The organism is Rhizobium sp. RHZ01 (assembly GCF_014851595.1).
GTDB classification, from domain to species: Bacteria; Pseudomonadota; Alphaproteobacteria; order Rhizobiales; family Rhizobiaceae; genus Rhizobium; species Rhizobium altiplani.
On record NZ_JACUZZ010000029.1, the window covers coordinates 1 to 94,413 of the forward strand.

The 94,413-nt window shown below is 59.5% G+C and carries 80 protein-coding genes; 44 read left to right on the forward strand and 36 right to left on the reverse strand.

Going from position 1 to position 94,413, the window contains the following annotated elements:
* The first annotated feature begins 756 nt into the window (after window positions 1–756).
* From hrpB to IB248_RS24815, 3 genes are all read left to right on the forward strand, one after another.
* Entirely contained in the window at window positions 757–3,222 is a 2,466-nt protein-coding gene (hrpB, locus tag IB248_RS24805; protein ID WP_026372087.1) for an ATP-dependent helicase HrpB, read from the forward strand.
* A 27-nt stretch (window positions 3,223–3,249) separates the two neighbouring features.
* Window positions 3,250–4,560 carry an ActS/PrrB/RegB family redox-sensitive histidine kinase gene (locus IB248_RS24810; protein ID WP_018859450.1) on the forward strand — a complete coding sequence of 437 codons (1,311 nt, stop codon included), beginning with the start codon at window positions 3,250–3,252 and terminating at the stop codon, window positions 4,558–4,560.
* 71 nt (window positions 4,561–4,631) lie between these two features.
* Window positions 4,632–5,207: an ActR/PrrA/RegA family redox response regulator transcription factor gene (locus tag IB248_RS24815; RefSeq protein WP_018859449.1), complete on the forward strand. Its 576-nt coding sequence runs from the start codon at window positions 4,632–4,634 to the stop codon at window positions 5,205–5,207.
* Window positions 5,208–5,209: 2 nt separating this feature from the next.
* Here IB248_RS24815 and IB248_RS24820 read toward each other — a convergent pair whose 3' ends face one another.
* A complete protein-coding gene (locus IB248_RS24820) occupies window positions 5,210–5,704 on the reverse strand; it encodes an MmcB family DNA repair protein (RefSeq protein WP_026372086.1) in 495 nt (164 codons plus the stop codon).
* Window positions 5,705–5,884: 180 nt separating this feature from the next.
* Here IB248_RS24820 and IB248_RS24825 point away from each other — a divergent pair, with 180 nt between their 5' ends.
* On the forward strand, window positions 5,885–6,571 hold the full coding sequence (locus IB248_RS24825) for a L,D-transpeptidase (protein ID WP_018859447.1): 687 nt from the start codon (window positions 5,885–5,887) through the stop codon (window positions 6,569–6,571).
* 72 nt (window positions 6,572–6,643) lie between these two features.
* On the opposite strand, the gene IB248_RS24830 is transcribed toward IB248_RS24825, so the two are convergent.
* The 5 genes from IB248_RS24830 to hslV form a co-directional block, all read right to left on the reverse strand.
* Window positions 6,644–8,812: a malate synthase G gene (locus IB248_RS24830; protein WP_169683918.1), complete on the reverse strand. Its 2,169-nt coding sequence runs from the start codon at window positions 8,810–8,812 to the stop codon at window positions 6,644–6,646.
* 89 nt (window positions 8,813–8,901) lie between these two features.
* Window positions 8,902–10,314 (reverse strand): cytochrome P450, encoded by a 1,413-nt coding sequence (locus tag IB248_RS24835; RefSeq protein WP_192241832.1) that lies wholly within the window; start codon window positions 10,312–10,314, stop codon window positions 8,902–8,904.
* 52 nt (window positions 10,315–10,366) lie between these two features.
* The gene (locus IB248_RS24840) at window positions 10,367–11,314 is read right to left on the reverse strand and encodes a DUF1402 family protein (protein WP_192241833.1); all 948 of its coding nucleotides are present in this window, start codon (window positions 11,312–11,314) and stop codon (window positions 10,367–10,369) included.
* Window positions 11,315–11,501: 187 nt separating this feature from the next.
* Complete coding sequence (gene hslU / locus IB248_RS24845; protein WP_018859443.1) at window positions 11,502–12,809, reverse strand: ATP-dependent protease ATPase subunit HslU; 1,308 nt, start codon at window positions 12,807–12,809, stop codon at window positions 11,502–11,504.
* Window positions 12,810–12,848: 39 nt separating this feature from the next.
* The gene (gene hslV / locus IB248_RS24850) at window positions 12,849–13,376 is read right to left on the reverse strand and encodes an ATP-dependent protease subunit HslV (protein WP_018859442.1); all 528 of its coding nucleotides are present in this window, start codon (window positions 13,374–13,376) and stop codon (window positions 12,849–12,851) included.
* 178 nt (window positions 13,377–13,554) lie between these two features.
* On the opposite strand from hslV, the gene hisB reads away from it, so the two are divergent.
* From hisB to coaA, 7 genes are read left to right on the forward strand one after another with little or no spacing between them, the layout of a single operon-like run.
* Window positions 13,555–14,163: an imidazoleglycerol-phosphate dehydratase HisB gene (gene hisB / locus IB248_RS24855; RefSeq protein WP_018859441.1), complete on the forward strand. Its 609-nt coding sequence runs from the start codon at window positions 13,555–13,557 to the stop codon at window positions 14,161–14,163.
* 23 nt (window positions 14,164–14,186) lie between these two features.
* A complete protein-coding gene (locus tag IB248_RS24860; RefSeq protein ID WP_169683915.1) occupies window positions 14,187–14,672 on the forward strand; it encodes a DUF2628 domain-containing protein in 486 nt (161 codons plus the stop codon).
* Window positions 14,673–15,323 (forward strand): imidazole glycerol phosphate synthase subunit HisH, encoded by a 651-nt coding sequence (gene hisH, locus IB248_RS24865; protein ID WP_018859439.1) that lies wholly within the window; start codon window positions 14,673–14,675, stop codon window positions 15,321–15,323.
* A gap of 26 nt (window positions 15,324–15,349) precedes the next feature.
* The gene (hisA, locus tag IB248_RS24870; RefSeq protein ID WP_018859438.1) at window positions 15,350–16,099 is read left to right on the forward strand and encodes a 1-(5-phosphoribosyl)-5-[(5-phosphoribosylamino)methylideneamino]imidazole-4-carboxamide isomerase; all 750 of its coding nucleotides are present in this window, start codon (window positions 15,350–15,352) and stop codon (window positions 16,097–16,099) included.
* A complete protein-coding gene (gene hisF, locus IB248_RS24875; protein ID WP_018859437.1) occupies window positions 16,096–16,878 on the forward strand; it encodes an imidazole glycerol phosphate synthase subunit HisF in 783 nt (260 codons plus the stop codon). Before hisA ends, hisF begins: the two co-directional genes overlap by 4 nt.
* A 15-nt stretch (window positions 16,879–16,893) precedes the next feature.
* Entirely contained in the window at window positions 16,894–17,217 is a 324-nt protein-coding gene (locus tag IB248_RS24880) for a phosphoribosyl-ATP diphosphatase (protein ID WP_018859436.1), read from the forward strand.
* Window positions 17,214–18,209: a type I pantothenate kinase gene (coaA, locus tag IB248_RS24885; protein WP_018859435.1), complete on the forward strand. Its 996-nt coding sequence runs from the start codon at window positions 17,214–17,216 to the stop codon at window positions 18,207–18,209. The genes IB248_RS24880 and coaA overlap by 4 nt, the downstream gene beginning before the upstream one ends.
* On the opposite strand, the gene IB248_RS24890 is transcribed toward coaA, so the two are convergent.
* The 3 genes from IB248_RS24890 to IB248_RS24900 all read right to left on the reverse strand — a co-directional run bounded on the left by IB248_RS24890 (window position 18,206) and on the right by IB248_RS24900 (window position 20,960).
* Entirely contained in the window at window positions 18,206–18,817 is a 612-nt protein-coding gene (locus IB248_RS24890; protein WP_113469645.1) for an alpha-ketoglutarate-dependent dioxygenase AlkB, read from the reverse strand. The genes coaA and IB248_RS24890 overlap by 4 nt on opposite strands.
* Before the next feature lies 1 nt (window position 18,818).
* A complete protein-coding gene (gene arfB / locus IB248_RS24895) occupies window positions 18,819–19,253 on the reverse strand; it encodes an alternative ribosome rescue aminoacyl-tRNA hydrolase ArfB (RefSeq protein ID WP_192241834.1) in 435 nt (144 codons plus the stop codon).
* Between the two features lie 96 nt (window positions 19,254–19,349).
* Window positions 19,350–20,960 carry a phosphoenolpyruvate carboxykinase gene (locus tag IB248_RS24900; RefSeq protein WP_192241835.1) on the reverse strand — a complete coding sequence of 537 codons (1,611 nt, stop codon included), beginning with the start codon at window positions 20,958–20,960 and terminating at the stop codon, window positions 19,350–19,352.
* Between the two features lie 342 nt (window positions 20,961–21,302).
* On the opposite strand from IB248_RS24900, the gene IB248_RS24905 reads away from it, so the two are divergent.
* From IB248_RS24905 to trxA, 12 genes are all read left to right on the forward strand, one after another.
* Window positions 21,303–22,034: a response regulator transcription factor gene (locus IB248_RS24905; protein WP_192241849.1), complete on the forward strand. Its 732-nt coding sequence runs from the start codon at window positions 21,303–21,305 to the stop codon at window positions 22,032–22,034.
* A 105-nt stretch (window positions 22,035–22,139) separates the two neighbouring features.
* Window positions 22,140–23,903 carry a sensor histidine kinase gene (locus tag IB248_RS24910; protein ID WP_245268010.1) on the forward strand — a complete coding sequence of 588 codons (1,764 nt, stop codon included), beginning with the start codon at window positions 22,140–22,142 and terminating at the stop codon, window positions 23,901–23,903.
* The gene (locus IB248_RS24915) at window positions 23,900–24,352 is read left to right on the forward strand and encodes a serine kinase of the HPr protein, regulates carbohydrate metabolism (RefSeq protein WP_018859429.1); all 453 of its coding nucleotides are present in this window, start codon (window positions 23,900–23,902) and stop codon (window positions 24,350–24,352) included. The genes IB248_RS24910 and IB248_RS24915 overlap by 4 nt, the downstream gene beginning before the upstream one ends.
* A gap of 153 nt (window positions 24,353–24,505) precedes the next feature.
* A complete protein-coding gene (locus IB248_RS24920; RefSeq protein ID WP_007528763.1) occupies window positions 24,506–24,907 on the forward strand; it encodes a PTS sugar transporter subunit IIA in 402 nt (133 codons plus the stop codon).
* Between the two features lie 16 nt (window positions 24,908–24,923).
* A complete protein-coding gene (locus tag IB248_RS24925) occupies window positions 24,924–25,199 on the forward strand; it encodes an HPr family phosphocarrier protein (protein WP_018859428.1) in 276 nt (91 codons plus the stop codon).
* A 169-nt stretch (window positions 25,200–25,368) separates the two neighbouring features.
* The gene (ahcY, locus tag IB248_RS24930) at window positions 25,369–26,769 is read left to right on the forward strand and encodes an adenosylhomocysteinase (RefSeq protein ID WP_018859427.1); all 1,401 of its coding nucleotides are present in this window, start codon (window positions 25,369–25,371) and stop codon (window positions 26,767–26,769) included.
* Between the two features lie 204 nt (window positions 26,770–26,973).
* A complete protein-coding gene (locus IB248_RS24935; RefSeq protein ID WP_192241836.1) occupies window positions 26,974–29,556 on the forward strand; it encodes a PAS domain-containing sensor histidine kinase in 2,583 nt (860 codons plus the stop codon).
* On the forward strand, window positions 29,556–31,070 hold the full coding sequence (tsaE, locus tag IB248_RS24940; protein WP_192241837.1) for a tRNA (adenosine(37)-N6)-threonylcarbamoyltransferase complex ATPase subunit type 1 TsaE: 1,515 nt from the start codon (window positions 29,556–29,558) through the stop codon (window positions 31,068–31,070). The genes IB248_RS24935 and tsaE overlap by 1 nt, the downstream gene beginning before the upstream one ends.
* 13 nt (window positions 31,071–31,083) lie before the next feature.
* Window positions 31,084–31,815, forward strand: a complete 732-nt coding sequence (locus IB248_RS24945; protein ID WP_018859424.1) for a nucleotidyltransferase family protein — start codon at window positions 31,084–31,086, stop codon at window positions 31,813–31,815.
* Between the two features lie 3 nt (window positions 31,816–31,818).
* Window positions 31,819–35,016: a double-strand break repair protein AddB gene (gene addB / locus IB248_RS24950; RefSeq protein ID WP_192241838.1), complete on the forward strand. Its 3,198-nt coding sequence runs from the start codon at window positions 31,819–31,821 to the stop codon at window positions 35,014–35,016.
* The gene (gene addA / locus IB248_RS24955; protein ID WP_192241839.1) at window positions 35,009–38,560 is read left to right on the forward strand and encodes a double-strand break repair helicase AddA; all 3,552 of its coding nucleotides are present in this window, start codon (window positions 35,009–35,011) and stop codon (window positions 38,558–38,560) included. Before addB ends, addA begins: the two co-directional genes overlap by 8 nt.
* A 71-nt stretch (window positions 38,561–38,631) precedes the next feature.
* Window positions 38,632–38,952 carry a thioredoxin gene (gene trxA / locus IB248_RS24960; protein WP_007528746.1) on the forward strand — a complete coding sequence of 107 codons (321 nt, stop codon included), beginning with the start codon at window positions 38,632–38,634 and terminating at the stop codon, window positions 38,950–38,952.
* A 49-nt stretch (window positions 38,953–39,001) separates the two neighbouring features.
* Here the strand turns inward: trxA and IB248_RS24965 are convergent, their stop codons facing one another.
* From IB248_RS24965 to IB248_RS25010, 10 genes are all read right to left on the reverse strand, one after another.
* On the reverse strand, window positions 39,002–40,354 hold the full coding sequence (locus tag IB248_RS24965) for a folylpolyglutamate synthase/dihydrofolate synthase family protein (protein WP_169683912.1): 1,353 nt from the start codon (window positions 40,352–40,354) through the stop codon (window positions 39,002–39,004).
* A 27-nt stretch (window positions 40,355–40,381) separates the two neighbouring features.
* On the reverse strand, window positions 40,382–41,287 hold the full coding sequence (accD, locus tag IB248_RS24970) for an acetyl-CoA carboxylase, carboxyltransferase subunit beta (RefSeq protein ID WP_018859420.1): 906 nt from the start codon (window positions 41,285–41,287) through the stop codon (window positions 40,382–40,384).
* Window positions 41,288–41,326: 39 nt separating this feature from the next.
* The gene (trpA, locus tag IB248_RS24975) at window positions 41,327–42,166 is read right to left on the reverse strand and encodes a tryptophan synthase subunit alpha (RefSeq protein WP_026372083.1); all 840 of its coding nucleotides are present in this window, start codon (window positions 42,164–42,166) and stop codon (window positions 41,327–41,329) included.
* A 2-nt stretch (window positions 42,167–42,168) separates the two neighbouring features.
* The gene (gene trpB, locus IB248_RS24980; RefSeq protein WP_018859418.1) at window positions 42,169–43,389 is read right to left on the reverse strand and encodes a tryptophan synthase subunit beta; all 1,221 of its coding nucleotides are present in this window, start codon (window positions 43,387–43,389) and stop codon (window positions 42,169–42,171) included.
* A gap of 2 nt (window positions 43,390–43,391) precedes the next feature.
* Complete coding sequence (locus tag IB248_RS24985; protein ID WP_192241840.1) at window positions 43,392–44,060, reverse strand: phosphoribosylanthranilate isomerase; 669 nt, start codon at window positions 44,058–44,060, stop codon at window positions 43,392–43,394.
* A 74-nt stretch (window positions 44,061–44,134) separates the two neighbouring features.
* A complete protein-coding gene (locus IB248_RS24990) occupies window positions 44,135–44,896 on the reverse strand; it encodes a M48 family metallopeptidase (RefSeq protein WP_018859416.1) in 762 nt (253 codons plus the stop codon).
* A 94-nt stretch (window positions 44,897–44,990) separates the two neighbouring features.
* Window positions 44,991–45,425: a DUF2852 domain-containing protein gene (locus IB248_RS24995; protein ID WP_018859415.1), complete on the reverse strand. Its 435-nt coding sequence runs from the start codon at window positions 45,423–45,425 to the stop codon at window positions 44,991–44,993.
* A gap of 145 nt (window positions 45,426–45,570) precedes the next feature.
* Window positions 45,571–46,848, reverse strand: coding sequence for a polyhydroxyalkanoate depolymerase (locus tag IB248_RS25000; protein ID WP_018859414.1), 1,278 nt, complete (start codon window positions 46,846–46,848; stop codon window positions 45,571–45,573).
* A 205-nt stretch (window positions 46,849–47,053) separates the two neighbouring features.
* A complete protein-coding gene (locus tag IB248_RS25005; RefSeq protein ID WP_018859413.1) occupies window positions 47,054–47,896 on the reverse strand; it encodes a fumarylacetoacetate hydrolase family protein in 843 nt (280 codons plus the stop codon).
* Window positions 47,897–47,991: 95 nt separating this feature from the next.
* Window positions 47,992–48,945 carry a glutathione S-transferase family protein gene (locus IB248_RS25010; protein WP_113469652.1) on the reverse strand — a complete coding sequence of 318 codons (954 nt, stop codon included), beginning with the start codon at window positions 48,943–48,945 and terminating at the stop codon, window positions 47,992–47,994.
* Between the two features lie 158 nt (window positions 48,946–49,103).
* On the opposite strand from IB248_RS25010, the gene IB248_RS25015 reads away from it, so the two are divergent.
* Window positions 49,104–49,388, forward strand: a complete 285-nt coding sequence (locus IB248_RS25015; RefSeq protein ID WP_026372082.1) for a DUF2218 domain-containing protein — start codon at window positions 49,104–49,106, stop codon at window positions 49,386–49,388.
* A gap of 18 nt (window positions 49,389–49,406) precedes the next feature.
* On the forward strand, window positions 49,407–50,000 hold the full coding sequence (locus IB248_RS25020) for a nitroreductase family protein (RefSeq protein ID WP_062373739.1): 594 nt from the start codon (window positions 49,407–49,409) through the stop codon (window positions 49,998–50,000).
* Window positions 50,001–50,074: 74 nt separating this feature from the next.
* Here the strand turns inward: IB248_RS25020 and gyrB are convergent, their stop codons facing one another.
* The 5 genes from gyrB to IB248_RS25045 form a co-directional block, all read right to left on the reverse strand.
* Window positions 50,075–52,510 (reverse strand): DNA topoisomerase (ATP-hydrolyzing) subunit B, encoded by a 2,436-nt coding sequence (gene gyrB / locus IB248_RS25025; RefSeq protein ID WP_018858961.1) that lies wholly within the window; start codon window positions 52,508–52,510, stop codon window positions 50,075–50,077.
* A gap of 134 nt (window positions 52,511–52,644) precedes the next feature.
* Window positions 52,645–53,022: a helix-turn-helix transcriptional regulator gene (locus IB248_RS25030; protein WP_018858960.1), complete on the reverse strand. Its 378-nt coding sequence runs from the start codon at window positions 53,020–53,022 to the stop codon at window positions 52,645–52,647.
* The gene (locus IB248_RS25035; RefSeq protein ID WP_025657930.1) at window positions 53,019–53,582 is read right to left on the reverse strand and encodes a Smr/MutS family protein; all 564 of its coding nucleotides are present in this window, start codon (window positions 53,580–53,582) and stop codon (window positions 53,019–53,021) included. Before IB248_RS25035 ends, IB248_RS25030 begins: the two co-directional genes overlap by 4 nt.
* Window positions 53,582–54,700 (reverse strand): murein transglycosylase A, encoded by a 1,119-nt coding sequence (locus tag IB248_RS25040; RefSeq protein WP_169681929.1) that lies wholly within the window; start codon window positions 54,698–54,700, stop codon window positions 53,582–53,584. Before IB248_RS25040 ends, IB248_RS25035 begins: the two co-directional genes overlap by 1 nt.
* Complete coding sequence (locus IB248_RS25045; RefSeq protein WP_018858957.1) at window positions 54,693–55,397, reverse strand: Tim44/TimA family putative adaptor protein; 705 nt, start codon at window positions 55,395–55,397, stop codon at window positions 54,693–54,695. The genes IB248_RS25040 and IB248_RS25045 overlap by 8 nt, the downstream gene beginning before the upstream one ends.
* A gap of 124 nt (window positions 55,398–55,521) precedes the next feature.
* Here IB248_RS25045 and IB248_RS25050 point away from each other — a divergent pair, with 124 nt between their 5' ends.
* Entirely contained in the window at window positions 55,522–56,010 is a 489-nt protein-coding gene (locus IB248_RS25050) for an FxsA family protein (RefSeq protein WP_018116317.1), read from the forward strand.
* Window positions 56,011–56,102: 92 nt separating this feature from the next.
* Window positions 56,103–56,585 (forward strand): protein-export chaperone SecB, encoded by a 483-nt coding sequence (secB, locus tag IB248_RS25055; RefSeq protein ID WP_016556856.1) that lies wholly within the window; start codon window positions 56,103–56,105, stop codon window positions 56,583–56,585.
* Between the two features lie 57 nt (window positions 56,586–56,642).
* Here secB and dnaQ read toward each other — a convergent pair whose 3' ends face one another.
* From dnaQ to IB248_RS25080, 5 genes are read right to left on the reverse strand one after another with little or no spacing between them, the layout of a single operon-like run.
* Entirely contained in the window at window positions 56,643–57,353 is a 711-nt protein-coding gene (gene dnaQ, locus IB248_RS25060; RefSeq protein WP_018858955.1) for a DNA polymerase III subunit epsilon, read from the reverse strand.
* A complete protein-coding gene (gene coaE, locus IB248_RS25065; RefSeq protein ID WP_018858954.1) occupies window positions 57,346–57,957 on the reverse strand; it encodes a dephospho-CoA kinase in 612 nt (203 codons plus the stop codon). Before coaE ends, dnaQ begins: the two co-directional genes overlap by 8 nt.
* Window positions 57,957–58,814 carry a shikimate dehydrogenase gene (locus tag IB248_RS25070; protein ID WP_018116314.1) on the reverse strand — a complete coding sequence of 286 codons (858 nt, stop codon included), beginning with the start codon at window positions 58,812–58,814 and terminating at the stop codon, window positions 57,957–57,959. The genes coaE and IB248_RS25070 overlap by 1 nt, the downstream gene beginning before the upstream one ends.
* Window positions 58,807–59,406 carry a Maf-like protein gene (locus tag IB248_RS25075; RefSeq protein WP_113469656.1) on the reverse strand — a complete coding sequence of 200 codons (600 nt, stop codon included), beginning with the start codon at window positions 59,404–59,406 and terminating at the stop codon, window positions 58,807–58,809. Before IB248_RS25075 ends, IB248_RS25070 begins: the two co-directional genes overlap by 8 nt.
* A gap of 31 nt (window positions 59,407–59,437) precedes the next feature.
* Window positions 59,438–60,259 carry a pyruvate, water dikinase regulatory protein gene (locus IB248_RS25080; protein ID WP_025657938.1) on the reverse strand — a complete coding sequence of 274 codons (822 nt, stop codon included), beginning with the start codon at window positions 60,257–60,259 and terminating at the stop codon, window positions 59,438–59,440.
* Between the two features lie 426 nt (window positions 60,260–60,685).
* Here IB248_RS25080 and hemE point away from each other — a divergent pair, with 426 nt between their 5' ends.
* The 8 genes from hemE (at window position 60,686) to IB248_RS25120 (ending at window position 69,458) form a co-directional block, all read left to right on the forward strand.
* Window positions 60,686–61,696: a uroporphyrinogen decarboxylase gene (hemE, locus tag IB248_RS25085; RefSeq protein WP_018858951.1), complete on the forward strand. Its 1,011-nt coding sequence runs from the start codon at window positions 60,686–60,688 to the stop codon at window positions 61,694–61,696.
* Window positions 61,697–61,699: 3 nt separating this feature from the next.
* Window positions 61,700–62,236, forward strand: a complete 537-nt coding sequence (gene hemJ / locus IB248_RS25090) for a protoporphyrinogen oxidase HemJ (protein ID WP_018858950.1) — start codon at window positions 61,700–61,702, stop codon at window positions 62,234–62,236.
* Window positions 62,237–62,428: 192 nt separating this feature from the next.
* A complete protein-coding gene (rho, locus tag IB248_RS25095) occupies window positions 62,429–63,694 on the forward strand; it encodes a transcription termination factor Rho (protein ID WP_018858949.1) in 1,266 nt (421 codons plus the stop codon).
* A 95-nt stretch (window positions 63,695–63,789) separates the two neighbouring features.
* Window positions 63,790–65,103 carry a tRNA uridine-5-carboxymethylaminomethyl(34) synthesis GTPase MnmE gene (gene mnmE, locus IB248_RS25100; RefSeq protein ID WP_192241841.1) on the forward strand — a complete coding sequence of 438 codons (1,314 nt, stop codon included), beginning with the start codon at window positions 63,790–63,792 and terminating at the stop codon, window positions 65,101–65,103.
* Window positions 65,104–65,209: 106 nt separating this feature from the next.
* Window positions 65,210–67,084 (forward strand): tRNA uridine-5-carboxymethylaminomethyl(34) synthesis enzyme MnmG, encoded by a 1,875-nt coding sequence (gene mnmG, locus IB248_RS25105; protein ID WP_192241842.1) that lies wholly within the window; start codon window positions 65,210–65,212, stop codon window positions 67,082–67,084.
* Between the two features lie 33 nt (window positions 67,085–67,117).
* Window positions 67,118–67,735 (forward strand): 16S rRNA (guanine(527)-N(7))-methyltransferase RsmG, encoded by a 618-nt coding sequence (rsmG, locus tag IB248_RS25110; RefSeq protein ID WP_018858946.1) that lies wholly within the window; start codon window positions 67,118–67,120, stop codon window positions 67,733–67,735.
* Window positions 67,736–67,752: 17 nt separating this feature from the next.
* Entirely contained in the window at window positions 67,753–68,547 is a 795-nt protein-coding gene (locus IB248_RS25115; RefSeq protein ID WP_018858945.1) for a ParA family protein, read from the forward strand.
* A 26-nt stretch (window positions 68,548–68,573) separates the two neighbouring features.
* Window positions 68,574–69,458 (forward strand): ParB/RepB/Spo0J family partition protein, encoded by an 885-nt coding sequence (locus IB248_RS25120; RefSeq protein WP_018858944.1) that lies wholly within the window; start codon window positions 68,574–68,576, stop codon window positions 69,456–69,458.
* Between the two features lie 9 nt (window positions 69,459–69,467).
* On the opposite strand, the gene holA is transcribed toward IB248_RS25120, so the two are convergent.
* From holA to leuS, 3 genes are read right to left on the reverse strand one after another with little or no spacing between them, the layout of a single operon-like run.
* On the reverse strand, window positions 69,468–70,502 hold the full coding sequence (gene holA / locus IB248_RS25125; RefSeq protein ID WP_192241843.1) for a DNA polymerase III subunit delta: 1,035 nt from the start codon (window positions 70,500–70,502) through the stop codon (window positions 69,468–69,470).
* Window positions 70,503–70,513: 11 nt separating this feature from the next.
* Window positions 70,514–71,035, reverse strand: a complete 522-nt coding sequence (gene lptE, locus IB248_RS25130; RefSeq protein WP_018116420.1) for an LPS assembly lipoprotein LptE — start codon at window positions 71,033–71,035, stop codon at window positions 70,514–70,516.
* Window positions 71,025–73,655 (reverse strand): leucine--tRNA ligase, encoded by a 2,631-nt coding sequence (leuS, locus tag IB248_RS25135; protein ID WP_018858942.1) that lies wholly within the window; start codon window positions 73,653–73,655, stop codon window positions 71,025–71,027. The genes lptE and leuS overlap by 11 nt, the downstream gene beginning before the upstream one ends.
* A gap of 199 nt (window positions 73,656–73,854) precedes the next feature.
* Here leuS and IB248_RS25140 point away from each other — a divergent pair, with 199 nt between their 5' ends.
* A complete protein-coding gene (locus IB248_RS25140) occupies window positions 73,855–74,514 on the forward strand; it encodes a YggS family pyridoxal phosphate-dependent enzyme (protein WP_192241844.1) in 660 nt (219 codons plus the stop codon).
* Window positions 74,515–74,596: 82 nt separating this feature from the next.
* Window positions 74,597–76,507, forward strand: coding sequence for a propionyl-CoA synthetase (locus IB248_RS25145; RefSeq protein ID WP_113469661.1), 1,911 nt, complete (start codon window positions 74,597–74,599; stop codon window positions 76,505–76,507).
* Window positions 76,508–76,565: 58 nt separating this feature from the next.
* On the opposite strand, the gene IB248_RS25150 is transcribed toward IB248_RS25145, so the two are convergent.
* Window positions 76,566–77,264 carry a DUF1013 domain-containing protein gene (locus IB248_RS25150; RefSeq protein ID WP_192241845.1) on the reverse strand — a complete coding sequence of 233 codons (699 nt, stop codon included), beginning with the start codon at window positions 77,262–77,264 and terminating at the stop codon, window positions 76,566–76,568.
* Window positions 77,265–77,492: 228 nt separating this feature from the next.
* On the opposite strand from IB248_RS25150, the gene acs reads away from it, so the two are divergent.
* A complete protein-coding gene (gene acs / locus IB248_RS25155; protein ID WP_018858938.1) occupies window positions 77,493–79,448 on the forward strand; it encodes an acetate--CoA ligase in 1,956 nt (651 codons plus the stop codon).
* Window positions 79,449–79,974: 526 nt separating this feature from the next.
* On the opposite strand, the gene IB248_RS25160 is transcribed toward acs, so the two are convergent.
* A complete protein-coding gene (locus tag IB248_RS25160; protein WP_018858937.1) occupies window positions 79,975–80,199 on the reverse strand; it encodes a DUF1674 domain-containing protein in 225 nt (74 codons plus the stop codon).
* A 123-nt stretch (window positions 80,200–80,322) separates the two neighbouring features.
* Here IB248_RS25160 and htpX point away from each other — a divergent pair, with 123 nt between their 5' ends.
* The 4 genes from htpX (at window position 80,323) to purH (ending at window position 86,157) form a co-directional block, all read left to right on the forward strand.
* The gene (gene htpX / locus IB248_RS25165; RefSeq protein WP_113469663.1) at window positions 80,323–81,285 is read left to right on the forward strand and encodes a zinc metalloprotease HtpX; all 963 of its coding nucleotides are present in this window, start codon (window positions 80,323–80,325) and stop codon (window positions 81,283–81,285) included.
* Window positions 81,282–82,670, forward strand: coding sequence for an RsmB/NOP family class I SAM-dependent RNA methyltransferase (locus IB248_RS25170; RefSeq protein ID WP_192241850.1), 1,389 nt, complete (start codon window positions 81,282–81,284; stop codon window positions 82,668–82,670). The genes htpX and IB248_RS25170 overlap by 4 nt, the downstream gene beginning before the upstream one ends.
* Window positions 82,671–82,780: 110 nt before the next feature.
* Complete coding sequence (locus tag IB248_RS25175; RefSeq protein WP_169681921.1) at window positions 82,781–84,445, forward strand: heparinase II/III family protein; 1,665 nt, start codon at window positions 82,781–82,783, stop codon at window positions 84,443–84,445.
* Between the two features lie 95 nt (window positions 84,446–84,540).
* Window positions 84,541–86,157, forward strand: coding sequence for a bifunctional phosphoribosylaminoimidazolecarboxamide formyltransferase/IMP cyclohydrolase (purH, locus tag IB248_RS25180; protein ID WP_192241846.1), 1,617 nt, complete (start codon window positions 84,541–84,543; stop codon window positions 86,155–86,157).
* 16 nt (window positions 86,158–86,173) lie between these two features.
* On the opposite strand, the gene IB248_RS25185 is transcribed toward purH, so the two are convergent.
* Window positions 86,174–87,559 carry an MFS transporter gene (locus tag IB248_RS25185; RefSeq protein WP_192241847.1) on the reverse strand — a complete coding sequence of 462 codons (1,386 nt, stop codon included), beginning with the start codon at window positions 87,557–87,559 and terminating at the stop codon, window positions 86,174–86,176.
* Window positions 87,560–87,589: 30 nt separating this feature from the next.
* Complete coding sequence (locus IB248_RS25190; protein WP_192241848.1) at window positions 87,590–92,365, reverse strand: NAD-glutamate dehydrogenase; 4,776 nt, start codon at window positions 92,363–92,365, stop codon at window positions 87,590–87,592.
* A gap of 254 nt (window positions 92,366–92,619) precedes the next feature.
* Here IB248_RS25190 and pdxY point away from each other — a divergent pair, with 254 nt between their 5' ends.
* Window positions 92,620–93,495, forward strand: coding sequence for a pyridoxal kinase PdxY (gene pdxY, locus IB248_RS25195; RefSeq protein ID WP_018858930.1), 876 nt, complete (start codon window positions 92,620–92,622; stop codon window positions 93,493–93,495).
* Between the two features lie 62 nt (window positions 93,496–93,557).
* Window positions 93,558–94,199 (forward strand): carbonic anhydrase, encoded by a 642-nt coding sequence (locus IB248_RS25200; protein WP_018858929.1) that lies wholly within the window; start codon window positions 93,558–93,560, stop codon window positions 94,197–94,199.
* Window positions 94,200–94,413: the final 214 nt, after the last annotated feature.

Below are 94,413 nucleotides of genomic sequence, written 5' to 3' on the forward strand. Positions count from 1 at the left end.
GTTAAGCCTGCCGCCAGCGTTCGTTCTGAGCCAGGATCAAACTCTCATGTTGAGAATTCAATCATTGGCATTTACGTCACGTTCTGAATCGACGAGAACTTCACACCTGTTTTCCAAACACAAAGGCAAAAACCCCTGCGTCAAAAACCAGTGTAACTTCTCTTGATAAACGTGACCGCCAAAGTCTCTTTCAAAGAACCGAAATCTCTTCCGGTCCCGCAAGCTCCGCCGCCCACGTTTCTCTTTCTTCTCATCTTCAATTGTCAAATAACAGACCAGATACCCCGGTCGAATTTCCTCGCCTCAAACCAAAAAGTCCAAGGAACCAATCAGCAACAAAGCCAATCTTAAAAGAAACTTGAGAGCGAAGGACTTCGTCGCCAGCAGCGCCGCCGCCCTCGTTCAGTGAGGGGGCTTATAGATCCTACCCCTTTTCTAAGTCAACAGCGCCAGACAAAGTTTTTTGACATTTTTGTAACAGATTGATTCGATTGAGATATATTCTGGAAGCGCGGTTTCGGATTGCTTTTGGTGCGGAGGCGGCGACCCCTGCCTGTGCTGTTTCGGTCGCCACCACTTTGGGCTGTGTCATTTGGGGCGGTTGGGCTGCGCCGCAGTCCGGATGTCGGCATGACTTGCACGCGATAGGGCAGCATCGGTAGTTTCGTTTTCGATCCGACACGTGGGGAATGACCGGCGCTTGTCCTGAATGGTGGGGGCCGGCACCATTCCCGCCAACGAAACGAAGACACCGACGTGACCCCTATGACTTCCTTGCCGGAGCTTCCGGTTTCGCATGTTCTTCCCGAAATCGGGGCAGCACTCGGTGCACAGGGGCGCGCAGTCCTTTCGGCGCCGCCGGGCGCCGGCAAGACGACGCTCGTACCGCTCTATCTGCTGAGGCAGGACTGGCGCGGCGACGGCAAGATCGTACTTCTCGAACCGCGGCGGCTGGCAGCACGCGCGGCCGCCAGCCGCATGGCCTCGCTGCTTGGCGAGACTGTGGGGGAAACGGTCGGCTATCGCATGCGGCTCGACACCAGGGTTTCCGCCAAGACCCGCATCGAGGTCGTGACCGAAGGCGTGTTCGCGCGCATGATCCTCGAGGATCCGGAACTCTCGGGTGTCTCGACCGTCATCTTCGACGAGTTTCATGAACGCTCGCTGGACGCCGACTTCGGCCTGGCGTTGGCGCTCGACGTACAATCCGCCTTGCGCGACGACCTGCGCCTGCTGGTGATGTCGGCGACGCTTGACGTTGCGCGCGTTGCTGCGCTTCTCGACCAGCCGCCTGTTATCGAAAGCATGGGGCGAAGCTATCCGATTGACGTCCGCTACAAGGATCGGCCGGGCGGCGAACGCATAGAGGATGCGATGACGCGTGCGATCGTCGACGCCCATGCCAGTGAAAGCGGATCGATCCTCGCCTTCCTGCCCGGCCAGGCGGAGATCGCCCGCACGGCGGAGCGGCTCCAAGGACGCTTCGGGCCGGAGACACTGATTGCGCCCCTCTACGGCAACCTGACACAGAAAGAACAGGACGCGGCAATCCGACCGGCCGAAGGCGGGACGCGCAAGATCGTGCTCGCCACCTCGATTGCCGAGACATCGATCACCATCGACGGCGTACGGATCGTAATCGATAGCGGCTTGCAGCGGCTTCCGGTGTTCGAGGCCTCAACCGGCATCACACGGCTGGAAACGGTGCGCGTCTCTCGCGCCTCCGCCGACCAGCGTTCCGGGCGAGCCGGCCGAACCGAGCCCGGCATCGCCATCCGCCTCTGGCATCAGGGACAGACCGCGGCCTTGCCGGCTTTCACGCCGCCGCAGATTCTCTCCAGTGATCTCTCCGGTCTGGTCCTCGACCTTGCCCACTGGGGCGTTCAGGATGCCCGCGTGCTGTCCTTCGTCGACCAGCCGCCGGAGACGACGCTGGCGGAGGCGCGCGCGCTCCTGTTGCAACTCGGCGCGCTTGACAAGGACGGCGCACTCACCCCGCGCGGACGGATGATGCGTGACCTTGCGCTGCCGCCACGTTTGGCCGCCATGGTGATCTCAGCCGGCGAGACTGGGCAAGCGAGAGATGCGGCCGCCCTTGCCGTGCTGCTGACCGAACAGGGCCTCGGTGGTCCCGGTATTGACCTCGAGGAACGGATGCGACGCTTCCGGTCGGAACGAGGTGAGCGCGCGGAGGGCGCGCGCCAGCTGGCGGCTCGACTGGCCAAGGGTCTCGATGTCGCAAAGTCAACGGAACCGAGCCAGGCGGGACGCCTTCTGCTGCACGCCTTTCCCGACCGAATCGCGCTGCAACGCGGCGGCAGAGGCCGATTCCTGATGGCGAACGGGCGCGGTGCGGAGCTGCCGGAAACCGAGCGACTTGCCGGCACCCAGATGCTCGTCATCGCCGACTTGACCGGCCGGGCGGCGCAGGGGCGAATTCTGTCTGCAGCAGAGGTTTCGCGTGGCGAGATCGAGGAAGAGCTACCTGGCGCCATTTCCACCGACAATCAGGTCTTCTTCGACCGCCAGAGCCGGCAGGTCAGGGCCCGGCGCGCGACGCGGCTCGGCGCCATTGTCTTCGAGGAGACGCCACTGCCGCGTCCAACCGGCGAAGCCGTCAGCCGCGCGCTGGCGGTAGGCGTGCGCGAGCTGGGGCTGGAACTGCTGCCCTTTTCCAAGGAAGCCATGCAGCTGCGTGAACGCATCGGCTTTCTTCATCGCAACATCGGCGATCCTTGGCCCGATGTCAGCGACCAGGCACTGCTTGCGCGGCTGGACGAGTGGTTCGTTCCCTACCAGACGGATGCCCGCGGGATTTCCGACATTTCCTCGTCTGCTCTTTCGAACGGGTTGATGGCGCTGATCCCGCACGAGCTGCAGCGGGATCTTTCCCGCCTCGCCCCGACGCATTTCGACGCGCCGACGGGACAGCGACATCCGATCCAGTACGACGGCGAGGAGCCGACTCTGACGATCCGCGTGCAGGAACTCTTCGGCCTCAAGCAGCACCCGGCAATTGGAGGCGGAAGGCTGCCGCTGCTTCTGGAACTGACGTCGCCCGCACACCGGCCGATCCAGACGACACGCGACCTGCCGGGCTTCTGGGCCGGATCGTGGAAGGACGTGCGCGCCGACATGCGCGGCCGCTATCCCAAGCACCCCTGGCCGGAACGGCCGGAGGACGCCCCGCCGACGACAAGGGCAAAACCGCGTGGTACATGAGCCCTAGCATGGCTCAAGGAATGTCAAATGGTCGATACTGTCGAAAGTTCGTCGGAAGAGGACAGGCACAACAGCAGGCGCCTGAGACTGCAGACGCTGGTGCGGCTGAGATGGCTTGCCGTCGGCGGCCAGGCCGTGACGGTGTTCATCGTTGCCTTCTGGCTGAAGTTTCCGCTTCCGCTTATCGCCTGCGGGTTGCTGATCGCGGCGCTGGCGGCGGTCAACTTCTACCTGATGATCCGCTATCCGCCGACGCACCGGCTCTACCCAGGCGCCGCCTTCGCACTGCTCGGTTTCGATCTTCTGCAGCTTTGCGCACTGCTCTTCATCACCGGCGGCCTTGCTAATCCCTTCGCCGCGCTCGTCTGCGTTCCCGTGATCATTTCATTCGCATCGCAGCCGATCCGCTTCAGCACGGTGCTCATTTTCATTGCGATGGTCTGCATCACCATCCTTGCCTTTTCACCCTTTCCCTTGCCGTGGTTCGACGGGGTCGAGATCAATGTGCACACGGTGATGCAGTTCGGCGTCTGGTGCTCGATCGCATCGACCATGGCCTTCGCCGCCTTCTATGCATACCGGGTCTCAATGGAGGCGAGCCAGCTCGCCGACGCGCTGGCGGCAACCGAACTCGTGCTGCAGCGGGAGAAACACCTTTCGCAGCTGGACGGTCTTGCCGCAGCAGCGGCACACGAACTCGGAACGCCGCTTGCCACCATCAGCGTGGTTGCCAAGGAAATGGAACGGGAACTGAAGGATGACGATCGCTTTCGCGAGGACGTGCAACTCCTGCGCAGCCAGAGCGAGCGCTGCCGCGACATCCTGCGGCGGCTGGCGACGCTCTCGGCAGAGGGCGAGGCCCATCTTCGGCGGCTGCCGCTCTCATCCATGATGGAAGAGATCGTGGCGCCGCACAGGGAGTTCGGGATCAAACTCGAGCTCATCGAGAAGAGCCCGCGCAAGGGCGAGCCTATCACCGACCGCAATGCCGGCATCATGTACGGGCTCGGCAATCTCATCGAGAACGCCGTCGACTACGCGCGCGACAAGGTAACGGTCACGGTCGAACACGATCTGAGAAAGGTCCGCATCACCATCGAGGACGATGGAGAGGGCTATTCTTCCGATATCCTGACCCGGATCGGCGAGCCCTACGTCACGAAGCGGCAACGGGAGGACCGGGCCGGTGGGCTGGGACTTGGCCTCTTTATCGCCAAGACGCTCCTGGAACGATCCGGCGCGTCGTTGGTCTTCGAGAACCGCATGCCGGAAGCCGCCGGAGCGCGTGTCCGTGTCGAATGGCCGCGCATGCTGATCGATGCGAATTCGACAAAATGACGCTATGGGCATAATGAAAAAGCTGAATAATTGACTTATATCAGGCGGGGCAGCCGCCGGGATTGATAGATATGAACGAGCTTGACCACGAATCCTCCCTCGCCAATGCGGATCATATCGGTCCGGACGCCAGCTTGCTGATCGTTGACGATGACGGTCCCTTCCTGCGCCGTCTGGCGCGCGCGATGGAGACACGCGGCTTCACGGTCGAGACAGCTGAGTCAGTCGCCGAGGGTGTTGCCAAGTCCAAGAGCCATCCACCGAAATATGCCGTCGTGGACCTGCGGCTTGGTGATGGCAACGGTCTGGACGTAATCGAGGCAATCCGCCAGCGCCGCGACGATACCCGGATCATCGTTCTGACCGGCTACGGCAATATTGCAACAGCCGTTACCGCTGTGAAGCTCGGCGCGGTCGATTACCTGGCAAAGCCCGCCGATGCGGACGACGTCTATGCCGCCCTGACGCAGCGGGCGGGCGAGAAAGCAGAGCTACCGGAAAACCCGATGTCAGCCGACCGTGTGCGTTGGGAGCATATCCAGCGGGTCTATGAAATGTGCGAGCGCAATGTTTCGGAGACCGCGCGGCGGCTCAATATGCATCGCCGCACGCTGCAGCGGATCCTCGCCAAGCGCGCGCCGAAATAACCCTAAATATCGTCGACCTCAAACGGCTTGCCGTTTGCCCATTCGGCCATCAGCAGGCGCTGGGCGGCTACGCGGGAGAAATTGAGCGTCACAGATTTACGCGTCGCTGGCGCAAGGCGATGTTCGGGCGCCTCGCGGATCATATGCGCGCCGTAGCCATCCGATAAAAACAACCCGCAGCCCTCGGGGAAAATCTCAAGCGGAACATCTTTGTGCGTGGCGAAAAACAGCCGATCACAATGCAGGCGATAGTCCGGCCACTTGCGGTCGACGCGAAAGTCCTCGATCGAGGTCTTGATCTCGATGATCCAGATTTCGCCCTTCTCCGAAATGGTGATCAGATCCGCCCGGCGTCCGCTCGCAAGCGACAGCTCCGGCAACACGGCGTGACGCATCTCATGAAGTAAAATCTGAGTCCCGCGCCGCACGAGCATAGCTCTGTCCGACTGCCGGCCGTCTATTAACGGATTGTTATTGTAAACACTCAAAATCGTCATGGATAACCGTAGGTCTGGCGCGCGCGTTGTTGCAAAAAAACCATGCGCTTCTAATTTGCCGCTGCGTATTGATTTTGCCGCACTGCAACAGCTTGCAAAGGCAAAGTTAATCGAAAATAAACCATAATCAAAGATGGTTCAAAAGACCGTTTCCCCTTGCCCATTTCCTAAGAGACATCCATGCGTATCCGCAATGCATTTCCTGTATTCGGCCTGATGGCGACGCTCGCTCTGGCCGGTTGCTCTTCGACTACCGAGAGCGCCTCCGTTGAAGACAAGGCCGTGCCGGGCCCGACCGTCCAGACCGCGCAGATCTTCGACGACGCCTATGGCGTGACGACGGATGCCGGATATTCGCTGCCGGCGATCCCGATCCAGAAGGTCAAGCCGCAGTTCCGCCGCCAGATCGTCTCTTACGAAACCACCGAGCGTCCGGGCACGATCATCGTCAACACCCGCGAGCGCTTCCTCTATTACATCCTGCCCGGCGGCAAGGCGATGCGCTACGGCATCGGTGTCGGCAAGCAGGGCTTCGCCTGGGCAGGCACGGCCTATGTCGCATGGAAGCAGGAATGGCCGACCTGGCATCCGCCGAAGGAAATGGCCGAGCGCAAGCCGGAAGTTGCCAAGTATGTCGAAGATGGCATGGGCCCTGGCCTCAGCAACCCGCTCGGCGCGCGCGCGATGTATCTCTTCAACGAAAAGGGTCAGGACACCCTCTTCCGCCTGCACGGCACGCCGGAATGGGCTTCGATCGGCACCGCGGCCTCCTCGGGCTGCATTCGTCTGATGAACCAGGACGTTATCGACCTCTACAGCCGCGTACGTCCGGGCAAGACGACTTCGAAGGTCATCGTTATCCAGTAAGCTGTTGCCGAAATGGGGTATTAGAAAGGCCGCCGGAACATTCTTTCGGCGGCCTTTTCTACTGATTTGTTCTTAAGCCTGCTTGCCCTTCAGTTCGAGGCGGCGGCGATGGAGGACAGGCTCGGTATAGCCGTTCGGCTGTGCCCTGCCCTTCAAGACAAGATCGAGTGCCGCCTGGAAGGCGATCGAACCGTCGAAATCGGTTGCCATTGGCACGTAGGCGGGATCGGATGCATTCTGCTGGTCGACGACTGCGGCCATGCGCTTCATCGTCTCGGCAATCTGCGCTTCGGTCGTGACCTTATGATGCAGCCAATTGGCCATATGCTGGGCGGAGATTCGCAGCGTCGCGCGGTCTTCCATAAGGCCGATATTGTTGATGTCGGGCACCTTGGAGCAGCCGACGCCCTGATCGACCCAGCGGACAACGTAACCGAGAATGCCCTGGGCATTGTTGTCGAGTTCGCGCTGGATTTCCTCCGGCGTCCAATTCGGACGAACCGCTACGGGGACAGAAAGAATATCGGAGAGCTTGGCGCGCGCACGGTCCTTCAGACCCTGTTGAACGCGAGCGACGTTGATGCGGTGATAATGGGTCGCGTGCAGCGTCGCAGCGGTTGGGGACGGAACCCAGGCAGTATTGGCGCCGGCTTTCGGGTGCGCGATTTTCTGCTCCAGCATCGCCGCCATCAGATCCGGCATGGCCCACATCCCCTTGCCGATCTGCGCATGGCCGGAAAGACCGCATTCAAGGCCGATGTCGACGTTCCAGTTCTCGTAGGCGCCGATCCAGGCAGCCTGTTTCATATCGCCCTTGCGGATCATCGGCCCGGCTTCCATCGAGGTATGGATTTCATCGCCGGTGCGGTCCAGGAAACCGGTGTTAATGAAGACGACGCGTTCGCGGGCGGCGCGGATGCACTCCTTGAGATTGACGGTAGTGCGCCGCTCCTCGTCCATAATGCCCATCTTGATGGTATTGCGCGCCATGCCGAGGGCATCCTCGACGCGCGAAAAGATCTCGGCAGCGAAGGCGACTTCCTCGGGTCCATGCATCTTTGGCTTGACGACATAGACCGAACCGGCGCGGGAATTCTTGCGCCGGCCATTGGGGCCGACGTCGTAGAGCGCAATCATGCCGGTGATCATGGCGTCCATGATCCCTTCCGGCACTTCGTTGCCGTCACGATCGAGGATGGCGGGATTCGTCATGAGATGGCCGACGTTGCGCACGAGCATCAGCGACCGGCGATGCACTTCGAAGGGCGTACCGGTCGGGCCGCTGTACTCCAAATCGGGATTGAGCTTGCGGATGAAGCTCGAGCCACCCTTGGACACCTCCTCCTGCAGGTCGCCCTTCATGAGGCCGAGCCAATTGCGATAGACGACGACCTTGTCTTCGGCGTCAACTGCTGCAACCGAGTCCTCGCAGTCCATGATCGTCGTAATCGCCGATTCCAGCCAGACGTCGGAGATGTGCGCCGGATCGCTCTTGCCGATCGCGGTCGAGGCGTCGATGACGATGTCGATATGGATGCCGTTGTTCTTTAACAGGATCTGCGTCGGCGCCGCGGCATCGCCCAGATAGCCGGCAAAATGCGCCGCATCGGTCAGCGAAACATGCTCGCCGTCGGTCGAAGTGATGACGAGTGCACCATCCCTGACAGCAAAGGTCGCGACATCCTTCCAGTTCCAGCTGTCGAGCGGAGCAGCGGTATCGAGGAAATTGCGAACCCAACCGATGACCTTCTCGCCGCGCTGCGGATTGTAGCTCTTGCCCTTTTCGGCGCCATCGCTCTCGGGAATCGCATCGGTCCCGTAAAGCGCATCGTAGAGCGAGCCCCAGCGCGCGTTGGCGGCGTTCAGCGCATAGCGCGCATTCATGACGGGAACGACGAGCTGCGGACCGGCGATCGAGGCGATCTCGGGATCAACGTTGGCGGTCGATACCTGAAAATCGGAGCCTTCCGGCAGGATATAGCCGATATCCCGCAGAAACGCCTGGTACGCTTCCATGTCGGTCGGCGCGCCATGTTGACGGTACCAATCATCGATTCGAAGCTGAAGTGCATCGCGCTTGGTAAGCAGTTCGCGGTTGCGCGGAGCCAGATCGTGAACGATGGCCGAGAAATCTGCAAAGAACTTGTCGGCATCGATCTGCAGGCCGGGCAACGCCTCCTTCACCAGGAACTCATGAAGGACGGCTTCAACAGCAAGACCGTTTTTATCGATGCGGCTCATTCAATGTCTCCCAAGACCACGGCAGCTTTTTCATGCTGCCACTTTGCGCGGCTTTCATTCATAGTCAATTATGCAATAATTCGAAAGATTTATGCCGCTACGGACAAAGACCGCGGCGTGACGCGCATCGGCAGGCCGTTTTGCGGCTGCGTCGTCAGTTTCTGAACCGGCCATGGCCTTGTCTTGTCCGTCATATCGAAGCGGAACCGGTGCATCAGCACGGCCAGAGCGATAACAGCCTCCTGCAGGGCAAAGGTCGCGCCGATGCAGACCCGCGGACCCGCGCCGAACGGGAGGAACTGGAAACGCCCGATCTTGGCGCGATTCTCCGGCAGGAACCGTTCCGGGATATAGGCGCGTGGCTTGTCCCAATAGAGCTCGTGACGATGGAGCGTCCACGGCATGATGAGAACGGTGACTCCGGCCTCGATCTCGACCGTTTCGCCTTTCGCATCGGTCCAGCGATCGGCGGCGATGGCGGCGCGATTGATCGACGGCGCCGGCGGATAGAGCCGCAGCGCCTCCTCGAAGGCGGCACGCGTGTAAGGCATCAGATCGAGCCATTTTACCGGCTCGACATCCTGGGCCAGCACGCGATCGATCTCCTCCTCCATCGCCTCGCGGATGTGCGGCGTGTTGGCGACGCAATAGAGCGTCCAGGCGAGCGCCCGCGCCGTCGTTTCGTGGCCCGCGCCGATGAAGGTGAGAATATTGTCTTCGATCTCGTCGTTCGTCAGCCCGCCGGTTGCAGCCTGATCAAGGAGCAAGGTCAGAAAGTCGTCCGGCGCGGAGGCTCGATCGGCTTGCATACGCGCGAGCCGGGCATCCATGGTCTGGCGCACGATGTTTCGGAACTTGTCCAGCACCTTTTGACCGCCGATGCGGGTGACGCGCGGAACCCATGAGGGCGCGCGCAGGAGATCCATCGGGTCGACGCGCCCCATGCGGTGGAGGAGTGCGTTTACGTCGTCGGCAAAGCTATCGGAGGAGGTGACGATCTCGCCTGAGAACAGCGTATCGGCGAGCATGGCGAAGGTCAGTTCCGTCATGTCGGCGGCAATCTCGAAGACCTTGCCGTCTCTGCCAGCGGATTCGTATTTTATCGCGTAGTCCTCGGACTGGCGAAGCATCTGCCCGGCGAAGCCGTTTGCGTGGCGCGGCGTGAAGACCGGTGATACCGCCTTGCGGGATCGCTTCCAAACCTCTCCTTCCGCCGTCAGCAGGCCGTCACGCAGGATCGGGCGCAAGATGAGTTGGCGAATATCCGACATGCGGTAGTTCGTGGCATTGTCGACGAGAACATGGCGGATCAAACCGGGATCATTGACGATCAGGGTTCTTTCCCGAAAGAACCGCGTCTGGATCCACGGCAGCGTGTAGGAAGGCTCGCCCCAGAGCTCCAGCGGATTGCGCAGGATGGTGCGGATGATCTCAAGGCGGCTCGGTGGCACCGTGCGGGGCAACGGTGCCGGAGGTTCAAAGGGATCCGGACGCATGGCCATGAGAATTCAGCCTTTCGCGGAAGATTCTAAACTCTTCCCGGCAAGGCGGAAGCTAGAGCAGGCGCTCCAACTCGTCCAGCTTGTCGTTGACCAACCAGCCGTAATAGTTTTCCTCCGGCCAGACGGTTTCGCCTGAAGCGCGGTTCTTGGCCGCCAGGGCCGCCGCGCGCTGGCGCGAATTGCCGACATTATAGAGGGTGGCGGTCAGGCCCGGATTCTTGGAAATGTCCATGTCGGCGATCTGTTTGTAATCGTCGATCGAGCGGCGGATGGAGGCAGCGACGAAGGCAAGCGAGATATCGGGCTCCATGATTGCCTTGTAGACGGCACCGGCGTCCCTCTCGTTCAGCTTTTCATAACCTGAGACCTTGGAGACGAGATCCGAGAGCATCAGCGCGGTCAGCGGGTTGATCTGGCCGAGGCCGAAGGTCTGACCAGCGTAGAAGGGCTGAAAGAAGACGGCACTGAAGCGGTTGTTCGGGTAGCTCTTGCCACCGATCGTCTTGCCTCGGAAGTCCCTTTCCCAGACGTCCTCACGGCAACTCCACAACGTGTAGGAATCGCCCTTGCCGCTACATTCAGCAAACTCCGGCCGCTTGACGAAATCGTCCACGTCCTCGCCATCATAGGCGAAACGGAAACTCTGGCCGGCATAGGAAGCGGCCTTCACGTAATAGGATTGCAGGCGGTCATAGGCGTCGACATTGTAGGTATGCTCGCCGACGATCGCACCGACCACGTGGATCGGGTCGATGCCATAAGCGGCCGAAACTTTCTTGATCTTGCCCATCAGTTCGTGATCCGTGGCCAAGAGGTCACGGACCTTCTCGTATTTCCGATCGAACGAGCTCTTCGTGCCTTTGGTGCGACGAACCGAGGCGTCCGGAACATCCGGTTGCTCGGCATGACGATTACCTGACGGCACCACCTGCATGGCAAAAGCAGGCACCGAGGTCAGCACCGCAGCAACAATCAGGAGGCTTGTCATAAGGCGTCGCACGATCAGCATTCCCATCATTTTGGCATTGTCGCGAAGCGCGCTGACTGGACCACAATCTTGGCCGAATAATGCTGGCGCCGATAACGAGACGGGCCCTTCACTAAAAAGTAAAGGGCCCGCTGTCGAGAGTCCAAGCTGTCAAAATCGCGGCGTCACATCAGTAAGGACAGGACCCGATGCTTGTTCATCACAGAATGAACCGGGACAGATCTGTGTTCTGCGCCAGGTCACCGACGTGCTCTCGGACGTAGTCGGCGTCAATCGTCACGGTCGAGCCGCCGCGATCCGGAGCATTGAACGAGATTTCGTCCAGAACGCGCTCCATGACGGTCTGAAGGCGACGGGCGCCGATGTTTTCGACAGACGAATTCAAGTGGACGGCCACATCAGCCAGGGCATCAATGCCATTGTCAGTGAATTCGAGGGTGAGGCCTTCCGTTTCCATCAGCGCCTTGTACTGCCTGATAAGACTCGCCTCGGTTTCCGTCAGGATACGGCGGAAGTCTTCCTTTGTGAGCGCGCGCAGTTCGACGCGGATCGGCAGACGACCCTGCAATTCCGGCAACAGATCGGACGGCTTGGAGACATGGAATGCGCCGGAGGCGATGAAAAGGACGTGGTCCGTCTTCACCGGCCCGTACTTCGTCGACACCGTCGTTCCTTCGACCAGGGGAAGCAGGTCGCGCTGCACGCCTTCGCGCGAAACGCCGGCACCCATGCCGCCGTCGCGAGCGGCGATCTTGTCGATCTCGTCGAGGAAGACGATGCCGTCATTCTCGACCGCACGAACCGCCTCGCGCTGGATAACTTCGTTGTCGATCAGCTTGTCGGACTCGTCGCGGATCAGATCCGTGTAGGATGCCTTGACCGTCGTGCGGACCTTCTTGGTGCGGCCACCCATCGCCTTCCCGAACATTTCGGAGAGGTTGAGCACGCCGATATTTGCGCCCGGCATGCCCGGAATGTCGAAGCCACCCATGCCGGTACCGGTGTCGGCGATCTCGATATCGATCTCCTTGTCATCAAGTTCACCGTTGCGCAGCTTCTTGCGGAAGCTGTCACGGGTCGCCGGCGAGGCCGTGGCGCCGACGAGCGCATCGAGAACGCGTTCCTCGGCGCTCATATGCGCCTTTGCCTGCACTTCGCTCCGCTTCTTCTCGCGTGCGAGCCCGATGCCAACCTCGACGAGATCGCGGATGATCTGCTCCACGTCGCGTCCGACGTAACCGACTTCGGTGAACTTGGTCGCTTCAACCTTGATGAAGGGCGCGCCCGCCAGCTTGGCGAGACGGCGAGAGATTTCCGTCTTGCCGACACCGGTCGGGCCGATCATCAGGATGTTCTTTGGCATCACTTCGTCGCGTAGATCCGGATCGAGCTGGTGGCGACGCCAACGGTTGCGCAGCGCGATTGCCACCGCGCGCTTGGCCTCATGCTGGCCGATGATGTAGCGGTCAAGTTCGGAAACGATCTCGCGGGGGGAAAATGTGGTCATATCGAATATCCCATCGGGGCGTGAATCTTTGAAACCGGGTCAAGCTTCGGCGTCGAGCGTTTCCACCACCACATTATGGTTCGTGTAGACGCAAATATCGGCGGCAATATCGAGGGCGCGACGCGCGACCTCTTCGGCGGATTTGTCTGTGTCCATCAGGGCGCGGGCCGCAGCGAGCGCATAATTGCCACCCGAACCGATCGCCATGGCCCCGTGCTCCGGCTCGAGAACATCGCCGTTGCCTGTTATCGCCAGCGTCACCTGCTTGTCAGCGACGAGCATCATGGCTTCGAGGTTGCGGAGATACTTGTCCGTGCGCCAATCCTTGGCAAGCTCGACGGCGGCGCGCATCAGCTGCCCCGGATATTGCTCGAGCTTCTTTTCGAGGCGTTCGAGGAGCGTGAACGCATCCGCAGTGGCGCCTGCGAAACCGGCAATAACCTCGCCCTTGCCGATGCGCCGCACCTTGCGGGCGTTGCCCTTCATCACGGTCTGGCCGAGGCTTACCTGACCATCGCCGGCCATGATGACCTTACCGCCCTTTCGAACTGTAATAATCGTTGTCATCTATTCACCTTTGCCCGTCTGCCGGGCTTGTTGTGTCGGGCCGAACGCCGGCCCTGTCGAGCCCTATGTAAGTGCGTGAATGCCGATTGCAAATGGCGTCTTTTTCTGCTGCCGCGGTTCTGGATATTTCGCGGCACGCCTGATAAGGAACGCCCGTATTTCCCGATGGAGCAGCCTTATGGCCGAGACCGCAGCAAGCCGCACGGGTACCGTGTCCCGCAAGACGAACGAGACTTCGGTTTCCGTTTCCGTCAATCTCGACGGCACCGGAAAGTCGAAAATTTCGACTGGCGTCGGCTTCTTCGACCATATGCTCGACCAGCTGTCACGACATTCGCTGATCAACATGGAAATCGAGACCAAGGGCGATCTCCATATCGACGACCACCATACAGTGGAAGACACCGGTATCGCGATCGGCCAGGCGATTGCCAAGGCACTCGGCGACCGCCGCGGCATCACGCGCTATGCATCGATCGACCTCGCCATGGACGAGACGATGACGAAGGCAGCCGTCGACCTCTCCGGTCGCCCCTTCCTTGTCTGGAACGTCACCTTCAGTGCGCCGAAGATCGGCACGTTCGACACCGAACTCGTTCGCGAATTCTTCCAGGCGCTTGCCCAGAACGCCGGCATCACCTTGCATATTCTCAACCATTATGGTGCCAACAACCACCATATTGCAGAGACGTGCTTCAAGGCCGTTGCCCGCGCGCTGCGTACGGCGACAGAGATCGATCCGAGACAGGCGGGCCGTGTTCCCTCGACGAAGGGCACGCTCGTCTGAGCCCCCTGAGGGAGCTTGACGACATGACTTCCAGCTATCTGGTTCTGACTGCGCCTAGCGGAACAGACTCCAACCACGAGAAGACGCGCTTCATTCGCGACGGTTTTACCGTGCTCGGGTTTCTCTTTCCCTGGATATGGCTGGCCTTCCACCAGCTGTGGCTCTACGCCATCGCGGCATTTCTCCTGCAAAGCCTTGGCGGTGCGCTGGCAGACCGCGCAGACCTCTGGCCCGTCGGCGTTGCGATCACCTTCGGCACCAGTCTGCTGGTGGCGCTCGAGGGCCAGAATCTTCGCATCCGCAATCTGGTTGCGAAGGGCTGGGCTGAGGCCGACCTCGTTTCCGCCGACTCGCTGCAGACCGCAGAAGAAATCTACTTTTTGAATGTCCAGACCGACGCCGACGACAGCCGCCCGGCGCCGTCGCCGCAATGGGATCCCGCAGCCCATGCCCCGCGACACGGCAACGCCACCTCGCTCGGTCTCTTTGGTTTTGATGGAGGACGCTGAATGCGCGTCGCAATTATAGACTACGGTTCCGGCAACCTGCGTTCGGCGACGAAGGCCTTCGAACGGGCCGCACGGGAAGTCGGCATCGATGCCGTGATCGATCTGACCGACAAGGCCGAGGTTGTAGCCGCCGCCGATCGCGTGGTGCTGCCGGGTGTTGGCGCCTATGCCGACTGCCGACGCGGCCTCGATGCCGTTTCCGGCATGTCGGACGCTCTGATCGATGTGGTTGAGAAGAAGGCCCGGCCCTTCCTTGGTATTTGCGTCGGCATGCAGCTGATGTCATCGCGCGGTCTCGAGAAGACCGTCACGGATGGCTTTGGCTGGATACCCGGCGATGTCGTCGAAATGACGCCAGGTGATGCCAATCTGAAGATTCCACAGATCGGCTGGAATACGCTGGATCTGAAATCCCCCCACCCGTTGTTCGACGGCATTCCGACGGGGCCGAACGGGCTGCATGCCTATTTTGTGCATTCCTACCATCTGGCGGCGAAAAACCCCGCCGACGTGCTCGCGACGGCCGATTACGGCGGCCCGATCACCGCCTTCGTCGGTCGCGACAACATGGCCGGAGCCCAGTTCCATCCCGAAAAGAGCCAGAATCTCGGCCTCGCCCTGATTGCCAATTTCCTGCGCTGGAAGCCTTGAGCTCGCGCATTGCAAGGACTGACAGAATGATCCTATTTCCCGCAATCGACCTCAAGGATGGGCAGTGCGTTCGCCTCAAGCTTGGCGATATGGACCAGGCAACCGTCTACAATCCCGATCCCGGAGCCCAGGCGAAGGCCTTTGAAGACCAGGGATTCGAATGGCTGCATGTCGTTGACTTGAATGGCGCCTTTGCTGGCGAAAGCGTCAACGGCGCTGCTGTCGACGCGATCCTGAAGGCAACGAAGAACCCCGTTCAGCTTGGTGGCGGCATCCGTACACTCGACCATATCGAGAATTGGCTGTCGCGCGGCCTTGCCCGCGTCATTCTCGGAACGATCGCCGTGCGCGATCCGGCGCTCGTGATTGAAGCCTGCAAGAAGTTTCCCGGCCGTGTTGCTGTCGGAATCGATGCCAAGGGCGGCAAAGTCGCAGTCGAAGGTTGGGCCGAGGCCTCCGAGCTCGGCGTCATCGAGCTCGCGAAGAAGTTCGAGGGCGCCGGCGTTGCCGCGATCATCTACACCGACATCGACCGCGACGGCATCCTTGCCGGCATCAACTGGTCGTCGACGCTCGAGCTTGCCGAAGCCGTATCGATCCCCGTCATCGCGTCCGGCGGCCTTGCTTCGATCGAGGACGTGAAGCGGATGCTCGAGCTTGACGCACGCAAGCTCGAGGGTGCGATTTCCGGCCGCGCGCTCTATGATGGACGCATCGACCCGAAAGAAGCGCTGGCGCTGATTTCAGCCGCACGCGCAAAGGAGACTGCGCAATGACCCTCAAGGCTCGCGTCATTCCCTGCCTCGACGTCAAGGACGGCCGCGTCGTCAAGGGTGTCAACTTCGTCAATCTGGTAGATGCCGGAGACCCGGTCGAGGCCGCCAAGGCCTACGATGCCGCCGGCGCCGACGAACTTTGCTTTCTCGACATTACCGCTTCCTCGGACAATCGCGAGACGATCTTCGATGTCGTCGCTCGCACCGCCGAGCAATGCTTCATGCCTGTCACCGTCGGCGGCGGCGTTCGCACCATCGCTGACATTCGCAAGCTGCTGCTTTGTGGCGCGGACAAGATCTCTATCAACTCGGCCGCCGTCAACAATCCGGATTTCGTTGCGGAGGCCGCCGACAAGTTCGGCGACCAGTGCATCGTCGTCTCGATCGACGCCAAGCGGCGGACAGTGCCTGTCCAAGGCGATGTCAGCGCCTGGGAGATCTATACGCATGGTGGCCGCAATGCGACCGGCATCGATGCCGTGGATTTCGCTCGGAAAATGGTCGAGCGTGGCGCCGGCGAGCTGCTTGTTACCTCAATGGACCGGGACGGGACGAAGGTCGGCTACGATCTCGAACTGACGCGTGCCATAGCGGATTCGGTTCGGGTGCCGGTGATAGCTTCGGGCGGCGTCGGCGACCTCGATGACCTCGTGGCCGGGGTCAAGCAAGGACATGCCAATGCCGTTCTGGCTGCTTCGATCTTCCACTTTGGTACCTATTCCGTCGGGGAAGCGAAGCGCTATATGTCGTCGTGCGGCATCGACATGCGTCTGGACTGAGTGGAAAGCGGAATCATGAGCGAATTTACCCTCGCCGACCTGGAAAAGATCGTCGATGCGCGATCGAAGGCCTCTCCGGAAGAATCCTGGACGGCAAAGCTCGTTTCTGCCGGTCAGCCAAAAGCGGCCAAGAAACTCGGCGAAGAGGCGATCGAGACCGTGATGGCAGCGATCGCCGATGACCGCGAAAACCTTACCTATGAAGCCGCCGACCTGCTCTATCACCTATTGGTCGTATTGAAGGTCGCAGGCATTCCGTTGCAAAGTGTCATGGCGGAGCTTGAGCGCCGTACCGCTCAATCCGGCCTGAAAGAAAAGGCGAGCCGGCAAAGTTCATGAGTATCGCAAGACAGCTCATCGGAGCGCCCGAAACGCTCGATCATTTTCAGGCGAATGCCTATTCGCCCTATCACTTCTTTTCTTCCGAGGAATGGGCGCGCTTCCGGGCGGATACGCCGCTCACCCTGAAGGGGGACGAGGTCAAGCGGCTGCGCTCCATGGGCGACCCGATCGACCTCGATGAAGTGCGGCGCATCTATCTGTCGCTGTCGCGCCTTCTGTCGGCGCATGTGGAATCCTCGCAGCTGCTGTTCGAGCAACGCAATCGCTTCCTCAGCCTCTCCAACGTCGCGAAGACTCCCTTCGTGATCGGCATCGCCGGCTCCGTGGCTGTCGGCAAATCGACGACCGCCCGTATCCTGAAGGAACTGCTGTCGCGCTGGCCGTCCAGTCCAAAGGTGGATCTTGTCACCACGGACGGCTTCCTGCACCCGAATGCCGTGCTGCAGCGTGAAAACCTGATGCAGCGCAAGGGTTTTCCCGAGAGCTACGACACCGGCGCGATCCTGCGTTTCCTGGCCGCGATCAAGGCTGGGCAGCCGAACGTCAAGGCACCGTCCTATTCGCATCTTGTCTATGACGTGCTGCCGAACGAGTACAAGATCGTCGATCGGCCGGATATTCTGATCTTCGAGGGCATCAACGTGCTGCAGTCGCGCGACCTGCCGGCTGGCGGCAAGATCGTTCCGATGGTTTCCGACTTCTTCGACTTCTCGATCTACATCGATGCGGATGAAAGCCGGATTCACGACTGGTATGTGACGCGTTTCCTGCGGCTGCGCGAAACGGCGTTTCGCGATCCCCACTCCTTCTTCCACCGCTATGCCTCGATCAGCGAGGAGGAAGCGCTGACGATTGCCGAAGGCCTCTGGGAAAACATCAACCTGAAGAACCTGCGGGAAAACATCCTCCCGACGCGCCCGCGTGCCGACCTTATCCTGCGCAAGGGCAACAATCACCTGATAGAACAGGTCGCATTGAGGAAGCTCTAGGCCGTTACCCGGCGAAGCGTCAGATTGATCCGGCCGCCATTCTTCAGCAAGGTCGACGTCGATGGATAGATCCTGTCGACGCCATGGAAGCAAAGGCGCCCTTCCGCACCCAAGATCACGACATCGCCGCTTGAGAGCTTGAAGGAAAGCGTGCGGTCGTCGCGCGCGAGGCCACCGACGCGAAACAGGCAGCTATTGCCGAGCGAGATCGACACAACAGGCGCTGCAAGGTCCTGTTCATCCTTGTCCTGATGCAGTCCCATGCGGGCCTCGTCGGAGTAGAAGTTGACGAGGCAGGCCTGTGGCGGCTTGTCATAGCCAGAGACGTCGTTCCAGATCTCGATCAATTCCACAGGCATGTCCGGCCAGGGCTTGCCCGTAACGGGGTGGGTCGGCTGATAGCGATAGCCGCGCTCCTTGTCGGTTACCCAGCCGAGCGGTCCGCAATTCGTCATGCGCACTGACATCGGCTTGCCGGTGCCAGGCATGACGGGCACGAAGAGCGGCGCACCCGCCACGATCGACCTGACAATATCCACCAAAGCCTGCTGTCGCGGCCGGTCCAGATAAACAGGACGATGACTGACGCCGTTCGGAAGCTTCAGCATGTCAATCTCCGAGCGGTCGCCCGCGCATCTTCTTCACCTCCGCACGGTCCGATTTCTCCTTCAGCCGGCGCTCGACCGACCCCTTTGTCGGCTTGGTTTTCTTGCGCGGTGGCGGTGGCGGTTTTGCCGCCTCGAGAATCAGTTCCTTCAGCCGCTCGCGCGCGTCTTCGCGGTTGCGATCCTGGCTGCGAAAGCGGCTTGCCTCGATCATCAACACGCCCTCTTTCGAGAGGCGCTTCCCGGCCAGTTTCACGGCATTCGCTTTCACCCGCTCCGTCAAGGACGGTGAGTTTGGGATGTTGAAGAAGAGCTGGACTGCTGTCGAGACCTTGTTGACGTTCTGCCCGCCGGGGCCGCCCGCCAGAACGAACTGCTCGGTCAACTCCCACCCGGCGATGATAATTCGATCGTTGATGTAAAGCGGTTCGCTGGCCATACATTTTCTATCTCACATCGGCCGGCCCTTGGGAACAGACAAAGAAACCCGGCGGAGACCGCCGGGTTTCACGTGAATCATCAATGTTTTGGCGCATCATTCAGCGGCGGCGCGAAACCCCGGAGCCGCATCGCGCACCCCGCCATCCACGTGGCCTTCGAACTTCGCGAAGTTCTCGATGAACATCGTCACGAGCTTGCTAGCCTGCGCATCATAGGCGACCGGATCCTGCCACGTAGAACGTGGATCGAGGATGGCCGTGTCAACGCCCGGCACCACAACGGGAACAGCAAAGCCGAAGTTCGGGTCGACGCGGCTGTCTGCCTTGCCGAGCTCACCCGAGAGTGCTGCGGCCAGCAGCGTGCGGGTCGCCTTGATCGGCATCCGCTTGCCGGTGCCGTAAGCCCCGCCGGTCCAGCCCGTGTTGACGAGCCAGCATTCAACGCCGTGGCGACCGATCAGATCCTTCAGCAAATTGCCGTATTCCGACGGATGGCGTGGCATGAACGGCGCGCCGAAGCAAGTCGAGAACGTCGCCTCCGGCTCGGTCACGCCCCGTTCGGTACCGGCCACCTTGGCGGTGTACCCGGAAAGGAAGTGGTACATGGCCTGATCCGGCGTCAGCTTGGCGATCGGCGGCATGACGCCGAAGGCATCGGCCGTCAGCATGATGATTGTCTTCGGGTGACCGGCGAGGCCGGTCTTGGAGGCGTTCGGAATGAAATCCAGTGGGTAGGCGCAGCGTGTGTTCTCCGTCAGCGAGCCGTCGTTGAAGTCGGGTTCGCGTTCATCGTTCAGAACGACGTTTTCGAGAATCGTGCCGAAGCGCTGCGTCGTTGCGTAGATTTCCGGTTCCGCTTCCGCCGAGAGACGGATCGTCTTGGCGTAGCAGCCGCCTTCGAAGTTGAAGATGCCATCCTCACCCCACCCGTGCTCGTCGTCGCCGATCAGCGTGCGGGCAGGATCCGCCGAAAGCGTCGTCTTGCCGGTGCCCGAAAGGCCGAAAAAGACAGCGGAATCCCCAGCCGGACCGACATTGGCCGAGCAGTGCATTGGCATGACGCCCTTTGCCGGGAGCAGGTAATTCAGCACGGTAAAGACCGACTTCTTCATCTCGCCGGCATAGAAGGTGCCGGCGATCAGCACTTCGCCATTCGTCAGGTCGCAAGCGATGACCGTTTCTGTGCGGCAGCCGTAACGCGCTGGATCGGCTTTGAAGGTCGGCAGGTTGATGATCGTCAGCTTCGGGACGAAGGTTTCGAGCGTCGGGCGCTCTGGGCGGATCAGCAGGTTACGAATGAACAGCGAATGCCAGGCCAGCTCCGTGACGACACGGGTCGGCAGCGCGTTGTTTTCGTCAGCACCTCCGATGAGGTCCTGAACGAACAGATCCTTGCCGGCGGCATGCGCGAGCATGTCCTGCTTCAACAGCGCGAAGTGCTCCGGCGACATCGGCTTGTTGTTGTCCCACCAGATCTCGCCATCGGTTTTGGCGTCACGTACGACGAACTTGTCTCTCGGCGAACGGCCGGTGTGCTGGCCCGTCAGGGCCCGCAAGGCGCCATGGGCGGTCAGCTCAGCCTCACCCCGGCGAATCGATTCTTCATAGAGGGAGGCGGCGGTAAAGTTATAGCGAGCGCTGTTTGCGCTCCCCAAACCGATCGTCGCCAGCTCTATCGCCGGGTTGTGGACTCCGAACAGCTCCATGGTCTTTCCCTTCCCTTGAGGCTCGTGCCGTTAAGAACTGAGGCTGACCGTACGGGCTGGTTTTTTAAAACGCAAGAGCCGAAAATCTATAAAATGTAGTAATATCAAACTATTAATCGATTTAAATTTTTCCGCCTTATTTTAAATCGTTTGAATCAGAAGTCGCTCGTCAAATTGACAACACAGCTTTTGGTTGTCTTCAAAACTTTGCGACAATCCCACCCTTTATCTTTGCCACAATTTGTTCCACCTTTATCCCCATAAGCGCATCCGGTTCAGAAAGGCCGCCTGGGGGACCTTCAAAATTCCTGGAGACGCGCATAGATGACGGAGACGAATACCATGCCGACAATCGCGCTCGTTGATGACGACCGCAACATCCTCACCTCGGTGTCGATCGCACTTGAGGCTGAAGGATATAAGGTCGAGACTTATACGGACGGCGCTTCCGCCCTCGATGGTCTTCTCGCCCGCCCGCCGCAGCTTGCCATCTTCGACATCAAGATGCCGCGCATGGACGGCATGGAACTCCTGCGCCGCCTGCGACAGAAATCCGACATGCCGGTCATCTTCCTCACTTCTAAGGATGAGGAGATCGATGAGCTGTTCGGCCTGAAGATGGGCGCGGATGACTTTATTACCAAGCCATTCTCACAACGCCTGCTGGTCGAGCGGGTGCGCGCTGTTCTGCGCCGTGCATCGAGCCGCGAGGCTGCCGCCGCAGCCGGCGGTGCCGCTCCAAAGCCGGGCACGGCACAACAGCTCGCTCGCTCACTTGAGCGCGGTCAGCTGGTCATGGACCAGGAACGCCACACCTGCACCTGGAAAGGCGAGCCGGTGACGCTAACGGTCACCGAATTCCTCATCCTGCATTCGTTGGCCCAGCGTCCGGGGGTCGTCAAAAGCCGTGACGCGCTGATGGACGCGGCTTATGACGAGCAGGTCTATGTCGACGATCGCACCATTGACAGCCACATCAAGCGGCTTCGCAAGAAATTCAAGATGGTCGATATCGACTTTGATATGATTGAAACGCTTTACGGAGTGGGATACCGCTTCCGCGAAGCAGCCTGACGCCCAAGCGGCGCGGCATCTGAGAATTGTCGAGAGTGGTGATCGCGAAAGCGACCCGCTCTCCGAAAGGGCCTATCGTTGGCGCAGTTGGTGCAGGAAAGGGATCTGGATGAGGCGGAAGGCGTAAGCAGCCGCCGCGTCAGGGGACGCCGTTGGTCGCATCCCTTCACGATCATCCGCCGCATCTTCGGCAACGCCGTCTTTTCGAGCCTCACGCGTCGCATCCTGTTCTTCAATCTCGCGGCGCTTGTCGTTCTCGTCGGTGGCATTCTCTATCTCAATCAGTTTCGCGAAGGGCTGATCGATGCCCGCGTCGAAAGCCTTCTGACGCAGGGCGAAATCATCGCCGGTGCCGTCTCGGCCTCGGCCTCAGTCGACACCAACTCGATCACCATCGACCCGGAAAAGCTGCTCGAACTGCAGGCCGGGCAGAGCATTACGCCAGTTCCGAACGACGAGGACCTCGAGTTCCCGATCGATCCGGAGAAGGTCGCGCCGGTCCTGCGCCGTCTGATTTCGCCGACCAGAACCCGGGCGCGGATTTTCGACGCTGACGCCAACCTGCTGCTCGATTCGCGCCACCTCTATTCACGCGGTCAGGTCCTGCGCTTTGATCTGCCGCCGGTCGATGACGAAGAACAGACCTGGGGCCAGTGGTTCACGACCATCTTCAACAAGGTCCTGCAGCCTGGAAATCTGCCTCTCTACAAGGAAGCCCCGGGCGGCGACGGCTCTATTTATCCGGAAGTGATGAACGCGCTGACCGGCGTGCGCGGCGCTGTGGTTCGCACCACCGAGAAGGGCGAGCTGATCGTGTCGGTCGCCGTTCCGATCCAGCGCTTCCGCGCCGTCCTTGGCGTGCTGCTATTGTCGACGCAGGCCGGAGATATCGACAACATCGTCCACGCCGAGCGCCTGGGCATCATGCGCGTGTTCGGGGTCGCGACCCTCGTCAACGTTCTCTTGTCTCTCGTCCTCTCGTCGACGATCGCCAATCCCTTGCGGCGTCTGTCGGCGGCCGCCATTCGTGTCCGCCGCGGCGCGAGGGAGCGCGAGGAAATCCCGGACTTTTCGGCACGTCAGGACGAGATCGGTAACCTTTCCATTGCTCTGCGCGAGATGACGACGGCTCTCTACGATCGCATCGACGCGATCGAAAGCTTCGCGGCCGACGTCAGCCACGAACTGAAGAACCCGCTGACGTCGCTTCGCAGCGCCGTCGAGACGCTACCGCTCGCCAAAACGGACGAGTCCAAAAAGCGGCTTCTCGATGTTATCCAGCACGATGTTCGCCGCCTCGACCGCCTGATCAGCGACATTTCCGACGCCTCCCGCCTCGATGCGGAATTGGCGCGGGTCGATGCAGGTTCGGTCGATCTGGAGATTTTGCTTCGCGACCTCATCGACGTGTCGCGGCAAATCCGCAATCGCAAAAAGGAAGTGCAGATCGAATTCGCGATCGAGCGCAAACCGGGCGTCAAGACGCGCTTCGTGGTAAACGGCCACGACTTGCGCATCGGGCAGGTCGTCACCAACCTCATCGAGAACGCCCGCTCCTTCGTTCCTGAACACGATGGCAAGATCACCGTGCGGCTGGTCAGAACCCGCTCGCGCTGCATTGTCTATATCGAAGACAACGGCCCTGGCATCCAGGCAGAGAATATCGATCGCATCTTCGAGCGCTTCTATACCGACCGACCGGAGTCGGAAGGCTTCGGGCAGAATTCGGGCCTCGGCCTATCGATCAGTCGCCAGATTGCCGAAGCGCATGGTGGTTCGCTGCGCGCGGAGAACATTATCGATCCCGAGAGCGAGAAGCTGCTTGGAGCACGCTTCATTCTCGCTCTTCCCGCCGATACCACCGTATGACGGGCGCGCCTTCAAACATCCACGCAACGGCCATCGTCGTCGGCACGACCGGCCTTCTCTTCATGGGTCCCTCCGGCTGGGGAAAGTCGATGCTGGCCTTCGCCTGCATCAATGAAGCACAGCGCATGGGCATCTATTCCGTGCTCGTCGCCGACGATCAGGTGCTCATCTCCAAAGGAGACGAAACCGTGATTGCGACCTGCCCCGCGTCGATCTGCGGTTTGATCGAACTCCGCGGCACCGGCATCGTCCGAGTACCTCATATTGCAAGCGCCGTGATGCATTACGCTGTGCTTCCGGCAAGCGCGTCGGGAGAGAAACGGTTGCCGCCGGAAGGAGAGCAGACAACTATTGCTGGCAGCATAAATCTGCCGGTCATTCGGCTGCTGGCTAATACTCCGTTGCCGCTGGCGATACTGATGGCAAAAGCGCCCGATATTGGCCAGTAATGCCCGCGAAATTGGCAAATCCTGCCCTAAAAGTCGTATTTTTGTCTTGCACTTCGGCTTTTCATCGCCAAGATGTGCCCCCACGGTGGACGCGATTGCTGCATTGCGATATTGGGGCCACCGTTTGCATACGCCACTAGGAGCAGTAATATCATGATCGGACTTGTGCTTGTCACTCATGGCAAGCTGGCTGAAGAGTTTCGTCATGCGGTCGAACATGTCGTCGGTCCTCAGAAATTCATCGAAACGGTCTGTATCGGTCCCGAAGACGACATGGATCAAAGGCGACAAGACATCCTGGAAGCAGTGTCACGCGCCGACGACGGCCACGGAGTCGTCATCCTCACCGACATGTTCGGGGGCACCCCCTCCAACCTGGCAATATCCGTCATGAGCAGTGGCCACACCGAAGTCATCGCTGGCATGAATCTGCCGATGCTGATCAAACTTGCCGGGGTACGCGGCGAGAACAATATGGAAAAGGCACTTGTCGAAGCGTCCGAAGCCGGACGGAAATACATCAACGTCGCCAGCCGCGTCCTCAGCGGCAAATAGTGAGCACATTGCGCCCATGACGGCACTCTCCCGAGAAATTCTGATCATCAACAAGCGCGGACTGCACGCACGCGCTTCGGCAAAGTTCGTACAGCTGGTCGAGAATTTCGATGCCGCGATCACCGTATCGAAAGACGGAATGACGGTCGGCGGGACATCGATCATGGGATTGATGATGCTGGCCGCGAGCCCCGGTTCCAGCGTCCTAGTCTCCGCCAGCGGCAATCAGGCCGCACAGGCGCTTGATGCTCTCGACGAACTGATCCAGAACCGGTTCGGCGAGGAAATTTGAGCCGCTTGCAGCTCATATAAACATATAAAGACTTCTTTATATCATTATTGCCTTCGTCATAGAAGCCTGCTAAACGGCCATCCTAGCCGCGCATGCCGCGTGGATGCTTTCTGGCGCACATACGCTTGCGCCTTCGAATTTTGAGCCGCTTTTCAGCCTGGAGAACCCAATGAGCACTGAAAAAGATTATGTCGTCGCCGACATCGGCCTCGCGGACTTCGGCCGCAAGGAAATCACGATCGCAGAAACCGAGATGCCGGGCCTGATGGCCTGCCGCGCCGAATTCGGCGAAGCAAAGCCGCTGAAGGGCGCGCGCATCACCGGCTCGCTGCACATGACGATCCAGACGGCCGTTCTCATCGAGACGTTGGTCGCGCTCGGCGCCGAAGTTCGCTGGGCTTCGTGCAACATCTTCTCGACGCAGGATCATGCCGCAGCCGCAATCGCTGCTGCCGGCGTTCCGGTTTTCGCCATCAAGGGCGAGTCGCTGGAAGACTACTGGGTCTACACTGACAAGATCTTCCAGTGGGCCGATGGCGGCCTCTCCAACATGATCCTCGATGACGGCGGCGACGCCACCATGTACATCCTTCTCGGCGCCCGCGCCGAAGCCGGCGAGGACGTGCTCTCCAAGCCGCATTCCGAAGAAGAAGAAATCCTTTTCGCACAGATCAAGAAGCGTCTTGCCGCTTCGCCGGGCTGGTTCACCAAGCAGCGCGATGCGATCAAGGGCGTAACCGAAGAAACCACGACCGGCGTGAACCGTCTGTATCAGTTGAGCCAGAAGGGCCTCCTGCCCTTCCCGGCGATCAACGTCAACGACTCGGTCACCAAGTCGAAGTTCGACAACAAGTACGGCTGCAAGGAATCGCTGGTCGATGGCATCCGCCGCGGCACCGACGTGATGATGGCAGGCAAGGTCGCCGTGGTCTGCGGCTACGGCGACGTCGGCAAGGGCTCGGCTGCTTCGCTCCAGGGCGCTGGCGCCCGCGTCAAGGTCACGGAAGTGGATCCGATCTGCGCGCTGCAGGCTGCCATGGACGGTTTCGAAGTCGTCACTCTCGAAGACGTGGTGTCTTCGGCAGACATCTTCATCACCACGACCGGCAACAAGGACGTCATCCGCATCGACCACATGCGTCAGATGAAGGACATGGCAATCGTCGGCAACATCGGCCACTTCGACAACGAAATCGAAGTTGCGGCACTGCGTAACCTCAAGTGGACCAACATCAAGCCGCAGGTCGACCTCATCGAGTTCCCGAAGGGCAACCGCATCATCCTTCTGTCTGAAGGTCGCCTGCTCAACCTCGGCAACGCCACCGGCCATCCGTCATTCGTCATGTCCGCGTCCTTCACCAACCAGACGCTGGCCCAGATCGAGCTTTTCACCAAGCCCGGCCAGTACCAGAACCAGGTCTACATCCTGCCGAAGCATCTCGATGAGAAGGTTGCACGCCTTCATCTCGACAAGCTTGGCGTGAAGCTGACGCAGCTTTCGGAAGAACAGGCCTCCTACATCGGCGTGAAGCCACAAGGCCCATTCAAGGCCGACCACTACCGATATTAATCACGAGATCAATATCCACAACATCTAGAGGGCGTCGCATTGACAAATGCGTCGCCCTTATTTTTTGGCACACATCTTCCCGCAGATTCCCTTCCGAAGTATTGTTTTAACACTCGATTCGTGGCCACGGACGTGTCCGTTTGCTTCGAAAATGGGATGTCTTGTCGTGATGGCGGCACATTAAGGGACGGAGACATACCGCGCATGTTGGAAATGATGCACAGCCTGGTCGAACAGGCAGAGGATGGCGTTCACGCTGACCCCTGCCCGCTCCGTTCGGGCGAACGGAAACCTGCCGGCACTTCAAGGGCCGTCGCCGAGAAGCCGGGACTATTGGCTCATGTGGCGCGGATTTTTGCGGCCGGCACTGCAATGACATCGATTGCGCAGCCGGTTCTAGCGCAGGTCGAAGCCGAGGCTGTCACATCCGCGCATCTTTTCACCTCGTCGCAGGTTGTCGGCCTTTCCGTCGTCATCGGCGTGATCTCCGCCGCGCTGCTTTCCACCCTTTGGGTCGTGCGGCAGCGTGGGAATATGGAAAGCGAAAGCCGGGAGATCCGCTCGGCACTCTCCGATGCGCAGCAGCGCATCTCGCAATATCAGGCACTGATTGCAGACAAGAATCGCCGGATCGTGATCTGGGATGGCAACGAGCGCCCTGAGCTTATCGGTCAGCTGCCTCCCGAAACCGGTGCGCCGCAGGACAACGAATTCCTCGCCTTCGGCCTGTGGCTGAAGTCGCGCTCCGCATCTGAGCTCGAGCGCGCGATCGACCGTCTGCGCGGGGCAGCCCATAGCTTCGACATGGTCGTTGAAACTCACCGGGAGGAGATCCTGGAAGCGCAAGGCCGGGTTTCCGGAGGCCGCGCATTCGTCCGTTTTGTAGCGCTGAACAATCTTCGCGCCGAGCTTGCTGAGCTTAAGATCGAGCGGGACAGACTGTTGTCCTCGATCTCGGCGTTTCAAAGCATGCTCGACGCAATCGATCTTCCGGCATGGCAGCGTGACACCGAAGGTCGGCTGACCTGGGTCAATCACGCTTACGGCGACGCGGTCGAGGCGCCCACGCCAGATCAGGCGGTCAACGAGGGCCGCGAGTTCCTGACCACCGTTGCCCGCGAGCGCATCCGTGCCACGGCGACGGCCGAGTCACCATTCCACGACAAGATCTCGACCGTGGTGCGCGGCAACCGCACCTTCTTCGACGTTGTCGATGTGAAGGTCCCAAGCGGCTCCGCCGGCATTGCCGTCGACGTTTCCGGCATCGAGACTGTTCGCGCCGAGCTTGAGCGGACCCTGAAAAGCCACGCCGAAACACTCGACCATCTCGCAACACCCGTTGCAATTTTCGACGGCGACCGACGGCTGCAGTTTTACAATCAGGCCTTCGTCTCGCTCTGGGAGCTTGATATCGCTTTCCTCGAGAGCCGGCCCGACAATGCGGAATTGCTGGAGCGCCTGCGCGCCGCGAAGAAGCTGCCGGACCAACTGAACTGGAAATCCTGGAAGGAAACCGCGCTCTCTGTCTATCGAGCGATCGATACCCAATCGGATTTGTGGCACCTGCCTAACGGCCAGACGCTCCGCGTATTCGCGACAGCGCATCCGCAAGGCGGTGCCACCTGGGTATTCGAAAACCTCACCGAGCAGGTCGACCTCGAGACGCGCTACAACACGCTTCTCAAGGTGCAGGGCGAGACGATTGACCACCTTTCGGAAGGCGTTGCCGTCTTTGGACCTGATGGGCGCATGCGCCTTTCCAATCCCGCCTTCCGTGCGCTCTGGGGAATCACGGAAGCGGAGGCCAAGCCCGGCACGCATATCCGCGCCCTTGGCGAGGCGTGCTCTCAATCATATGACCGTCCGGACGGATGGAGGACCTTCGCTGAGCTGATCACCAGCTTCGACGACGAGCGCCGCTCGAGCCAGGGAACGCTCGAGCTGTTCTCGGGTCTCGTGCTCGACTATGCTGTCATCCCGCTGCCGAATGCGCAGACGATGCTGACCTTCGTCAACATGACCGACAGCGTCCGTGCTGAGCGCGCCCTGACGGAAAAGAACGAAGCACTGCGCAAGGCAGACGAGCTTAAGAACGACTTCGTCCAGCATGTCTCGTATGAGCTGCGCTCGCCGCTGACCAACATTATTGGTTTTACCGACCTGCTGCGCACGCCGGGACTCGGACCGCTGAACGACCGGCAGGCTGAATATATCGATCACATCTCGACCTCTTCTTCGGTGCTGCTGACGCTGGTCAACGACATCCTCGATCTTGCCACGGTCGACGCCGGAATCATGCGGCTGAGCTACTCGTCGATTGATCTTGGCGACCTGCTCGACGACGTATCGATGCAGATTGCCGACAGGCTGCAGGAAAGCGGCGTGACGCTGGAGATTACCGCTCCGGCGCATCTGGGCTCGATCGTCGCTGACCCGCAAAGACTGAAGCAGATCCTCGTCAAGCTGCTCTCCAACGCAGCCAATTTCTCTCCGGAAGGTTCGTCAATCTCGCTCGAATGCCGGCGTGAAGGGATGGATTTCGTCTTCTCCGTCAGCGATCGCGGTCCTGGTATTTCGCAGGATATGATCGCCAATGTGTTTGATCGATTCGCGACCGGCGCTAAGAGCGGCAAGAGGGGCGGCGCGGGACTTGGGCTGTCGATCGTCGACAGCTTTGTCAGCCTTCACCATGGGACGGTCACCATTGACAGCCAGCCGGGCAAGGGCACGATCGTGACCTGCCGGATTCCTTCGGTCGATCTTCCGACGTCCGTCGCAGCCGAATGATGTCGGGCACTCCTGTCATTTCTCTCTTCCTGAAGGATGAGGCGGAAACAATCCGCTTTGGAGAGGACCTGGCGTTGGCGCTGAAACGCGGCGAATGCCTTGCCCTTTCGGGCGACCTCGGGGCCGGGAAATCGTCGCTCGCGCGCGCATTCCTGCGTGCGATGGCGGATGATGACGAACTCGACGTGCCAAGCCCCACCTTCACCCTGGTGCAAGCCTACGACCTGCGCATACCGGTCGCGCATTTCGACCTGTACCGTCTCGGCGATCCGGCCGAACTCACCGAACTCGGCTTCGACGAAGCACTCCAGGACGGCATCTGCCTCGTCGAGTGGCCTGAGATGGCAAGCGACGAGCTGCCGGCAGACCGCATTGCGCTCAAGCTGGAGCACGAGGGCCTGGGTCGAAGGGTGACCATTGCGGCCCCGGAAAAACAGGCTGCCCGGATCCGACGCGTCCTGGCCATACGTGATTTCATCGATACAGCGGGATACACCAATGCGAAGCGTCGTTTTCTGACAGGCGATGCCTCGCTTCGAGCCTACGAGGCAGTCTATGCCGGTGATGGGAATCGACGCGTGCTGATGGATTGGCCACCGTTGCCGGAAGGGCCGCCGGTCCTGGATGGCAAGCCATATCCGAAGGTCGCGCATATCGCCGAGAATGCCTATCCTTTCGTTGCCATTGCCAATGTGCTCCGACAGGAGGGTTTTGCTGCACCGGAGATCTACCAGGTCGACTACGACCAAGGCATCCTGCTTCTGGAGGACCTTGGCACCGACGGCGTCCTGGATTTGCAAGGTCAGCCCATCGCCGACCGCTACCGGGCGAGCGTTGCCTGCCTGGCGCATCTGCACTCGCTGACGATCCCGCAGGACATTCGCGTCACCGACAGCCACGTCCACCACATCCCCGACTTCGATCGGACGGCGATGAAGATGGAGGTACGTCTCGTTCTCGATTGGCATTTGCCCTGGAAGCGTGGCCGTACCGCCGCCAGTGGCGCCGAGCGCGATGAATACCTCGCGATCTGGGACAGGCTGATCGACGAACTTGAAGCCTCCGAAAAAAGCCTTCTCCTCCGCGATTTCCACTCGCCGAACATTATCTGGCGCGACAACGAGCGTGGGATAGCGCGCGTCGGACTGATTGATTTCCAGGACGCGATGATCGGCCCCACAGCCTACGATCTCGCTTCAATCGTGCAGGATGCGCGCGTCACGGTCCCGCCCGATCTGTTCCGGCAATTGATGGACGACTATCTATCTCTGCGCAGAACAGAGGGTGGCTTCGATGAGGCTCGTTTCCTGAAGAGTTGGGCAATCATGTCTGCACAACGCAATTGCAAGCTTGCCGGCCTCTGGGTTCGCTTGATGCAACGAGACGGAAAACCTGGCTATATGAGGCATATGCCGCGCACCCTGTCCTATCTTTCCGTTGCGCTGGAACATGAAACGCTTGCCCCCTTGCGCGACTGGTGCGTAAGGGCTGGAATAGTACCAAGCGAATCATAATTTCTCGGATCAGATGAGCATCAAGCAAGCCATGGTTCTCGCTGCAGGTCTTGGAACCCGCATGCGGCCGATCACCGACACCATCCCGAAGCCGCTCGTGAAGATCGACGGCAAGGCGATGATCGATTACGCGCTCGATTCGCTTGCGGAAGCCGGTGTCGAAAGGGTCGTGGTCAATATTCATCACCACGCCGATCAGATGCTGGCGCACCTGGCTTCATACAAAGACCTCGAGATCATCATCTCCGACGAACGCGAGAAGCTGTTGAACAACGGCGGCGGCCTTGCGAAGGGCTTGAAGCTGCTTAATCCGGGCAAGGTTTTTGTCACGAATGCCGACCTCTTCTGGATCGGAGAACGCCGCGGCGTTCCCAGCAACCTGACACGCTTAGCCGGATTCTTCCGACCGGAAGAGATGGACATGGCTATGCTTTGCGTGAAACTGGAAGACACGACCGGGCACAACGGAAAGAACGACTTCAACATGGCGCGGGATGGCCGGTTGACGCGTTTCTTCGACTCGGGTCCCTGCCCAATTGTCTATGCCGGCGCCATTGCAATGGACACGTCGTTTCTCGATGACGCGCCAGCCGATCCATTCAACCTCAATCTCTATTTTGACAAGGCGATAGCTCGCGGCCGGCTCTACGGTACCGTACTCGAAGGACACTGGCTTACTGTCGGCACGCCGGAAGCGATTGGTGAAGCGGAGGAAACGATCCGGCGATACCGGACGTTTGCATGACGGATGGCCGAGCATCACCGGCCGAGGGTCTTGAGCATCCCCGCAGGGCTTCCCTTCCTGAAGAGCCTTGCCGAAAGCCTTTGTGACGGCCGACTGACACCGCATTTCCGGTATGATCCCGGCGATCCCCTATCGCTTTCGAAAACCACGATCTATCTGCCAACGAGGCGCGCAGCACGCGTGCTCCGCTCGGAGTTCGTCGATCTCCTCGGCGGACGATCCGCAATCCTCCCGGTTATCCGACCGCTCGGCGAGACCGACGACGATAGCGGCTATTTCGACGAAGCCCTGCCCGCGACCCTGGATCTTGCTCAGCCGTTATCCAACACCGCCCGCCTGCTGGAACTCGCGCGCCTTATCCTCGCCTGGCGAAACAAGCTGCCGGAGATTGTGCGCAGCATCCATTCCGATTCGCCGCTCGTCGCGCCCGCAAGCCCCGCCGACGCCATTTGGCTTGCGCGCAATCTTGCGGAATTGATCGACGCCATCGAGACCGAGGATCGGGATTGGAACGAACTGTCTCGCCTGAATGCGAAAGACTATGCGCTTTGGTGGCAACTGACGGCCGAGTTCCTGCAGATTGCCAGCGCCTTCTGGCCGGAGCGGCTGAATGAGCTCGGCAAATCATCGCCCGCAAAACACCGCAACGCAATTCTTCGTGCCGAAGCAAATCGCCTGGCGACAGCCCGGCCGATGGGACCCATCATCATTGCAGGATCGACAGGCTCTGTGCCGGCGACGGCCGACCTTATCGCGGCGGTCGCCAACCTTCCGGAAGGCGTCATCGTTCTGCCGGGGCTCGACCTCGGCATGCCGGATGAGCATTGGCGAATGGTGGCGCCCGACATTCGGATAGATCAGCCCGCCGACCCGGCGAGCCGCAGCCACTCGCAATACGGCCTCGCGCAGTTGCTAAAGCGACTGAAATTGACGCGGCAGGATGTGGTGCAGCTTGCCGCGCCGCCCGAGGAATTGCGACAGCGTAGCGAAATCCTCTCACATGCGCTCTCCCCTGCCGAAGCAACCAGCGACTGGGGCACATGGAAGGCGAAACTATCCGACGCTACGATCTCAGCGGCATTTGCAGATGTCTCGCTGATCGAGGCGGGCAATGAGCGCGAGGAAGCCACTGCAATTGCAATCGCCCTCCGCTTGGCGCTCGAGCGCGCGCCCGGCAATGACGGCGAGAGCCGGGCGGCATTGATCACACCGGATCGAAACCTAGCCCGCCGCGTGACGACGGAACTATCGCGTTTCGGCATCGTTGCGGACGATTCCGCAGGCACGCCGCTTTCCGCCACCCCACAGGGAACGCTGTTGCAACTGCTGCTGGAAGCAACCCTTCGCCCTGGCGATCCCGTCGCTATCGTCGGATTGCTGAAGCATCCCCTGGCGCATTTTGGGCTGGAGCGTGGCGTGCACGTGGCAGCGGTAGCAGCTCTGGAGCTGCTGGCACTGCGTGGTGGTGTGGCCGACGTCGACATCTCAGCGTTGGAACCGCTTCTTGAGCAGCAGCTGTCTGAGCAGGCGTTGGATCGTCACGCGCCGCAGTGGCGAAAATCCCTTCCCGCCGATGCGATTGACCACGCGCGTGCTCTTGCCCGACGGGTTGCCGAAGCGACCGAACCGCTAGCGTCGGCGCTTGTTCGGCGCCTTCCCGAAGAGCCGGGGCTAACGGCCAGCTTTGGGCTCGCCGATTGGGGGGAGCGAACCGGGCGCGTATTGGAGGCGGTAACCCGCGACGCGCGCGGCGATCTTGCTGGTCTCTGGTCCGGCGAAGCGGGCGACACCCTGGCGTCGATGCTCGGCGAAGTGATCGAAACCGAAGGGCAGATCGACGCGGATGGCCCGCAGTGGATCGACATCGTCACTGCGCTATTGGCTGGCCAGGCTGTAAAGCCACGGGCGCTAAGCCATCCGAGAATTTTCATCTTCGGCACGCTAGAAGCGCGCCTGCAGAACGTAGACACATTGATCCTGGGCGGCCTGAACGAAGGCTCATGGCCGGGTCAAACATCCAATAACCCCTTCGTTTCTCGGACAATGAAGACCGAGATCGGGCTGGAACCTCCAGAACGGCGCATCGGCCAGCTGTCGCACGATTTCGAAATGGCCAATGGCACGCGCCATCTCATCTATTCGCGAGCCCTTCGACAAGGTTCGACGCCAACCGTCGCGTCGCGCTGGTTGCAGCGGCTGCTCGCATTCGGCGGGCACGAGTTCGAGGCACAGCTCAAGGCCCGCGGAGACAATTTTGTGCATTGGGCGAACCTCATCGACCAAGGCGACAGCCAAGCGCCCGCGCAACGTCCAAGTCCAATACCGCCGCTGGAGATTCAGCCTAAGTCCTACTCTTTCAGCGAGGTCGGGCGCCTTCGTCGCGACCCCTATGCAATCTATGCACGCCGCGTTCTGCGCCTTGACCCGGTAGCACCGTTCAATCGAGACCCTGGCGCCGCGGAGCGAGGAACGCTCTATCACAAGATCATCGACCGCTTCGTCCGTGAAGGTCACGTTGCCGGAACGCCGGCAGCTGAAACGGCGATGGAGAACATTCTGAACGAACTCTTCGATACGGAGCAACTTCCTGCACATATCGATGCAGTCTGGCGCCCGCGTTTCCGTGAAGTTGCCCGCGCGTTTCTCGAGTGGGAGGCGCAGCGACAGCCAGGCATTCGAAGAACATTGACCGAGGTGCGTGGCGGGGTGGAGTTGGAGGCGATCAATGTCCGCCTGAGCGGCGTCGCCGACCGGATCGACATCACCGGCAGCGGTACCGCCGACATCATCGACTACAAGACCGGATACAATCCCTCCGCCCCTCAGGCACGCGCGCTTCTTGATCCCCAGCTGGCACTGGAGGCCGCCGCGCTTCACGCCGGCGCCTTCCGAGATGCTGGCAGTCTTGTTCCACAAGATCTACTCTACGTGCGCCTGCGGCCGGGCAATCGCTTTAAGGTCGACACCGTCAACAACGAGACTTCGACCAGAACCGACAAGGCAAAGTCGGCCATGGACCTAGCCACCGACTCGATCGACCAACTCATAAAGTTCGTCTCGCTCCTGCAGTCAGGCGAAAAGGGCTTCACCTCGCGGCTTGTGCCGGCACAGCAGTTCGATTTCGGTGGTGATTACGATCATCTGGCGCGCGTTTCCGAATGGTCTGCCGCAGAGAGCGACGAGGAAACCGGCGATGAATGACGACGCAACGCTGCCTGAGGGCGATGATCCCGTTGCCTGGACGAGTTGGACGACCATCCAGCAATCGATCGCATCCGATCCGCAACGCTCAGCCTGGGTTTCCGCCAATGCCGGCTCCGGAAAAACGCACGTCCTGACGCAGCGTGTTATCCGGCTCCTGCTGGCCGGAGCACGTCCGTCAGCAATCCTCTGCCTGACCTATACGAAGGCGGCAGCCTCCGAAATGTCGAACCGCGTTTTCGAGCGGCTTGCCGAGTGGGCGGTTCTGCCGAACACGGAACTTGAAGAACGCATCACGCGGATCGAAGGCAAGGCGCCGGATAGGGTGAAGCTTGCGGAGGCGAGGCGCCTCTTTGCAAAAGCACTGGAAACGCCGGGCGGGCTGAAGATCCAGACCATTCACGCGTTTTGCGAAGCTTTGCTGCACCAGTTTCCGTTAGAAGCTAACGTCGCCGGCCACTTTTCCGTGCTCGACGATCGGGCTGCCGCGACGCTTCTTTCGGATGCACGGCGATCGCTGCTTACGGCCACTACACCGGAGGACGATCCGGCGCTCGCGGACGCCTTTGCTTACGTGCTCAATCTCGGCGATGAGCCAGGCCTCGAAAACCTTCTTGAAGAAATCATCGCGAACCGCACTGCGATCCGCACTTTCACGCAGGATGCGGAGCGGAAGGGTGGCCTCGATGCGGTACTGCGCACGAAGCTTCACCTCTCTGAAGACGATACTGCGACCGTGATCGCCGAGTCGTATTGGCCGCTTCCTGGTCTGCGCGGCGGGGTGCTCGACCGGTACCTAGACCTTGCGGATCAGAAAGGCGGGGCAAAGGCGCACGATATCGCAGCCGGCTTGCGGTCGGCAGCGCGCGAACGAGACCCCGCGCGCCGGGCGTCGGTGCTGGAGAGAATCTTCCTTACCGTAAAGGCTGAACCAAAGGCGGATTCGCAGTTTTTCGTGAAGGCCATGCTGACTGAAGCACCGGAGCTCATCGATGCCGTGGCAACGGCCCGAGCGCACGTGGTATTGTGTCGGGATCGGTTGAAAACGGCCCGCATGTACGAGGCAACACGCGCAGCGCTGATCCTCGCCGACCGCCTCAACAAAGACTACGACGACCTCAAGAAGCAGCGCAGCCAACTCGATTTCGAGGATCTGATAACGCGGACTTCCGAACTCTTGCACAAAAGCGACGTTGGCCCCTGGATCCACTACAAGCTCGACCAAGGGATCGACCATATCCTTGTCGACGAGGCACAGGATACAAGTCCAATCCAGTGGAGCGTGATCCAGTCGCTGGCCGAGGATTTCTTTTCCGGCGAGAGCGCCCGCAATGTGGTGCGTACCCTTTTTGCCGTCGGCGACGAAAAGCAATCGATCTATTCTTTCCAGGGCGCTCGGCCCGAACGCTTTTCAGAAGAAAGCCAGCGGACGCGTCGGCGCGTCTCGCAGAGCGGGCACGCCTTCTCAACGGTGCGGCTGCCGCTCTCATTCCGATCGACCTCGGATGTCCTTGCCGCGGTGGACCACATCTTCACACCGGCTGAAAATGCCCGCGGGTTAAGTGCGGCAGGCGAGCCGGTGGTGCACCGTTCTAACCGCATAGGCCACCCGGGCGCAGTCGATCTCTGGGAGATGGTCGCGCCTGAAGCGACGATCAAGGAAGAAGATTGGACCGCACCCTTTGACGCCACGCCGGAGAGCGCCCCAGCATCCGTTCTCGCCCGTCGCATTGCTCATGCGATCGGCAATCTGGTGGGCAAGGAAACGATCGTCGAGAAGGGCAAGGAGCGACTGATCGAGGCCGGCGATATCCTCGTCCTCGTGCGCAAGCGCGACGCCTTCGTCAACGCGCTGACACGCGCCTTGAAGCGACGCGGCGACATACCGGTTGCAGGCGCCGACCGCCTGCGCCTGACGAGCCACATTGCCGTGCAGGACCTCGTGGCGCTCGGCCGCTTTCTACTGTTGCCCGAGGACGACCTCTCCTTGGCAGCGCTGATGAAGAGCCCGCTTCTCGATCTGAGCGAAGACGACGTCTTCGCAATTGCCGCCCTGCGTACGGAGGGCGAGAGTGCCTGGGCTCACGTGCAGAAGTTCGCCGCTGATGGAAATGCGCGCTTTGAAACAGCCGTCTCTCGCCTCAGGCTCTTCCTGGACGAATCCGAGACGCTGTCGGTTCACGATTTCTATGCTCGTGTTCTCGGATGCCACGGCGGCCGACGACAATTCCTTGCCCGGCTCGGAACCGAGGTCAGCGATATTCTCGATGAATTCCTGACATTCGCGCTTGATCACGAAAGCTCGGGCCTGCCCGGCCTGCAATCCTTCATTTCGACGCTTGAAATCGAAGCACCGGAGGTGAAGCGTGAGCAGGACAAAGGCCGGAATGAAGTCCGGATCATGACAGTCCACGCCTCAAAGGGCTTAGAGGCACCGATCGTGTTCCTCGTCGACGGCGGCTCGAAGGCCTTCACCCATTCGCACATGCCGAAGCTGCGGCTGCTTGAACAGGGGAGCGGCGAGCCGCCCATGCCGGCATGGGTTCCGATCGGCGATCTCAGCAACTCGCTGACCCAGGCCGACGCGACGCGCATCCAATCGCTGGCGGAACAGGAATATCGCCGGCTGCTCTATGTTGCGATGACCCGGGCCGCCGATCGCCTTACCGTTTGCGGCTACAGGGGCATTCGTCCCAACACCGATACCTGGCATGCCATGATTTCCGCTGCGATGACCGACAGCCATCCGCATGTATCTGCTGCGACATTTTCTGGGCCTGACGGGACATGGGCTGGCATCGAATGGCGCGTACCACGGATAGAGAGAAGGTTCGAGCGCCTTGAACGCAGCGCGGAGACCGCCAGACAACAGACGGTCCCGCCTGGCCTCGACAGGCCACTGCCACCGCGCAGGCAATTGCCGCGCCCGCTCAGCCCATCCGGCGTCGGAACGATCATCGACGATGGCGCCGATGACCTCCTCGTCGCCTCCCCGCTTTTCACGGAAACGGGAAAGCCGGATCGCTCGCTGCAAAAAGGGCGGCTCCTCCACCGCATGTTGCAGGTGCTGCCGGATGTGCCGCGCGGCGATCAGCCAGATGCAGCATCACGATACGCCAAGCGTGCGGCGCCATTCTGGCCCGAAGCAGAGCGGCGGCAATTGGTCGACTCGGTCCTGAAGCTATTGGGCGCAGCCGACCTCGAAGCCGTCTTCTCGACTCATGCACAGGCTGAGGTCTCCGTCATGGGGACGCTGACGATCGCCGGCCAGGACTATGCCGTTTCCGGCCGTGTGGACAGAATGGCGGTCTTCGACGATCGCGTCGTCGTGCTGGACTACAAGACCAATCGCGTCCCGCCGCAGACGGCAGAGGCCATCCCATTTGCACACAAGGCGCAGCTTACGATTTATCGCGAGATCCTGGCGCCGCTCTATCCCGGCAAGCGCGTCGATTGCGTCCTTGTCTACACTGAAAATGCTTCGGTTCACATTCTGACGCCGGATGCATTGGCGTCGGCGCTTGCGCAACTCGAGACAAAGTGAAATACGGGCATTGAAATTCCCGCACCGCACGCTCACATGTATTTCAACAGGAATCCGTAAAGGAGCAGCCTATGGCTACCGTAAAAGTCGATATCAACAACTTCCAGTCGGAAGTTCTGGAATCCGCAGAACCCGTCGTCGTCGATTTCTGGGCTGAATGGTGCGGCCCGTGCAAGATGATCGCCCCCAGCCTCGAAGAACTCGCTGTCGAGTTTCAGGGCAAGGTGAAGGTCGCCAAGCTCAATATCGATGAAAACCCGGAACTCGCCGCCCAGTTTGGCGTCCGTTCCATTCCGACGCTCGCCATGTTCAAGGCCGGCGAAGTTGCTGACATCAAAGTTGGCGCTGCCCCGAAGACCGCTCTTTCGAGCTGGATCTCGAGCGCCGCTTAATTTATCCATAAGCAGATAGGAAAAAGCCCGGCATTCGACCGGGCTTTTTTCATTTCGGGGGCGTCCCGTTGTCGGCAAGCACATCGCCGACGAGATAGAGAGAGCCGCCGATCAGGATGCGCGGTGGGTGGTCCTGTTCAAAGGCGCCCTCCTTGATCGCCTCCAACGCATCGCTGACCGTCGACATCGGTTCCGCGACGAGGCCGGCATCATAGGCGGCGTTTGCAAGGATCACCGGATCGATCATCGCGTCGCTGCCGCGGATCGGCACGCAATAGACCTTCTCGGCCAATCCCTTGAAAGCCTTGAAGTAGCCAACCGGATCCTTGGTGTTGATCATGCCGATGATCAGGAAGAGCGGGCGCGGCTGCTTTTCCTCGAAATTCGCCATGGCCTCGGCGATAACTTCACCGGCGCCGGGGTTGTGGCCGCCATCGACCCAGATCTCCGCTTTAGCCGGAGCACTGGCCATCAGATTGCCGTCGTTCAGACGCTGGAGACGGCCCGGCCACTCGACCGACAGCAGCGCCTTTTCCATCATCGTTTCGGTGACCGCAAAGCCGGCGGCCTTGACGGCGCGGATCGCAGCGGCGGCATTGGCATATTGGTGGCGGCCGGGAAGGCGGGGCAATGGCAGGTCGGCGAGACCGAACTCGTCCTGATAGACGAGACGCCCATATTCCTCATGCGCCATGTAGTCCTGGCCGAAGACTGCGGTCGGGCAGTTCAGCCGTTCGGCGGTAGACATCAGCACGTCGAGCGCGGCATCATATTCCTGCTTGCCGATCACAACAGGGTGCCCGCGCTTCATGATACCGGCTTTTTCTGCCGCGATCAGTTCGACGCGATCGCCGAGGTAAGGCTGATGATCCAAGGAAATCGGCATGATGACCGAAACGGCCGGGTCGGAGATGACGTTCGTCGCGTCGAAACGACCGCCGAGACCAACCTCGATGATCGCGGCATCGGCCCGATGCTCTGAGAACAGAATGAAAGTGACTGCGGTGAGGATCTCGAAAACGGTGATCTTCTGCCCGTCATTGGCGGCCGCCACGCGCCGCACCGCCTCGGCGAAGACCGCATCGTCCACCAATTGCCCGCGACCGCCCTTGGCGCCGATCCGATAGCGTTCGTGCCAGTTGACGAGATGCGGAGAGGTATGGACATGCGCGCTGTAGCCACCGGCTTCCAGCAAAGCCCGGCAAAACGCCGTCACGGACCCCTTGCCGTTCGTGCCCGCCACATGAATGACAGGCGGCAATTTCTTCTGCGGATCCCCGAGGACGGAAAGCAGTCGGGTAATGCGATCCAGTGATAGATCGAAGCCCTTGGGATGCAGGCCCAAGAGCTTGTCGATTTCCTGTGCTGCTTCACTCACTACGGCTTGGCCCCTGGGTATCATCGCTCACCCCGCCTGTGATGGGTTCTGTCAGGCGCTTGCAGCGATAGCAAGCGTCCCGCTGTTTTCCTTGGATAGGTTCGCAACCGGCTTCTTCGTCAGGATCTTCAAGACGCGCGCGAGCGTATCCGGAATATCGTGGCGCTTGACCACCATGTCCACCATGCCGTGTTCCAGCAGATACTCGGAGGTCTGGAAGCCTTCCGGAAGCTTCTCGCGGATCGTCTGCTCGATAACGCGCTTCCCGGCGAAGCAGATTTCAGCCCCGGGTTCGGCCAGATGCAGGTCACCGAGCATCGCGTAGGACGCGGTAACACCGCCAGTGGTCGGATTGGTCAGCACGACGATGTAAGGCAGTCCTGCTTCCTTCAGCATGTCTACCGCCACGGTCGTCCGTGGCAGCTGCATCAGCGACAGGATACCTTCCTGCATGCGGGCACCACCAGATGCCGGGAACATGACCAGCGGGCACTTCTCCGCAATGGCGCGTTCGAACGCCTTGACGATCGCCTCGCCCGCGGCAATGCCGAGCGAACCGCCCATGAAGTTGAACTCATGAACGACCGCGACGATCTTCAGGCCGCGCATCTTGCCGACGCCAGCGAGAATGGTGTCTTCCTGCTCGGTCTTGATGCGGCTGTCCTTCAGACGGTCCGTGTATTTCTTGGAATCACGAAATTTCAGCGGATCCTGGGCGACCTTTGGCTGCGGCAGAGCCTCATAGACGCCATCGTCGAAAAGGTCGGCAAGGCGAGCCTTTGCCGGCATCTTCATGTGATAACCGGAGGCCGGAATGACCCACTTGTTGTCTTCCAGATCCTTATGGAAGACCATCTCACCCGTTTCCGGGCACTTGATCCAGAGGTTCTCCGGCACTTCGCGGCGGCCCAGCATGGAATTGATGCGGGGGCGGACGTAGTTGGTGATCCAGTTCAAGTCGAAAACTCCTGATTGACTCTTGCCAATGTGGGGAAATTATTCGGCAGCAACAAGGCGCGCCGAACGTGTACCCGTTGACAGTCCACGAACGAGGGTGGCGACGGCCTGGACGGTATCGGCTGTCGCCTTCCCATCCTTGGTGAGGCTCGTTGCCACCTGATTGACAATTGCTGTGCCGACAACCACGCCATCGGCCGAGCTGCCAATGACCTTTGCATGGTCGGCGGTCTTGACGCCGAAGCCGACGCAAACAGGCAGGTTGGTGTGCTGCTTGATGCGCTTGACGGCGCCCGAGACCAGAGACGGATCCGGCAGAGCAGAGCCAGTGATACCAGTCATCGAAACATAATAGACGAAGCCGGACGTGTTCCGAAGAACGGTCGGCAGGCGCTTTTCGTCGGTCGTCGGCGTCGCCAGGCGAATGAAGTTGATCCCCTTCTTGATCGCAGGGATGCAGAGTTCGTCATCCATCTCGGGTGGAAGGTCGACGACGATGAGGCCATCGATGCCGGCTGCCAGCGCGTCGTCGAGGAACTTCTCCACGCCGTAGACATAGATCGGGTTGTAATAGCCCATCATTACGATCGGCGTCGCATCGTCCGTCTTGCGGAAATCGCTGGCAAGCTGCAGCGTCTTCTTCAGCGTCTGGCCGCCCTTCAGAGCGCGCTGGCCAGCCATCTGGATCGCCGGACCATCGGCCATCGGATCGGAGAACGGCATGCCGAGTTCAATAACATCGGAACCCGCTTCCGGCAGAGCCTTCATGATGCCGAGCGAGGTTTCGTAGTCGGGGTCGCCTCCCATGAAATAGGTGACGAGTGCCGGCCGGCCTTCCGCCTTAAGATCGGCGAAGCGTTTGTCCATACGTGCGGTCATGCTTACTCACCCATTCCCAGAATCTTGCCGACAGTGAAGATGTCCTTGTCGCCGCGGCCGGAGAGATTCATCAGAATGATCTCGTCCTTGCCCATCTTCGGCGCGCGCTTGATGACTTCGGCCAGCGCGTGCGACGGCTCCAGCGCCGGAATGATGCCTTCGAGGCGGGTCAGCGTCTGAAAGGCTTCGAGCGCCTCATGGTCCATGATCGGCACATATTCGACGCGACCGATGTCGTTCAGGTAGGAATGCTCGGGGCCGATGCCGGGATAGTCAAGACCAGCAGAAATCGAATGGCCTTCCTTGATCTGGCCGTCGCCATCCTGCAGAAGGTAGGTCCGGTTGCCGTGGAGAACGCCGGGCGAACCCGCCGTGATCGAGGCGCAGTGCTCGTCACCATTGAGGCCCTTGCCGCCGGCTTCGACGCCAACCATCTTGACGCTCTCGTCATCAAGGAACGGATGGAAGATGCCGATCGCGTTCGAACCGCCGCCGACGGCTGCGATGACGAGATCCGGCAGCCGACCTTCGGCTTCCAAAATCTGCTCACGGGCCTCGGTGCCAATGACGGCCTGGAAGTCGCGAACCATTTCCGGATAGGGATGCGGACCGGCGGCCGTGCCGATCAGGTAATAGGTGTCGTCGACGTTCGTGACCCAGTCGCGCAATGCCTCGTTCATGGCGTCCTTGAGCGTGCCGTGACCGGCGGTCACCGGCTTTACCTCGGCACCAAGCAGCTTCATGCGAAACACGTTCGGGGCCTGACGCTCGACGTCGGTTGCGCCCATGTAAACGACACAGGGGAGACCGAAGCGGGCGGCAACCGTTGCCGAGGCAACGCCATGCTGGCCGGCACCAGTTTCCGCGATGATACGGGTCTTGCCCATGCGCTTGGCGAGCAGGATCTGGCCGATGCAGTTGTTGATCTTGTGCGAGCCAGTGTGGTTCAGCTCTTCGCGCTTGAAATAGATCTTCGCGCCACCGAGTTCCGCCGTCAGACGCTCGGCGAAATAGAGCGGGCTTGGGCGACCGATATAGTGGGTGCCAAGCTGCTTCAGCTCCGCCTGAAATTCCGGATCGTCCTTTGCCTTGTTCCACTCGTCCTGCAGGTCGAGGATCAAAGGCATCAGCGTTTCGGCGACGAAACGGCCGCCGTAGATGCCGAAACGGCCGTCTTCATCAGGGCCGGAACGGAAGGAATTCGGTTTTGGCGTCTGGTTCACTCTCAACTCCCTGAGGTCGTTTCGGGCTGACAAGCCGTTTGGACCGCATCGAAAAACTCATCGATCATTGCGACGTTCTTGACGCCGTGCGCGCTTTCGACCCCCGAAGATACGTCGATCCCCGGCGCCTTGGTGATGCCGAGCGCCTCGGCAATATTGCCCTTGTTCAGGCCACCGGAAAGCATGTAATCCACGCTGCCGTCAAGCCAGGTAAGCAGGCTCCAATCGAAGGACACCCCGTTGCCACCCGGCAAATCCGACCCTTTTGGCGGCTTTGCGTCGAAGAGGAAGCGATCGGCAATGCCGACATAGGCCTCCACCCGCTTCAAATCATCAGCGGTCCGCACCGAAAAGGCCTTCATGACCGGCAGACCGTAGACCGCCTTTATCGTCAAAACGCGCTCCGGGCTCTCGTCGCCATGCAGCTGCAGTATATCGGGCCGAAGCAGCGCCACGATTTCATCAAGATCGTCGTTGCTCGGATTGACCACGACCGCAACGATCTTGGCCTTGCCGCGGGCCGGCTCCGCTAGCTTGCCGGCGATATCAGGCTCGATGTAGCGGGGACTCTTTTCGAAGAAGATGAAGCCGATATGTGTTGCACCGCGCGCGAGGGCGCGATCGATCGCCTCAGGCGTCTTCAGTCCGCAGATTTTGATATCCGGTTTCATGGCAGCGAAGTGACACGAAAAGCACTTGGAGTCGAGCCAAATCACGACAAAAGCTGATTTTTGCGAGGCGTCGCTCAGTCGAAATCGATGGCATGCAGTTGACTGCCGTGCCGCTTCAACCAGAGCTTCGCCTCTTCCATGTGGGGGCACAGCTTCTTGCAGAGCGCCCAGAAGCGTGGCCCGTGGTTCATTTCCTTGAGATGAGCGACTTCATGGGCCGCAAGGTAGTCGACCACTGACGGCGGCGCCATGACGATGCGCCACGAAAAGCTCAGGTTTCCCTCCGAGGAGCAGGAACCCCACCGACTGCGGGTGTCCTTCATGGCGATCGACCTGATCGGCGCATTGATCGAGCGGGCATGGAACGTTGCCAACCTCTCGAGATCGGCTCGCGCTTCCTTCTTCAGGAACGTGGCAATCCGGCGTCCGAGATGCTCGGGCATGCCGCTGACCTTGAGCACGGGTTTGCCATCAACGACGACGGCTTCTGTCAGGCCGCGCAGGCTGCCGGTGTGGTGAACGCGATGGGATACGCCCCGAAAGAGAATGGTGCCGCCATCACGAAGACCACTGTCGGGCGTGAATTTGGCAAGCTTGGTCAAGAGCCAGCCCTGATGGCGGTCGAGGAAGGCGTTTACCTCGCGCTGTGCCAATCCGCTCGGGATCGTCATCTTCAGGCCCCGACCACCAGGCTCGATCCGCAAGGTAATGCGGGTTGCCCGCTCGTGCTGCTTGATCGTCAGCGGCATCAGGCGTCCGGCGACGTCAAGCGTTCGCGTTTCCGGCGGAGCCGGTTTTCGAACGCTGCGGCGTGGCTTTGCAAGGAGCGGGAACATGGGCATTTTCTATATGATTCGCTCCAATTCTTGGCAAAGAAAAGCCGGCATCGATGATGCCGGTTCAAGTTTCGGTGCTGAATGGTCCTGGGAATTACGGAGTCTGGTATTCTGCTACCGGACCATTGTCGTCGCGCTTGCCGTTCTTGCGGTCGCGCATGAAGCGGTCAAACTCTTCCTGGTCCTTGGCGCGGCGTAGTTCGCGCATGTAGGAGTCGAAATCCTCGCGCATTTCATCAAGCTTGCGACGCTCTTCTTCCAGCCGGTCGAGCTCGGCCTTGCGCCAATCATCGAAGGCAACATTGCCCGTCGAGAAATGAGGGCGATAGCGGCCATGTGAACGTCGGCAGCCGGCGAAGAATCCATCGGCGGCGCTGTTGGCGTCGCGCTTGAAACCGCGCAAACGCTCCCCAAAGATGATGTAGGCGAGCATGGCGAGACCCAGAGGCCAGAAAACCACGAAGCCGAGGATCATCAGGGCAATGGTAGCCGGAGTCCAATCCGGGCGAAGCAATGCTGACTGGTTCATCGTGCGGTGTCCTCGCATTTTCCGCGTCCGGCGAGATACCGAACGCTGGAATCGATGTGGTTACACGCCTGGCCCGCTTCAAGGCAGCGCCCGCCCAAATCGGACAACGCCTTGAAATACAATCGCTAATTCAGAATATACTAAATCAGGCGGATTTTCCGCCCTTGATCACCCGCTTCACCACGGGCTTTCCGGAACGGGCATGTTCCTTCACGAAGCTGATGATCCGCGGCGCAATCTCCCGGCGGAAGCGTGAGCCGTTGAAGACGCCATAGTGGCCGACGTCGGGCTGCAGGTAGTGCATGCGCATGTTGTCGGGGATGTTGACGCAAATGGTCTGGGCAGCCTTTGTCTGGCCGACGCCGGAGATGTCGTCGTTTTCCCCCTCGACGGTGAGAAGTGCCACGTTGCGGATGGCGGCGGGATCGACAAGCTTACCACGGTGGAGCAGCTCGCCCTTCGGCAGCGCGTGCTTGATGAAGACCTGTTCGACCGTCTGAAGGTAGAACTCCGCCGTCAAGTCCATGACCGCGAGGTACTCGTCATAAAAGTCGCGGTGCTTTTCGGCCGGCTCGCCATCGTTCTTCACCAGATGCATGAAGAACTCCTTGTGAGCGATCACGTGCCGATCGAGGTTCATCGACATGAAGCCGGACAACTGCAGGAAGCCGGGATAGACCGGACGCATGAAGCCCGGCTGCGGCCAGGGCACATTCATGATCACATTATCCGCGAACCATTCCAGCGAGCGTTCCTTGGCGAGCTGGTTGACGGCTGTCGGGTTGATGCGCGTGTCGATCGGTCCGCCCATCAGGGTCATCGATGAGGGCGAAAACGGATCGTTCTCCGCTTCCATGAGGGCGACGGCAGCCAAAACCGGCACGGAAGGCTGACAGACGGCAATCACATGCGTATCCGGGCCCAGGAAGCGAAGCATCTCGATGACGTAGTCGATGTAGTCGTCAAAATCGAAGGTGCCTTCCGTCATCGGCACCATGCGCGCATCGATCCAGTCGGTAATGTAAACGTCGGCGCTTGGCAGCAACGCTTCGACCGTGCCGCGCAGCAGTGTCGCGTAGTGGCCCGACATCGGCGCGACGATGAGAATGCGCGGGTCTGGCGCATGGCTGCTTGGAACATTGCGCGCGAAATGGAGCAGATTGCAGAAGGGATGCGACCAGACGATCTCTTCCCGTACGGCCACCTTTCCTTCCTCGACAACAGTGTCATGCAGACCGACGGCCGGTTTGCCGTAGCGTCGGGTCGTCCGCTCGAACATCTCGAGACTCGCCGCCATCGTACGCCCCCAGGGCGTCTGCGAAATCGGATTGAGGGGATTGGCATAGACCATGCGCATGATATCGGCGAAAGCCCGATAAGGCGCCAATGCGGCATGGTTCAATTCATAAAGCTGATAAAACATGAGATGCGCCACCTTTCTCTAACCTGGAAGACGACGCCGATTGAAAGGCATCGGATTCTTTCCAACGACGTGCTGGCACCTCAACGCAGATTAACAGGTTTTTGTTGCGCAGCAACATTGCCATCCGCACCGCAAAAAGAAATGCCGGGGAATTTACCCCCGGCATGATGGTGCGCTCGAATGCTTAATGATCGCAGAACGGACCTTATCGATCAGCCAGGAAGGTCTGCTTCTGCGTACCCAAGCCTTCAATGCCGAGCTCCACGACGTCGCCAGCCTTGAGGAAGCGCGGCGGCTTCATGCCCATGCCGACGCCCGGAGGCGTGCCGGTCGAGATCACGTCGCCCGGATGCAGCGACATGAACTGGCTGAGGTAAGACACCACATGAGCGACACCATAGACCATGGTTTTCGACGAGCCGTTCTGCATGGTTTCGCCGTTGACCTTCAGCCACATGCCAAGATTTTGCGGGTCGGCAATCTCGTCCTTGGTGACGAGCCAGGGTCCGATCGGACCGAATGTGTCGCAGGACTTGCCCTTGGTCCACTGGCCTGCACGTTCCGTCTGGAAGGCGCGCTCCGAAACGTCGTGGGAAACACAGTAGCCGGCAACATAATCAAGCGCTTCGGCTTCGCTGACGTACTTTGCCGTCTTGCCGATGACGACGCCGAGTTCGACTTCCCAATCGGTCTTTTCGGAGCCACGCGGGATCAGGACATTGTCGTTCGGCCCGACGATGGCCGATGTTGCCTTCATGAAGATCACGGGCTCCGGCGGAACAGTCGCGCCGGTTTCAGCAGCGTGATCAGAGAAATTGAGGCCGATGCAGATGAACTTTCCGGTGCCGGCAACGCAGGCGCCAATGCGACCCGAGGCGAGTTCCGGCAGGCTCTTCGGGTCAAGAGCCTTGAGTTTCGACAGGCCCTCGGGCGAAATCGCTTCGCCGCCGATGTCCGAGACGTGCGCTGACAGATCGCGAATCTTGCCATCGGAATCGAGCATGGCCGGTTTCTCGCGACCAACCTCTCCAACACGCATGAGCTTCATAATATTTCCTCCTAAGCAGCATCCACGTTTTGATCACCTATGAACGAGATATTCACCGGTGTCATTATGGCTTTTTGCCGAAGCGGTACGCTGCTTCAGAAAATTTCGCCTAGATCGGGACCCGCAGGCACGATGCTTGTGGGGTTGAGGCTTTCGATCGAGTAGTAGCCGCGCTTTATATGGTCGAAGTTAACGGTCTCGACGACACCGGGCCAATCGAGCATTCGCCGGCAGAAGCGGCGAAGATTCTTGTAATCCGAGAGACGGCGCAAATTGCATTTGAACAGGCCGTGATAAGCGATATCGAAGCGCACGAGCGTGACAAAAAGACGAACGTCACTTTCAGTCGGATGGTCTGCAAACAGGAAGGGCCGATCGCCAAGCTCTGTTTCCACCCAGTCGAGGCACTTGAATACACCGGCAAACGCTTCCTCGTAGGCAAGCTGCGTTGTGGCAAAGCCCGCGCGGTAGACGCCATTGTTGAGGCTCGGATAGATCCGTTCGTTGAAGGCGTCGATCTCGGTGCGACGCGCTGCCGGATAAAGGTCGATCGGATTGCGAGCAAGATCGCCGAAACCTTCGTTCATCATCCGCAGGATATCAGCCGACTCGTTGTTGACGATCGTCTGCAACTGCTTATCCCAAAGCACGGGCACGGTTGCGCGGCCGGTAAAGTCGCGTGCCGCACTCGTATAGATCTCGTGCATATACGTTGCGCCGTGAATGTGATCCTGCGTGGCGCCCGGATAGTCGCCGAACCGCCAGCCCTGCTTCGTCAATACCGGCTCGACGACTGAAACCGAGATGGCCGATTCCAGCCCTTTCAGCTTTCGACCGATCAGCGTCCGCGATGCCCAAGGGCAGATATAGGCCACGTAAAGATGATAGCGTCCTGCCTCGGCCTTGAAGCCGCCCTCTCCCGAAGGGCCCACGGCGCCGTCCGGGGTGACCCAATTGCGGAAGCTGGAGATCTGACGGACAAAGCCGCCCCTCTCGTCCTTCGCCTGAACCGGCTGCCAATCTTCCGTCCATTTTCCGTTTACGAGCAAGGCGTTTTTCCTCTGACGCTGATTTTGGGGGAACTTAGCGCGCCTTTACGCGCGTGGGAGGCCACTATTGTTGAAACAGACTGTGCACCACCGGAGATGGCGGAGTTGCTTGCCAAACGCATCGGATGGGGCCTAAGGAAGGCAGGAAGGAGCTTGATATGCCTGTTTCGACCTCGACTGTCGCCACCGAACACGCCAGCAAGTATCTCCAACAGCTCTGCAAACACTGGAGCCACAAGTTTACCGTGGAATTCACGGCGAAAAGCGGGCGTGTACCCTTCAGTGATACCGCCGAAGTCACGTTTTCAGCCGATCACGCGGCGCTTTATATGAGATTGTCGGCCGCTGACCCGGCCCAGATAGAGCGATACGAGAATGTCGTTGCCGACCACCTGAAGCGATTTGCTTTCCGCGAAGAACTCCACATCACCTGGAATGCCTGAACAGCACTTGGAAGAGCCATGACAAAGAGCAATAGCCGTGAATCCCAATATTCGATCGACCCCTTGTTTCTCGAGCGCTGGTCACCGCGTGCTTTCACCGGCGAAGTGATCGATGAATCGGAGCTCCTGACGATACTGGACGCCGCGCATTGGGCACCGTCGTCCGCGAACCAGCAGCCGTGGCGCTTCATCTATGCGCTCAAAGGTTCTGAGGACTGGGACAAGTTCGTTGGTCTCCTCGTCGAGTCAAATCAAGAGTGGGCAAAGAACGCCTCGGCGCTGATCTACGTCGTCTCAAGAGGCTTCAGCGGCGACTTCTCCGAAGGCAGGAAAAGCTACACACACTCGTTCGACGCTGGCACTGCTTGGGGTTATCTCGCGCTTCAGGCCCGGCTTTCGGGTTTCTACGCTCACGGGATGGGCGGCATCAAGCACGAAGAGATCCAGCAAACTTTTGCTATTCCCGAGGGTTACCGGGTGGAGGCGGGGGTCGCGTTGGGACGTCTTGCCGATAAGAGCGTCCTTTCGGAGCGGAACCAGGAGCGGGAAGTTCCGAGCCAGCGCAAGCCTCTTTCAGAGGTCGCCTTCCGCGGCAAGTTTATCGCCAACTAGTTCTCACGCAAAAGCCCCGCGTCGACGCGCGGGGCTTTTTTATGCGGCCTCTAGGCGGAAACGAGCTCCGCTCGCTAGATATCGAGGTTTGCAACGTTCAGCGCGTTGTCCTGGATGAACTCCCTGCGAGGTTCGACTTCGTCACCCATCAGGCGTGCGAACAAGCCGTCAGCGTCCGTTGCATCGGCAACCTTCACCTGCAGCAGCGAACGAACGTTCGGATCGAGCGTGGTTTCCCAGAGCTGCTCGGCATTCATCTCACCGAGGCCTTTGTAACGCTGCATCGTCAGACCCTTGCGGCCGCTCGCAAAAATCGCGTCCAGCAGTGCCCGTGGTCCGGAAATCTCGACATCACCGTCGCGTCGGGAGAGTGACGGAGGCGCCTGATAGATGTCCTTCAAGCGAGCCGACAGCTGATCGAGAAGCCGCGCGTCCTGCGAGCCGATCAACGCCATGTCGAGAACGACAACTTCCTTCACGCCGCGCACCATACGCTCAAGTTTGATGCCGCCTTCGCTCGTGAGGCCCCCTTCCCAACCGCGCTCTGTCTCTTCGGCAATCAGGTCAAGACGTCTGGCGACTTCACCGGCGAGCTGTTCAGCTCTCGAGCGGTCGCTAACGGCTTCAGCATTGAGAGCACCAGCAATTGCTGCCTGTTCGACGGCAGCGCGATTGTAGCGCGAGTGCAGATTGTCAAGGAGCGCGCGGAGGCGCAACGCATCGCTAATCACCTCGCCAAGATCCTGGCCGGTCCTCACTTCGCCGCTGCCGAGTTTTAAGGCAGCATCTTCGAGACCCTGGCCGACTAGGTAGTCCTCAAGGGCCTTCTCGTTCTTCACGTACTGGATCGATTTGCCGCGCGAGACCTTATAAAGCGGCGGCTGGGCGATGTAGAGATGGCCACGCTCGATCAGTTCCGGCATCTGGCGGAAGAAGAAGGTCAACAGCAGCGTACGAATGTGGGCGCCGTCGACATCAGCGTCCGTCATGATGATGATCTTGTGGTAGCGCAGCTTTTCGGCATTGAACTCGTCCTTGCCGATGCCTGTGCCGAGCGCGGTAATCAGTGTACCGATTTCCTGGCTGGACAGCATCTTGTCGAAGCGAGCACGCTCGACGTTGAGGATCTTGCCACGCAGCGGCAGGATCGCCTGGTTCTCGCGCGAACGCCCCTGCTTGGCCGATCCACCCGCCGAATCGCCCTCGACAAGAAAGACTTCGGATTTGGCCGGATCGCGCTCCGAGCAATCGGCGAGCTTGCCGGGCAGAGAGGCAATGTCGAGAGCGCCCTTACGACGCGTCAACTCACGCGCCTTACGGGCCGCTTCGCGCGCCGCGGCGGCTTCGACCACCTTGCCGACCAGAACCTTAGCTTCCGTCGGATGCTCTTCCAGCCACGTGCTCAGCGCTTCGCTGACGAGGTTCTCGACAACGGGGCGAACTTCCGAGGAAACCAGCTTGTCCTTGGTCTGCGACGAAAACTTCGGATCCGGCACCTTGACGGAAAGAACGGCGGTCAGGCCTTCGCGGCAATCGTCACCGGTCAGCGTCACCTTTTCCTTCTTCGTGATGCCCGACGTATCGGCGTAGGAGGTGATCTGGCGGGTCAACGCGGCGCGGAAGCCGGCCATGTGCGTGCCGCCATCGCGCTGCGGAATGTTATTGGTGAAGCACAGGACGTTCTCGTGGTAGCTGTCGTTCCACCACATTGCGACTTCGACCGTAATCCCATCCTTCTCGCCACGGATTGCCACCGGCTTGTCGACAAGCGGCTTCTTGGCGCGGTCGAGATAGGAAACGAAGGCCTCCAGGCCGCCGTCGTAGAGCATCTCTTCCTGCTTGATGTCCGAATGACGCTTGTCGCTCAGAAGGATGCGAACGCCCGAATTCAGGAAGGCGAGCTCGCGAAGACGATGCTCCAACGTGGCGTAGTCGAATTCGGTCATCGTGAAGGTTTCAGTGCTCGGCATGAAGCTGACTTCGGTGCCGGTTTCATCACCAGCGTCGCCAATCACCTTCAACGGCGCATCGGCTACGCCGTGCGTGAAACTCATTTCATGAATCTTGCCTTGACGGCGGATCTTCAGCCTCAGCCAGACGGAGAGCGCGTTGACGACAGAAACACCAACGCCGTGCAGACCACCGGAAACCTTGTAGGAGTTCTGGTCGAACTTACCGCCGGCGTGCAGCTGGGTCATGATGACCTCGGCTGCCGACACGCCTTCGCCGGTATGAATGTCCGTCGGGATGCCGCGGCCGTTGTCGGTAACGGTGACCGACCCATCGGGATTGAGCGTCACGGTCACGATATCGGCGTGGCCTGCGAGCGCTTCATCGATCGCGTTGTCGACGACTTCATAAACCATGTGATGAAGACCCGAGCCATCATCGGTGTCACCGATATACATACCCGGGCGCTTACGCACTGCATCAAGGCCCTTCAGAACCTTGATCGAGTCTGCGCCATATTCGGTACTAACGCCGTTTTCCGTCGTGGGTATATCGGTCATACTTTTCGAGAATTTCCCTGTTGTCGGGGCTGAAGTGAGACTTGCGAATCACCTGCCTTATACATGCCAGAATATAGGGTTTTTGATCCAGGTTCCCAATGCCAGCGCGCTTAAACTGGCCATAAATCAGGGGATTATGACCGTTTTCCGTCCGCTTTTCCGCCGTTTTTAAGAATGCTTGTCAGTTGGCCAAGCGTTGTTTGGTCGAGATCGCGAATGCGACCCGCCAGGAGGTTCGCAAAAGCGGTATGTTCGGCCGATAAACCCGATGTATCGACGACCACGCGAGGGTCCGATGAACGGGCCAAAAGGAAGAGTTCTTCGGCCTCATCCCAGATGATGTTGAAGTAGCCGGCGATCCGCTGGAGCAGATCGAAGGTCGGCAAGCCGCGCCTTCCATGTTCGAGGGCCGACAGATAGGCCGGGGACACATTGAGGGCTGCCGCCATCTGCTTCTGCGAGACACCCTTGCGCTCTCGCAGCTTGCGGACGGCCTCACCGAACGGCGTCACGATCTCTCTCCATGCCGGCGCGACAGCCGGATATACAGGGCGCCTTCGCCTCCGTGATGGTGGGCTGCTGTTTCATAGGACGAGATGAAATACCGAAACTCCGGCTTCGAGAACCACATCGGGACGGCGCGTTTCAGGGCGCCTTCGCTGCCAAGCGAACTGCCCTTACCGGTGATCACAAGCACATGCCTCATCCCTCGTTCATGAGCTCGCATGAGGAACTCGAGCAGCAATATATGCGCTTCGCTCTGGACTAGCCCATGCAGGTCGATCCGGGCTTCCAATGGCACGCGGCCCTTGGCGATCTTGCGCTTGACCGGCCTTTCGAGCGGGTGATGGATACCCGAGCGTGTTTTGGAAACAACCGGGACAGTGGGCCCGGCATCAGTTTCGGAAGGTCGCTTCGCGGCGGCGGCCGTTTGCTGTTCAACCTCCACCTCTGTCAGAAAGGCATCGAGCTCGGCTAGCTGATCCTTCTTGCCGGGCATTGGACGCGTGCTCCGTGCCACCTTGCCCCAGAGTATCCTTTCATCCGTGTTGAGCTTCCGGTCTCGAGCCATCAGGCGAACCTCGCGGCGGCGGCATTCGGAAGCAGAATGACGAAGTCGGCGTCGTGGCGCACTGTTCCAGCGAGCTCTCCTGCATCATCCCCTGACCCGGTGAAAATATCACCCCTCGCCGGACCGACGATGGCAGAGCCCGTGTCGAGAGCCAGCATCACTCGCGCGAACGGCTTGTCGCCATCGAGATGGACAAGATTCTCGGACCGAATGAAAAACGGGAAGCCAAAAGTATGGATGAGCCGATCGACGGCGAGCGAACGGCCGGCAATCAGCGGCACTTTTGCTGCGGCCACGGGCCCGGCGTTCAGATCTGCGCTCGGGACTTCGCGGAAGAAAATGTAGGAGCGATTGTGCCACAGGACCTCATCCACCTGCCGAGGATGGTCGCCGAGCCAGCGCCGAATAGTCTGCATCGAAATCTCGGATCGTTCGATTTCCCCGCGCTCGATGAGTAGCTTGCCGATCGCCGAGAAAGGATGTCCCGCCTTTGCCGCATAGGTGATGCGTCCAACCCTGCCATGAGGATAGCGCAAACGCGCCGCACCTTGAACATGGACGAAGAAGACGTCGACCTTCGACTTTGCCCAGGCAATCTCCAATCCCCTGCCCGCCAGGAAGCCTTCATCGATTGCCCGCCGATCCGGGTAGGCTTCAATGCCATCGGAGGTCAGCCGGCCGAAAGCGTAGCTGTCCGGCAGACCCACAGGGCGATTACCCTCATCAAGGTCGATCAGGTCTTCGGGGCGGCGATAGAAGGGAAAGCGATACTCATCATCCGGCACGGCCGAGACCATAATCTCAGGCTCGTAGAAAGCGGTGACGAAGCCCGGATTGCCGTCGATGCGACGAATTCTGAAGGGTCGACAGTGGGATTGGAAGAAGGTTCGGGCATCGGCTGCCGACGAGATATTCTCGCTGCGCGCTGCTTCAAGCAACGGTAGAAGGTCCTGAGCCGTCAGGCCGAGCGAGCCCGTCCGATACGGCTTGATGTCAATGACCTGCCGCCGGCATGCTTCCATCGCTTCAAAAAGGCTGGAAGGATCATCATCCTTCCAGCCTTGCAGATCGTCAAAGCTTATTGCTTGAAGGGCAAAGCCCGGAGTGTCTTCACTCATGTTCCGATTCGGTGGCCACGAGTTTCCAGTTGGGATCGCGGGAGCGGGTATCGCGCGCAAACGTCCAGAGATCATTGACCTCGGCAACGTTCTCCGCGTCGCCATCGATGAGCTTATCGACCTTGTCGTAAGTGGCGGAAATCAACTGGCTGACGATACGAACGGTAATCTGCACCTCCGTGCCCTTAATCTCGGTGCTGGCGATTTCCGCCTTGTCGATGCCTACGAAGGTCGATTTCACCTTCTCGCCTTTGGACTCGCGCTCGGTAATGGCTGCGTCGAAGCCGTCATAGACTTCACGCGACAGCAGGTTCTTCAGCGTCTTACGATCGCCGTCCGCAAACGCCATCACGATCATCTCATAGGCCATGCGGGCGCCATTGACGAATTCCTTCGGATTGAAGGAAGCGTCTGCCTTGTTGATTTCGCGCAGCGATTCATTGAGTGAGGTGCCGGCTGGTGCGAAAGCATCGATTGCCGCAAAGCGATCGTCTTCCTCAGTCGCTGCGTCACGGCGCGGCAGGGTCACCACTTTCCCGGCATCAGGAGAATCAGGTCCAACGGCATCCCGCGGCGTATAAAGATCGCGCGGGGGTTTCTCATTGCCCGTACGGCGGCCGAGAACGCTGCGCAGCTGCAAAAAAATCAGCACCGCCGCCACAAGAAAAAACAATGTGATGAAGTCGTTTGAACCCATATCCCGCCGCTGCCGCTGTTAACATCCCTGATTTGTACTCCCATATAGTCCGCCTATACAGATGATTCAAATAGGGTCGACAACGCGACCCTCCAACGGAGTCCGGCTCAGCCGGAATAAAACGATGCCCTTGAAGATCCTGCCTGGTTTTCTGCTGCTGCTTCCGCTCGCCGAGATTGCCGGTTTCGTGCTTGTCGGAAAGGCGATCGGGCTTTGGCCGACGCTGGCGCTTGTCATATTGAGCTTCATGGTGGGCATGGGCCTGCTCAGGCGCCAGGGCATCGGGATTCTCCGCCGTATGTCTGCGGAGGGGCGAAACGGCATGGTGCCGGGGCGCGAGCTGCTTCGACCGGCGATGTTCGTGATCGCTTCCCTGTTGCTGATGATCCCCGGCTTCATCACCGACATCGTGGCTTTGTTGATCTTCATTCCGGCTGTGCGCGATCTTGCCTGGCAATATATCAGCCGCCGTTTCGTCGTCGTCGGCTCAACGAGCGGCTTCGACACGTCGAGCCGCCCCAAGGACTCCAAGATCGTCGACCTCGACGACGAGGATTATCGACGCGAACCCAACGACAACTCTCCCTGGTCAGGGAAGCATCTCGGCAAGTGAGGAACCGTCCCCGCCGGCCGACTGGCCCAGGGTTGTAACACTATGCCCGAAATGATAGAGCGGCACCATCCAATGCCCTCGAGGAAAAGCCAATGGCCGACGAAAACAGCAATAACGGTGCAACGAGCCCGAGCCTTACCATCCTTGCGCAGTACACCAAGGATCTCTCTTTCGAAAATCCGGGTGCTCCGCGTTCGCTGCAGGCGCGTGACAAGGCTCCGGCCATCAATATCAATGTCAACGTCAACGCCAATCCGCTCTCCGATACGGATTTCGATGTCGTTCTGTCTCTGAACGCCGAAGCCAAGGATGGCGACAAAACGGTATTCCATACCGAACTCGTCTATGGCGGCGTCTTCCGGATTGCCGGGTTCCCGCAGGAGCACATGCTGCCGGTTCTCTTCATCGAGTGCCCGCGCATGCTGTTCCCGTTCGCACGTCAGATCATTGCCGACGTCACGCGCAATGGCGGCTTCCCGCCCCTGATGATCGATCCGATCGATTTCTCTCAGATGTTTGCGCAGCGGGTTGCCGAAGAGCAGGCCCGTGCCAAGGTACAGGCAACCACGAACTAACAGTTCGCGCATAGCACGCTGCCACAAAATGAAATGCCCGGGTCGCCCCGGGCATTTTTAGTTTGCGAGATCGTATTTTCCCCAGACGCCCTTCGCGCCGAGTTTGGCAATCAGCGCGTCATGAGCTTGCTGCTCTGCTTCGCTGAGACGTGGCGCAAGGGGCCGCGGACGCACAAGCGTCCCGATAATAATCTCCTCCACCAAGCTTTCCTGACCTGCCGAATTACTCGCGACGGTGCCGAGGCCAAGGGCGGCCTGACGACCACCGATCATCTCGATGTAGACATCGGCCAGCAGTTCGGAGTCGAGAAGCGCGCCGTGCTTCGTTCGATGCGTATTATCGATGCCATAGCGGCGGCAAAGTGCATCGAGGGAGTTGGGTCCCATCGGATGCTTGCGGCGCGCCATCGACAGCGTATCGAGCACGCGGTCGGGCAGGATCGGCGGCAAATCGAGCCTTGCGAGCTCAGCGTTTATAAAGCCCATATCGAACGTGGCGTTATGCGCGATCCACTTCGCGTCGCCAAAGAAGTCGATAATTTGCTGCGCAACATCTGCGAACGAAGGCTTGTCCTTCAAAAACTCATCGGTGATGCCGTGCACGGCAAGCGCGTCCGGGTGCACTTTCTGGTCGCCCGGATTGATGTAGATGTGGAGCGTATTCCCAGTCGGAAAATGATTGAAAAGCTCGATGCCGCCGATCTCGATAATGCGGTCCACACGGTTATCCAGGCCCGTGGTTTCCGTATCGAAAATGATTTCACGCATTCAGGAAGTCCCCGCTGGTGAGCCGCCGCTTCAGATCCGAGACGATCTCGGCGACCCGTTTTCTGGCCGTTTCGATGCTATGCGCGGTATCGATCACATAATCGGCTCTTGCGCGCTTTTCCGCATCCGGCGTCTGGCGCGCAAGAATCATATCGAATTTTTCCACTGTCATGCCTGGCCGCGCAAGTACGCGTTCGCGCTGTATCTGTGGATCACAGCTAACGACCACGATCACATCGACCCTGCTCTCGGCTCCTGTTTCGAACAACAGCGGGATATCGAGCAGCACCATCGGCGAGCCACGCTGCCGCTCGCGTTCGATGAATTCTGCTTCACGTTTCCTCACGAGCGGGTGGACGATGGCTTCAAGGCGCTTGAACCCGTCGGCACTTCCAGCCAGCTGGCGAGCCAGTTCCTGCCGATCGACGGCACCCTCTTTCATGGTTCCGGGAAAGGCAGCATCGACAAGGGGCGCCGCCTCCCCCGCATAAAGATCATGGACGACGGCATCGGAATCATTCACAGGCACCCCCGCTTCTGCGAAGAGCTTTCCCATTGTTGATTTGCCCATTCCAATCGAGCCGGTCAGTCCGATCCGCAACATCAGTGCTTGTCCATATCCTCGATAATCAGCGCGCGCAGCTTGTCATCAACCTTCGGGCGATGCCCGAACCATTTCTCAAAACCTGGAACGGCCTGATGCAACAGCATGCCGAGACCATCGACAACGGCAAATCCTTGCCGTTCGGCTTGGACAAGGAAAGGAGTCTTCAGGGGGACGTAGACGATATCCGTTACGACGGCATCGGAGAGCAGCGGCGAAAAATCGATCTCCGGCGCATCCTCGCCGTCCATGCCAAGCGAAGTCGTGTTCACGAAAAGGCCGGCGCCGTGCATGACTTCCGCCAGGGCTGCCATCGAATGCGCTTTTACGCTCGAGCCAAACCTATCCGCCAATTCCTGAGCGCGTCCGACCGTCCTGTTGACCAGATGAATTTCCTTGATGCCCCGATCGCGCAGCGCCTGAATGATGGCGCGGCTCGCACCGCCGGCACCGAGGACCACGGCCGAGTGCGCCTTGTCCCAGCCAAGATGACGCTCGTCCAGATTTGCGGTGAAGCCGCCTCCATCCGTGTTCGTCGCTTTGAGCCGGCCCCCCTCCATCCAAAGCGTATTGGATGCACCAAGCTCTTTAGAAAGCGCGTCTGGATCGTCAGCGAGTTTGAACGCCATTTCCTTGTGCGGGATCGTGACGTTGCCGCCTAGGAAGCCAGCCTGGCCGCTCTTCAGCAATGCGATAAAGGCTGGAAAATCGGCTGGTGCGACTTCATGGGCGCGATACGATCCCGGTAGTCCGAGTGTCTTGAGCCAATAGCCATGGATCAGAGGCGACCGGGAGTGTTTGACAGGAAATCCCGTGACGAAAGCCCGCGGCCCAAATGTTTCACGTGAATCATCCATCAATCGCACCCAATTCTCTCAACTTTTCCAACAGAGGTAGCATCGGTAATCCCAGGATTGTAAAATAGTCCCCGTCGATCCGCGAAAACAATTGAAGCCCCTCCCCCTCGAGTTGGTAAGCGCCGACGCTCGTGAGTGCCCTCTCTCCGACGCGCTTCAAATGCCGCTGGATAAAATCCGCATCCAGCGGACGCATCGTCAGCTCAGCGTGTGAAACATGCTCCCAGACGATGTCGCCGTCGTAGGCGATCGCGATCGCACTGTTCAACCGGTGCGTCTGGCCCGACAGTATGCGAAGGTGGTTCTCCGCATCAGCCATATCCCTGGGCTTATGAAAGGTCTGCGGGCCAAGAGACATCGTTTGGTCCGAGCCGATCACTAGGCAGGCCGGATACCGATCACTGACTTCTTTCGCCTTCGCCTTGGCGAGAACGAGGGCCACGGCATCCGGTGTTGCGCCTTCTCGTTCGAGCGGCGCTTCGACCGACCGCTCGTCAATATGAGCCGCATGAACCTCGAAGGTGAGGCCGGCATTTTGCATCAACATGCGACGGAACGGGCTGGAGGATGCGAGGATAAGCTTCGGTGTCATGGAGCCTCGAACAGGTTTGGTGCGGCAGCGCTTAACGCAGCTTCGGACGGAGAGCAACAATCGCCGCCGCGGTCTCTTCGATGGAGCGGCGCGTCACGTCGATGAGTGGCCAATTGTGCCGGGCGCAGAGCGACCGTGCGTATTTCAACTCCTCCGATATGGCGGCTCGGTCCGTGTATTGCCCGCGATCAAAACCGGGTGTCGCTCCGAGGATACGGTTCTCCCGGACCTGAGAGATGCGATCGGTGGTAGCGATCAGACAGACGATCAAGGGTTTGGTGGTCGCGAACAGGCTTTCCGGGAGCGGCACGCCATAGACGACGGGGATGTTGGCGGTCTTGATACCACGATTAGCGAGGTAGATGCTCGTCGGCGTTTTCGACGTCCGACTGATGCCGAGAATCACGACGTCGGCGTCATTGTAATCATCGGGCATCTGGCCGTCGTCGTGATCCATCGTGAAATTGAGCGCTTCGATGCGAGCGAAATAGCCGGCATTCATCACATGCTGGGCACCGACACGCCGGCGTGACGGTGCGCCAAGATAGATCTGAAAGGCGTCCATGACGGGCTCGAGCACGTTCACGGAAGCGACACCCATCTCCGCACAGCGCTGATCGACCAACGTCGCGAGTTCACGGTCAACGATCGTATAGAGAACGATCCCAGGCTGACTATCAATCGTCTGCAGAACCTGCAGAAGCTGCTTGCGATTTCGGACCAGCGGATAGACGTGTTCGATCGGCTGAGCGGATTTGAATTGTGCCGACGCGGCGCGCCCGGCCGAAATCAACGTTTCGCCGGTCGAGTCAGAAATCAGATGCAGATGGAAGAAGTTCGTGCGGTTCTCCACGCTATTTTCCGGGGCCTGTTGAAAAGACTGGACAACGGAGAGCTAAGAGACGCGGCACGGGTAAGGCAAGGGAAAACATGCCGCCTTTTCCACAAATGGAATTTCGTTGGAGCTGCTAAACGCGCTTTGTTGGTTCTGTGGACAGCTTCTGAAAGTTCCGCGCCTTTCCAAGGCTTTTCCACAGTTCAACGCCAAAAGGCTGCCTTTTATTTGATTGGAATCATTTGCGTTTTCTTAGTTATCCACGATATCGGCTTGATAAGCTGTTATTCGGTCCATTGGAATCGGCGATGGCGCGACAAAACGCTCCGGCCGTGGACAGATTTTAATCCTTGATAGAAACAGACTCTAAGAAATAGAAACCTTTTAAAATATCTTTGTATTTTTATAGGGAAGAAGCGCGTGGGTGAAAGCGGTCGGAAAATCATGAGAGTCTTGGACGGCGAAACGCTCAGTCCTCCTCCAATCTGGCTGATGAGACAGGCGGGACGATATCTCCCCGAGTACAGAGAAACGCGCGCGAAAGCCGGGAGTTTCCTTGACCTCTGTTATACGCCTGATCACGCAGTTGAGGTAACGCTCCAACCTATCCGCCGTTATGGCTTTGATGCAGCCATCCTCTTCTCGGATATCCTTGTGATTCCGGATGCGATGAAGCGCAACGTTCGCTTCACGGAAGGACATGGACCGGAAATGGATCCGATCGACGAAGCTGGCATCGACGGGATCGAGACAGAGCATGTCATCGCCTACCTGAAGCCGGTTCTGGAAACGGTGGAGCGCCTGCGACGGGAACTGCCTTCCGAGACGACCCTGCTCGGTTTCTGCGGCGCACCGTGGACGGTTGCGACTTATATGATCGCTGGCCATGGAACGCCTGACCAGGCTCCAGCGCGGCTATTTGCCTACAAGTATCCGAAGGCCTTCGAACGCTTGCTTGCAGTCCTGGCCGAGGTGTCGGCCGATTATTTGGTCGCGCAGATCGACGCGGGTGCCGATGCCGTGCAGATTTTCGATTCCTGGGCTGGTGTTCTCGGCGAGCGGGAATTCGAGGCTTTCGCCGTGAAGCCTGTTGCACGGATGATCGCGTCTATCAAGGCGCGGCGTCCGAACGCTCGAGTGATTGCCTTTGCCAAAGGCGCTGGGTTCCTGCTGAGAGATTACCGGCAGAAGACGAAGGCTGATGCGATCGGGCTCGACTGGTCGGTGCCTTTGGATTTTGCCGCGGAGCTGCAGAAGGACGGAGCCGTGCAAGGCAATCTTGATCCGATGCGTGTGGTCGCCGGCGGTGCGGCGCTGTCGGAGGGGATCAATGATATTCTCGACAAGCTCGGCAATGGTCCGCTGATATTCAATCTCGGTCACGGGATCACGCCACAGGCGGACCCTCGGAACGTGGCGCTGCTCGTCGAGCAGGTCCGCGGTTGGAGACGCTAGCACATGGCAAAGCAGACGGATGAGAGGCCGGGCACCTATGCGCGTCGCCGTGCCCACTTTGCGATCCTGTTTTTCGTGCTTCTCGGCCTGGGACTATTCCTCTGGAACCCGGACAATCTCTATCTCTGGATAAAGGCTCTTCATGTTATCGCGGTGATCTCGTGGATGGCTGGTCTGTTCTATATGCCTCGGCTCTTCATCTACCATACCGATGCGGAACCGGGCTCGACGCAGTCGGAGACCTTTAAGGTGATGGAGCGCCGCCTGCTCAGGGTGATCATGAACCCGGCTATGATGCTGACCTGGATCTTTGGTCTTTATCTCGCTTGGTCCGTATATGGTTTCCAGGGCGGTTGGCTGCACGCGAAGATCGGCCTGGTTGTGCTTCTGACTGCCGTTCATGTTTTTTTCTCGCGGGCGGCAAGGGCGTTCGAGCGCGATGAGAACCGCCATTCAGCGCGTTATTGGCGCTTCATGAACGAGGCGCCGACGGTTCTGATGATCGCGATTGTCATTCTCGTCGTGGTCAAGCCGTTCTGAGAAAAAGCGGGTTCGGTTAAATTTGCTTGATTTTAAGCAGCCCCCTTGCGGCGGTGAGCCTTACTCGCTATTTTCGCTCCACCTCATCCTTGTGGCATGTATGTAAAGTTCGATCGTCTGCGATCCCTTCGCAGGACCGATTACAGCCCTCGACATCGCCTCCCCCCCGAATTTAAGAGTAATGGTCACTTCATGGCTGAAATGAAGCTTCAAGAACTTAAGAGTAAGTCCCCGACGGATCTGCTGGCATTTGCCGAATCGCTCGAGGTCGAAAATGCGAGCACGATGCGCAAACAGGAATTGATGTTTGCGATCCTGAAGGTGCTTGCCAGCCAGGATGTGGAGATTATCGGCGAAGGCGTCGTTGAAGTGCTCCAGGATGGCTTTGGCTTCCTGCGCTCTGCCAACGCCAACTACCTCCCGGGCCCGGACGATATCTACATCTCACCCTCCCAGATCCGCCGCTTCTCTTTGAAGACCGGCGACACGGTAGAGGGTCCAATCCGCGGGCCTAAGGAAGGCGAACGCTACTTTGCGCTGCTCAAGGTCAACACCATCAATTTCGACGATCCCGAGAAGATCCGTCACAAGGTGCATTTCGATAACCTGACACCGCTCTATCCGAACGAACGCTTCAGGATGGAATTGGATATCCCGACCTCGAAGGATCTTTCGCCGCGCGTCATCGATCTCGTCGCGCCGCTTGGCAAGGGCCAGCGCGGACTGATCGTCGCTCCGCCGCGTACCGGTAAGACGGTTCTGCTGCAGAACATCGCGCACTCGATTACGGCGAATCATCCCGAGTGCTATCTGATTGTTCTTCTCATCGACGAACGTCCGGAAGAAGTCACGGACATGCAGCGTTCCGTTCGCGGCGAAGTCATCTCCTCGACGTTCGACGAACCCGCTGTACGCCATGTGCAGGTGGCGGAAATGGTTATCGAAAAGGCAAAGCGCCTTGTGGAGCACGGCCGTGATGTTGTGATCCTGCTGGATTCGATTACGCGCCTCGGCCGCGCATACAACACGGTTGTCCCCTCGTCCGGTAAGGTTCTCACGGGTGGCGTCGATGCGAACGCCCTGCAGCGCCCGAAGCGCTTCTTCGGCGCAGCGCGCAACATTGAAGAAGGTGGTTCGCTTACGATCATCGCGACCGCGCTTATCGATACCGGCAGCCGCATGGACGAAGTGATTTTCGAAGAGTTCAAGGGAACCGGTAACTCGGAAATCGTTCTAGACCGTAAGGTTGCCGATAAGCGTATCTTCCCGGCCATGGACATTTTGAAGTCCGGCACGCGTAAGGAAGACCTCCTCGTGCCGCGTCAGGATCTCCAGAAGATCTTCGTGCTGCGGCGCATTCTGGCTCCGATGGGAACGACCGACGCGATCGAATTCCTGATCGACAAGTTGAAACAGACGAAGAACAATCCCGACTTCTTCGATTCTATGAATACGTGATCCTTAGCCGGATTCTTTGATAAGCCGGTCACTGCTGTGGCCGGCTTTTCCATTTCTAGCGAAAACTCTCTTCAGCCTTGAACTGGAGTAGGAAAATGTCGTCGAGCAACGAAACCATCTTCGCGCTATCGAGTGGTCCTGTCCCGGCCGGCTTGGCCGTCGTTAGAATCAGTGGGGAGGAAGTGCCGGCGGTTGTCACCGCCCTCGTTGGCGACGTGCCGCCTGCGCGCCAGGCAGCATTACGATCGATTCGGACTCGTAATGGTCTTGTCATCGACACCGGCCTTATTCTGTTCTTTCCGGCACCCCATTCCTTTACCGGCGAGAATGTTGCCGAGCTGCACCTGCATGGCGGCCGCGCGGTTGTCGACGCCTTGCATCGTGAGCTCGCCCAATTCCGCAATTTGCGGGCGGCGGCACCAGGCGAATTTTCACGGCGAGCATTTGAGAACGGGAAGCTGGACTTAATCGAGGCTGAAGGCCTAGCAGATCTTATCGCTGCGGAAACGGAGATGCAGCGGCGTCTTGCTGTCGAGCAAAGCTCCGGGGGATTATCGTCAATCTACTACGGCTGGTCAGATAGGCTGACGCGTGCACGCGCGCTGATCGAGGCTGAACTGGACTTTCCCGACGAAGAAGATGTTCCGGGTTCGGTCTCAGATCAGGTTTGGGCGGATGTGGCGAGCCTGGTCAACGAATTGAAGAACCATCTGGAGCAACTCGAAGCCGGAGAGATCATCCGCGATGGGTTCAAGGTCGTCATAGCGGGCAGGCCGAATGCCGGCAAATCGAGCCTTATGAACGCTCTGGCGATGCGCGATGTTGCGATCGTCACTGACATTGCTGGCACGACACGGGATGTGCTCCACGTCGATCTTAGCATGGATGGCTATCTTGTCAGGCTCTACGACACTGCCGGTCTGCGCGAGACGGATGAGATCGTGGAGCGCGAGGGCATTCGACGGGCCGAGAAGATCATCGCAGAGGCCGACCTGGTGATCTTCATCGAGGACGTGTCGATTGAAAGCGGAGCAGAGGAACTGGCCGACGATGCCGTTCTGGTGGGGACGAAATCCGATTTGCCGCGTCAAAGCGCTCGAGCGTATGATCTATTGATCTCGACCACGCATGCGACTGGTCTCGATGCACTCCGAGCCTTGATCGTTGAGCGCCTAAGAACAAAAGTCCACCCCCAGTCCATGGCGATCCCGAGCCGCGCACGCCACAAGGAAACGCTGACACAGGCATTGCTTGCGCTGCGAACGTCCCTTCACGACTCCCATCGCGGTCTGGATCTACGGGCCGAGGACCTGCGTGTCGCGAGTGACGCCCTGGGACGAGTGACTGGGCGTGTGGATGTCGAGAATTTGCTTGATGTCATCTTCGCTGAATTCTGCATCGGAAAATGATTCACGTGAAACATCGGAATCATGCCCTGTCGTCTGGTTTCACGTGAAACGCCTTGACTCCCTGGGCGACATCGCTCATCACCTGACGATCTCAGGAGCTTAAATAATGGATACCTCACGGTTCGATGTCATCGTCATCGGAGGCGGGCATGCTGGATGCGAAGCCGCTGCCGCCGCCGCGCGCCTTGGCGCGAACACGGCGCTGGTGACTCATCGTCGCGATACCATCGGGATCATGTCTTGCAATCCGGCGATTGGAGGACTTGGCAAAGGACACCTGGTCCGAGAGATCGATGCCATGGACGGTCTGATGGGCCGCGTTGCTGATGCGGCCGGTATTCAGTTCCGGATGCTGAATCGAAAGAAGGGGCCGGCTGTTCGCGGCCCGCGTAGCCAAGCGGATCGGAAGCTCTATCGGCAGGCTATGCTTGCGGAGATCGAGAGCATTGAGAATCTCACTGTGGTCGAGGGCGACGCGTTCGATCTATCCATTAAAGACGGTCGGATCGCCGCGGTTGTCATGAAAGATAGCCGGATTCTCAAGTGCGCATCAGTTGTGTTGACAACGGGGACCTTCCTGCGTGGACTCATTCACATCGGCGACCAAAAGATACCCGCAGGTCGCGTTGGTGAACAGCCATCGGTGGGGCTTTCTCAAACGCTCTTAAATTTGGGCGTTCGTCTCGGGCGGCTGAAGACCGGAACGCCGGCGCGGCTGGATGGGACGACGATCGATTGGGAGAGTGTCGGCCAACAGGGAGCGGACGAGGATCCTGTCCCCTTCTCTTTCATGACAGATCATATCTTGAACCCACAAATCACCTGTGGCGTTACGCGCACGACGGAGGCGACCCATCGCATCATCGTCGAGAATTTGAAGCGTTCGGCCATGTATTCGGGGCAGATTGAAGGCGTCGGACCGCGCTATTGCCCGTCGATCGAGGATAAGCTGGTTAAGTTTGGCGAACGTGATGGACACCAAGTCTTTCTTGAGCCGGAAGGCCTGGATGACAGCACAGTCTATCCCAACGGTATCTCGACATCCCTCCCCGCCGAGATCCAGGATGCGTTCATTCATACCATTCCTGGTCTCGAACGGGTCCGCATTGTGCAGCCGGGTTATGCGATTGAGTACGATCATGTCGATCCGCGCGAGTTGAAACCATCGCTCGAAGTGAAGAAGATGCCAGGCCTGTTTTTGGCTGGGCAGATCAATGGAACGACGGGATACGAGGAGGCTGGAGCTCAAGGCCTCGTCGCTGGCATCAATGCTGCGCGCCTGGCTGGCGGTCAGGACGAGGTTCGTTTCAGCAGAACCGATTCCTATATCGGTGTGATGGTGGATGACCTGACCTCGCGCGGCGTTGCTGAACCATACCGTATGTTCACATCCCGGGCCGAATACCGCTTATCGTTGAGGGCTGACAATGCGGATGTCCGGCTGACGCCGTTGGCAATACAGATCGGCGCAGTCTCGGCTGGTCGCCGGGACCGTTTTGAAGCCTATGGCGAGGCGCTGGATGCGGGGCGCGCTCAGCTGACATCACTTTCCGTGACGCCAAGCGAAGCGGGGCGATTCGGTCTAAAGCTGAACCAGGATGGGCAACGGCGGTCGGCTTATGAGCTTCTGTCCTACCCGGATATTAGCCTGCCGGCTCTTGCGCCGATCTGGCCTGAACTAAATGGGCTGAATGGCCGCGTGGCTGAAGCGCTGGAAATAGAAGCGAGCTACGCGGTTTACATGGAACGGCAGTCAGCTGATATCGCGCACGTGAAGCGAGATGAAGACCGCGTGATACCGTCTGACTTCGATTTCGATCTGCTGTCCGGGCTGTCCAACGAACTGAAGCAGAAGTTGCGTAATATCCGACCCTACAACGTTGCACAGGCAACAAAGATCGATGGGATGACGCCCGCTGCGATTTCGCTGTTGCTCGTGCACCTGCGTCGCGGCGCGGCGGATGTTGCGGCATCTGCTTAACGTTGTCCTATTGCAATCTGCGAGAGTCCTACCATGCAACTGAACGGCCGACGTGTTTCACGTGAAACACAGGAGCGTCTCGAACACTTTGTGGCCCTCTTTCAAAAGTGGGCGAAGTCGATCAACCTGACTGCGCCGTCAACGCTTGCCGATGCCTGGAGCCGGCACATTGCAGACTCGGTGCAAATCTTCCAGCTCCAGCCTCTTCCTCGCACGTGGATCGACCTAGGCAGCGGGGGTGGCTTTCCGGGCATTGTGACGGCCATCATGCTGGCGGAGCTCGATGATGGATGGGTCCATCTCGTGGAGAGCAACCATAAGAAGGCGGCCTTTCTGCGCACGGCGCTCCGGGAAACCGCCGGTAGAGGCTCTATTCACGCTGTGCGAATAGAAGACGCACCTGCAATCGTAGAGAATTGCGACTTTGTTTCCGCTCGGGCCCTCGCCGACCTAGGGAAGTTGCTGGGTTTTATTGAACCGTGGTCGAAACGGAATGCAAGTCTCCGAGCTTATTTTCACAAAGGCCGGGATTACCGGAGCGAGATCGAGAAAGCGCATGGTGACTGGAGATTCGATCTGTTAGAACATAAGAGCGCTGTCGAGCAGGATTCTGTCGTTTTGGAAATCTTCAATCTCCAGCGTGTGGCTTAACAGATCGGGCTTTGGCTATGGCTGGCGAACGAAATCGTATAATCACCATTGCAAATCAGAAAGGTGGCGTCGGCAAGACCACGACTGCCATCAACTTGGCAACAGCTTTGGCGGCGATCGGCGAGCGGGTCTTGATCGTCGATCTCGACCCGCAGGGTAACGCCAGCACCGGCTTGGGGATCGATCGTAAACATCGCCGGCTATCTTCCTATGATCTTTTGCTTGGTGACTATGGCATCGAAGAGGTGTCGCAGGAGACCGCTGTTCCAAATCTGTACATCGTGCCGTCCACGATGGACTTGCTCGGCATTGAGATGGAGATTGCAAGCCAAAGCGATCGCGTTTTCAAGCTCAAGAAAGCCCTCGCCAAAGAGGAGGCTTTCCGCTTCTCCTACATCCTTGTTGACTGCCCTCCCTCTTTCAATCTGCTCACGATGAATGCAATGGCGGCGGCCCATTCCGTGCTTGTGCCTCTTCAATGTGAATTCTTTGCGTTGGAAGGGCTCAGCCAACTCCTGGAGACAGTCGATCAGGTTCGACGTACCGTAAACCCCCGCCTCGATATCCAGGGGATAGTGCTGACGATGTTCGATTCCCGCAACAATCTGGCGCAACAGGTTGTTAACGATGTTCGCACGCATTTAGGGGAGAAGGTCTACCACACATTGATTCCTCGAAATGTTCGCGTGTCTGAGGCACCCTCCTATGGCAAGCCAGCAATTCTGTACGACCTGAAGTGCGCCGGCAGTCAGGCATATCTCCAGCTGGCGTCGGAAGTTATTCAGCGCGAACGGCAGCGCCTCGCGGCGTGATTTGAAAGAGAATGGCGAGTTTAGATATGAGCGATGACATCTCGAAAAGAAGGCTCGGCCGTGGCCTGGCCGCATTGATTGGTGAGATGGACCAACCGATGCCCGTTGATGCGGCCAAGCCAGGGGTCAGCGCCGATCGGATGGTCCCGATCGAGTTCGTCACTCGCAATCCGCGCAATCCTCGACGGTTTTTCGACGACGGCGAATTGCATGAGCTCGCGGGCTCGATCCGGCAGCACGGTATCGTGCAGCCCATTGTGGTTCGCACATTGGCCGCCAGCCAGTTCGAGATTATAGCCGGCGAGAGACGGTGGCGCGCGGCACAGCTTGCAGGCCTCGTTGAGATCCCGGTGATCGTGCGCGATGTCGATGACAAAACCGCTCTTGAGATTGCAATCGTAGAGAACGTTCAGCGCTCCGACCTCAATCCGCTGGAAGAGGCCCTCGGCTACGAGCAGTTGATGGCGGAGTATGGCTATACCCAGAACGATCTCGGCGAAATTATCGGCAAGAGCCGCAGTCACGTGGCGAATTCGCTGCGTCTCTTGAAACTGCCAGAGCCCGTTCGGGACCTTTTGGCCGCGGGAAGCCTCTCGGCCGGTCATGCCCGCGCCTTGGTGCCGACTTCCGATCCGACCGCCCTCGCCCGCACGATCGTTTCGAAAGGCATGTCGGTCCGTGACGCGGAGCGTTTGGCGCAGAATGATATCAAGGCTCAGTCGGAGCCGAAGATCCCGGGGCATCAGAAGGATCAGAAGGATTCAGATACGCTCGCCCTGGAACGCACCTTGTCGGATACGCTCGGCCTGGACGTGACGATCAATCACAAGGCAGGCGGCGGCCAGATCAGAATTTCCTATAAGTCGTTGGAACAATTGGAAGAAATCTGCCGGCTGCTCGAGCGCCGCTAAATGGAATCGCTATCGGCGCGCCGATTGCAGTGTCGTCGATAGCAGGGTCTGTAGGGCGATGCTGTCTTCCAACGACGCCCGTTTGCGCGTCTGCAAGATTGCCGCCTGCAGACGGTTTGCTTCTCGTGCCACCGCTTCAGCGGACCAGGTACGCAATGCCTGCTCCATAATCGGCTTGCGTCGGAAATGCAGATGACGACCAAGCGTCTGCATGACCTGAGCGGCCGGCAATCGCTTCTCCTCCATCTCCGTCTTCATGGCGTCCAGCAACTGAAACTGCTTCAGACAGGCCTGGATCACGAGAAACACCGCTGTCTTCGACGATATGATCTTTTGCATTGCATGCAGGAAGCTGCTTGGATTTCCGCTAAGGACGGCATCGACGGCGTCGTCCACCGAGATGGCGCTGGCGTCGCCTATTATTTCCGTAACGTGGTGCTCTTCGATGGTCGATTTTCCCCGACAATAGAGCGCCAGCTTTCGCAGTTCGTTGCGAGAGGCAATCCGATCCCCCCCTATCAGCTCCAGCAGGGCCTGGCGTGCATCGGGCGTGATGCCCAGGCCAGCGCTTGAAAGTTCGCTATCTATAAGGCCGTTGAGGGCGCGGGCATCGTCGGCATAGCAGGGTATCGCCATGACAGTGCGTGCTGTCTCGGCGGCTTTCCGCAGCAGCGAGCCCTTCTTGAGGTCACCGCCCTCGATAAGAACGAATGTGCCGTCCGGCATGTTCGCTGAAAGAACCTGGAGGGAGTCGACAAGATATTTCTCGTTGGCTGCACCACGGATCCAGATGAGCTTGTCACCTCCGAAAAGGCCAATTGCTCCCGCCTCGTCCAAGAGGCGACCTTGATCGCGCTGTAGGTCGCCGATATCGAGCTTGATCAGCGAAAACGGATCATCCAATGCCACGCCCGTCCTGCCGGCCAGCGAGGTGGCGCGCTCCGAAACAAGACCGCGATCCGGCCCATAAATCACAAAGAGCCGGTAGTTGCGGGCGGATCGCTCAAGAAAGCCTTCAAACTCGTGCGATTTGATTTCCGCCATGCATCCGCTCCTCAGCGGCCAAGCGCAGCCGCAATATCGGCACCAACGAACTCAGCAGCCTGCCGTGCGGCGCGGTTCTCGGCGTCGCGGATGGCGCGTTGCTTGGCAAATTCCTGAGCTGGGAAGTCGACGAGCGCAGTGGCATAACGATTGCCGGCCTTGATGACGTGGCCGTCCTTTGTGGACTTCAGAGTGTAGTCGACGCTGACGGTCGCACGTCCGGCAAGCGATTCGTCTGACGACGCCACCAGCAGCGTGCTGATGACATTCGAGCGAGCGCTGAATTCAACCTTGTATTCGGGATTCTCAGGCTCGCCGGCGCCACGCGAAGCGATAAAAATCAGTCGATTGCGAACCTCTTGCTCAACGCGACCCCCCGCTTCCGAGAAACCGACGGACGCCAGCTTGCCCGCAGCGCCGGAACTTTCGGAATAAAGAGGGCGAACCTGGCAGGATGCGAGAAAAGCCGTGGACGCTAGGATTGCGGCAATGCCGGTGCCGCGCACCAGCTTAAAAGCGATATCAAACGACAATGTTCACAATCCTTTGTGGAACCACGATGATCTTCTTAGGCGTCTGACCGTTCAGCGCCTTCTTGACGTCATCCAATGCGAGCACACCCTCGGTGACGGCATTCTGATCTGCGTCGCGAGAAATTGTCAATTCGGCGCGCTTCTTGCCGTTGATCTGAACCGGCAAAATCACATCGTTTTCAACGACGAGGGTTTCGTCATAACGCGGCCAATCAGTGTGCGCCAGCAATCCGCCGTTGCCCAGCGCCGCCCAGCACTCCTCAGCCAGATGCGGCGTCATTGGTGCTACCAACTGGATAAGGATCTCGGCCGCGTCCCGCGCTGCGGCGCGATACGCCGTATCGCCTTCGCCTGCAGCGACGCGGGTCAATGGCGACGCCAGGGCATTGACGAGCTCGTAGATCCTCGCGACGGCCTTATTAAACCAGAGACGATCATAATCGTTCTGGACGGCCTTCAAGGTTTTGTGCGCGATCTGCGAAATCGCTTGAGCTTCCCCATCCTTAGCCGGAGTCGGCGCAACATCGCGAAGTTTGTCCGATGCCTCGGCAATCAGACGCCAGAGCCGCTGCGTGAAGCGGTGGGCGCCCTCTACGCCTGCCTCCGACCAGATAACGTCGCGCTCAGGCGGCGAGTCCGAAAGAACGAAAAAGCGGGCAGTGTCTGCACCGTAAGAAGCGATGATATCGTCCGGATCGACGACGTTCTTCTTCGACTTCGACATCTTCTCGATCGAGCCGATCGCGACTTCCTCCCCGCTGGAAAGGTGATAGGCGCGGCGTTTCCCGTCCAGCTCCTCGATGCGAATATCCGCCGGTGCAACCCACTCGCGGCCCATGCCCGTGCCGCGGCTGTAGGTCTCGTGCACGACCATGCCCTGGGTAAAGAGACCCTTGAACGGCTCCTTTGCATCGACGTGGCCTGTCTCGCGCATCGCCCGGGTGAAAAAGCGCGAATAAAGCAGGTGCAGAATCGCGTGCTCGATACCACCAATATACTGATCGACTGGCAGCCAGCGATTGGCAGCGCTTTGGTCGGTCGGCTTGCTCTCCCAGGGAGCGGTAAAGCGGGTGAAATACCAGCTCGAATCGACAAACGTGTCCATCGTGTCGGTCTCCCGCCGTGCATCCTTGGCGCACTGCGGGCAAGCGACGTGCCGCCAGGTCGGATGACGATCGAGCGGATTGCCGGGCTGGTCGAAGGTTACATCCTCCGGCAGCTGCACCGGCAGGTCCTTCTTCGGAACCGGGACAACGCCGCAATCGTCGCAATGGATGACAGGGATCGGGCAACCCCAATAGCGCTGGCGCGAGATACCCCAGTCACGCAAGCGGAAGTTCACCCTGCGCTCACCCTGCGGAGCATTGCCAAGCGTCATTGACGACAGGCGGTCGGCAACGATCTCGAATGCCTCAGTTGTGCTCTTGCCATCAAGGAAGCGCGAATTGATCATGACGCCATCGCCGTCATAGGCAACGTCGCCGACGCTGAAGGTCGCGGCATCGTCATCCGCCGGCATAACAACGGGAACCACCGGCAGGTCGTATTTGCGTGCAAAATCCAGGTCACGCTGGTCACCGGATGGGCAACCAAAAATCGCGCCGGTGCCGTAGTCCATGAGGACGAAGTTTGCGACGTAGACAGGCAATTCCCATGACGGATCGAGCGGATGCTTGACGCGAATGCCGGTATCGATGCCCTTCTTCTCCGCAGTCTCAAGCGCAGCAAGTGAGGTTCCAGCACGGCGGCATTCTTCGCAGAAAGCATCGATAGCCGGATTCTTCGCTGCGGCATCCTTGGCCAGCGGATGGTCGGCTGCGATAGCCAGGAAGGAGGCGCCAAATAGCGTGTCCGGACGGGTCGTGTAGACCTCGATCTCGGTTTCTCCGGCCGGAGCCGTCTCCTGGACGATCTCCCAGCGCAGCATCATGCCTTCCGAGCGACCGATCCAGTTCTTCTGCATCAATCGGACCTTTTCCGGCCACTGATCAAGCGTGTCCAATGCCTCGAGCAGATCCTGGCTGAAGTCGGTGATCTTGAAGAACCACTGCGTCAGTTCCCGTTGCTCAACCAGGGCACCGGAACGCCAGCCGCGTCCGTCGATCACCTGTTCGTTGGCGAGAACGGTGTTGTCGACCGGATCCCAGTTCACCTTCGACTGCTTGCGATAGACGAGCCCCTTCTCGAGGAAATCTAGGAAAAGATGCTGCTGGTGCTGGTAGTAGGCGACATCGCAGGTTGCGAATTCGCGGCTCCAATCCAGTGAGAGGCCCATCGCCTTCAACTGGGACTTCATCGATGCGATGTTCTGGTAGGTCCAGGAGGCCGGATGTACACCGCGCTCCATTGCCGCATTTTCAGCCGGCATGCCGAAGGCGTCCCAACCCATGGGATGTAGAACGTTGTAGCCGCGAGCGCGCTTATAGCGAGCTACGACGTCGCCCATTGCGTAATTCCGCACATGGCCCATGTGGATGCGGCCGGATGGATACGGAAACATCTCGAGGACGTAATACTTCTCGCGCGGATCGCTGTTGTCGGTCTCGAAGACCTTCGCTTCGTTCCATTTTTGCTGCCAGCGAGGTTCAGCATCACGCGGGTTATAACGTTCGGTTGCCATGGTATTCGTATTTCCGAAAGATCAGGGGAAGTTGGTGGTGACCTTCACCATGAAACCACGGTAGCGTCAAGTTTTACGGGCGCCGCAAGCGTCCGATCTCGGCCCGCCGGCCACTATTTCGGGCGCGTGGGCCTTGGCAAGCACAGCCGGGGCGTTTAGTGCATTGCCATCTTCTCATGCAGTCATGTCGAGGCGAGTGATGGAACTTGAAGAGCGATTGAACGACGTGCGCTCGCGTATCTCCGCGGCCGAGCAGCAGGGGAAACGGCCCGACGGTTCGGTTCAGCTTGTCGCCGTTTCAAAGACATTCGACGCAGACGCGATCCGCCCGGCGCTTCAGGCCGGGCAACGGATCTTCGGGGAAAACAGGGTTCAGGAAAGCCAGGGAAAGTGGCCTGAACTGAAATCCGAGACGTCAGGCATTGAACTTCATCTCATCGGCCCTCTGCAGTCGAACAAGGCGGCCGAGGCGGTCGCGCTGTTCGATGTCATCGAAACCGTCGACCGGGAAAAGATCGCCCGTGTGCTCGCCGACGAAATGAAGCGTCAGGCGAAGACCCCTCGCCTCTATGTTCAGGTGAATACTGGGCTTGAGCCGCAGAAGGCAGGAATCGCCCCTGATGATACAGTAGCGTTTGTCGCTCTTTGCCGCGACGAACTCGGCCTCGCCATTGAAGGCCTGATGTGTATTCCGCCGGCGGACGAGAATCCGGGTCCGCATTTCGCGTTGCTTGCCAGGCTCGCCAAGGCTTGCGGCGTCGAGAAACTCTCGATGGGAATGTCCGGCGACTACGAAACCGCGATTGCCTTTGGCGCGACCAGCGTTCGCGTTGGCTCCGCGATCTTCGGTGCCCGCTGATACGCTCCTTTCGTCGGGCTTTCTCTCCTGCCATGCCTCTCCTAGATTGATAGGATAACTTGCGTGTCCTGGGGAGGAGCAGATGCAGGGAAGCTATCGCCAGACCTATTCCAGGTGGAAGGACGATCCGGAGGCTTTTTGGCGCGAGGCGGCGGCAGAAATCAGCTGGTTCAAACCGCCGGCGCAGACCTTTTCGCGAGAAGGTGGTCCATACGGCCGCTGGTTTGCCGGGGGCGAAACCAATACCTGCTACAATTGTCTCGATAGGCACGTTCTAGCGGGCCGTGGTGACGATACTGCCTTTATCTACGATAGCCCGATTAGCGGCACCAAGGCTGTGTTTAGCTATGGTGACGTCCTTGCTGAAGTCAGTGCCATTGCAGCAACGCTCCGGCAACTTGGAATCGCAAAGGGTGACCGCGTCATCATCTATATGCCGATGGTCCCGCAGGCAGTTTTCTCAATGCTTGCCTGCGCGCGCATCGGCGCGGTCCATTCCGTCGTGTTCGGTGGCTTTGCGGCAAATGAGCTCGCGGCCCGTATCGACGATTCGGGGGCGAAGCTCATCATCACGGCAAGTTGCGGGCTCGAGCCGGGACGGATCGTGCCCTACAAGCCCTTGGTCGATCAGGCGATTGCCATCGCGAAGTCGAAGCCGGCCCACTGCCTTGTCTTGCAGAGGCCGCAGCTTGCAGCTGATCTCACAGCCGGTCGCGACGAGGATTTCGACACTACTGTCGCGAGAAATCGTGGTGTGACCGTTGAGTGCATTCCCGTCTGTGCGACGGACGAACTCTACATTCTCTACACCTCAGGCACGACGGGCCAGCCGAAAGGGGTCGTGCGCGACAATGGCGGTCACATGGTCGCCCTCAATTGGTCGATGGCAAATATCTTCGGCATCAAGCAGGGCGAAGTGTTCTGGGCGGCTTCGGACATCGGGTGGGTCGTCGGCCATTCCTACATCGTTTATGCACCGCTGCTGGCAGGCGCGACCAGCGTGATATTCGAAGGAAAGCCAGTTGGTACACCGGATGCCGGCGTCTTCTGGCGCATCGCTTCAGAGCACGATGTCCGCGTTCTCTTTACGGCGCCTACCGCTTTCCGGGCCATTCGTCGGGAGGATAGCGATGGTGTTCGCCTCAAGGCCTATCCGATGCCGAATTTTCGTGCCCTGTTCCTTGCGGGAGAGCGCGCAGATCCGGAAACGCTGAAGTGGGCAGAGCGCATGCTTGATGTACCCGTGATCGATCATTGGTGGCAAACGGAGACCGGATGGCCGATGGTGGCAAACCCGCTCGGCCTCGAAGCTCTGCCGGTGAAGCATGGCTCCCCTTCGATGCCTATGCCCGGGTATAGTATCCATGTTCTTGATGATGCCGGCCACGCGGTTGAGCCAGGGACGCTCGGTAATATCGTTGTCGAACTCCCCCTGCCGCCTGGCTGCCTACCCACGCTGTGGAACGCCGACGAGCGTTTCCACTCGGCCTATCTGGCCGAATTTCCCGGTTATTATAAAACGGCGGATGCCGGCTATATCGACGACGACGGCTATCTCTTCATCATGTCGCGCACGGACGACATCATCAACTGCGCAGGCCACCGGCTGTCGACGGGAGCGATGGAGGAGGTTTGTGCCACGCATCCGGATGTTGCCGAATGCGCGGTGGTCGGAATCGCAGATCAGGTTAAGGGTCAGGTCCCTTGCGGCTTTCTCGTTCTGAAGAAGAATGTTTCACGGGAAACATCGGCCATTGAATCGGAGGTCGTGCAGCTGATCCGCGATGCGATTGGCCCGGTCGCTTCGTTCAAGACGGCGATAACCGTCGAGCGCCTCCCCAAGACGCGCTCCGGCAAGATCTTGCGCGGCACGATCCAGAAAATCGCCGACGGTGTGCCTTGGAAAATGCCGGCGACGATCGACGACCCCACTATTCTTGAGGAAATAGCCGAAGCCCTGCGCAAGCGTGGGTATGGTTCCCTGCCGATGTAGGTACAAAAAGAAAAGGCCCCGCTTACGCAGGGCCTTGTGGATCGATCACCGTAGGCAATCAATACTGGTCGTCTTCGTCCTCATCCTTCGGAGAGGATTTCAGCGACTTGAGCTTTGCGAAGACGGCATCGGCATCGATTTCCTTCTCCTCTTCGCGCTCATGGTGGGTCAGGCGCTCGGTTTCATGCGCCGACTCCAAGGTCGCTCCGAGTTCGGCCGCTGTCGGCAGCGGGCGTCCCTTTGCCGCCTTTTCGACTTCCATGTCGAGATCGATCTGGCTGCAAAGACCGAGTGTCACCGGATCCATCGGTGCGAGGTTAGCCGAGTTCCAGTGCGTACGCTCGCGAATCTGTTCGATTGTCGACTTCGTGGTGCCGACGAGGCGGGAAATCTGTGCGTCCTTCAATTCCGGATGATTGCGCACCAGCCAGAGAATGGCGTTCGGACGATCCTGGCGCTTGGAAACCGGCGTGTAGCGCGGGCCGCGGCGCTTGGATTCTGGCACGCGAACCTTCGGTTCCGAGAGCTTCAGCTTGTGCGCCGGGTTCTTTTCAGCGCGGGCGATTTCATCGCGCGAAAGCTGACCCGTTGCGATCGGATCGAGACCTTTGATGCCCTGTGCGGCTTCGCCGTCGGCAATTGCCTTCACTTCGAGCGGATGCAGTCTGCAGAATTGAGCGATCTGGTCGAATGACAGGGCTGTGTTGTCGACGAGCCAGATGGCAGTCGCCTTCGGCATGAGCAATTGTTGAGCCATGGATATAGTCCTTCTGTCGTCCGCGCCGGTGTCGCGGTCCGTGGATTGTCACCACTATGTCCGGGAAATATGGCGCTATATAACCGCAGTGATGCAGAATTGCAATTGATCACGAATGAAATGACCTTTGTCTAATTGCCGGGCAGATGTGAACTGCTATGAATGCCTATAGCCAGTCCGGGCTGCTTCGCTTTTTGGTCGCCCGGTGCCCGAGTGAGGAGGAGTTCCATGTCCGAAAAGATCTACCCGGTGCAAAAGCCGGTGAAGAACCATGCGCTTATCGATAAGGCCAAGTACGAGCAATGGTACGAGGAAAGCGTCGAGAACCCCGACAAGTTCTGGGGTAAACATGGCAAGCGGATCGATTGGTTCAAACCCTACACGAAGGTCAAGAACACGTCTTTCACTGGCCGAGTCTCGATCAAGTGGTTCGAGGACGGGCAGACGAACGTTTCGTACAACTGTATCGACCGGCACCTGAAGACCAACGGCAATCAGACGGCGATCATCTTCGAGGGCGACAATCCCTACGTCGACAAGAAGATCACCTATAACGAGCTCTACGAGCATGTTTGTCGCATGGCGAACGTCATGAAGAAGCATGGCGTCAAGAAGGGTGATCGTGTTACCATCTACATGCCGATGATACCCGAGGCTGCCTATGCAATGCTCGCCTGCGCGCGCATTGGTGCGGTCCATTCGGTGGTGTTCGGAGGGTTTTCTCCGGAGGCGCTGGCCGGCCGTATCGTCGATTGCGAATCCACCTTCGTGGTTACCTGCGATGAAGGGGTGCGCGGCGGCAAGCCGGTGCCGCTGAAGGACAATACAGACACGGCAATTCACATTGCCGCCCGTCAGCATGTCATCGTCGACAAGGTTCTCGTCGTACGGCGTACAGGCGGCAAGACCGGCTGGGCACCGGGTCGCGACCTCTGGTACCATCAGGAAATCGCCACGGTTAAACCGGAGTGCCCGCCGGTGAAGATGAAGGCGGAGGATCCGCTGTTCATCCTCTACACCTCGGGGTCTACCGGAAAGCCGAAGGGTGTGTTGCATACCACGGGCGGCTATCTCGTCTATGCAGCGATGACCCATGAATATGTGTTTGATTACCACCCCGGCGATATCTACTGGTGCACCGCCGACGTTGGATGGGTTACCGGACACTCCTACATCGTTTACGGTCCGCTTGCGAACTGCGCGACGACGCTAATGTTCGAAGGCGTGCCGAATTTTCCGGATCAGGGCCGATTCTGGGAAGTCATCGACAAGCACAAGGTCAACATCTTCTACACGGCACCGACGGCGATCCGGTCGCTGATGGGTGCCGGCGACCACTTCGTCACCCGCTCGTCGCGCTCCAGCCTGCGCCTGCTCGGAACGGTTGGCGAGCCGATCAATCCGGAAGCGTGGGAATGGTACTACAATGTTGTCGGCGACAAGCGCTGCCCCGTCATCGATACCTGGTGGCAGACGGAAACCGGCGGCCACATGATCACGCCGCTGCCGGGCGCGACCGATCTGAAGCCGGGTTCGGCGACGACCCCGTTCTTCGGCGTGAAACCGCAGCTGGTCGACAACGAAGGCAATGTGCTTGAGGGTGCCGCCGACGGAAACCTCTGCATTACCGACAGCTGGCCGGGGCAGATGCGTACCGTCTATGGCGACCACGAGCGCTTCATCCAGACGTACTTCTCGACCTACAAGGGCAAGTATTTCACCGGCGATGGCTGCCGACGGGATGAGGACGGCTACTACTGGATCACCGGTCGCGTTGACGACGTGCTGAACGTTTCGGGCCACCGCCTGGGTACCGCCGAGGTCGAGTCCGCACTCGTTTCGCATAATCTTGTCTCGGAGGCTGCTGTCGTCGGCTATCCGCACCCGATCAAGGGTCAGGGCATTTATTGCTACGTCACCCTGATGGCCGGCAATGAGGGTTCGGATGATCTGCGCCAACAGCTCGTCAAGCATGTTCGCGGCGAGATTGGCCCAATCGCTGCACCTGACAAGATCCAGTTTGCACCGGGTCTTCCGAAGACCCGCTCCGGCAAGATCATGCGCCGCATCCTGCGCAAAATCGCCGAGGACGACTTCGGCTCTCTGGGTGACACCTCGACGCTTGCCGATCCGGCGGTTGTCGACGACCTGATCGCGAACCGCCAGAACAAGGCGACTGCCTAAGCAAAAGCCGCTCCGAGCGATCGGGGCGGCTTCACTTCTCTACGGGCAGGTTTCTCGTGGCTTTCGGCCGCCGTTATAGGCCCGGACAATCCCTTCCTCCAAGAGGTCCTGAGCCGGATTCCTGCCATCCGAAAGGGTTACATTTGCGAGGATGCGACCGAAATACTTGTCGCCTGCGATCTACGTAAGCTGGATCTCGGAGGATCCGGATGTAAGGCTTTCCAGGGCGTGACGGGCGTCGATTCCCGCTCCTTACGTCAGCGCAGCTCGAGTGCATCTCGGGCGCGTCGATCCCGCGAATACGGACATAGACTTCCATTGTCTGCTGCGGCCAAGGGCGCGCTTCGACCAGCAGTGTGTCTCCATCGATCACTCTCAGGATTTCGGCTGATACTGGCCCTTCAATTTCGTCGCGCGCCGCGGCGTTTACCGCAGTCACAAGAAGGGTCAGCGCAACAAACGAAGCAATCTCTCTCACGAAAGGAATAAATTCCGATCACGAGCGAAAGTCAATAGGAATATTTACTTAGAAATCGATGGCCCTGCCGTTGATTTCCCAGTCTCCGAAGCGGGAAGGATCAGCGCCGCCGCGGCCACCTATCTCTGTTGGCATTTCTACCGGCTTTTCGTTTCGGCGCCGCTCTTCGGCCTCGGCGAGCGCACGCTTGGCGGCTGGCGAGAGCAACTTGCGTGGCGCCTCGGCGGCTTCAGTCGCCAGGGTTTCATTGTTGTCGTTGTCCGCTGCCTGCATCACGCGATTCCGCCCGAAATATATTGAAAATGGCTGGTGAATGACCAAATCATAGAGCGCCGGCGCCTCAATTGAAACCCTCCGGTTTTGCGCGGCCCGCTTAGGGGTGTTTTGGAGATAGCAATGAACCTCGTCCGTACAGCCATGTTGCTTGCCTTCATGACCGCATTGTTCATGGCCGTCGGCTTTCTGATCGGCGGGCGGAGCGGCATGATGATCGCGTTCGTGATCGCCGCTGGGATGAACATCTTTTCCTACTGGAATTCGGACCGCATGGTGCTGTCGGCCTATCGCGCGCAGGAGGTTGACGAGCGTAATGCGCCCGAGTTCTTCGCGATCGTCAGGGATCTGACGCGCAATGCTGGCCTGCCGATGCCGAAGGTGTACCTCTACGACAGTCCGCAACCAAATGCCTTCGCGACTGGTCGCAATCCCGAGAACGCTGCTGTTGCCGCGTCCACCGGCTTACTGAGCGCACTGACGCCGGAAGAGGTCGCAGGCGTCATGGCCCATGAGTTGGCTCACGTGCAAAATCGCGACACCCTGACGATGACGATTACGGCGACCCTCGCCGGTGCAATCTCAATGCTGGGCAATTTTGCTTTCTTCTTCGGCGGCAACCGGGGAAACAACAACAATCCCCTGGGTTTCATCGGGGTATTGCTGGCGATGATCGTCGCGCCGCTTGCCGCGATGATGGTTCAGATGGCCATCAGCCGGACGCGCGAATATTCCGCCGACCGCCGAGGCGCGGAAATCTGCGGCAATCCTCTGTGGCTGGCTTCGGCACTGGGCAAGATTGCACGTAGCGCCTCGCACGTGCCGAATTACGATGCCGAGCGAAACCCGGCAACTGCCCACATGTTCATCATCAATCCGCTGACCGGTGCTGGCGTGGACAACCTGTTCTCAACGCACCCGAACACGGAAAACCGGATTGCGGCGCTGCAGGAAATGGCGCGCGGCGGCATGAATGGCTCGACGGCGCCGGCGCGCGCTGCTAATCCGATGCGCAAATCGCGCTCGGTTCCGAATACCGGTCTTGATCGCGGTGGTTCACAACCGCCGAAAGGTCCGTGGTCTTGAATTCAGACGGCAAGAAAAAACCATTTCGAAAACCAAAGTCGTCCAATCCGGGCGTTGTGGCTGGTCCGGCAAAGCCCGGATTCCAGGTTCGTGCCGCCGCCGCAAAGATCCTGGCAGCGGTCGTGGACCGTAAGCTTTCGCTGGACGGCGCCGTGGACAATGAACACGGCAATCCGGCCTATAAGGCGCTCAACGAGGGTGACCGCGCCCTCGTCCGCGCCATTCTGAATACAACGCTTCGGCATTTGCCGCGCATCGACGCCGCGATCTCCCGCCTGCTTGAATCGCCGCTTCCCGAAGGTGCGCGAGCGCTGCACCATGTTCTTGCGATTGCCGCAGCGCAGATCCTCTACCTTGATGTTCCGGATCATGCTGCGGTCGACCTGGCAGTCGAGCAATCAAATCAGGACCCGCGCAATCGTCGCTTTGCAAAGCTGGTGAACGCCGTTCTGCGCCGACTTGGACGCGAGAAGGACCAAATCCTTGCTGAGATCGCGACCATTCCGGTGATGCCGGAATGGTTTCTTCAAAGGCTCGAAAAGGCTTACGGCAAGGAAAGGGCGCAATCGATATCTGAATCGCAGCTCGAGCCGGCAGCGATCGATCTTACCGTCAAAGCTGATGCGCAGCGCTGGGCGGAACGTTTGGGTGGTTTCGCGCTGCCGACGGGTGGTGTGCGTCTGGCTGCCTTCGAGGGCAGCATCCCCTCACTCGAGGGATTTTCGGAAGGCGACTGGTGGGTCCAGGACGCGGCCGCCAGCATCCCAGCTCAGCTCTTTGGTGATTTGACAGGAAAGCGAGTTGCCGATCTATGTGCGGCGCCCGGCGGAAAGACTGCCCAACTGGTTCTCGCCGGTGGTGACGTTACTGCGGTTGAGCAGTCTGAAAACCGCATCAAGCGTTTGCGCGCGAACCTCGATCGGCTTGGACTGAAAGCCGAGACAGTCGCCAGCGACCTGACGAAATATGAGCCTGCAGAGCTGTTCGATGCGATCCTGCTGGATGCGCCCTGCTCATCGACGGGAACGACGCGCCGGCATCCGGATGTTCTCTGGGCCAAGGGGCCGGAAGATATAGCGAAGCTTGCTGCGCTTCAGGAGCGGCTGCTGCGCCATGCGATCACTTTGCTGAAGCCGGATGGCACGATCGTCTTTTCCAATTGTTCCCTTGATCCCGCCGAAGGCGAAGACGTCGTGGCTCGCGTCCTTTCGGATACGCCTTCAGTCGAGCGAGCGGCCGTTGATCCTGAGCGCTGGCCCGGGCTCGAAGCAGCAATCAGCGCGCTTGGCGAATTCCGCACGACACCAGACATGCTGGAGGTTCCCGCTGGTTTTGCGGGCGGTCTTGACGGTTTCTACGCTGTCGTGATGCGCCGTGTTGCTTGATCGCAGGGCAACTGGCATAGTTGAGCACCTGTCATAATTTGATACGCAAGTGTCACGGATTCCGGGCTTATTCACTTATTCTTAACGACGCGGGTCAATAGACAATAAACATGTGGTCCGGGTTCTCGACTCTTTATGTGAGAGAGGCTTGGCGGCGCACGCTGTGCCGCGGAGCAATCATGCGGTTGCGTCTCTTCCGCCACACGACCCACGCCCCCGAGCGCCTGATTGTGGCCCCCACCGATCTGCGTGCGGTTGATCCGCATGTCGCTGAAGAGATTTTGAACGGTCGCTTCCCGCTTGCCGGGCGGCTTCTCGAAACCGGTGGCAAGTCGCCCTTCAATTTCAGCCTTCCGTCCCGTTCCTTCGCACTGCGGCTTCATGGCTTCGGTTGGCTTCGCCATATGCGGACCAAGAAAAGCGACCTTCACTCGAGCGTTGCCCGCTCCATTGTCAACGACTGGCTGTCGCTGCATGGCGGCCGCATCGAGGGCATCGCCTGGGAAATCAATGTGACGGCGCAGCGCGTTATTTCCTGGCTCTCGCATTCGCCTGTGGTTCTTCACAATGCCGACCGCGGCTTCTATCGCCGCTTCTTGCGGTCGCTTGCCTTTCAGGTCCGGTTCCTGCGGCGAATGGCCAAGTACGCGCCGCCGGGGGAGGTTCGCTTTCGGCTGCGGATTGCCCTCGCGATGGCCTCGATTGCAATGCCGACGCGCGCAGGCGCGCTGCGGCGCGCTGCCGAAGCTTTGGATCAGGAGTTCGACAGCCAGATCCTGCCTGACGGCGGCCATGTCTCACGCAATCCCCGGGTAGGGCTGGAACTGCTCCTTGATCTCCTCCCGCTGCGGCAAACCTACGTCAATCTCGGCCATGACCTGCCGCAGAAGTTGATCTCGGGCATCGACCGCATGTACCCAGCCCTGCGCTTCTTCAGGCATCAGGATGGTGATCTCGCCCTTTTCAACGGCGCGACGTCGACCCTTGCGACAGAGCTGATGTCCTTGCTGCGGTATGACGAGACGGCGGGAGATCCCTTCAAGGCGATGCCGCATTCGCGCTATCAGCGGCTGGCAGCGGGGAAAACGGTAGTCATTGCCGATACCGGATTGCCGCCCACCGGAAGTCTGTCCCGCACGGCCCATGCCGGTTGCCTGTCATTCGAGATGTCGTCTGGACGCCATCGCTTTATCGTCAATTCCGGATCGCCGAAATTTGCCGGCCGGCGTTATGTGCAGATTGCCCGAACGACTGCCGCCCATACCACGGTGACCGTCAACGACACCTCATCCAGCCGCTTCGCTCCGTCCGACTTCATTGCGAATGTGATTACAGACGGCGTGAAGACCGTGAATGTCGATCGCGGGCTCGCCGATGACGGCCGCGACGTGATCAAGGCGAGTCACGACGGCTACCTCAATGCCTTTGGCGTCCTGCATGAGCGCGAGCTGACCCTGAATGCCACAGGGCTGATCGTGACCGGTTGTGATCGGCTGGTCGCGCCGGAGGGCAAGGTCGATGAGGCAGTGCGGGCCGTGGCGCGCTTTCACGCCCACCCCTCCATCAACCTGAAGCAAATCGACAAAGAGTCGATCATGATGACGGCGCCCGACGGAGAAACATGGCTGTTCTCCTCGCCTGGCAACGAAGTGCTGATCGGCGAGGACGTCTTCTTTGCCGATGCCTCGGGCATTTGCGGATCCGATCAGATCGAGATCGGCCTCTCCTACCCCGACAGGCCGGAAATACGCTGGTTTTTATCGCGCAAGAGCTAGCGGCTGTTTCCGCGGGCGCAAAGCTGTGCTAACGCGGCCCCATCATCCGCTTATCCCTCGCTGGATATCTCCTGAAGACCAAACGGAGAAGCCTCATGGCCGTTGTTTCCAAGAAAATCCCTGCACCCGACAAAGTCAGCATCAAGACCGCGTTGCTTTCCGTATCCGACAAGACCGGTATCGTCGAACTCGCGCGCGCGCTTGACGACAAGGGCATCCGCCTTCTCTCAACTGGTGGCACTCACAAGGCAATTGCAGCGGCCGGGCTCGCGGTGACCGACGTTTCCGATGTCACAGGTTTTCCGGAGATCATGGATGGTCGCGTCAAGACCTTGCATCCCAAAGTGCATGGCGGCCTGCTTGCTATCCGTGACGATGCTGATCATCAAGCGGCGATGAAGGCGCACGGTATCGAGGGCATCGACCTCGTGGTCATCAATCTTTATCCATTCGAGGATGTCCGTGCCGCCGGCGGCGACTATCCGACGACCGTCGAAAACATCGACATCGGCGGTCCTGCGATGATCCGCGCATCGGCCAAGAACCACGCTTACGTGACGATCCTGACCGATCCGGCGGACTATCCAGAACTGCTCGAGCAGCTTGCCTCGGACGCCGGACAGACCGCTTATGCGTTCCGCCAGCGGTTGGCCGCCAAAGCTTTCGCCCGGACCGCCGCTTACGACGCCATGATCTCCAACTGGTTTGCCGAGGTTCTTTCGATCGACACCCCGCGCCATCGCGTCATTGGCGGTGAGCTCAAGGAAGAGATGCGCTATGGCGAGAATCCGCACCAGAAGGCGGCGTTCTATGTTACGGGCGAGCGCCGCCCCGGCGTTGCCACGGCGTCACTGCTTCAGGGCAAGCAGCTCTCCTACAACAACATCAACGACACCGATGCGGCCTATGAACTCGTTGCCGAGTTCCTGCCGGAGAAGTCGGCGGCCTGCGCGATCATCAAGCACGCCAATCCCTGCGGCGTGGCGACGGGTTCCAACCTGCTCGACGCCTACAAGCGCGCGCTTGCCTGCGATTCCGTTTCTGCTTTCGGGGGAATCATCGCGCTCAACCAGACGCTTGACGCCCAAACCGCCGAGGAGATCATCAAGCTCTTTACCGAAGTCATCATCGCGCCCGACGTGACTGAAGAGGCGAAAGCCATCGTCGCGCGCAAGGCCAACCTCCGGCTTCTGACCGCAGGCGGCCTCCCGGATCCGCGGTCTTCGGGCCTGACGGCGAAAACCGTCTCAGGCGGCCTGCTTGTGCAGAGCCGCGACAACGGCATGGTCGAGGATCTGGAGCTGAAGGTTGTTACCAAGCGTGCACCGACCCAGCAGGAACTCGAAGACATGAAATTTGCCTTCAAGGTTGCCAAGCACGTCAAGTCGAACGCCGTGGTCTATGCGAAGGACGGCCAGACGGCTGGCATCGGCGCGGGCCAGATGAGCCGCGTCGATTCTGCGCGGATTGCTGGCCTGAAGGCCGAGGAAGCGGCCAGGGCGCTCGGTCTCGCAGAGCCGTTGACGCGCGGTTCGGCTGTTGCCTCGGAGGCATTCCTGCCCTTCGCCGATGGCTTGCTGTCGATGATCGCAGCCGGCGCGACGGCTGTTATCCAGCCGGGCGGATCGATGCGTGACCAGGAAGTGATCGACGCTGCTAACGAGCACAATGTCGCGATGGTCTTTACCGGTATGCGGCACTTCCGCCACTGACCTGTAGCCTCTGCCGTTACGCCCTGTCCGCGGGATAGGGCGTACGGACAAGCAGGATCAGTCCCGCCGCCAGGAAGAGCACCAAGGTTGCCATTCCAAGCCGCGACGAGCCAGTCGCGAAGGTCACGATGGAAAAAAACAGCGTTGCCATGAAGCTGGTGGCGCGCCCCGAAAGCGCATAAATGCCAAAATAGCGGCCGGCCTCGTTCAGGCTCACGCTTCGGGCGAGGTAGGAGCGCGACGACGCCTGCACCGGACCGAAGGCAAGGCCGACCAGCAGACCATAGGCAACATATGCCTTCTCCGCTGCCGTACCGAAGAGGCCGCCGGAATCTGCAGTTGGCAGCGCAAGCAAGCCAAAGAGCGTGTATCCCGGCCATGTCGACACGATGCCGATGGTGGCAAGCAACAGCATCGCCAGACTGATTACGATCGTCGATTTGGAGCCGATGCGCCGATCGACCCTGCCCGCAATGAAGCAGCCGAAGATCGCAACGACATTGAGTATGATCCCATAGATTCCGATCTCGACCGTTGCCCATCCAAACATACCGGCGGCAAAGGCACCACCGAGTATCAGCAGTCCGTTGACGCCGTCCTGATAGATCATGCGGGCGATCAGAAAACGAACGATGCCACGACGACGCTTGAGCTCGCCAAGCGTGCTTTTCAGCTCCGTAAGGCCGGTGCGCACAGCGGCGCCAAACGAAAGGCCCTTGCTGACATCAGGCGTGAAAAAGAACATCGGAAGAATAAAGATCAGGTACCAGATGGCCGAGATCGGCCCGGTGATGCGGGCATCTTCGCCCTGGTGCGGATCGAGGCCGAACAAGGGCTCAAGACCAAGAATTGTCTTCCCTGATTGGGGGCTTCCCGCAAGCAGGACCACGACCGCGATCAGGACGATCATCCCCCCGAGGTAACCCAGGCCCCAGGCCGTATTCGACAGTTTGCCGACCTCTTCCTTGCCGACGAGCCGCGGCATCATGGAATCGTTGAAGACGATGGAGAACTCGGCGGCGACCGAAGCCAGGATCATGAATGTCATGGGGTAGATCAGAGGCGAACCGGGTGCGGCGAACCAGAGACCGAAGAGACTCGCAATCTTGATGACGGCGAAGAAGGCGATCCACGGCTTTCGCGCGCCGGACTGATCTGCGATCGACCCCAGGACAGGCGACAAGATGGCAATGATCACCGAGGAGATCGTCGCCATGTTGCTCCACATCGTCTGGGCCGATACCGGATCGTCTGTCAGACGCGACACGAAGTAAGGGCCGAAAATGAAGGTCGTCACAACAGTGAAGAACGGCTGAGCTGCCCAGTCGAAGAGCATCCAGCCCCAGATGCCCTTCTCCGATGCTCTAGCCGGCTGAGTTCCCGTCCAGTCGATGCGATTCACAGTCCGCTCCTGATTTCGAGCGGAACTGTCTCACCTCGCTCCGTCTCGCGCAAGGTCAGTCAACAGGCCTGCAGCCACGGTAATCCGGGCAAGGTTCGGATCGCCGCTGTCACTCAACCCCGACAATTCCTCGGCAATCCGGTTGATCCTGATGCGATCGCCGGCGTGCCAGGCCTGGACGGGAAGCTTGTCCTTCCCATGGTTTGCAAGCGCCGAAATCACGATATCGCGCCTCGCGCTTGCGATCTGGTCGATGCTGCGCGCCAACGCCAGATTTTCGTAGTGGTCGGCCGTGACGATGCGAGATCCGGCGGCGAGCAACCGTCCGATCCGGAATGTCTGGGAGACGGCGAAATAGCTTTCCGCAGCACGCGCCAGCGGCTCGCCCGTGCGTTCGGCGATCTGCATGATCTCGGGTACCAGCGCAAAGCCGAGTAGCCCCGAAATCTCGGCGGCCAGCTTATCCGGCACGCCAGCCTCGCGATACTCCTGCTGACGTGCCTCAAGCTCGGGCACTGTCTGGTTGGCGAATATCGGCTTGAGCTTCTTCAGGGCTGCCTGAAGCCTCTCAATAGTGGTGGCGATATCGCCCTTGGCCATCTGTGTCTTCAGAAGGAGGCGCGTCAGGACGGTGAAGGTGTGGCTGATCTCCTCGTAGATGCGGTTCTGCATCTGGCCGCCAATCCTGCCGTCCAACGCATCCGTGTCCGTCCAAAGGCGTCCGAGATCGAAGCCATCACGGGCAATGATTGCCGCCCGAACGACCTCCGGCGCGGATGCCGCCGTGGCATCCATCATGCTGACGGCGAAGCCGGGGCCGCCGCGGTTAATGGCTTCGTTGGCGAGCACCGTGGCAATGATCTCCCGTTTCAGACGATGGGCGTCGATATCGGACGCGTTCGTCTTGCGCATCTTCGCAGGGAAGTAATTGGAAAGCGTTGCGGCGAAATAGGGATCATCAGGCAAATCGCTGGCCGCCAAAGCGTCAAACAAGACGATCTTGGCATAGGAAAGCAGGACGCCGATCTCGGGTCTCGTCAGTGGCCTGCCTGCTGCATAGCGCTCGGCAAGGACGGTGTCGTCGGGTAGCGTCTCGACCTTCCGGTTCAACTGCTTGGCGCCTTCGAGCACCGTCATGAGCCGGGCAAGTTCCAGCCCGTTGGCTGTACCCTTACGCTCGGTCAGCGAAATCGCCAGAGACTGCAGATAGTTGTTCCGGAGCACAAGCTTGCCGACCTCGTCGGTCATTGACGACAGCAGCTGGTCGCGCTTCGCCCGTGTGAGACGGTTATCGTGCATTGCCGCGGCAAGAGCGATCTTGATGTTGACCTCGACGTCCGACGTGTTGACGCCGGCCGAATTGTCGATTGCGTCGGAATTGCAGCGCCCGCCTCTCAGGCCATAGGCGATACGTCCCTTCTGTGTGACGCCAAGATTCGCGCCCTCGCCGATCACCTTGGCGCGCACGTCTTCCGCCGCGACACGAATAGGGTCATTGGCGCGATCGCCGACCTCGGCGTCTGTTTCAGACGGCGCTTTGACGTAGGTGCCGATACCGCCGAACCACAGCAAATCGACGGGGCTCTTCAGAATGGCCGTCATGATTTCGAAAGGCGTCGCAACGGCCTTGTCTATACCGATTGCGGCTACTGCCTCCGGCGTCAGCGTCACGGACTTCGCAGATCGCGAAATGACCATGCCGCCTTTCGAAAGGACCCCCTTGTCGAAATCCTGCCAGCTCGATCGGGCCAGATTGAAAAGCCGCCGGCGCTCGGTAAGCGTCTTTTCCATATTCGGGTCGGGGTCGATGAAAATATCACGATGGTCGAAAGCGGCGACCAGCCGGATTTTTGGCGACAGCAACATGCCGTTGCCGAACACATCGCCGGACATGTCGCCGACGCCCGCAACGGTGAACGGCGTGGTCTGGATGTCGATGTCCATTTCGCGGAAGTGGCGCTTCACGGTTTCCCAAGCACCACGGGCGGTGATGCCCATCTTCTTGTGATCGTAGCCAGCCGAGCCACCCGAGGCGAAGGCATCGTCCAGCCAGAAGCCGGCCTCCTGGGCGAGCGCGTTGGCGGTATCCGAGAATGTGGCCGTCCCCTTGTCGGCGGCCACGACAAAATAGGGATCGTCGCCGTCAAGCCTTACCGTGTCCTTCGGCGGCACGATATCGGCGCCACTGATGTTGTCGGTGATCGACAGCAGCGTGCGGATATAGGTTTTGTAGGCTTCGCGGCCGGCGTTGAAGATCTCGTCCCGGTTACCGCCGATCGGGAGCTTCTTCGGATAGAAGCCGCCCTTTGCGCCGACTGGCACGATGACGGCGTTCTTGACCTGCTGTGCCTTCACGAGCCCGAGGACTTCGGTGCGATAATCTTCCGCACGATCGGACCAACGCAAGCCACCGCGCGCCACCTTGCCGAACCGCAGGTGCACGCCTTCGACTTCGACACCATAGACGAACATCTCGCGGAATGGTCGGGGTTCCGGCAACCCGTCGACCAGACTGGGATTAAGCTTGAAGGCCAGCATCGCTTTCGGCGAGCCGTCCGGATTGCGCTGGAAGTAGTTGGTTCTCAGGGTTGCGTCCACGACGTTGACGTAGCGCCGCAGGATCCGATCGTCATCGAGGCTCGGCACGTCGGAGAGTGCTGCTTCGATCTTTTCGTGCTGTTCGCTTGCCTTCTTCATCCGCGCCTTGTCGGTGATCTTGGGATCAAGCGTGTCGTGGAACAGCCGAAAGATCATCGCCGCGATTGCCGGGTATTTATCGAGCGTCGTTGCAATATAGTCGAGCGAATAAGGGATGCCGGCCTGGCGCAGATAGCGTGCGTAGGCGCGAAGAACGCTGGTTTCGCGTGCGGTCAGGCCCGCCGAGACGATCAGGCGGTTGAAGTTGTCATTGTCAATCAGCCCGCCGAACGCTGCAAGGAAGGCTTCTTCCAAGGTTGCTCCGTGGCGGTGAAGGTCGATCTCGATACCGCCTCGGGCCTCGAGCTCCATGTCGTGCAGCACGACCAGCTTTTCCGAGCCGCCGGGTAGGGTGACATCAATATCGAATGTTCCTTCGCTGATGACATTAAAGCCGAGGTTTTCAAGCAATGGCACGCGGCGGGACAAAGCGAGCTGGCCGCCGGAATGGAAAATCTTCAGGCACAGCAGTTCGATCCCATCCTTTTCCCGCGTGTAGAACGCAATACGGATTGGTTCGCCAGCCGCGCAGGCGGCGATGTCCTCGAGATCATAGTAGGTCTCTTCCGGCGGGAAGAGATCCTGGAAGGCATGGCTTACCTGCAGGCGCGGCGCCTTCGGTCCGGCAAGCGCCTCGAAGCGGTCATCCCAGCGCGCGGTGATCGCGCGGATGGCCTCCTCCAGCTTTGCCTGTGGCACGCGTGGGGTTTTGCCTCCGGACCGACCGATGATGAAATGGACGCGCGCAACTCCGCCTTCGGGGAAGGCCGGGTAGTAGGCCGAGACACGGCCGTCATAGACGGTCTTCAGATAGGCTCCGATCTTCTCACGCACGATCGAATCGTATTCTTCGCGCGGCACATAGACGATCACGGAAACGAAACGATCGAAGTGATCGATGCGCGGCAGCGCCCGCACGCGCGGCCGATCGGCGAGATCATTGATCTGTTCGGCAAAGCTCGCCAGAAGCGTCGTATCGATCTGGAAGAGGTCGTCGCGCGGATAGGATTCCAGCGTGTTGTCCAGCATGCGGCCGGAGTGGCTCATGGGGTCAAAGCCGAAATGTTCCTTCACTCGTTCGATCTTGGAGCGGAGCAACGGGATATCGCTGGCGAGCGACGTGTAGGCAGTGGAGGTGAAGAGACCGACGATGCGCAACTCGCCGGTCACATTCCCGTTGGTATCGAAGCGCTTGACACCGACATAGTCCATATAGGCGCGGCGATGGACAATCGACTTGACGTTGGCCTTAGTGACGATCAGGAAATCCGGACCATCGAGGAATGCCAGAATTTCAGGCGTGGTCGTAACGGCGTCCTTGCCGGTGCGCAGAACGAGTACGTCGGGGTTGGAGAGAATGCCGAGACCGGTGCCCTTGTCGCGCTCAACCTTCGCGCTCGCGCCCTTTCCGGAATAGACATATTCGCGCATTCCGAGGAAGGTGAAGTTCGCGTCGCGCAGCCACGTCAGGAAGGCAAGCGCTTCATCCCTTTCCGCTTTCCGGCGGCTGGCATTGTAAGCGGAAAGCTCATCGATCACGGTTCCGAGCTTGTCCAGCATGGGCCTCCAGTCGGAAACCGTCACGCGCACCTGCTCGACCACCGTCTTTATCCGCTTGACGAGGTCTGCGGCCTGGGCTGTCGTTAGAGGGGCAAGATGCAGCTGGATATGGCTGACGCGATTGGCCGGCTCGCTCGGGAGATCGGCGGAGTAAAGTTCCGGCGCCTTGCCATCCTCCATCACCAGGATCGGATGCACGGCCATGTAGAGGTCGCGATAGCTGCTGGTAACTTCGCCCATTACCGATTCATACAGGAACGGCATGTTGTGGTCGGTGACCGTGAGAACGGATACGGCAACGCCGTCGGGCTCCACATCGGCGATGGTCTCGATGGTGATCCGTGCCGAATTGCTGCCCCAGGCCGCGAGCTCCTTGGCGGAATGGATGGCCGAAAGCGCCAGCATCTCCGGTGTGTAGCGTTCCAGGTCGTCGCCGCTGGCGCGACCGAACAGGAACTCGGGATTGAGGTAGGCTTCCCCCGTTGCCGTCGCGATCTTGGTCGCGCTCTCCAGTTGTTTTTCGCGCTTCGGATTGTTTCGGCCAGCCATCGCAGATACTCCTCATCTCCTCGATTTGGCGCAAGTTAGCAGAAGATTTGACGAAAGAATCTCTAAAAGACGGCATCCCGAGGCAGCTTTCATGCGTTTTTGGCCGCCGGGACGCAAATTTTCGAAAGATTTTTGGTTTGCCGTAAGTACGTGGAAATTCTTGAGGGGCGACGTTGGCATGCCTGCATGAAGGGCAGTTGACAGTGAAGCTGCAAAAAGGGGATCAACACTCATTGGAAGCCGAGTCGAGCATCATGTCGGAAAATGCCGCAGGAACTGTCATCGTTATCTCTAGCCACGTTGTGCGCGGCTCCGTCGGAAATCGTGCAGCGGTCTTTGCACTAGAGACGCTTGGTCACCAGGTCTGGGCGTTGCCGACGATCGTGCTTCCGTGGCATCCCGGTCACGGTCGGTCGACGCGGCTAACGTTCACCGAAAGCGATTTTGACGCGGCTATCGACGATCTCATTCGCGCGCCTTGGATCGGCGAGGTGAAGGCGGTTCTTTCCGGCTATTTCGGCAATGCCGCGCAGGCGCGCTCGGTTGCTCGGCTCGTGACGGCTTTGCGCGAGCACAAGCCGGACCTGCTCTATGTTTGCGATCCGGTCATGGGGGATCTGGGTGGTCTCTACGTACCACAGGCAACGGCGGAGGCGATCAGGGATCATCTGATACCACTGGCTTCGCTTGCGACGCCCAATCGATACGAACTGGCCTGGCTTGTAGGTGCCCCGCTGGAGGACAATACGGCGATTATGGACGCCGCCCTGTCGCTGGGGCCCTCCCGCATGCTGGTGACGTCAGCGGTGCCGATGATGGCCGGCGGCACAGGGAACCTCTATCTTTCGGGGCGTCATGCGCTGCTGGCGGAGCATCGCCTTATCGACAAGCCGCCGAATGGTCTCGGAGATCTTCTTGCCGCGCTGTTTCTGTCGCGACTTCTTTCCGGCATGGAGGACGAGAAGGCGCTTCAGCTTGCAACGGCAAGCGTCTACGAGGTGCTTGCCCGCGCCGTAAAGCGGGGCAGCGATGAATTGACGCTGGCAAGCGACTCGTCGAGCCTGGCAACGCCGATGGCGATGGTCCAGATGCGGCGCTTGATGCATCCGGCGCAAAGGCGCAAAAGCTGACGACGCTTCCTATCTTGCAGTGCGATATTGATCTTGCCGGGCGCAAGCTGTAATCGAAGATCATGCAGCGTTTTCCAAACACCCTTCTCGACGGTTATCGCAACTTTATGAACGGGCGTTACACGGACGCCCGTGATCGCTATAAAGCGCTGGCCGAGCACGGCCAAAACCCAAGTACGCTGGTGGTCGCATGTTCGGATTCGCGCGCTGCGCCCGAGCTGATATTCGATGCCGGTCCCGGCGAACTGTTCGTCATCCGCAACGTGGCCAATATGGTGCCGCCCTACGAGCCGGACGGCCATTTCCATGCCACCTCGGCTGCGCTGGAATTCGCGGTTCAGGCCTTGAAGGTTACGGACATCGTGGTCATGGGTCACGGGCGCTGTGGGGGCATCAGGGCCGCTCTCGACCCAAGTGCCGAACCCCTTTCACCCGGTGACTTTATCGGACGCTGGATGTCGCTCGTGAAGCCTGCCGCAGAGCAGATCGGCGCCAACGATGTCATGACGCCTTCCGAGCGTCAGACCGCGCTCGAGCGCGTATCGATCCGCAACTCCATTGAGAATCTCAGGACCTTCCCGAACATCAAGGCATTGGAGGAGGAAGGCAAGATCGCGCTTCACGGTGCCTGGTTCGACATCTCGACCGGCGAACTCTGGGTGATGGATTCCGAAACTCGCGACTTCATTCGCCCGGACGTCTAAGCCCAAAACAAAAAAAGCGCCGAACTTCGGTTCGGCGCTCAGATTGCTGACAAACCCCTGGCACCGTCTGGGGGTTTGTGATTCATGGGGACATGTTGAAGAAACCTGCCCCCACCCAGACGGCTCTTGAGATGGTGACGCTCGACAGTCTGGTGCCGAAGGATCACCTGCTGCGCAAGATCGACGCGGTGATCGACTTTTCGTTCATCCATGA

Coding starts and splice junctions, on each gene's coding strand:
- IB248_RS24810 (WP_018859450.1), top strand. CDS start 3,250: ATGGTCGATACTGTCGAAAGTTCGTCGGAAGAGGACAGGCACAACAGC.
- IB248_RS24815 (WP_018859449.1), top strand. CDS start 4,632: ATGAACGAGCTTGACCACGAATCCTCCCTCGCCAATGCGGATCATATC.
- IB248_RS24820 (WP_026372086.1), bottom strand. CDS start 5,704: ATGACGATTTTGAGTGTTTACAATAACAATCCGTTAATAGACGGCCGG.
- IB248_RS24825 (WP_018859447.1), top strand. CDS start 5,885: ATGCGTATCCGCAATGCATTTCCTGTATTCGGCCTGATGGCGACGCTC.
- IB248_RS24830 (WP_169683918.1), bottom strand. CDS start 8,812: ATGAGCCGCATCGATAAAAACGGTCTTGCTGTTGAAGCCGTCCTTCAT.
- IB248_RS24835 (WP_192241832.1), bottom strand. CDS start 10,314: ATGGCCATGCGTCCGGATCCCTTTGAACCTCCGGCACCGTTGCCCCGC.
- hslU (WP_018859443.1), bottom strand. CDS start 12,809: ATGACCACATTTTCCCCCCGCGAGATCGTTTCCGAACTTGACCGCTAC.
- hslV (WP_018859442.1), bottom strand. CDS start 13,376: ATGACAACGATTATTACAGTTCGAAAGGGCGGTAAGGTCATCATGGCC.
- hisB (WP_018859441.1), top strand. CDS start 13,555: ATGGCCGAGACCGCAGCAAGCCGCACGGGTACCGTGTCCCGCAAGACG.
- IB248_RS24860 (WP_169683915.1), top strand. CDS start 14,187: ATGACTTCCAGCTATCTGGTTCTGACTGCGCCTAGCGGAACAGACTCC.
- hisH (WP_018859439.1), top strand. CDS start 14,673: ATGCGCGTCGCAATTATAGACTACGGTTCCGGCAACCTGCGTTCGGCG.
- hisA (WP_018859438.1), top strand. CDS start 15,350: ATGATCCTATTTCCCGCAATCGACCTCAAGGATGGGCAGTGCGTTCGC.
- hisF (WP_018859437.1), top strand. CDS start 16,096: ATGACCCTCAAGGCTCGCGTCATTCCCTGCCTCGACGTCAAGGACGGC.
- IB248_RS24880 (WP_018859436.1), top strand. CDS start 16,894: ATGAGCGAATTTACCCTCGCCGACCTGGAAAAGATCGTCGATGCGCGA.
- coaA (WP_018859435.1), top strand. CDS start 17,214: ATGAGTATCGCAAGACAGCTCATCGGAGCGCCCGAAACGCTCGATCAT.
- IB248_RS24890 (WP_113469645.1), bottom strand. CDS start 18,817: ATGCTGAAGCTTCCGAACGGCGTCAGTCATCGTCCTGTTTATCTGGAC.
- arfB (WP_192241834.1), bottom strand. CDS start 19,253: ATGGCCAGCGAACCGCTTTACATCAACGATCGAATTATCATCGCCGGG.
- IB248_RS24900 (WP_192241835.1), bottom strand. CDS start 20,960: ATGGAGCTGTTCGGAGTCCACAACCCGGCGATAGAGCTGGCGACGATC.
- IB248_RS24905 (WP_192241849.1), top strand. CDS start 21,303: ATGCCGACAATCGCGCTCGTTGATGACGACCGCAACATCCTCACCTCG.
- IB248_RS24915 (WP_018859429.1), top strand. CDS start 23,900: ATGACGGGCGCGCCTTCAAACATCCACGCAACGGCCATCGTCGTCGGC.
- IB248_RS24920 (WP_007528763.1), top strand. CDS start 24,506: ATGATCGGACTTGTGCTTGTCACTCATGGCAAGCTGGCTGAAGAGTTT.
- IB248_RS24925 (WP_018859428.1), top strand. CDS start 24,924: ATGACGGCACTCTCCCGAGAAATTCTGATCATCAACAAGCGCGGACTG.
- ahcY (WP_018859427.1), top strand. CDS start 25,369: ATGAGCACTGAAAAAGATTATGTCGTCGCCGACATCGGCCTCGCGGAC.
- IB248_RS24935 (WP_192241836.1), top strand. CDS start 26,974: ATGTTGGAAATGATGCACAGCCTGGTCGAACAGGCAGAGGATGGCGTT.
- tsaE (WP_192241837.1), top strand. CDS start 29,556: ATGTCGGGCACTCCTGTCATTTCTCTCTTCCTGAAGGATGAGGCGGAA.
- IB248_RS24945 (WP_018859424.1), top strand. CDS start 31,084: ATGAGCATCAAGCAAGCCATGGTTCTCGCTGCAGGTCTTGGAACCCGC.
- addB (WP_192241838.1), top strand. CDS start 31,819: ATGGCCGAGCATCACCGGCCGAGGGTCTTGAGCATCCCCGCAGGGCTT.
- addA (WP_192241839.1), top strand. CDS start 35,009: ATGAATGACGACGCAACGCTGCCTGAGGGCGATGATCCCGTTGCCTGG.
- trxA (WP_007528746.1), top strand. CDS start 38,632: ATGGCTACCGTAAAAGTCGATATCAACAACTTCCAGTCGGAAGTTCTG.
- IB248_RS24965 (WP_169683912.1), bottom strand. CDS start 40,354: ATGATACCCAGGGGCCAAGCCGTAGTGAGTGAAGCAGCACAGGAAATC.
- trpA (WP_026372083.1), bottom strand. CDS start 42,166: ATGACCGCACGTATGGACAAACGCTTCGCCGATCTTAAGGCGGAAGGC.
- IB248_RS24985 (WP_192241840.1), bottom strand. CDS start 44,060: ATGAAACCGGATATCAAAATCTGCGGACTGAAGACGCCTGAGGCGATC.
- IB248_RS24990 (WP_018859416.1), bottom strand. CDS start 44,896: ATGTTCCCGCTCCTTGCAAAGCCACGCCGCAGCGTTCGAAAACCGGCT.
- IB248_RS24995 (WP_018859415.1), bottom strand. CDS start 45,425: ATGAACCAGTCAGCATTGCTTCGCCCGGATTGGACTCCGGCTACCATT.
- IB248_RS25000 (WP_018859414.1), bottom strand. CDS start 46,848: ATGTTTTATCAGCTTTATGAATTGAACCATGCCGCATTGGCGCCTTAT.
- IB248_RS25005 (WP_018859413.1), bottom strand. CDS start 47,896: ATGAAGCTCATGCGTGTTGGAGAGGTTGGTCGCGAGAAACCGGCCATG.
- IB248_RS25015 (WP_026372082.1), top strand. CDS start 49,104: ATGCCTGTTTCGACCTCGACTGTCGCCACCGAACACGCCAGCAAGTAT.
- IB248_RS25020 (WP_062373739.1), top strand. CDS start 49,407: ATGACAAAGAGCAATAGCCGTGAATCCCAATATTCGATCGACCCCTTG.
- gyrB (WP_018858961.1), bottom strand. CDS start 52,510: ATGACCGATATACCCACGACGGAAAACGGCGTTAGTACCGAATATGGC.
- IB248_RS25035 (WP_025657930.1), bottom strand. CDS start 53,582: ATGGCTCGAGACCGGAAGCTCAACACGGATGAAAGGATACTCTGGGGC.
- IB248_RS25040 (WP_169681929.1), bottom strand. CDS start 54,700: ATGAGTGAAGACACTCCGGGCTTTGCCCTTCAAGCAATAAGCTTTGAC.
- IB248_RS25045 (WP_018858957.1), bottom strand. CDS start 55,397: ATGGGTTCAAACGACTTCATCACATTGTTTTTTCTTGTGGCGGCGGTG.
- IB248_RS25050 (WP_018116317.1), top strand. CDS start 55,522: ATGCCCTTGAAGATCCTGCCTGGTTTTCTGCTGCTGCTTCCGCTCGCC.
- secB (WP_016556856.1), top strand. CDS start 56,103: ATGGCCGACGAAAACAGCAATAACGGTGCAACGAGCCCGAGCCTTACC.
- dnaQ (WP_018858955.1), bottom strand. CDS start 57,353: ATGCGTGAAATCATTTTCGATACGGAAACCACGGGCCTGGATAACCGT.
- coaE (WP_018858954.1), bottom strand. CDS start 57,957: ATGTTGCGGATCGGACTGACCGGCTCGATTGGAATGGGCAAATCAACA.
- IB248_RS25070 (WP_018116314.1), bottom strand. CDS start 58,814: ATGGATGATTCACGTGAAACATTTGGGCCGCGGGCTTTCGTCACGGGA.
- IB248_RS25075 (WP_113469656.1), bottom strand. CDS start 59,406: ATGACACCGAAGCTTATCCTCGCATCCTCCAGCCCGTTCCGTCGCATG.
- hemE (WP_018858951.1), top strand. CDS start 60,686: ATGAGAGTCTTGGACGGCGAAACGCTCAGTCCTCCTCCAATCTGGCTG.
- hemJ (WP_018858950.1), top strand. CDS start 61,700: ATGGCAAAGCAGACGGATGAGAGGCCGGGCACCTATGCGCGTCGCCGT.
- rho (WP_018858949.1), top strand. CDS start 62,429: ATGGCTGAAATGAAGCTTCAAGAACTTAAGAGTAAGTCCCCGACGGAT.
- mnmE (WP_192241841.1), top strand. CDS start 63,790: ATGTCGTCGAGCAACGAAACCATCTTCGCGCTATCGAGTGGTCCTGTC.
- mnmG (WP_192241842.1), top strand. CDS start 65,210: ATGGATACCTCACGGTTCGATGTCATCGTCATCGGAGGCGGGCATGCT.
- rsmG (WP_018858946.1), top strand. CDS start 67,118: ATGCAACTGAACGGCCGACGTGTTTCACGTGAAACACAGGAGCGTCTC.
- IB248_RS25115 (WP_018858945.1), top strand. CDS start 67,753: ATGGCTGGCGAACGAAATCGTATAATCACCATTGCAAATCAGAAAGGT.
- IB248_RS25120 (WP_018858944.1), top strand. CDS start 68,574: ATGAGCGATGACATCTCGAAAAGAAGGCTCGGCCGTGGCCTGGCCGCA.
- holA (WP_192241843.1), bottom strand. CDS start 70,502: ATGGCGGAAATCAAATCGCACGAGTTTGAAGGCTTTCTTGAGCGATCC.
- leuS (WP_018858942.1), bottom strand. CDS start 73,655: ATGGCAACCGAACGTTATAACCCGCGTGATGCTGAACCTCGCTGGCAG.
- IB248_RS25140 (WP_192241844.1), top strand. CDS start 73,855: ATGGAACTTGAAGAGCGATTGAACGACGTGCGCTCGCGTATCTCCGCG.
- IB248_RS25145 (WP_113469661.1), top strand. CDS start 74,597: ATGCAGGGAAGCTATCGCCAGACCTATTCCAGGTGGAAGGACGATCCG.
- IB248_RS25150 (WP_192241845.1), bottom strand. CDS start 77,264: ATGGCTCAACAATTGCTCATGCCGAAGGCGACTGCCATCTGGCTCGTC.
- acs (WP_018858938.1), top strand. CDS start 77,493: ATGTCCGAAAAGATCTACCCGGTGCAAAAGCCGGTGAAGAACCATGCG.
- IB248_RS25160 (WP_018858937.1), bottom strand. CDS start 80,199: ATGCAGGCAGCGGACAACGACAACAATGAAACCCTGGCGACTGAAGCC.
- htpX (WP_113469663.1), top strand. CDS start 80,323: ATGAACCTCGTCCGTACAGCCATGTTGCTTGCCTTCATGACCGCATTG.
- IB248_RS25175 (WP_169681921.1), top strand. CDS start 82,781: ATGTGGTCCGGGTTCTCGACTCTTTATGTGAGAGAGGCTTGGCGGCGC.
- purH (WP_192241846.1), top strand. CDS start 84,541: ATGGCCGTTGTTTCCAAGAAAATCCCTGCACCCGACAAAGTCAGCATC.
- IB248_RS25190 (WP_192241848.1), bottom strand. CDS start 92,365: ATGGCTGGCCGAAACAATCCGAAGCGCGAAAAACAACTGGAGAGCGCG.
- pdxY (WP_018858930.1), top strand. CDS start 92,620: ATGTCGGAAAATGCCGCAGGAACTGTCATCGTTATCTCTAGCCACGTT.
- IB248_RS25200 (WP_018858929.1), top strand. CDS start 93,558: ATGCAGCGTTTTCCAAACACCCTTCTCGACGGTTATCGCAACTTTATG.